Here is a 111,550-nt window from a genome sequence, read left to right on the forward strand (position 1 = left end):
GTTCTGCGCGAACCCGTAGTAGACCCACCAGTCCTTCGTGAAGACGCCGTTCAGGCCGGGCCAGATCGCCAGCAGCGTCAGCGCCAGCCAGTAGGCGGGGACGATCCGCAGCGCGCGTCGTCGCAGGTAGCCGCCGATCCGCGGCGCGTCGCGGTCGGCCAGCCGGGCGGCGACGAACGGCCGGTAGAGCAGGAAGCCCGAGAGGACGAAGAAGATCGCCACGCCGACGTTCAGCCGGGCCGTCAGCGGGCCGAGCAGGTCGTTGCTCGTCGTGAACGTCGTCAGCCCCGCGGTGTGGACGCCCAGGACGCTGAGCGCGGCGATGGCGCGCACCCCGTCGAGGTGCGGGAAGCGCGGGGGGGACGGCGGCGCGATCCATGCGGGCCAGAGCATAGGCCGGGACCGCGGCGGCGTCAGCGCGACGCGACCGGCCCCGGCTCGGCGCGGTCCGCGCGGGCGATCAGGCTGCCGGTGAGGAGCAGCACCGGCAGCGTCAGTGCGGGCATCTCCCAGTCCCAGTCCAGGCAGGCGTGGACCGCCCACACGGTCAGCGCGGCGCACGCCCCCGCGGCGAGCGCCGGGTCCTCGCGCTGCACCGTGCGGGCGCAGCGGGCGACGCCCACGACGAACAGCGCGAGCGCGAGCAGCCCGACGAGCCCGAGCTCCGCCGCGGTCTCCAGCGGCAGCGAGTGCGCGTCACGGACCGGGTCGGGCACGTCGCGCTCGCGCTGCCACTCGACTGCGAAGCCGCCGCTGCCGACCCCGGCGACGGGATGGTCGGCGAACGCGCGCAGCGCCACGTCCCAGTAGCGGTCGCGGTTGGAGCCCACGTCGGTGAACCGCTGGGTCTGCGCGCCGAAGGCCGGGTCCTGCGGGCCGCCCGGCGCGACGACGACCGGCACGACGACCGCGACGACGCACAGCACCGCGACCGCGGCGCCGAGCCCCCGCCCGGGCAGCGGCAGCCGGCCCGACCGCGCGCCGTCGGCGGCCTCGCGCCGCGCGACCGTCGCGGTGAGCAGCGCGGCCGCCACGACGCACCCGAGCAGCACCGCGAGGACGATCGCGCCCTGCGCGTCCCGGGTCCCCGCATCGCCCTCCAGGGCGCGGACCGCGTCGGAGAGCGCGCACGCCACCAGCAGCGGCACGCTGGTCAGCGCCGCGACCCCGAGCGCGCGCAGCTGTCCGAACGTCGGGGCGCACGCCAGCAGGACGAGCAGCCCGCACCCCAGGGCGAGCACCGCGCCGCGCGAGAAGCTCAGGTAGACGCCCGCCGCCAGGGGGCCGCCGCGGCGCCGGCCGCGGCGCGCAGCGCGTCGGGCCGCGTGCGGTCCCCGGCCACCCGCACCGCGACGACCGCGCCGATCGCCGCGAGCGCGCCCTGCGCGTTCCAGTAGGTGAGCGGCTGCTCCAGCCGGCCGCCGGCGCTGACCGACGCGGACTGCTCGACGAGCCACGGCACGAGCCGGCCGGACAGCCCGTAGAGCGTCACGAGCAGCGCGCCGCCCCCGACGGCGAGCTCGGCCGTCCGGGCGTCGCGCCGGCGGCCGAGCAGCATCGCGGCGGCGAGCAGCGCCCCGAGGTACAGGAGCGTGCGCTCGAGGTCGTCGCCGGCGGGGTCGTCCAGCGGCGCCCAGGCCCGTGAGACCCCCGTCCAGGCGACGAGCAGCCCGAGTCCGGCGACGGCCAGCAGGCCCGCGCGTCGGCGCGGCAGCGGGGCGGGCGCGAGCACCGCCGCGGCGACGACGAGCGCCCAGCAGCCCGCCAATGCCCAGAGACGTGGACCGTCGAAGAACCCGCCGGAGAAGAACGCGAGCACCACCGGTCCGGCCAGCAGCCCACCGCGCAGGAGGCCGAGGGCCGGGACGGCGGGTGACGGCGAACGCATCGGCGCGTCAGCGTACCCTCCGCGCCTGGTGCGTTCGACGATCGTGCAGCTGCGGGCCCGCGCGGGCCGCCGGATCGGCCCCCACGCGGCCCCCCTGGGCCTCGTCCTGGGCGCGTACCTGCTCGCGCTCGTGCAGCGGCCGGGGGAGACGATCGCCGACACGAAGGTGCACCTGCAGCTCGACGCGGCCCGGTTCCTCGGGGACGTCGCGAGCGCGTGGACGCCGACCGCCGGACTCGGCCACGTCTGGGCCGGCCAGTACGGCGGCTACCTCTTCCCGATGGGCCCGTTCTTCGCCGCCGGCGAGGCGCTCGGACTGCCCGACTGGGTCGTGCACCGGCTCTGGCTCGGCACGCTGCTGGCGGTCGCCGCCTACGGGATCCTGCGGCTGCTGCGCGTGCTCGTCCCCGGGCACGCGGAACACGGCTACTCGGCGCTGCACGTCGGCGCGGGCGTGCTCTACGTCGTCAACCCGTACGTCACCGTGTACGCCGACCGCACGAGCGTCGCGCTGCTCGCCTACGCGGCGCTGCCGTGGCTGCTGCTGTGCGTGCACCGCGGCCTGCGCGACCCGCGCGGCTGGTGGTGGCCCGCCGCCTTCGCGCTGGTCCTGACGAGCACCGGCGGCGGCGTCAACGCGGCGGTGACCGGCTGGGTGCTCGTCGCGCCCGCGCTGCTGGTGCTCTACGAGCTCGGCTGGGGTGGCGTCCCGCGCGCCGCGCTCGTGCCGTGGCTCGGCCGCACGGTCCTCACCGGCGCGCTGGCGGGCGCCTGGTGGGTCGTCCCGCTCGCCGTGCACGCCTCCCAGGGGTTCGACTTCCTGCCGTTCACCGAGCAGCCGGGGACGATCTGGGGGACGACGTCGCTGGCGGAGTCGCTGCGGCTGCTGGGCTTCTGGACGAGCTACATCGGCGTCGGCTTCGGCGGCGAGCTGCGCCCGTTCGCCACCCACGGGCCCGCGTACCTGTTCTCCCTGCCGGTGGTGCTGGCGAGCATGCTCGTGCCCGCGCTCGTGGTGCTCGGCCTGCGCGTCTCGTGGCGCGCCCGGTACGCCCCGTTCTTCGTGCTGCTGCTGACCGTCGGGCTGCTGATCATGGCGGTCGGCTTCCCCGAGGGCTCGCCGCTGCGCCGCGCGGCGACGTTCACCTACAACCAGGTCGAGGCCGTGCGGTTCCTGCGCACGACCTACAAGGCGGGACCGCTCGTGGCGCTGGCGCTGGCCGCCCTCGGCGGCATGGGCCTCGCGTGGGCCTGGGCCCGCGCGGCCGGACGGCCACGGCTGCGGGCGCTCGGGACCGTCGCGCTTGCCGGGGTCGTCGCGGTCGCCGCCTGGCCGCTGACGAGCGGGCGGGCCCCCGACCGCCAGCTCGCCTACGACGTCCCGTCCTGGTGGCAGCAGGCGGCCGACCGGCTCGACGACGCGGACCCGAACACCCGCGCGCTGCTGCTGCCCGGCCAGCTGTTCGCGAGCTACCGCTGGGGGCAGACGATCGACGCGGTCCTGCCCGCGCTCACCGACCACCCGGTCGCCAACCGCTACATCGTGCCGTTCTCCGACCCGCGCGCCACCGAGCTGCAGTGGGGCGTCGATGCGCTCGTCAACCAGGAGCGGCTCGTGCCCGGGCAGCTCGCGCCGCTGCTGGACCTGCTCGGCGTCGGCCAGGTCGTCCTCGCCACCGACGGCGACCGCTCGCGCAGCGGCGAGCTCGGTCCCGCCGAGGTCGCGCGCGTGCTCGGCACGCAGCCCGACGCCACCGGCGGCGGCCTCGCCGCGACCGGCCTGGACACGGGCCTGGGCGCCCCCGAGATCGACCCGGCGCTCGGCGGCGGCGCGGGGATCGCGGGGGAGCGGCCGGTCTCCGGCGTGCGCCGCGAGACGTTCGGCACGCCGCAGCTGCTGCCGGCCGCCGCCGCGCGGCTCGCCGGCCCGGTACGCCGCGCGCCGCTGGAGCTGCGCCCGGCGCGGACCGGCGGGATCGTGCGCGTCGTCCCGCGCGCCCCGATGACGATCGTCGACGGCGGCGCGCAGGGGGTCATGGACCTCGCCGCGTTCGGCGACCTGCGCCCCGATCGGCCGCTCGCCTACGCCCCCGACCTCGACGGCGAGACGCTCGCCGCCGCGGTCCGCGACGGGGCGGGCTTCGTCATCGCCGACGGCGTGCGGCGCCGCGCGTTCGTCAGCGCGCGCCTGCGCGGCAACGTCGGACCCACGCTGCCGGCCGACCGCGACGTCAGCGAGGACGGCACCCGCCTGGACCCGTTCTCCGGTGACGGCGACCGGCCCGCCGCCCAGACCGTCGCGGTCCTGCGCGGCCGCGGCGCGGTCGCGGTGAGCGCCCCGTACAGCCCGCAGGTCACGCAGTTCCCCGAGCACCGCCCGGCGGCGGCGCTCGACGGGGACCTCGGGACCGCGTGGCTGGCCGACCGCTTCCTTGCCGAGAGCCGCCGCCACCTCGACGTCACGTTCCCCGAGCCGCGCGACGTCGGGACGATCGAGCTGTACCCCTACGGCGACAGTCGCGGCACGGTCACCGCGGTCGAGGTCGGTGGGCGCCGCTTCGCGGTCCGGCCGGGCTGGAACACGCTGCGCGTCGGGCTCGAGAAGGTGCGGCGGCTGTCGGTGCGGATCGCGTCGATGCGCCGGCCCGAGCGCGCGACCGCCGGCGGCGGCGGGATCCGCGAGCTGCGAATCCCCGGGGTGCGCGTGCGGGAGACGCTGCGGCCGCCGGTCGTGCTCGAGCAGGCGCTGCGCTCCGAGGACCTGTCCGGCAGCCCGCTCACCTACCTGCTGCAGCGCACGACGGCCGACGCCCCCGCGGTCCGGGGTCGCCTGGCGGGTCCGGCGCAGGCCGGGCTGCTCGCCGACGCGCGCGACCCCGAGCCGCGGCTGGAGCGCACGATCCACCCGCCGACGGCGCGTCGCTACGGCGCCGAGGCCTGGGTGAGCGTCGATCCGAAGACCCCGGACGACGTGCTCGACGGGCTCGTGAGCCCGGCTGCCGCCCGGCTCGTCGCCCGCTCCGCCTCGCGTCTGGAGGGCCGGCCCCGGCACCGGGCGTCCGGGGCGTTCGACGGCGGGACCGCGCGCGCCTGGATCGGCCAGTGGATCGCGGGCCGCCCGGCCTGGCTGTCCTGGCGCACGCCGCAGGTCGCGACGCTGCGCCGCCTGCGGCTCGTGCCGCCCGCGGTCCGCGTGCGCCGCCCGACCCGCGTGCGCCTGCGCTCCGAGCGGGGCGTGAGCGCCCCGGTCGCCGTGCGCGCGGACGGCTTCGTGCGGCTCGCCGCCCCGCTGGTCGGGCGCCGCTTCCGCCTGGAGGTCCTCGAGGCCGCGTTCCCGGCCGGCACCCCGGCGCGGCTGCGGCAGCGCCGCGCCGTCGGGATCGGCGAGCTGCGCGGCGCGGGCGTCGAGCCGGTCCCGGCGCCCCGCAGCGGTCGCGCGGCCGCGCCGTGCGGGGCGGTGGTCCTGCGTGCCGCGGGCCGCACGCTGCGGCTGCGCGTTCCCGCCCAGGACCTGCGGCGCTTCGACGCCGGCCTGCCGCTGCGCGCCGAGGGCTGCGGACCGCTGTCGCTGCCCGCCGACCGCACGCTGCTGCGGGACACCGGGACGGGCGCGTTCCGCGCCGACCGGCTGCGCCTGTTCTCGGCCCCGCCGGAGAGTCTCGTGCTGCCGGGCGCGGGCGGTCGGGTCCTCGCCGCCGGGACGCCGGGGGAGGGCCGTCGTGACGGCGTGCGCGTGGACGTGCGCGAGCCGTCCTGGCTCGTCTACGGGGAGTCCTACGCGGCCGGCTGGCGGGCCAGCTGCGACGGCCGCGACCTCGGGCGCCCGGTGCCGCTGCAGGGCTACGCCAACGCCTGGCCGGTCGAGCCGGGCTGCGAGCGCGTGTCGCTCTCCTTCGGGCCGCAGCGCGCGCTGACCGCCGGGTACGTCGTCAGCGCGATCGCGATCCTCCTGCTGCTCGCCTACCTGCTCCTGCGCCGCGGCGAGCGGGTCCGCCAGCGCGACCCGGTGACCGCACCGCCAGGGCCGCTGGACGTGGGCGCCGACCGGCCGGCCCGCTGGGGGCTGCTGCGCGCGCTGGCGATGGGCCTGCTCGCGTCGGGCGTGCTGGGCGCGCTGTTCGCGCTGCGGGCGGGGGCGGTGCTCGGACCGGTGGTCGCGTTCGTCCTGTGGCGCGGCGTGGCCAACCGCACGCTCGTGCTCTGGGCAGGGCTGCTGCTGCTGGTCGGCGTGCCGGTCGCGCACGTCCTGGGGGGCGCGGACGACCCTGGCGGCTACGACTACGGCTACGCGGTCCACCACATCGCCGCGCACTGGGTGGCGACGGGGGCGGTCGCGCTGCTGCTGCTCGCGCTCGTGCGCTGGCTGCGGGCGGACCGGCGCCTGCGCCGCGCCGACGACGCCGGCTAGCCCCGCAGGCCCAGCGGCGCGGTGCTGCGCGCGGCGAGCCGGCGCAGCGCGTCGCGGTCCCCGTCGATCTGCGCGAGGCCCTCGGCCCCGGGGGCGCCCAGGAGCGTGCCCATGACGGCGTGCATCGTGCCGGCGAGGTGGACGTCGGCGGGACCCTCGGGGGCGCCGAGCGCGGCCCGGATGCCGTCGGGCTCGACGGTCAGGGTGATCGCGGTGCCCTCCGCGTCCAGCGCGACGGTGAGCGGGGCGAGCGCGGCGAGGTCGGCGCCGCGGAACATCACGGGGGCGGCGAGCGCCACCCAGTGGCCGCAGACGACGTCGCCCTCGGCGCCGCGGGCCATGTCGGCGACGCCCCAGAGCGCCAGCTCGGCGAGCACGCCCTCGAGCGCGCGGCCACGGTCGGTCAGGCGGTAGAGCACGGTGGCGACCGGGGGCGGGGCGGCGTGGCGCTCGAGCACGCCGGCGCCCTCGAGGGCGCGCAGGCGGTCGGTCAGGAGGTTCGTCGCGATGCCCGGGAGGCCGGTGCGCAGGTCGGCGAAGCGGCAGTCGCGCAGGAGCAGCTCACGCACGATCAGCAGCGACCAGCGGTCGCCCACGACGTCGAGCGCACGGGCCGCCGCGCAGTACTGGCCGTAGGAGCGCATGGACGGATCCTAGCGCGAACGCTTGCATTCATCCACTTAGCACTTTATTTTCTCAACTCATGCGCACGTCCTCCTCGCCCCGGGCCGTCCTGGCCGTCCTCTGCCTCGCGGTGTTCACGATCAACCTCGCGACCACGATCACGAACATCGCGCTCCCGACCCTCGTCGCCGAGCTCGACGCCTCCACCCGCGACCTCCTCTGGATCGTCGACGGCTACAACCTCGCCTTCGCCGCGCTCGTCCTCGCGATGGGCTCGCTCAGCGACCGCTTCGGGCGGCGTGGCGCGCTCGTCGCCGGCCTCGCCGTCTACCTCGCCGCGAACCTCGCGAGCGCCTGGGCCGGCTCGCCCGACGTGCTCGTCGCCTTCCGCGTCGTCGCCGGCATCGGCGCCGCGATGGGCTTCCCGACGACGCTGTCGATCATCTCCAACGTCTTCCCCGACCGGCGCGAGCGGGCCCGGGCGATCGGCCTCTGGGGTGCCTCGACCGGCATCTCGATCGCGCTCGGCCCGATCGTCGGCGGCGCGCTGCTGGAGCAGTTCTGGTGGGGCTCCACGTTCGTCCTCTGCGCCGGCCTGGCCGCCGTGACGATCGTGCTCGCGCTCGCGCTCGTGCCCACGAGCGCCGACCCGACGACCCCGCGGCTGGACCTCGTCGGCCTGACCCTCAGCACCGCCGGCCTCGGCGCGCTCGTCTACACGATCATCGAGGCGCCCGAGCGTGGCTGGGGCTCCGGCACGTCGCTCACCGGCTTCGCCGTCGCGGTCGCGATCCTCGCCGCGTTCACCTGGTGGGAGCGGCGCACCGACGACCCCATGCTCGACGTGCGGCTGTTCGCGAACCTCCGCTTCACCGCCGCCTCGGGTGCCGTCACGTTCGCGTTCTTCGCGCTCTTCGGGTTCATCTTCCTCGTCACCCAGTACTTCCAGTTCATCCTCCAGTACGGGGTCCTCGAGGCCGGCCTGCGGCAGATTCCCGTCGCGCTCGCGGTCGCGGTCACCTCGGTCGTCGGCACCGCGCTCGCCGTCCGTCTGGGGGCCAAGGCGGTCGTTACGACCGGGCTGCTGCTGCTCGCCGGCGGCTACGTCTGGATCTCCACGGTCCAGAGCGACACCGGCTACCTCGCGATCGCGCTGCAGATGGTCATGGTCGGGGCCGGCATGGGCCTGACCTCGGCGCCGGCCACCGAGGCGATCATGGGGGTCGTCCCGGCCGCCAAGGCGGGGATCGGCTCCGCCGTCAACGACGCGACCCGCGAGCTCGGCGGGACGCTCGGCGTCGCGGTCATCGGCAGCGTCGCGCTCTCGTTCTACCGCGACGCGCTCGCCTCCTCGGGCCTGCCCGACGGGATCGTCTCGACCGCGCAGGAGTCGCTCGGCGCAGCCGGCGCGGTCGCGCGCGCGACCGGGGACGCGACCGTGCTGGCCGTCGCCCAGGACGGCTTCCTCGACGGCCTGCAGGCGGGCTGCCTCGTCGCCGCCGGGGTCGCGGTCGTCGGTGCGGTGCTCGTCGCCCGCTACCTGCCCGCCCACCCGGGGCAGGAGGACCAGCAGGAGCCGGCGACGCCCACCGTGCCCGCGGCCGCCTGAGCGGTCAGTACGGCCACGGCCCGTCGGCGGGGCCGTGGCCGAGCAGCCGGGCCAGCGGGCGCAGCCGCGCGAGCAGCACCGCCTTGAGCAGCACGTTGCGCGCGAACCACGGCAGCTGTCCCAGCACCCGGGCGGCGTCGGCCGCGCGCGCGGCCCACGAGGGCGGTCCGCCCGCGGTGCGCACCCAGCGTGCCAGCGAGCCGTCGCGACCCGCGTAGGACCAGGCGGGGTCGGGCAGCAGCCGCCGCAGCGTCGCGAGCGTCACCCCGACCGAGGAGAACGTGTCGTGGACCAGCAGCGTGCCGCCCGGCGCGACGCGCGCGCCCCAGTCGGTGAGGTCCGCGAGCGCGGGGCCGTAGCGGTGCGCGCCGTCCACGTAGAGGAGCTCGACCGGCCCGGGGACCGCGGCGAACGCGGCGGGCGCGTCGGAGAACGCGCGGACGTGCTCCACGCGGTCCGCGACCCCGGCCGCCGCGAGGTTCGCGGCGAACGCGGCGGTGTCCGCGTCGCCGAGCGCCGCGTCGGGCGCGAACTCCTGTGGGCCGCGGTCGGAGCCCGCGTGCGGGTCGATGCACACGATCCGGGTCCCGGCGGGCGCCGCGAGCGCGAGCACGATCGCGGAGCGCCCGCGGAACGAGCCGATCTCGACGATCGTCGCCCCGGGCGCCAGCGCGCGGGCGCACGCGTGCAGCCGCCGGCCCTGGGCGTCGGTCATCCAGCCGTCGACCTCGGCGACGGCGGCGAGCGCCGCGTCCGCGTCGCGCAGCGCGCCCGTGTCGTCCGTGTCGCTCACGTCGCGACCGGGGTCCGGGGACCGCCGCGCGGCACGATCCGCAGCCCCAGCGCGAGCACGCCCGCGGCGGCGAGCACCTGGACGCCGAGCACGATCGACGCGAACGTCACGATCCCGAAGTCCCCGGTGAAGAGCACGAGGACCTCGGCGACCGCGACGACCGCGAGGACCCACAGGAACCGCGTGGCGCGCAGCGCGAGCATGTACTGCACGGTCAGGTACGCGACGGCCAGGAGCGTCATGGCGACGCCGAGCAGCAGCAGCGCGTCGGCGCCGTCGGCGCCGTCCGGGCCGAACGCGAGCGTCAGCAGCAGCTCGGGCACGAGCGCGAAGATCAGCAGCGCCGGGGCCGCGACGGCCACGAGCACGGTCAGCGACCGCACGAGCACGGGCCGCGGGTCCTCGCCGGCGGCGTGGCGGCGTGTCGCGTCGGGCAGCAGCTGCAGGCCGACCCCGATCGCCACCCAGACGACGCTCTTGGCCGCCACCGCGGCGATCGCGTAGGCGCCCGCCCGGTCGGCGTCGAGCTCGTGCCGGGCGATGATCACGTCGACGTTCTGCAGCACCGCGAGCAGCAGCAGGCCGAAGATCGGCACCCAGCCGCCCGAGACCAGCCGCCCGAGCGTGCGGATCGCCTGCGCGTCCGGCACCGCCGGGGTCGCGGCGGCCCGGTCGTCGGAGAGGCGCCGCTCGATCGCCAGCCACAGCGCGCCGACCGTGATCGCGATCGTCAGCGGGGTGCCGAGGAACGCTCCGGCGACCCCGGCGCCGAGCAGCACGAGCAGGACGCCCGTGACGAGCCGTCCGACCGCCTCGAGCACGAGGCTGCGCGCGACGGGCCCATAGGCGTGCAGGCCCTGCAGCACGCCGCGCTGGAGCGACAGCAGCATCCACAGCGCACCGGTCGCGGGGATGGCGGCGACCGCCCACGGGTGCTCCGGCGTGCCGGTCAGCGTCGCGAGCGGCTCGCGGACGAGCACCCCGACCAGCGCGAGGACCGCGGTGGCCAGCAGCAGCCGTCCGGTCCAGGCGCGCAGCGTGGTGCGCAGCAGCTGGCGGTCGCCGAGCGCGCCGAGCGCGGTCTCGCGGGCGGCGGCCGCCTGCACCGACTGGCCGCCGACGAGCAGGATCAGGAACACGCCGATGATCGCGGCGAGTGCGCCGTACCCGTCGGTGCCCAGCAGGCGCGTCACCACGATCGTGAACAGCAGCTGGATCGCGTTGTTGGCGAGCGTCGCACCGGCGAGCCCGGCCGCCGCACCGGTCCCGGAGCGGGCGAGCGCGTCGCGCAGCCGCGGGCGCGGCGCGGTGGTGGCGGCCTCGAGCACGGTGAGGTTCTCGGCGGCGGTCGCGTCCCACGTGAACGTCGCGGCGCGCTCGCGCGCGGCGTCCCCCTGGGCGCGGCGCCGGGCCGGGTCGGCGACGAGGTCGCGCACGGCGGCGGCGAGCTCCTGCGGCGTGTCGGCCAGGACGCCGGTCTCGCCGTCGACGATCGACTCGGGCAGCCCGCCGACGCGCAGCGCCGCGCTCGGGGTCCCGCACGACGCCGCCTCCATGACCGTCAGGCACCAGCCCTCGGCGCTGGAGGCGGTGAGGTTCACCCAGGCCCGCCCGTAGAGCTCCCACTTGCGCTCCTCGTCGACGTGCCCGTGCAGCGTCACGCGGTCGGTCAGGCCGCGGGCCGCGATCTCCGCCTCGAGCGCCTCGCGGTGGTCACCCTCGCCGGCGAGGTCCAGGCGCGCCGCGGGGATCGCCTCGAGGACGTCGAGGACGTGCTCGATCCGCTTGTAGGCCTTCAGCCGGCCGAGGTACAGGAGCGTCGGCTGCGCCGCGTCGACCGACGGCGGGTCGGGCGGGGCGTCGACCCCGAGGTGCGCGACGTGGACCTGCTCGCCGGGCACGCCGAGCGCGACGAGGTCGTCGCGGGCGGACCGTGAGATCGTCAGGAACGGGGACGGCCGGTAGAGCGTGCGCAGCGGCAGCGCCTCGAGCAGCAGCGCCGCGACCCGGCCGCGGCGCCCGAGCTCCGCGACGTAGTGGTCGGCGTGCACGTGGTGCACGAGCGTCACGCGCGGCATCCGCAGCCACCACCACAGCGGCGTGAAGAACGCGATCCCGTTGACGACCTCCAGGCACACGTCGGCGTCCGCACCGACCCCGCGCAGGGTCCGCCACGCCGCGCCGGGAAAGACCGTCAGGCGGCTGCCGATGCGGTGGATCTCCAGCCGCTCGTGGGGCCGCTCGACCGCGGCGCCGCCCGGGAACGCGCCAGCGATCACGGTGACCCGGTGGCCCCAGGCGATCCAGCGCGACACCTGCCCGAAGAGGTTCGTGCCGGTCCCGCCGCCCTGCGGGTGCGCCCAGTCCCGGTCCGTCAGGAGCAGGATGTGGCGGGGGGTGGTGTCGGGGGGTGCCGTCGGCACCGCGCGACGGTAGCGCAGAGCCCGGGTGCCCCGTCCCACGTGTCTGCAGGACGGCGTCCGGGAAGGAGGAAGACCGACCCCGTCCCTAGAATGCCCTGCTGCGTGCGTCGGATGCGACCCCTCACCCTGCTCCTGTGCCTGCTGTGCCTGCTGACCGCCCCGGCGGTCGCGCTGGGCCAGAGCGCGGGCGACGAGCAGTACCAGGATCCGTTCGGCGAGACCACCGGGCAGACCCAGGGCGGTGGCACGACGACGCAGGCGCCGGATCCCGAGCCGCAGGCCGATCCGGGCTCGACGCTCACCGACGAGCCCCAGATCACGCCCGACATCACCGCGCCGCCCGCGGTGGGCGACCTGCAGGACGTGCCGCAGGACACGGCCAACCGGCCGCAGCGCCTGGCGGACACCGGGATCGACGCCCGCCTGTTCCTCGCCCTCGGGGTCGCGCTGCTGCTCGCCGGGATCGGCCTGCGGCTGCGCACGATCCCCGAGCGGTTCTGACCCGCCCGGCTCGGGACGGCGGGACCCTCGTCGGCGTAGCCTGTGCCCGGCATGTCGTCGCGCACCGTCCGCACCTCCGGCGCCGAGGAGACCGAGGCGCTCGCCGCCGAGCTCGCACGTGACCTGCGGCCGGGTGACGTCGTGCTCCTGCGCGGCGAGATGGGCGCCGGGAAGACGACGTTCGTCCGCGGGGCGGCGCGCGCCCTCGGGGCGACCGGCCCGGTGACGAGCCCGACGTTCGCGATCGGCCGCCGCTACGACGACGCGACCCCGCCGGTCGCGCACCTCGACCTGCACCGGCTGGTGTCGCTGCAGGACGAGGACCCGGCGCTGCTGGACGACTACGTGACCCCGGCGACGGTCGCCTTCGTCGAGTGGCCGGAGCTCGCCGCCGACGCGCTCGACGGGGTCCGCTACGCGGTGACGCTCGAGCACGTCACGCCGACCGAGCGCGACGTGACGATCCGACCGGTGGCGCCGTGAGCGTGCTGCTGGCCTTCGACACCGCGACGCCGGACACGGTCGTCGGCCTGCGCACCGCCGACGGCGCGACGCTCGGGCGTCGCCACCGGCCCGCGGACGGCGAGCGGCCGGGACACGTCACGCAGCTGCTGCCGCTGCTCACCGAGCTGCTGGACGAGGCGGGGGTCGGCTGGGACGCGGTCGCCCGGATCGGGGTCGGCGTCGGGCCCGGCACGTTCACCGGCCTGCGGATCGGGGTCGCGAGCGCGCGCTCGCTGGCGGCCGCCGGCGGCGCCGAGCTCGTCGGCGTCCCCACCCTGGCCGCGCTCGCCGCCGCGGCCCCGGCCGGCCGGGTCGTCGCCGCGCTCGACGCGCGGCGCCGCGAGGTCTTCGCCGCCGCCTGGGACGACGCGACCGCCGCGGCCACGGGCGCCGCCCCGTCGCTGCCGCCGGTCGCCGTGCCGCCCGCGGAGCTCGGCGGGCTCGTCGCGCTCGCGGGCGTCCGCGTCGTCGGGGACGGCGCCGTGCGCTACCGCGAGGCGCTGACCGCCGCCGGCGCCCTCGTCGCCCCTGACGACGACGCGCAGCACGCCGTCGACCCGGCCCGCCTGTGCGACCTCGCGGCCCGCGCGACCCCGGGCGCGGACGTGCTGCCCGCCTACGTGCGGCGCCCGGACGCCGTGCCGACCGCGCTGCGGGGTGGCCGGTGAGCACCGGCGCGGAGAGCACGCGCTTCCGCATCCAGCGGCTGCGCTACCAGGACCTGCCGCAGGTCATCGCGATCGAGCGGCGGGCGTTCCCGGCCCCGTGGTCGCTGGCGATGTTCGTGCTCGAGCTGAGCAAGACCGCGGGCGTGTGCCTGGGCGCGTGGCGCAGCGAGGAGGCCCTGGCGGGCTACTGCATCTGCAGCCGCTACGACACGATCTGGCACATCATGAACATCTCGGTCGACCCGGTCCTGCACCGCCGCGGGGTCGCGACGGCGATGCTCGACGACCTGTTCACGCGCCTCCCGGACCCCGAGGCGCAGTTCACGCTCGAGGTGCGGCAGAGCAACCTGCCCGCGATCGCGCTGTACGAGCGCTACGGCTTCCTCATCGCCGGCGTGCGCAAGCGCTACTACCAGGACAACGGGGAGGACGCGTACATCATGTGGCGCACCGCCGCGACGCTCGAGGGCCGCCTCGACGACGTCCCCAACGCCGGGCCGGTGCAGCCGACCCCGGGCACCGTGCCGCCCCCGGGGGGCCGCCGGTGATCCTCGCGATCGAGACGAGCTGCGACGACACCTGCGCCGCGGTCGTGACCGCCGACGGCGAGGTCCGCAGCAACGTGATCTCCTCGCAGGGCATCCACGACGCGTACGGCGGCGTCGTCCCCGAGATCGCCTCGCGCCACCACCTCGAGCGCTGCACGGCGGTCGTCGACGACGCGCTGCGCCGCGCCGGCGTGACGCTCGACGGGATCGAGCGGATCGCCGTCACCCAGGGGCCGGGGCTCGTCGGGGCGCTGCTCGTCGGCCTCTGCCACGCCAAGGCGCTCGCCGCCGTCCGCGGCCTGCCGCTGACCCCGGTCGACCACCTGCAGGGCCACGTGGCGGCGAACTTCCTGCGCATCGGGGACCGCGAGCCGTTCGAGCCGCCGTTCCTGTGCCTGATCGCCAGCGGCGGCCACACGTTCCTCGCGCACGTCGCCGACCACGACGGCTTCACCGTGCTCGGCCGCACGCTCGACGACGCCGCGGGGGAGGCGTTCGACAAGGGCGCCCGCCTGCTCGGCCTGCCCTTCCCGGGCGGCCCGCACCTCCAGCGCGCGGCGCAGGACGGCGACCCCGGCGCGTTCGCGTTCCCGACGGCGGCGAAGGTCGCGGGCCTGGACCTGTCGTTCAGCGGCCTGAAGACCGCGCTGCTGTACGCGGTGCGTGACCTGGGGGAGCAGGAGGCGCGCCGCCGCCACGCCGACCTCGCCGCCAGCTACCAGCACGCGATCGTCGAGACGCTCGCCGTCCGCGTCGAGCGGGCGCTGGGCGAGACCGGCGCGACCCGGCTGGCGATCGGCGGCGGCGTCGCCGCCAACGGCCCGCTGCGCGAGCGGCTGTCGACGCTCGGGGTGGCGGTGAACGTCCCGCCGGTGGAGCTGTGCACCGACAACGCGGCGATGATCGCCGCCGCGGCGCTGCACCGGCCCGGCCTGCCGGTCGGCGCGCACCTCGCGCTCGACGCCTACCCGACGGGCACGCTGGCGTGATCACCGTCCACGTCCGCGAGGGCTGCCACCTGTGCGACGACGCGCTGGCGCTGCTGCGCCCGCTCGCGGCCGAGCACGGCGAGCCGCTGGAGGTCGTCGACATCGAGGCCGACGACGACCTGCACCGCCGCTACCTCGAGCGCATCCCGGTGATCTGCCTCGACGGCGAGGAGCTCTACGACTTCTTCGTCGACGAGGCGGACCTCCGCGGCAGGCTCCGTCATAGACTGGGGGGTCGATGAGCACGACGGAACCCACGGATGCGGCCACGCCGGACGGGATGACCCCCGAGCGCCTCACCCTCGGGGTGGCGGCGCGTCTCTCGCGCTACCTGCAGGTCCTCACGCAGGCGAAGAAGATGGGCAAGGAGACCATCTCCTCGCAGGAGCTGTCCGACTACACGCACGTCAACTCGACGCAGATCCGCCGCGATCTCAGCGGCTTCGGCAAGTTCGGCAAGCGCGGCGTCGGCTACAACGTCGAGTCGCTGGTGTCCCAGATCCGGGGCATCCTGCGCACCGCCGGCCAGCACAACATCGCGCTGTTCGGCGCCGGGCACCTCGGCCGCGCGATCGCGTCCTCGGACATCTTCGCCGACCACGGCTTCCGCGTCGTGGCGATCTTCGACGCCGACCCGTCGAAGGTCGGCATGGAGGTCGGCCCGCAGCGCGTGCGCCACGTCGACGAGCTGCGCGCGGTCGTGGAGGACGAGGACGTCGTCGTCGGCGTCCTCGCGGTGCCGCCCGCCGCCGCGCAGGCGCTCGCCGACGACCTCGTCGAGGCGGGCGTCAAGATCATCTTCAACTACTCCGAGACGCTGCTGCAGGTCCCGCCGGAGGTGACCGTGCACACCTCGAGCCCCGCGGTCGATCTCCTCTACGCGCTGTACTTCTACCTCACGTGATCGACGTCGCCGCCGCCTACGAGGCGTACGCCACCTCGGTCGACCGCACGGTCGGCATCGAGGAGGAGTTCGCCATCCTGGACCCCACGAGCCTCGACCTGGCCCCGCGCTACGAGGAGCTCCTCGCCGCCTGCCAGGACGACGCGCCGCTCGCCGCGTCGGTCAGCGGCGAGCTGATCTCCAGCGAGATCGAGATCCGCTCGGGGCGTGGGGAGGACGTCCACGACGCGCTCGCGCGGCAGCGCGACGCGCGCCGGCGCCTGTTCGCGCTCGCGGGCCGCCACGACGCGCTGCTGGCCGCCCAGGGCACGCACCCGTGGGCGGACTACCGCGAGCAGCCGAACATCGACACCGAGCACTACCGCCGGGTCGTCGACGGCCTCCAGTACGTCGCCCGGCGCAACAACACGTTCTCGCTGCACGTGCACGTCGGCGTCCACGGCGCCGACCGCGCGATCCGCGTCTGCGACCGGCTGCGCGGCGTGCTCCCGACGCTGCTGGCGATCAGCGCCAACTCGCCGTTCCTCGACGCGCGCGACTCGGGGCTGCACTCGGCGCGCACCCAGGCGTTCACGAAGACGTTCCCGCGCTGCGGGATCCCGGACGCGTACGGCTCCTGGCAGGCGTACGCGGACTACATCGACCTGCTCGTGCGGACGAGCTCGATCGTCGAGTACACGCAGATCTGGTGGTCGGTGCGCCCGCACTTCAGCTTCGGCACCGTCGAGGTCCGCATCTGCGACGCGCAGGCCGACGCCGCCGAGGCGGACGCGCTGACCGAGCTCGTCGTCGCCTGCGTGGCCCAGGCCGCCCGCGACGAGGACGAGGGCCGGCCCGCCGCCGGGGGCCCCGACCTCCCGGCCCGGCTCGTCGAGGAGAACATGTGGCGGGCCATCCGCTTCGGCATGGACGGCCGGCTGCTGGACCTCGACCGGCTCGTCGAGGAGCCCGCGGGTGCCGCCCGCGACCGGCTGTGGGAGTGGACCGCCCCGGTCCGCGCCGAGATCGGCCTCACCGACCTGAAGCTCCCCGCGCGCAACGGCGCGCAGCGCCAGCGCGCCCTGCTGGCGCAGGGGGTCACGATGGAGGAGGCCTTCCGCGCCTCCGTGCAGGAGACGCAGGACACCTACGCCAACACGCCCCAGGAGGCACCGTCCGCATGAGCACCCCACCCGACATGCCGCTCGGCCCGGACGGCGAGCCCGTCTCCGAGGAGGAGCTGCGCGCCGCCTACGAGGCCCAGCTCAAGCAGCTGCGCGTCGAGGACGTCGTCGTCCAGACCCTCGTGTCGCTGATCAACCTCGCCGGCCGCAAGGCGGGCCTGGCGCCCGGGACCGAGGACGAGCGCGACCCCGAGCAGCTGCGCATGGCCATCGACGGCTCGCGGGCGCTGCTCGCGCTCGTCGAGGACCAGCTGGGCCCGGACGCCGCGTCGCTGAAGGACGCGCTGTCGCAGCTGCAGATGGCCTACGTGCAGATGGGCGGCACCGCCCCGGAGGCCACGCCGGACGCCGGCGGCGGCGCGGGCCAGGCCCCGCCGAGCCGCCTCTGGGTCCCCGGCCAGTAGGGCCGCACGGCACGCGCCCGCGGGAGGCGTAGACTCCCGCGGCGCACATGGCAGAACGCCGCCTCCACGGACTCCAGAGGGTCCTCGGCACGAACGCCCTCTTCTCGACCGCCTACGGCAACGTGGGCTCGTCGATCTACTACGCGCTCGGGCTCGTCGCCAGCTACGCGCTCGGCCTCACGCCGGTGGTGTTCATCATCACCGGCTTCATCTTCTACCTGACGGCCGCCACGTACGCCGAGGCCACGGCGATGTACCCGGAGGCGGGCGGCTCCTCGAGCTTCGCGCGGCGCGCGTTCAACGAGTTCGTCTCGTTCTTCGCCGCCTGGGCGCAGATGCTCAACTACGTCATCACGATCGCCATCTCGGCGTTCTTCGTGCCGCACTACCTCGGGTCGCTGTTCTGGGAGCCGCTGAAGACCGCGCCGGGGGACATCGTCTTCGCGATCGGCGTGATCCTGCTGCTGTGCTTGGTGAACATCCGCGGGGCGGAGGAGTCCGCGGGCGTCAACATCGGCCTGGCGGTCGTGGACTTCGCGACGCAGCTGCTGCTCGTCGTCGTCGGGCTGTTCCTCGTGTTCAGCCCGTCGACGCTCGTCGACAACGTCTCGTTCGGCGTCGCGCCGGAGTGGAAGGACTTCCTCGTGGCGATCCCGGTCGGGATGATCGCCTACACGGGCATCGAGACGATCTCGAACATGGCCGAGGAGGCCAAGGACGAGGCGACGACGATCCCCGCGGCGATCAAGCGGGTCGTGATCGCCGTCTTCGCGATCTACGCGCTGCTGCCCGCGGTCGCGCTGAGCGCGCTGCCGGTCTACCAGCAGCCCGACGGCGAGTACGTCACGAAGCTCGGGCTCTCCGAGGAGGAGGGCGGCTTCGCGGGCGACCCGATCCTCGGCGTCGTCAAGCAGATCGACCTCGGCATCTTCCAGGGCGCGGGCGAGCTGTACGTCGGCATCCTCGCGGCGACGATCCTGTTCATCGCCGCCAACGCGGGCATCATCGGCGTCAGCCGGCTCGTGTACTCGATGGGCCTGCACCGGCAGATGCCGGACCGGATGCGCCAGCTGCACCCGCGGTTCGGCACGCCGTGGATCGGGATCCTCGTCTTCGGCGGCATCGCCTGCCTGATGCTGCTCCCCGGCCAGGCGGACTTCCTCGGCAACATGTACGCGTTCGGGGCGATGCTGTCGTTCACGATCGCGCACATCGCGGTCGCGCGCCTGCGGCTCACCCAGCCCGATGTGGAGCGGCCCTACCGGGGGCCCGGCAACGTGACGATCCGCGGGCGCGCCTACCCGCTGTTCGCCCTCGTCGGCGGGCTCGGCACCGGCCTGGCGTTCCTGACCGTGGCGCTGCTGCACCTCGACGTCGCGGTCGCGGGCGTCGGCTGGCTGGCGCTCGGGATCGTCGTGTACATCGTCTACCGGCGCCGCCAGGGACTCGACCTCGTGACGACGACGAAGGTCGCGGTGCCCAAGCCCGTCGTCGACCACGAGGCGGAGTACGAGAGCGTGCTGGTCGCGCTGGAATGGCGCAGCTACTCGCCGGGCGCGATCGCGATGGCGCAGAAGGTCGCGGCCCGACGCCGGCGCGGCATCCACGTCGTCGTCACGATCACGGTGCCCACGAGCGAGCCGATCGACGCCGAGCTGCCCGACCACGAGCTCGCCGCCTGGGCGATCATCGAGCAGGCCAAGCTCCAGGCGGGCCGGCGCGTCAGCGGCCACGTCGAGCGCGTCCGCGCCGGGCAGGCGGGCCGCCGGATCGTCGAGGCCGCGAAGGAGATGCGCGCCGCCGCGATCGTCATGCCGCTGCCGCCCCGAGGCGTCGCCGGCGGCACCGTGTTCGGCAAGACGCTCGAGACCGTCCTGGGCGAGCGCCCGTGCCGCGTGATCATCCAGTCCGACCCCGGCACCCCGACTCCGCGAACCGCGCCGGTGGGACAGGCCTGATGCCCGAGCCGCGCGACGTCCACCACGCCGCCACGAGCGTCATGAGCGCCGTCATGGTCGTGCTCGGCGTCGCCATGCTCGTGTCGACGCTCGCCCGGGGCGGCGGCCCGCTGGCCCTCGGGACGATCCTCGGCGTCATGTTCGTGGCGGTGGGCGCGGGCCGCATCTTCATCGCCCGATCGGGGAGCCAGGACCGATGAGCGACGAGCAGACCCCCCAGCGGCTCGAGGTCGCCGACACGATCATGAAGCGCGGGCTCGGCTCGCCCGCGATCTTCGTGGTCCTCTACACGTCGCTGGCCTCGGCGATCTACTTCTCGCTCGGGGTCGTCGCCGACCATGCGCTCGGCCTCACCCCGGTCGTCTTCCTCGTCGCCGCGCTGCTGTTCGCGCTCGCCGCGATGACGTACGTCGAGGGCGCCTCGCTGCACCAGGACAAGGCCGGCTCGACCGTGTTCGCGCGGTACGCGTTCAACGAGCTCGTGAGCTTCGTGGCGGGCTGGGCGATCCTCCTGGACTACGTGATCCTCATCGCGGTCACGGCGTTCACCGCGACGAACTACGCGGCGGCGTTCTACGCGCCGCTGGGCCGCGGCGGCACCGAGATCGTCCTGGCCTTCGCGATCATCGCCTACGTCGCGCTGCGCAACATCCGGGGCTTCACCGCCAAGCGGGTGTCGCGGCTGTCGCTGCTCGTGGTCGCCGACCTCGTGCTGCAGGCGCTGATCATCGTCGTCGGCCTCGTCACCGTCTTCGACGCCGACCTGCTGCTCGACCCGATCCAGCTCGGCACGAGCCCGGGGTGGGAGGACACGCTGTTCGCCCTGGGCGTCGCCACCGTCGTGTTCACGGGCCTGGAGTCCGCGTCGGGCCTGGCCGGCGAGGTCGGCGCCGGCCGCCGGCAGCTCAAGCGGCTGCTGCTCAGCGCGTCCGGATCGATCCTCTTCCTGTACGTCGGCATCGCGCTCGTGGCGCTCACCGCGCTGCCGGTGGTGGACGGGCGCACCGCGCTCGGCGACACGTTCGTCGAGGCGCCGATGCTCGGGGTCGTCGCGGCGCTCGACCAGGCGTGGCTGTCCGACGGCCTGAAGTACGTGCTCGCCGCCGCGGCGACCGTCACGCTGATCGCCGCGGCCAACAGCGCGATGCTCGGCCTCTCGCGGCTCGCCTACAACCTCTCGACCAACCGCCAGATCCCGGCGCGGATCGGCCGGCTGCACCCGACCCGCTCGACCCCCTACGTGGCGATCACGCTCGGCGCGCTCCTCGCCGCCGTGCTCGTGCTGCCCCAGGACCTCGACGTCCTCGTCGGCATCTACGCCTTCGGCGCCCTGCTCGGCCTGACGATCGCGCACGTGTCGATCGTCGCCCTGCGCGTGCGCGAACCCGACCTGCGCCGCCCGTACGCCGTCCCGCTGAACGTGACGGTGCGCGGCGCCTCGCTGCCGGTGCCGGCGATCGTCGGTGCGGTCCTGTCGTTCGCCGCCTGGGTCAGCGTCCTGCTGTTCCACTCGGGCGCCCGCTGGGTCGGCCTGGGCTGGATGCTCACCGGGCTCGTCCTCTACGTCGCCTACCGGCGCGCCGAGGGCAAGCCGATCTTCAAGCGCGTGCTCGTCCCCGCGTCGGCGCTGCGGCACGTGGACGCGCCGTCGGTCGAGTACGGCTCGATCCTCGTGCCGATCTTCGGCACCCCGCTGGACGACGACATCGTGCAGACCGCGGGCCGGCTGGCCGGCAACTGGCACGACGACTTCGACAGCGAGGAGGGCGCGACGATCGAGGCGCTGTGGGTCTTCGAGATCCCGATGGCGCTGCCGCTCGACGCGCGGCTGCCCGACCACCAGCTCGAGACCGCGCGCGCCGCGCTGCGCCGCGCGAAGGCGGTGGGGGAGGAGTACGAGGGCGTCGAGGTCGCCACCGCGACGATCCGCGCGCGGCGCGCCGGCACGGCGATCGTCGACGAGGCCCGGCGGCGCGGCGTCGAGGCGATCGTCCTCGCCGCGGAGGAGCCGACCCGCATCCGCGGCGGCGCGCTGCTGGGCGGCCGCGGCGGCCCGCGCGACAACTTCGTCGGCGAGGTCACCAAGCAGGTGCTGGCCAAGGCGCACTGCCAGGTCATCCTCACCGCGCCCCCCGCCGACGACCCCCTCATGGACCCGTCCCCCGACCGATAGTCTCCTCGCCCATGTTCGTCCTCATCGTCGGAGCCGGACGCGTCGGCTCCGCGGTCGCGCGCTCGATGCTCGCGTCCGGCCACCAGGTCTCGGTCCTCGACGAGGACCCGCTGTCCCACGAGCGCCTCGACGCGGGGCTCGACACGACGTGGGAGGAGGCCGGCGGCCGCTTCACCGTCGGGCACGGCATCGAGATCGAGGCGCTGGTGGAGGCGGGGATCGAGCAGGCCGACGTGTTCATCGCCTCCACCAACGGCGACAACACGAACCTGCTGATCTCCCAGATCGCCCAGAAGAAGTTCCAGGTCCGCAGCGTGATCGCACGGGTCATGGACCCCGCCCGCGCCGACTGGTACCAGGAGCAGGGGCTGCGCACGATCTCCCCGACGAAGGTGGCCATCGAGATGTTCGAGCAGGCGCTGAGCGAGGTCTGACGGCGTGTACGTGATCATCGCCGGAGCCGGCAAGGTCGGCTGGAACCTCGCCCGCGAGCTGATCGGCAAGGGCCACGAGGTCACCCTCCTGGACAACCGCCGCGACCGCTACCTCACGATCGAGCAGGAGCTCGAGCACGCCGTCCAGTACGGGGACGCCACCGAGCTGTGGGTGCTCGAGCGCGCGGGCATCCAGCGCGCCGAGCTCGTCATCGCCGTCACCGGCGACGACGAGGACAACATGCTGATCTGCCAGGTCGCGAAGGAGAAGTACCTCTGCGACCGCGTCATCGCGCGCGTCAACAACCCGCGCAACCGGCAGTGGTTCGAGCTCCTGGGCGTCAGCCCGGTCGTCAGCGCGACCGACCTCATCCTGCGCCTGATCGAGCACGAGGTCCCGTCCTACGGCCTCGTCCACCTGCTCGACCTGCGCGACGAGAAGCTCGAGATCATCGAGATCGAGGTCGAGGTGGGCTCGCCCGCCGACGGGCAGGCCGTCAGCGACATCAGCATCCCCGAGGGCGCGCTGATCATCTCCGTGCTGCGCGGCGGCGACGGCTTCGTGCCGAAGGTCGACACGGTCATCGAGGGCGGCGACGAGGTCCTCCTCGTGCTCGACCCGGGCCTCGAGGAGCGCATCACGCAGGTCTTCACCACGCCGCCCGCCTGAGCGCGGCGGCGCGGCGCCCTCCCTCAGCGGGTCAGGCGCGCGGGCACCGCGACGCGGACGCCGTCCGCGTCGTCCAGGGCGGTCACGCGGAAGGTCACGTCCAGCGGCCCGGCCGGCCGCCGGCGCAGCCGCAGCAGCACCTCGCGGTGCTCGCCGCGGGGCACGGACCAGGCGCGGGGCCGGGCGCTGGCGCCGTCGAGCGCGACCGTGCCGCTGCAGGGCACGCCGCCGATCGCCGGGCAGCTGATCCGCACGGAGACCAGGCGCGACCGCCCGACCGTGGTGCGGACCGGCTCGACCCGCGGCACGCGCGTGCGGCGCGGCCCGGGCCCGGGCGGTGACGGCGGCCCGGCCGTCGCGGCGGCCGCGTCGTCGCGCCAGTCCGTGTCGGTCGACGGCGGCAGCCGGTCCGCGCCCGGGGTGCGCATGACGGGCGTGTCGCGGACGGCGGCGATCAGCCGCTCGAGGACCCCGCGCTCCCAGGCGCGCGGGTCGCTGCCCGACCGCGCGTCACCCCCGGTGGCCCCGTAGCGGACGACGACCAGTCCGAGCGCGGGGAGCACGACCACGCGCTGGTCGAAGCGCCCGCGCCACGACCACAGGTCCGCGGGGAGACCGGGGAGCAGCCGCCCGTCGTCGCCGGCGCAGCCCGGGGCGGCGTTCACCCAGGTCATGAACCCGTGGCAGCGGCTGGCCTGCGGCGAGAGCATCGCGGCCACGTCGTCGGCGGGCAGCAGCTGCCGGTCGCCCCAGCGGCCGCCGAGCCGCGCGAGCTCGGCGAGCCGCGCCAGGTCGTCGGCGGTCAGCCGCAGGCCGAAGCTGCCGCGTGTCTGGCCGCGCCGGTCGCGCAGCCAGCTGAACCGCGCGATGCCGACGGGGCCGAACAGCTCGCGCGCCGCGTAGCGCTGCAGGTCCTCGCCGGCCGCGCGCTCGAGCACGGCGACGAGCAGGTCGCGCGCCGCGGGCGCGTCCCCGAAGGCGGCGCCGGCCAGGCGGGTCACCGGCGTCGCGAGGGCCTGCAGGAGCACGTTCTCGCGGAACGCGTTGTCCGGGGTCGGGCGGATGCCCGAGGTCCGCTGCAGGAGGTCGCGAACGGTGATCGCGCCGTGCGCGGCGTCCGCCTCGGACAGGAGCGCCCCGACGCGGTCGTCGAGGTCGAGCAGGCCCTGCGCGCGCTGGCGCAGCGCCACGAGCGCCAGGACCGACGACGTGATCTCCCAGCTCTCGTGCTGCGTGACCGTGCTGCCCAGCACGGTGTCCTGGGCGACGAGGCAGCCGTGGCGGTAGATCCGCACGGCGAACGAGCGACGGTCCTGGTAGGCGTGCAGCGCGAGGTCCAGGTCGCCCTGGTCGAGTCCGGCCTGCGCGGGGGACGCCGTCGGCCAGGTCGGGCCGGGCGGGCCGCAGGTCCGTGCCGCCTGCGCGGCCGCCGGGCCCGCGAGCGTGACCAGGCAGGCCGCGACCGCGGCGCCGAGGGCTCCTCTCTCGTAGCGCATCGCGGGCAGCATGCCGGAAACCGGCATGCCGGGCAAACCATCTGTCGCGGATGCGCTACGGCAGCAGCTGTGCGGGCTCGAGGTCGTCGAGCAGCGTGACCGTCCGAGCACGCCCGCGCGCGTCGATGCGCACCGCGCCGCCCGGCCAGTACGGATGCCCCGGCTTCGCCCCGGCGAGCAGCATCGGCTCGTAGACCCAGCAGCCGGTGTTGAGCAGTCGGGGTCCGCCGGCTAGCGGCGTCCACTCGGCACGGTCGTCGTCCGGCAGCGGGCCGGCGCGGTGCAGGTGCCCGAAGACGATCGTGCGCGCGTCCACGCCCAGCCGTCCGGCCGCGGTGGCCATCGCGGGCAGCCCGGCGCGGCGGAACTGCTGGCCGAGCAGCCCGGCGCTGAACGGCGCGAGGATCGGCGCGGGCAGGGCGGCGTCCAGCGCGGGAGCCGCCGCCATGCCGGCGGTGCGGGCGGCCGCCGCGGCCCGGTCGATCGCCGCGCTGACCCCGCGCGGGAGCGTCGAGCCGAGCGCGAGCTGGACCGCGGCGAACGACGCCCCGGGGCCGCGTTCGTAGTCCTCGAGGCGCTGGTCGGCCTCCTGCGGATAGGGCGGACGGCTGCCGGGCTCCGGGCGCGGCGCCATGAGCTCCCGGTCCACGTAGTGCCCGTGGTGGGCGAGCACGCCGTCGGCGAGCCACACCGCCGGGTAGTGGACCTGCGGCCGGGCGGGCCGCAGGGCGCGCACGAGCGCCGACAGGGCGGGGGAAGAGGACCCCGGGATCTCCGCGGTCAGCTCCAGCGGGCGCCCGTGCCGCGCCTGGTCGCGCACCCAGCGGCGCACGAGACGGTGGTCGTGGTTGCCGGGCACGACGAGCAGCTCGCGGTCGCGGCCGACCGCGTTGCCGATCGCCTCCAGGACCGGCTGCGCCTCCTCCATCGCCTGGCGCGGGCGCCCTTCGAGCATCTCGACGACGTCGCCCAGCAGCACGAGCCGGTCGACCCGCTCGATCTGCGCGAGGAGGATCTCCAGCACCGCGGGACGGCGCAGCACGTCGCGCTGCAGGCGCGAGCCCAGGTGGAGGTCGGAGATGACGAGCGTGCTCACGGTGACGGCCGCCGAGCGGCTCCCACACAGTGTGCCGCAACGAGAAACGCGCCCCGGGAAGGGGGCGCGTCGGAGGCTGCCGGACTAGGACTCGAACCTAGAATAACGCGTCCAGAGCGCGTCGTGTTGCCGATTACACCATCCGGCAGAGATGGTTCGCGCGGCTGCGCGGAGACCCAGTATAGGAAACGCGCGGGAACGAGGACGTCCGCCCGCCATGCGAACATGTGTTCCCATGGCGCAGCCGAAGCGAGCACCCGGAGCGACCCGTGCGGCGGTCGCCGCGCTCCTGCAGGAGGGGCACTCGCTCGCCGAGATCGCCCGGCGGCTCGGGGTCAGCAAGCCGACCGCGTCGTACCATGCGCGCGCGCTCGGGATCCCGATCGACGCCCGGGCCAACCGGCGCTACGACTGGGCGGCGGTCCAGGCGTTCTACGACGCCGGCAACTCGATCTCGGCCTGCCAGGCGCAGTTCGGCATGGCGCGGGCGACCTTCGGCGCGGCGGTGCGCCGCGGGCAGGTCGTCACCCGCCCGCAGGCGATGCCGCTCGAGCAGCTGCTCGCCCGCCCGCGCAACCGCCAGCACGTCAAGCAGCGGCTCATCCAGGCCGGCCTGAAGGACGACGCCTGCGAGCAGTGCGGGATCGCACGCTGGCGCGGCGCGCCGCTGGCCATCGAGCTGCACCACCGCAACGGCGATCCGGCGGACAACCGGCTCGAGAACCTGCAGCTGCTGTGCCCCAACTGCCACAGCCAGACGGACACGTTCGCGGGGCGGCGGCGGCCGCCGGGCGCTCAGGCGGCGGCCTGACGGGCCCAGTCCCGGTACAGGTCCGCGTAGGCGCCCTGCGCCGCGACGAGCTCGTCGTGGGTGCCCTGCTCGACGATCCGGCCGCCGTCGAGGACGACGATGCGGTCGGCCTGGCGGATCGTCGAGAGCCGGTGGGCGATGACGATCGCGGTCCGCCCGTGCAGCAGGCGCCGCAGGCCCTCCTCGAGCCGGGTCTCGGTGTGGAGGTCGACGTTCGCGGTCGCCTCGTCGAGGATGAGGATGCGCGGGTCGGCGACGAGCGCGCGCGCGAACGCGACGAGCTGGCGCTGCCCGGCGCTGAGCTGCACGCCGCGCTCGCCGACCTCGGTGTCGAGCCCGGCGGGGAGGCGCGCGACGACGTCCGCGGCCCCGGCGGCGCGCGCGGCGGCCTCGACCTCCTCGCGGGTCGCGTCGGGGCGGCCGAAGGCGATGTTGTCGGCGACGGTGCCGCTGAACAGGAAGCCCTCCTGCGGCACGATGCCCATCTGCGAGCGCAGCGAACGGGCCCGCACGTCGCGCAGCTCGAGCCCGTCGATCGTGACCGCCCCGGTGGTCGGGTCGTGGAACCGCGACACGAGCTTCGCGAACGTCGACTTGCCCGCCCCGGTCGCCCCGACCAGCGCGACGGTCTGCCCGGCCGGGATCCGCAGGTCGACATCGCGCAGCGCGTACCGGATCTCCCCGTCCTCGGCGGAGCGGTACGCGAACGACACCCCCTCGAAGGCGATCTCGCCGCGCAGCGGTCGCGGCAGGTCGACGGCGTCGGGCTTGTCGGTCATCTCCGGGTCGACGTCGAGCAGCTCGAAGATCTTGTCGAGCGCCGCCATGCCGGCCTGGTAGGTCGTGTACACCTGGGAGAGCTGGCCGATCGGGTCGAAGAACCCGTTCATCGCGGCGATGAAGCCGACGAGGACGCCGATCGTCAGCTCGTCGTCGAGGACTTGGTTGCCGCCGTAGAGGAGGATGCCGACGGTCGCGACGGCGCTGACGAACTCGACCGCCGGGAAGTACGCGGCGTTCAGGTAGACGGTCTTCATGTTCGCGTCGCGGTTCTCGGTGTTGAGGACCGCGAAGTCGCGGCGCTGCCGGTCCTCCTGCGCGAACGAGCGGACCACGCGGATGCCGGAGAGCGACTCCTGCAGCGAGCCGGTGATCGCCCCGATCGTCTCGCGGGTGCGCGCGTACGCGTCGGCGCTGGCGATGCGGAACGCGAACGACCCGAACGCCAGGACGGGGAAGACGAGGAACGTCAGCAGGGCGAGCTCGACGTCGAAGGTCAGCAGGATCACGATCGACCCGATGAGCGTGAGGGGACGCGCTGAAGAGCGTCACGACGCTCTCGGTCACGAGCTGGTTGAGCGCCTCGACGTCGTTGGTCATCCGGGAGATCACGGTGCCGGCGGGCCGCTGCTCGTAGAACGCGACGGGCTGGGTCTGCAGGTGGCGGAACATCGACAGGCGCAGGTCCTGCAGGGCGCGCTGGCCGACCCAGCCGGTGAGGTACGTCTGCAGGAACGTCGCGCCCCAGACGACGAGGGCGCTGGCGACGAAGACGACCACGACGAGCGTCAGCGTGCCGGTGTCCTTGGCGAGGATCCCGTCGTCGATCGCCTTCTGGGCCAGCGGTGCGGGCGCGAGCGCGGCCGCCGTGCCGAGCAGCAGCGCGACGAACATGCCCGCGAGGCGCAGCCGGTAGGGGCGCAGCAGCACGAGCAGGCCGCGGAGCTTGCGGCCGCGCCCGGATGTGCGGGCGAGCCGGCGGCGCACGTCGTCGCGGCGGGTGGGCGTCGGCGTGCTCACAGCCCGGCGGTCTCCGGCTCGCGCGGCTTGCGGGTGAGGAACACCTGGTCGGGCAGGCCCTTCTCGACGATCTCCCGGTAGAGCGGGCTGCGGTCGAGCAGCTGGTCGTGGTCGCCCTGCGCGACGACCCGGCCCTCCTGCAGCACGACGATCTCGTCGGCGAGCGCGATCGTGGAGAGCCGGTGGGCGATGACGAACGTCGTGCGGCCTGCCATCACCTCGCGCAGCGCGTCCTTGATCGCCTGCTCGGTGGTGGCGTCAACGGCGCTGGTGGCGTCGTCGAGGACGAGGATGCGCGGATCGGCGACGAACGCGCGGGCGATCGCGAGCCGCTGGCGCTGCCCGCCGCTGAGCGACAGGCCGCGCTCGCCGACGCGCGTGTCGTACCCGTCGGGGAGGCGGCTGATGAAGTCGTGGGCCTGCGCGCGCCGGGCGGCCTGCTCGATCTCGGCGTCGGTCGCGTCGGGGCGCCCGTAGGCGATGTTCTCACGCACGCTGGTGGAGAACAGGAACGGGTCGTCGGTGACGAACGCGATCGCGCGCCGCAGCGCCGACGGGTCGACGGTGCGCACGTCGGCCCCGTCGACGAGGACGCGTCCCTCGGTGGGGTCGTAGAGGCGGGAGAGCAGCTGCACGAGCGTCGTCTTGCCCGAGCCGGTCCCTCCGACGACGGCGATCGTGCGGCCGCCCGCGACGTCGAGCGTGACGTCGTCCAGGGCAGGCTCGGTGGCGCCCGTGTAGCGCAGCCCGACCCGCTCGAAGCGCACGTGCCCGGGGCCGTCCGGGAGCGGCACGGGGTGCTCGGGCGGCGTGATCGCCGGGAGCGTGTCGAGGATCTGGAACAGGCGGGCGCCGGCGGCGGTCGCGCGCTGGGCCATCCCGAGCAGCACGCCGAGCATCCGCATCGGGGCGAGCAGCATCAGCAGGTACGTGTAGAAGGCGGTGAACTCGCCGGTCGTGAGGTCGCCGTCGATGACGCGCCGGCCGCCGACGAGCAGGATCGCGGCGAGCCCGAGCTGCGGCAGGAAGCCGATCAGCGGGTTGTAGAACGCCTGCAGGCGCGTGGAGACCATGGACTGGTCGAACACCCGCCCGACGCTGCGCACGAACTGCTCGTACTGGCGCTCCTCGCGCGCGAACGCCTTCACGACGCGGACGCCGCCGACGTTCTCCTGCACGTCGGCGGTGAGCTCGGCGATGCGCTGCTGGACCTCCTGCAGCGCCGGCCGGGCGCGCAGCCCGTAGCGGATGGCGGCCCAGACGACGAACGGGACGGGGGCGAGCGAGACGGCGGCGAGCGTCGGGTCGATGAGCGCCATCGCCCCGGCGGCGAGCAGCAGCGTCAGGCCGGACTGGATGATGAAGACGAGCCCGTAGCCGAGGAAGAAGCGGACGGCCTGCAGGTCGACGGTGGCGCGCGACATCAGCTGCCCGGTCTGCTGGCGGTCGAAGAACGCAAGCTCGAGCGACAGCAGGTGCGTGTAGAGCCGGTCGCGCAGGTCGAGCTCGACGCCCAGCGACACGCGCCCGGCGACGAGCCGCCGGAAGATCATCAGGACGAACCGGGTGAGGCCCGCGACGCCGACGAGCACGCCGAGCAGGACGAGGTCGTCCTGGTCGTCGCGCTGGAGCGCGTCGACCGCCCGACCGGTCAGGTAGGGGATCGCGATCGTCATCACCATGGCGGCGAGCGCGAGCACCCCGGACCAGACGACACCGCGTCGGTAGGGGGCGAGGAACTGCAGGAGGCGACGGAACGTGTGCATGACCCGACCTCCCATCCTGTCAGGCTGCGGGGTGATGCCCGGACCGCCCGCTGGCCTCTGCAACATCTGCGCGTTCCAGCGCGTCGTCGGGAACACCCGCGGATCGGTGTTCTCCATGTGCGAGCGCGCCAAGCTCACGGGGGAGACCGAGTACGCCAAGTATCCGCGGCTGCCGGTCTGGGAGTGTCCGGGCTACGAGCCGGCGGAGGTCACGCCCGAGCGGTGATCGCGGCGGCCCGCCGGGCCTCGAGCTCGTTGGGGTTGTGCGAGTAGCCGCGCAGCACGTAGGAGAGCGGCATCGCGACCGGGTGGTGCTGCATCTGCCAGACGTGGCAGAGCTCGTGGACGACGAGGTCGTCGGAGACCTGCGCCAGCGGCCGCTTCAGCAGGATCAGGTTCCAGGCGGCGTAGCCGTGGAAGCGCCGCATGCCCGGGAGGCGGAACACCCACGGGGTGGTGAGCAGCAGCACGCGCCGCGTGTCCACCGGTCGCGGGTACCAGTCGAGCGTCCGCAGCCGGGCGGCGGCGCGCTCGATCGCGGCGCGCCGCTCCGCGCTCACGGGGTCTTCGCGAGCAGCGGGTCGAGCACGAGGAACGCCCGCTGGTCGGAGTTGCCCTGGGTGAGGCTGAACTTGAACAGCGTCTCGAGCGTCAGGTCCTGCACGAACGGGGCGTCGGTCGACCGGGTCACGGACGCGACCGACGGCGTGCTGGGCGTGAGCGACTCGGCGAGCGGCCGCTTGATCTGCGGCTCGAGGTCGCTGCGCTTGAAGAACAGCGCCTCGTCGGGGTCCTTGCCCTTGGGGGGGCGGCATGAACACGACGACCTGGTCGACGTCGGTGTAGTGGAAGGAGTAGAGCGCGAGCTCGAGCGCCTCACGGCGCAGCAGCAGGTGCCGCTCGCGGGAGGGCTTGCCGGCGGCGATCGCGCAGCGGTCCCCGAGTCCGCAGAGCCGGTAGAGGACGCCCTTGCCCTCCTCGATCTCGACGTCCCCGCCCTGGGCGACGGGCTCGCGCAGCGCCACCGTGAGCGGCAGCCCGGCGACCTCCAGCGGCCCGCCGGTCACGACGACGAGCTGGCTGCCGTCGCTGCCGCGGTACTGGCGACCGACGCGCGTGGCGATCTCCTGGATGCGCTCGCCGGCGTCCCCGTCGGGCATCCAGGCCGACCAGCGCGGCCCGGACGGAGCGTCCTCGCCGCCGGAGACGGTGATCAGGACCGCGGCGGCGAGCGCGGCGACCGCGATCGTGACGAGCGCCCCGAGGACGATCTGCATGCGGGCGCCGGCCGCTCGCGGGGTGCCGGCGGGCGGCGCGGCGTCCTGGATCGCGAGCGGGTCGAGGGCCGGGCGGTCGAGGTGCGGGGCGGCGGACGTCGCCGCGGTCAGGACCGCGCCGTCCGGGCGGTCGTGCGCGGGCGGCGCGTCGGGGGCCGGCGTGTCGTCGGGCCGGGTGGACCACAGCGACTCGCCGCGGGCCTCGGCGTCGGGGTCGATGTCGCGGGCCCGCGGGACGATGTCCTTCGGGTCGTGGCGGGGACGCGTGCCCGCCGGGTCGTACGGGCGCTCGCGGGGGTCGGTGTGCTTCGGCGACTCGCTCATGTCAGTCCTCGGTGCTGCCGCGCTGCAGGCGCGCGCGGATCACGGACGGCGGCTCGTCCTCCACGAGCGCCGCCTTCGGCCAGATCGCGTCGTCGGTCAGGTCGATCTCCGGGGCCTCCAGGCCGACGGAGTCGAGCAGCCGCACGACCTCGTCGCCGTGGATCTCGATGCGGGAGACCATCGCGTCGGCGACCTCGGCGACCGCCTCGCGGTTGTGGGCGATGAGGCAGTACGCGGTGATGTACGCCTGCCCGAGGATCTGGGCGGCCTGCCGGACCTTCGCGGGCGTGCTGAGGGTGTCGCCGACCTCGGCGCTGGAGCGGTTCATGATCTCCCGCCCGACGCGCTCGAAGCGGCGGCCGATCTGCCACTCGAGCTCGGCCCGCTCGGTCGGGTCGGCGGGCCCGTGGCCGTTCAGGTCGACGGGCTCGGCGCCCATGCCCCACTGCCCGACCATCAGCGCGGCCTCGGTGGTCGCGGCGTGGAGGTCGCCGCCGACGCCCTGGGAGTTCTCGCCGTAGAAGACGCGCTCGGCGGCCATCGCCCCGAGCGCCCAGACGATGCGGGCGACCTGCTCGTGGCGGAAGCGGATGAGCCGCTCCTCGGTCTCGATCGCCTGGTGGTGGCCGCCGGACGCGCCGCGGGCCTTCACCGACAGCCGCGTGGAGAGGACGCCGTCCATGTAGACGTGTGAGGCGACCGCGTGCCCGGCCTCGTGGATGGCGACCGCGCGCAGCTCGTCGGGGATGTACTCGAAGCCCGACGCGGTGCCGGCCTCGATCGTCGTCATCGCCTCGATGAGGTCGTCCCAGTGGAACGCGTTGCGCCCGTCGGAGTGCGCGTAGGTCAGCGCCATCGAGCAGACCTGCTCGATCATGGCGGGGGAGTAGCCGCCGGTGATGCGGGCGATCTCGTCCCGGCGCTCGGGCCGGTCGAGGTCCGGGTCGTGCGCGACCTTCCCGAGGTACAGGTCGAAGACGTCCTGGCGGTCGTCCTTGGTCGGGGTGCGGAAGAAGATGTGGCGGCCCATGCGGCCGGGGCGCACGAGCGCCGGGTCCAGGGCGTTCAGCGGCACGTTGGTGGCCCCGATGAAGTAGACCTGCTCGGCACGGGGGCGGGGCGGCTTGCGGCGCAGCGAGCGGCCGAAGATCGAGCCGGGCACGATGTACATCGCGTCCAGGAACGTGTTCCACTTCTTCGTGAAGAACTTCTTCAGCACGGGCGGGTTGTCCATGCCGTCCATCTGCACGAGCAGCTGGTTGAGCGCCATGCCGCCGCCCATGCCCGGGAACATCATCCGCATGATCCGCGGCTGACGCTCGTCGCGCAGGGCCCGCTCGGCCTCGGCGCGCTGGGCGAAGATCCGCTCGCGCCAGGCGGCGGTCTCGAGGCGCAGGTCGCCGGTCGGGGTGATGTCGCCCCAGTCGCCGAAGAAGAGGACGTCCTCGGTGCGGCGGACCCCCGGGGAGGACTCGCCGTAGCCGCCGGCGAGCGCGTTGCGCCGCATGCCGACCGCGTCGATCTCGTCGATGAAGATCATGCAGGTGCCGCCCCACTTGCGCGCGAGGCGGCGGGCGCGCGCGATGAGGATCATCACCATGACGACGTCCAGGCCGATGAACGTCTGCGCGAAGCCGGAGCCCGGCATGGTCATGATCGGCGAGTTGAAGCTCGTCGCGATCGCCTTGGAGAGCATCGTCTTGCCGGTGCCGGGCGCGCCGATCAGCAGCAGGCCGCGCTCCGGCTTGCCGCCGGCCTTCTTGAACTCCTCGCCGGCGGCCCACAGCGTGATCACCCGCTCGACCTCCTGCTTGGAGTCGGCCTGGCCGCGGACGTCCTCGAGCCGCACGCCCCAGTCGGACTCGCCGGGCTCGTAGGCCTTCATCTGCATGACCCCGAACATCAGCAGGGGGCCGAAGAAGATCATGAAGTTGACGAAGAACAGCAGCGGCAGCTGGAAGAAGATGAGGCTGTTCTGGAGCGCCAGCTGGACGCGCTGCTCCTCGGGGAAGACCTCGTTGAAGGCCGACAGCGGCGTGAAGAACGGGGCGCCGGTGCCGAGCAGCAGCCGGACGAACAGCTGCGCCAGCAGCAGGGCGACCAGCGCGATGAACGCGTAGAGCACCAGCCGCCGGAAGCGCGTGCGCCAGTACCAGCGCCGCCGCCGGAAGACGACGTCCTCGGCCTTCGTGCGCTCGGAGGCGTTGTAGAGCGACGGACGCTCGATCAGCCGGTGGCAGATCAGGTCGACGAGGCCGCGGAACGCGGCGATCGCGAACAGCGTCACGAGGACCGCGACCCAGATCGGCCAGTCGTTGACGACGACGAGCGTGAGGAAGAACGCGGGCGAGGTGAGCAGCGCGACCGCGGTGGCGGCGCGGCCCAGCCGCCGCCAGGCGAGGGCGAGGGCGTCGCTGTCGGACCGGCTCGCCGGGCCGACGGAGCTGCTGGACGGGACGCTCATGGCGGGAGCGTACTGCGCCCCGGAGCGGTGTTCGGATCATGGGCGCGACGGGATTGCGCACGCGGTCCGAACCGGTTTCGACGCCCGGTCCAGGTGGCCGACGGGACGGCCGGGTCAGCGTCGTGGGACGCCCAGCACCAGGTGCGGCGCGCCGTCGTGGTCGGCGGTCGCGCGCGCCTGCGGCGCGGGCGCCGACGGCGGCGCGTCGCGGAAGGCGAGCGTGCCGGTGCCGCAGCGCGCGCAGGTGCCGAGCAGCCGCAGGCCGTCGGCCATCGCCGCGCTGTTCCAGGTGAAGCCGCAGTCGAGGCAGGTCACGGCGGGGAGGGATGAAGGCACGACCTGAGGGTCGGCAGGCCGGGTGCCACCCGGGATCGAACAGCCGTCCAGTCGGCGGCTCAGGAGAGCCCGGCGGCCCGCCGGGGGGCCGCCGCCGGTGAGGGCGCATCGCGCAGCGCCCGGGCGAGGTCGCGGTCGGCGGCCTCGTCCGTGCGCCGCGCGGCGTGGAGCAGCGCCCACCCGGTCGCGAGCGCCACGCCGGCCAGGACGAGCCAGGCGACGAGGACGATCGCGAGCACGGACATCAGCCGGCCACCTGGCGGGGGACGAGGCTCAGGTGCGGGCGCGCCACGTCGAGCTCGGCGGCGAGCGTCATCGCGTCCGTGGTCGTCGGGGCGACCGTGAGGCCGAGCGCGGTGAGCTCGCCGCGCAGCTGGGCGTCGGTGACCGCGAGGACGATCTCGCCGTCGTCGGCGTGCGCGGAGGCCACGGCGCGCAGGACGGCGCTCCGGGCCGCCCCGTCGACGGCGCGGCCGCTCGGGAGCTGCAGGACGACGATGCGGCGCGGCTCGCCCGGGCGCCGGACGATCGCCTGCTCGAGCCGCTGCACGCCGCGCGCGTCGAGGACGCCCGCGAGCAGGACGATGCGGGTGGGGGCGTCGGCGGCCGGGACGGGCGCCGCGCTGCGCACCCGGGCCTGGGGCAGCACGAGCGTGCCGCACCCGGCGCAGGTGAGGCCCTGCGCCTGTGGGTCGCCCTCGACGATGCGCAGGCACGTGCCGCAGACGTGCAGGGCGGTCCCGCCCGCCAGCGACACGGGGCGCGGGGCGGGGGCCGCGGTCGTCACGTCGGCGACGGGCGCCGGCGGGGCGGGGGCTGCAGGGGCGGGGCGCAGCGGCGGGTGCGTCTCCCGCGGGGCGATCGCCCCGAGCAGCTCGGGGGTGGCGGTGACGCGGGCGGCGCGGCTGGCGGCCTGCGACCAGGCGAAACCACCCATGACCTTGGTGGCCTCGGTGGCGCTCGCGGCCTGCCCCCAGGAGGCGGCGGCCAGCGCCGGGTCGCTGTGGCCCGCCGTGCCGGTGAGCCGCGGGGCGCGCCGCAGGCGGTCGCCCGCACGCAGGTGGGCGAGCAGCCGCGGGCCGCCGAGGAAGACGATCTGGCCGGCGACGTACAGGCCGAGCCACACGAGGCTGACGGCGGTGACGTAGGGCGCCCAGCCCTTCTGGATCTGGCAGCCGAGCAGGCCCTCGCCGCCAGGCGGGCACGCGTCGGCGGCGAGCGTGCGTCCCGGCACGACCGCGATGGCGATCGCCAGCGGGATCAGCGCCACGAGAAACGGGAGCGCGCGCTGGAACGTCGTCGCTCCGCCCGTCGCCGTCCCGGCGATGCTCCGCGGACGCTCCGCGGATCCCTGGTCCTGCTCCATCGGTGAAACCCCCTGTCTCGCTGTCCCGGTGGGCCCCCACCCACTGGATCGCACGCCTCGTGCGATGACGGCATCGTCCTCGTCGTGCGCTGACCAGCGCGGCGACGACACGGTTTTGTGACGCTTTTGTACCGCGAAACCCGCGAAAGCGGCACGTGGGTGCACACGAAAACCGAGGACTTGGCGCGACGCGCTTCGGCACCGCGACGAATGTCTTCAGTCCGGGCGGACATCCGCCGACAGGAAGAGCATGTCGGCCCGCCGCCTCCCTCCTCGCGCTGTCGCTCGCCACCCCGCTGATGGCGGTCGGGCTCCCCCGCCTCGCCTGCCGCCGCGCAGTCGTGCCTGATCCCGATCCTCTGCCCCAAGCCGCAGCCCACCCCGCAGCCGACCCCCACCCCCGAGCCGACCCCGACGCCGACGCCCGAGCCGACGCCCACGCCGGTCCCCGCGCCGTCGCGCGTGCCGGCGAACGTCGACCCGGCCCACGACCTGTCGAGCCCCACCGCGCCGCAGAGCCCGCTCCCGACGACCGGCCGCGTGCGGGTGCGCGTGGGCGGCCCCGGGGCCGACCGGCTGCGCGGCGGCGGGGTCGACGAGACGCTCTACGGCCGCGGCGGGCACGACCTCGTCTCGGGCCGCGGCGGGGACGACACCCTGTACGGGGAGACCGGGCCGGACCGCGTGCTCGGCGGGCCCGGCACCGACTGGCTGGACGGGGCGGCGGGCGATGACGTGCTGCTCGGCGGCACCGGCCGCGACCTGCTGACCGCCGGCTTCGGCCACGACACGCTCAACGGCGGGTCGGGCGCCGACCTCCTCTACGGCGGTGCCGCCCAGGACCGGGTCGTGGGCGGCAGCGGCGACGACCTGCTGCACGGCGGCACCGGGCACGACGTCGTCCTCGGCGGCACGGGCGCCGACGAGCTGTGGGGCGACAGCGGCCGCGACACGCTCCTGGGCGGCCCGGGGGACGACCTGATCCACGCCAACGACCGCGGCAAGGACGAGCTGATCGACTGCGGCCCGGGGAACGACACGGTCGAGATGGACCGCGTCGACGACCAGGGCGGGATCTCCGACCGGCAGCTGCGCCGCGGCGGCCGGGTGCGCAACTGCGAGCGGATCCTGCTCGTCGCCGCCCCGGCCCGCGACCCGCGCGCGGGCATCACCTGGCTCGCGCCCTACGCTGGGGCGAGCAAGCACGGGACGGCGCGCAACGACACGCTCCTGGGCTCCCACGGCGCCGACCGCATCTACGGGGACGACGGGGACGACATCCTCTGGGCCAACCGGCTGCACGGCGACCGCTCGACCGCCCTGGACCGCGTGTTCGGCGGCAACGGCGCCGACGTCATCTACGGCAGCCCGGGGCGCAACGAGCTCGACGGCGGCCCCGGCGACGACGAGGTCAACGGGGGGCTCGGGGAGCAACACGATCCGCGCCGGGGACGGCGACGACCGCATCCGGGTCCGCGGGGCGGGCCGCAACGTCATCGACGCCGGGCCCGGCAACGACGTGATCCAGGCGTACGCGAGCCGGCCCGCGACGATCACCTGCGGGCCGGGCTTCGACGTGGTCGAGCTCGACAAGCACGACCGCACGTCCGGGGACTGCGAGAAGGTCGTCCGTCACTGAGACGGACGACCCGGCGGATCAGGCCTGGCCGGGCTCCGGCTCGCCGTCCTCGCCGCCGAGCGACTGCAGCAGCATCACCGCGGTGATCTGCGCGGGCGTGCCGCCGACCTCCTCGTTGCCGAGGTCCTCGAGCTCGGGGTGGAAGGTGGCGTGGACGTTGACGTCCTCGCCGCCGGCGTCCTGGAGCACGATGACCGCGCGGCCGGGCAGCTCGCCCTCGACGACGGGCACGTCCGGGTCGCCCTGGAGCGTGGCGCGGGCCGCGGTCAGCACGTCGGTCACGAGCTCGTGCCAGTGCTGGAGCGCGTTCTGCTGCTCCTCCTCGGTCATCCCGTCGAGGTGGTGGCTGTTGCGCGAGGCGAGCGCACCCATGGCGGCGCGGATCGCGGCGTCGGACAGCAGGTCATCCGGATTGATGCTCACGCGGCAAGCCTCGCAGGTCGGGCGACGTGGCGGCGTCAGGCCGCGACGCCACCGGCGGTGATCGCCAGCAGGGCGATGTCGTCGTCCAGGGCGGGCGAGAGCCCGGCGACGAGGTGCTCGCACAGCGGCTCGGCGGCGCGGGCCGGCGACCGGTCGAGCACGTCGCGCAGCCAGCCGAGGCTGTCGGTGATCGAGATGCCGCGCCGCTCGACGAGCCCGTCGGTGTAGAGCAGCAGCGTCTCGCCGGGGGCGAGGTCGGTCTCGTGCTCGTGGCGCGGCGCGCGGATCAGGCCGAGCAGCACGTCGGGGGTGGCCTCGAGCAGGCGCGCGCCGCCGCCCGCGCCGATCAGGACCGGGGGCGGGTGGCCGGCGTTGGACCAGCGCACGGTCCGGTGCCCGTCGGTGGCCGGCGCGGAGATCGTGGTCACGACGAGCGTCGCGACCGTCCCCAGGTCGAGCCCCTGCACGACGGTGTCGAGCTGCTCCAGCGCGGAGGCGGGGGAGGACCCGGCGGTGAGCACGACCCCGCGCAGCAGCGAGCGGACCTGGGCCATCTCGGCGGCGGCGTCTTGGTCGTGCCCGGCGATGTCGCCGATGACCGCGACCGTGGTGCCGTCGGCGAGCACGAAGGCGTCGTACCAGTCGCCCCCGATCTGGGCCTGCTCGGCGGCGGCGAGGTAGCGGGCCGCGATCACCAGGCCGGGGACCTCGGGCGGCTGCGGCAGCAGGCTGCGCTGGAGCGTCTCGCTGATCCGCCGCTCGGCGTCGCTGACCCGCGCGCGCTCGAGCGCCTGCCGGATCGTCGAGCCGAGCAGCCGCAGGAAGCCCAGGTACGGGTCGTCCGGGGCGAGCATGTCGTTGAGGCGGACGACGAGCAGCGGCTGGGCCCCGGCCTCCTCGTCGTAGGGGCCGAGCGGCACCCAGGCGACGCGGCCCGTCGGCGTCTCGGTGAGGAGCAGCTCCCCGGCGGGCAGCTCGTCGAGGGGCGCCTCGGGCAGGACGCCGCCGGAGGTCCGCTGCGAGAGGCCGGGCAGCCAGACCTCGGCGACCGGCATGTCGGCGACGCCCTCGGCGAGCACCTCGGTGGTGACCCCGAGCACCTCGGCCGTGCCCCGGACCCCGGCGAGCCGGTCTCCGAGCAGGCCGAGCAGCTCGAGGCGGCGGCGCGCGAGCACCTGGGTCGTGGTCTCGGAGCTGATGTCGATGACCCCGAGGACGGTGTGGTCGGCGTCGCGCAGGGCCGAGTACGCGAACGTGAAGTACGTCTCCTCGAGGAAGCCGTTGCGGTCCAGCGGGAAGAACTGGTCCTCCAGCAGCCCGGGCGGGTCGTCGTCGAAGACCTGCTGCACGAGCGGCTCGATCGCGTCCCACGCCTCGGGGAAGACGTCCTGCACCCGGCGGCCGAGCGCGGCGGGGTGCTTGTCGATGATCTGCTCGACGTAGCCGGCGTTGTAGACCATCACGCGATCGGGCCCCCACAGCAGCGTGATGGGGAACTCGGAGTCGAGCGCCATCGCGGTGGCGTGCCGCAGCGCGGGATGCCAGTCCGCCATCGGACCGAGCGGGGTGGCGGCCCAGTCGACCGCCTCGTAGGCGGGACGCAGCGGGCCGGCGAGATCGAGGAGCGGATCGGCCTGCACGTGGCACGCACTGTAGTGCCACGGCACCCCCGGCGTCACTCCAGGTCCCGGAGCAGTGCTGCGTCCGGAGTCGTGGAACGGCGGGGTTGGCGCGGCGGCCGCATGTCGCCGCGCGACGACCCCGGTAGCGGCCGGTCCGGACCCGGAACGACGACGGCCCGCCGGGGGGCGGGCCGCACGACCAGTAGCTGGGGGGGGACTCGAACCCCCGACCTCACGATTATGAGTCGTGCGCTCTAACCAGCTGAGCTACCCAGCCACGGGGCGGTGGATTCTACGCGCAACGGCGGCGGCGGGGTCGCGCGGGCGTAGGCTGCGCGCGTGCTCGCCGCCGAACCGCCGCCGCCACCGCCCGAGCCCGGGACGCCGGCGGTCGTGGCCCGGGCGGCGCTGCCCGCGGGGCGCAGCGTGCGCGGCCGGCCGTTGCGGGCGCTCGCGGCCGGCGATCCGGCGGCCGGGCGGGTCGTCCTCGTCGTCGGCCAGGTGCACGGCGACGAGCCCGGCGGCCGGCGGGTCGTGGCGGCGCTGCGCCGCGCGTCCGTCCCGGCCGGGGCGCGCATCGTGACCGTCCTCTCCGCGAACCCCGACGGGGCGGCGGCGCGCACGCGCGTCAACGCGCGGGGGTGGATCTCAACCGCAACTTCCCCGGGGACTGGCGCGCCGGTCCGCGCGGGCGGTACTTCCCCGGGCCGCGCGCCGCGAGCGAGCCGGAGACCCGCTGGGTGCAGCGGCTCGTGCGGGCCGTGCGCCCCGACGTGACCGTGTGGCTGCACCAGCCCTACGGCCTCGTGCACCTGACGCCGGGCGCCGACCGGCGCCTCGTGCGCGCCTACGCGCGGCGGGTGCGGCTGCCCGCCCGCGGCCTGCCGCGCTCCCGCGGGACCGCGACCGGCTGGCAGAACCGACGGGCGCCGGGCACCAGCGCGTTCGTCGTCGAGCTCGGCCCGGCGGCGCCGAGCACCGCGCAGGTGCGCCGCCACGTCGGCGCGCTGCTCGCGATCGCCCGGGGCGACTGACGCCGGAAGGTCCGGGCGGGCCTGCGATCCTGCGCGCGTGACCGCCACCGCCGACGACCTGCTGCTCGCGATCCCGAACGTCTCCGAGGGCGCCGACGAGGCGATCCTCGACGCGATCGGCGCCGCGTTCACCGCCGCCGGCGGGGCGACGCTGCTCGACGTGCACGCCGACGCCGACCACGGCCGCACGGTCTTCACGCTCGCCGGCCGGCCCGGGCAGCTCGCCCCGGCGCTGCGCGACGGCGCCGCCGCCGTGCTCGAGCACGTCGACCTGCGCGATCCCGCCCGGGCGGGCCTGCACCCGCACGTCGGGGCGCTCGACGTGGTGCCGCTCGTGCACCTGGACCCGGCGCGGCGCGGGGCGGCCTGCGCCGAGGCGCTGCACGCCGGCGCGCTGCTGGGGGAGCTCGGGCTGCCGTGCGTCCTCTACGGGCCGCTCGGCGGCGGCCGGACCCGCGCGGACCTGCGGCGCGGCGGCCCGGCGGGCCTCGCCGCGCGCGTGCGCGCCGGCGAGGTCGTCCCCGACTTCGGGCCGCGCGAGGACCTGCACCCGGGCGCCGGGGCGGTGCTGCTCGCCGCCCGGCCACCGCTGGTGGCGTTCAACGTCGAGCTCGCGGCGCCCGCCACGCTCGCCGACGCGCAGGCGATCGCCGCCCGCATCCGCGAGGGCGGTCCCGACGGCCTCCCGGGGCTGCGCGCGATCGGCCTGGAGCTCGCCCACCGCGACGGCGTCGCCCAGGTCTCGATGAACGTCGAGGACCACCTCGCGCTGCCGCTGCGCGACGTCGTCGCCGCGATCGCCGCGCACGCGCCCGTCGCGGCCGCGGAGCTCGTCGGGCTCGCCCCGCAGGCCGCGTTCGCCGACTTCCCGGCCGCCGTGCCGGTGCGCAACCGGCGCACGGTCGAGGACGCGCTCGCGCGCGTATCCTGAGGACACCCATGGCGACGAAGCAGAAGAAGAAGCGGTCGACCAAGCACCGCGGCAACGCGGCCGGCATGGTCGAGTCGCGCGGGCGCACCGGCCGGCCGCTCAGCGAGGCCGAGAAGAAGGCGCAGGCGAAGATGACCGCCTCCGAGCGGCGCCTGCAGCGGCTGGAGACGCCCCCGAACTGGCGCTCGGCCGCCAACCGCGCCGCGATCGCGTCCCTGATCTTCGGCGTGGCGCTGTTCCTGCTGTTCGGGCAGGCGGTCGCGCCGACGATCGCGCTCGCCGCGTTCATGTTCCTCGTCTACATCCCGCTCGGCTACTACACCGACCTCTTCATCTACCGCCGGCGGATGAAGCAGAAGGCCGCGGGGAAGGCCTGACCCGTGGCGCTCGACGTCCGCATGCTCACGGTCGGCCCGGTGCAGGAGAACTGCTTCCTGTTCAAGCGGCCCGACGCCGACACGCTCCTGGTGGTCGACCCCGGCGACGAGCTGCCCCGGATCCTCCAGGCGATCGAGAGCATGGAGGCGACCGTCGAGGCGATCCTGCTCACCCACACGCACTTCGACCACGTCGGGGCGGTCGCGCCGCTGGCCCGCGAGACCGGGGCGCCCGTGTACTGCCCCGAGCTCGAGGTGCAGGTGCTGGCGAACATCAACGACTACATGCGCTTCCCGGGCTTCGGCCCGTTCGAGGACTACGAGGCCGACCACACCGTCGCCGGCGGCGAGACGCTGTCGCTCGCGGGCCTCGACATCGACGTCGTCTTCACGCCCGGCCACAGCCCCGGCCACGTGACGTTCGTCGTCCCGGACGAGCTCGCGATGTTCAGCGGCGACGTGCTCTTCCAGCAGTCCGTCGGGCGCACCGACCTGCCCGGCGGCGACTGGCCGACGCTGCGCGCCTCGATCCAGACGCTCCTGGACACCTACCCGGACGAGACGCGCGTCCATCCGGGCCACATGGGCGTCACCACGCTCGGCGCCGAGCGCGCGACGAACCCCTTCCTCCAAGGCTGAGCCATGCCCGAGAAGCTGCAGTCCCCCAAGGGCACGCACGACGTGCTCCCGGCCGACGCGGCCCCGCGCCTGGCCGTCGAGCGGGTCGCCCGGAAGGTCCTCGAGGGCGCCGGCTACCGGCGCGTCGAGACCCCGACGTTCGAGGCGACCGAGCTGTTCGCGCGCGGTGTCGGCGCGTCCACCGACATCGTCCAGAAGGAGATGTTCACCTTCGAGGACGGTGGCGGGCGGTCGATCACGCTGCGCCCGGAGGGCACCGCCCCGGTCGCCCGCGCCTACCTGCAGCACGGCATGCACAAGCTGCCGCAGCCGGTGAAGCTCTGGTACCTGTCGAGCTTCTTCCGCAACGAGCGCGCGCAGGCGGGCCGCTTCCGGCAGTTCTGGCAGATCGGGGCGGAGGCGATCGGCAGCGCCGAGCCCGTCGTCGACGCCGAGTCGATCGTGCTGCTGCACACGGTGCTGACCGAGCTCGGCGTGCAGGACCTGCACCTGCGGCTCGGGTCGCTCGGCACGCCGCAGACGCGCGCCGACTACCGCGAGAAGCTCGTCGCGCACCTGCGCGCCAACGAGGACCGGCTCTCGGAGGAGGTCCGCGGCCGGATCGACCTCAACCCGCTGCGCGCGTTCGACGCCGACCACCCCGGCACCCGCGAGGTCATGCGGACCGCGCCGCTGCTGATGGACGAGCTGGCCGCCGAGGACGCCGAGCACTTCGCGGAGGTCCGCGCCCACCTCGACGCGGCCGGGGTCCCGTACGACCTCGACCCGACGCTCGTGCGCGGCCTGGACTACTACGCGCGGACCGTCTTCGAGTTCACCAGCGGTGCCCTGGGCGCCCAGTCCGCCGTCGGCGGCGGCGGGCGCTACGACGGGCTGATCGAGCAGCTCGGCGGTCCCGCGACCCCCGGCACCGGCTGGGCGGCGGGGATCGAGCGGATCCTGCTGAGCGCCGGGCACCGGCCCGAGCCCGAGCCGGTCCTCGACCTCTACGTCGCGATCGACGGGGAGCAGCGCGACCTGCGCGTCACCGGCTTCCAGCTCGCCCAGCGGGCGCGCGCGGCGGGCCTCAACGCGCAGCTCGAGCTGGCCGGACGCTCGATGAAGGGGCAGCTCAAGCAGGCCGCCCGCAGCGGCGCGCGATACGTTGCGGTCGTGCGTTCCGAAGAGATCGGCCTGAAGGACATGGAGAGCGGTGAGCAGCACCCGGTGACGGGCGGCGTCGACGCCGTCGTCCACGACGTGCTCCGCGGGGGCACCCTGTGAGCGCCGGGGCGATGACCTCCGCGCCGGCCGCGAACGCCTACCGGGACACCTGGTCGGGCACGCTCACGAAGGCCGACGAGGGCCGCGAGGTCCGCGTCTCGGGCTGGGTGCACTTCCGTCGCGACCACGGCGGCCTGATCTTCATCGACCTGCGGGACCGCTCCGGGCTCGTGCAGCTCGTCTTCCACCCGGACTCCTCGGGGGCCGCGTTCGCCGCGGCGGAGGACCTGCGCTCCGAGCACGTCGTCAGCGTCGCCGGTCGCGTGCTGGCGCGCGAGGAGGTCAACGTCAACCCGAACATGGCGACCGGCGAGATCGAGATCGCCGTCGCGTCGATGGACGTCCTCGCGGGCGCCCAGACGCCGCCGTTCCCGGTGAACGAGTCGACCCAGGTCGACGAGAACACGCGGCTGACGCACCGCATGGTCGACCTGCGCCGCGAGCACATGCGCGACGCGATGGTCCTGCGCCACGAGATCGTCCGCACGATGCGCGACACGCTCTACGGGGAGGACTTCCTCGAGATCGAGACGCCCGTGCTGACCCGCTCCACGCCCGAGGGCGCCCGCGACTTCCTCGTGCCGTCGCGGCTGCAGCCGGGCTCCTGGTACGCGCTGCCGCAGTCCCCGCAGCTGTTCAAGCAGCTGCTGATGATGAGCGGCTACGAGCGCTACTTCCAGGTCGCGCGGTGCTTCCGCGACGAGGACCTGCGCGCCGACCGCCAGCCGGAGTTCACGCAGCTGGATCTCGAGATGGGCTTCGTGACCGAGGACGAGGTCATCGGCGTGATGGAGCGCGTGATGACCCGCGTGTTCGAGGTCGCCGACATGGCGGTCCCGCCCGCGCCGTGGCGGCGCATGGGCTACGACGAGGCGGTCCTGAAGTACGGGATCGACCGGCCGGACACCCGCTTCGGGATGGAGATCCACGACGTCGGCGCGCTCGTGGCCGGCTCGTCGTTCAAGGTCTTCCAGGGTCAGATCGACGGCGGTGGCGTCGTGCGCGCCTTCAACGCCGGCAGGCGCGAGATGTCCCGCTCGGAGCTCGACGGACTCAACGAGGTCGTCAAGCGTCACGGCGCGTTCGCGACCGCGCCGATCTACGTCGGCGGGGAGGCCGGCTGGGTCGGCAACCTGGCGAAGTTCTTCAGCCGCGAGCAGATCGACGCGGTCAACGCCGAGCTCGAGGCGACCGAGGGCGACCTGCTGCTGTTCGTCGCCGACAGCGAGAAGGTCGCGGCGGCCGCGCTCGGCGCGCTGCGCCTGGAGCTCGCCGAGCGGTTCGGTCTCGTCGAGCCCGGGACCCACGACGTGCTCTGGGTCGTGGACTTCCCGATGTTCGAGCACGATCCCGAGCACGACCGCTACGACGCGCTGCACCACCCGTTCACCGCGCCGTCCGGGGACCTCGACGATCCCGCGTCGCTGCGCTCGCGCGCCTACGACCTCGTGCTCGACGGCACCGAGATCGGCGGCGGCTCGATCCGCATCCACACCCCCGAGGTGCAGGCGAAGGTGTTCGAGCACCTCGGTCTGGACGCCCAGGAGGCGCAGGCGCGGTTCGGGTTCCTGCTCGACGCGCTGAAGTACGGGGCGCCGCCGCACGGGGGCATCGCGATGGGCATCGACCGCATCGTCGCGCTGTGCGCCGGGCGCGAGTCGATCCGTGACGTGATCGCGTTCCCGAAGACCGCCAGCGGGGGTGACCCGCTGACGGGGGCGCCCGCGCCCGTCGACGCGCCGCAGCTGCGCGAGCTCGGCGTGAAGTCGCTGATCGAGGCGGCGCCGCCCGCGTAGGCGGGCGGACGCCCGGATCGAGCCCGGGGTGCCGACGCACCCCGGGGCACCGTCGCTCAGCGGCGGACCGTGAAGCGCCGCTTCGTGGGCGCCGACCGGTTGCCGGCCGCGTCGACGGCGACCACCGTCGCGACGTACCGACCGGTCGGTAGCCCGCGCCCGCGGACCCGGCCGCCGAACCGGATCGAGCGGCTGCCGGCGGTCAGCGCCCTGGTCGTCGCGTAGCGCCGCGTCAGCCGCTCGCACGCCTTGCGGCGCCGGTTCCGGGACGTCTGCCTGCGGCAGGTCGTGCCGACCCGGCGGCCGGTGGACACGGAGGAGAGCGTGAGCGTCACGCGCGCCGCCTCGTCGAGCCGCAGCCGCACGTCGAGCGGCCGGCCGCGGCGCGGGCGGGTCGGCGTGACGGTGACGCCCGTGACGCGCGGCGCGCGACGGTCCGTCGCCCCCGGCGCCCCACCGCTCCCGGGCGCGCCACCGGTGGTGCCGCCACCGGTCGGAGCGCCGGGCTCGCTCGGCGTCGGGTCGGCCGGGGCGCAGGTGGCGCCCGCGGCGCGCAGCGCGACCTGCAGGCTGGCGGCGGGCGCGACGCCGAAGGTCACGCAGCGGCCGTCGGGGGACAGCGCGGCCCGCTGGCCGGTGACCGCGGTGCCGTCGGCGAGCCGCGAGACGTGCCGGGAGGTGCCCGCGTCGAGGTCGCGGAGCACGAGGTTCGTGAGCGCGCTCGGCGCGCCCGGCTCGAGCACCGCGGAGGTCGTCAGCAGCACGCGCCGACCGTCGGCCGAGAGCCCGACGAGGCCGACCGCGACCGCGGGGCTCGCGCCGGCGGGCCCGTCGGCCCGGCTGGCGAGCGTGATCGCGCCGCTGGTCAGGTCGCGGACCAGCACGTCGGGGGCGGCGTCGGTGTCCTGCGGGGTCAGGTCGGTCGCCTGGCTCACGACGGCGACCGTGGACCCGTCGGCGCTGAGGATGCCCGGGCCGCTGCTGCCGTTGCCGGGGCCTCCACCGGGCTTCTCGACGGCGAGGCGGTTGACCCCCGTGTCGAGGTCGCGGATGTGGGCCTGGACGAGCGGGCCGCTGCCGCCGTCGCCGAAGTCCGCGCCGGCCCCGGTGAAGGCGACCCGCCGTCCGGTGCCGTCGAGCTGCGGGGACGACACGAAGAGCGTGTTCGGCGCGCCCGTCGGACCCTGCCCGCGAGAGGCCAGCAGCGTGCGTCCGGCGGCGACGTCCCGCACGTGCACGCTGGGGACGGGGGAGGTGTCGCCGTCGCCGAGGTTCGTCGCCGCCGTGACCCAGGCGACCCGGCGGCCGTCCGCGCTGAGGACCGCGCCGGGGACGTTCGCGATCGCGTTCGGGGCCGCGCCGGCGGCGCCGTCGGCCCGGCTCACCCAGGTCGTGGTGCCCGCGGCGACGTCGCGCAGGTAGAGGTCGGTGATCCCGTTGAGGTCCGCCGGGTCCAGGCCCACCGCGGTGCTGAAGAGGAGCTTCGTGCCGTCGGCGCTGAGCGCCTGGGCCTCCGTCCTCGCGGGCGGGATCGTGCCGTCGGGCCCGCGGCCGGCGACGACGACGGTGCCGGTGCGCAGGTCGCGCCGGACCGCGGCGGGGACGCCGGGCGCCAGGCCACGGGCGGGCTGGTCGGCGGTGAAGGCGACGAACCGCCCGTCCCGGGAGACCGTGCCCGCGGTGCTCGTCGCGGCCCCGCCGGGGTTCACGATCGCCGCCGTGCCCGCCGGGCGGGACACCGTGCGGGTGACGCGCGGGACGACGGTCAGGTCGCGCTGCACCGTGTGCTGGAACCGCGGGTCGAGGTCGTCCGCGAACGCGTCGACGGAGAACGCGGCGTGCAGGCCGTCGCCGGAGAGGTCGACGTCGACGGTCACCCCGGAGGCCTGGGCGTCCGACGGTCCGGTGCGGGTGACGAGCTCGGTCTGGTCGCCGACGACGCGCCGCACGAACGCGTCGGTCAGGCCGTTGGCGTCGGGGTAGCCGGCGTCGAGGTTCGTCGCGCGGGACAGGAACCCGACCGTCCGGCCGTCGTCGCTGAGCGCGGGGTCGGAGGACTCGTCGTCCCCGGGCGTGCCGCCCGCCCGACGGGAGACCAGCGACGTGGTGCCCGACCCGATGACGCTGCGGTGCACGTCCGGGAACGGGGTGACGTCGCCGTCCCCGATCGTCGTCGACGAGCTCACCCACGCGACGGTCGACCCGTCGCCGGAGAGGACGCCCTGGTACGAGGAGCCGGTCGAGGGCGCGCCGCCACCGCCGTCGACGCGCGACACGAGCTGGGTGGACGCCGGGAGCGCGAGCACGCGCAGGTACACGTCGGTCTGCCCGTTGGTGTCCAGGGCCCCGGCGATCGGCGCGTCGGTGACGAAGGTCGCGCTGCTGGCGTCGTCCTCCAGCGACGGGTCGTAGCCGGTGACCGCGGTCGCCGCCGCGCCGCGGGAGACGAGCTGCGTGGCGCCGGTGGCGACCGTGGTGGCGTAGACGTCGAAGGTCGCGTTGGTGTCGGTCACCGACGGGTCCAGGCTGGTCGAGTCGGTGGTGAAGGCGACGGTGGTGCCGTCGCCGGAGAGGTCGCCGTCCTGGATGTCGCCGATCGCGCCGCCGCCGCTGACCCGGGAGGCGAGGGTCGTCGTGCCCGCGAGGAGGTCGCGGACGTAGATGTCCGGGCCGGTGTTCGCGTCCAGCGGGCTCGCCGACGCGGAGGTGAGGAACGCGGCGTGACGGCCGTCGTCGCTCAGCCCGACGGGCTCGGCGCGCAGCGTGCCCGCCGCCACGCCGCCGGGCACGCTCACCCGCACGACCGCGCCCGTCTGGAGGTCCTTGCGGAAGACGTCCTGGCCGCCGGGGACCGCGCCGGGGAGGCCCTCGCCGCTGGAGGAGAACAGCACGTAGCGCCCGTCGTCGGACTGCACCCGACGCGAGATCGTGGCCGCGTCCCCGTCGGGCTCGGGCAGCGGGGTGGCGAGGTCGTCCTGGCCGGAGACGAGCACCGTCGTGTCCGGGGCGACCGGGCCGGCAGCGGGCGCGGCGGCGGCCGGGACGACGGTGATCGCGGCGGCGAGCAGCACGGCGCACGGCAGGGAGCGGGGGAGCATGGGCGAGAGGCTCGCGGCCCGGCGCGCGGGCGGCCACGACCCTGGGGATGAGGTCTGCCGACCCCCGCGGCCGTCCGCCCGGGGAGGGCGGGCCTCAAGTCCTGCGGGGGCGTGCCGATGCTCCCCAGGTGAGCCAGGTCTCCCGCCCCTACCAGTTCGCGCTCGGCGCGGTCCTGATCTTCGGCGTGCTGTGGCTGCTCGTGCTGCGGCCGTCGGACTCCGTGTCCGCCGAGCCGCCGCTCCCCGGGGCACCGGGCGCCGCGCAGACCGCCCCCGCGGCCGGGGCCGCCCCGGGCGTCGCCGGCCTCGGCAACGCGGTGGAGCGCGCCCAGGACGCCGTCACCACCAGCGGGACCGCGGCTGCGGCGACGCAGCAGGCCGCCGCGCAGGCCTCCGGCGAGGCGACCCCGGCGCCCGCGAGCCCGGTGAGCGCCCCGGCGACGGACGCCCCGACGTCGACCGCGGCCCCCGCCGCGGACGCGCCCGCGCCCGCCGGCCAGGCCACCCCGCAGGACCCGTCCCGCCCGATCCTCGACGCGGTCGCCCGCGGTGCGGTCGCCGTCGTCCTCTTCTCCGAGCGCAACGCCGCCGACGACCGCGAGGTCCGTCGCGCCGTGCGCGCCGTCTCCCGTCGCGACGGCCGCGTGCGCGTCGTCTCCGCCCCGATCGCCGACGTCGGCCGCTACGAGGCGATCACGCGCGGCGTGCAGGTGCTCGCCGCCCCGACCGTCCTGGTCATCGGTCGCGACCGGGCCGCGCGCACGATCGTCGGGTTCACCGGCACCGCGGAGATCGAGCAGCTCGTCGACGACACGCTGCGCCGCACGCGCGGCCGCTGAGCGCGCTCAGCCCGCCCGGCGCAGGGCGTCGAGCTCGCGTTCGAGCACGCCGCGCAGCTCGTCGTCGGCGGGCAGCAGCAGCCGCAGCTCCGCCGCGCGCACGGCGGCGACCCGGTCGCGGCGGCGCATGAACGAGCCGACGAGGTTGTTGAGGATCCGCATCGCCGTCTCGTGCGCGGTCCACGGCCGCACGTGCGGGAGCGCCGCGGGCTGCGCCCGGAACGGCGCGCCGCCGTGGAACGGGTCGAGCAGCAGCGGCGGCACCGCCCCGAAGTGCCCGACGACGTAGTGCCCGGGCAGCCCGACCCCGACGACCGGCAGGTCGGCGCGGCGCGCGACCTCCGCGTACACGACGCTCAGCAGGATCGGCAGCCCGCGGCGCCGCTCGAGCACCCGGTCGAGCATCGAGTTGCGCGGGTCGTCGTAGGTGTCGGTGTCCCCGGCGAACCCGTGCGCGCGGCCCAGCAGCCGCGTCATCGCCGCGGCCTGGGCGCCCGCGTCGGCGTCGGCGCGGGCGACCTCCGGGTCCTCCGCGAGCTCGGCGCCGAGCGCGTCGAGGCGCGTCAGGGCGCCGCCGACGTCCACCCGGCCGAACTCGACCGCGATCGCGAGGACGAGGAGGTCGAGGCGCGGCTGGAACTCGGCGGCGAGGTCGGCGAAGAACGGTGGAGGAGCGTCGATGCGGACATTCTCCCGTGCCACACTCCCGGGGCGTGCCGGACGAGCGCTTCGCCGACCACCTGAGCTTCCCCCGCGGCCGCGGACACACCCCCGCGGACGCCGTCGCCGGCAACGCCGGAGGCGCGCTGTGCGGCGATCTCGTCACCATCCGGCTGCGGATCGAGGGCGACCGGATCGCCGACGCCGGGTTCGACGCGGAGGGCTGCGGCGCGACGATCGCGGCCGGCTCGGCGGTCGTCGAGCTGCTCGACGACGCGCACGTCCTGGACGCCGCCCGGATCGGCACGACGCAGGTCGCCGACGCCCTGGGCGGCCTCAGCGTCGGCAAGCTCCACGCCGCCGACCTCGCCGCGGACGCCCTGCACCGCGCGCTCGGCCGGGCGGTGCGCACGCAGGCCGCGGTCCCTGCCCCGCGCCCGGACGGCGGCGGCCGCACGCTCGTGGCGATGAGCGGCGGGGTCGACAGCGCGGTCGCCGCGCTGCTCAGCGCGCGGGACGCCACCGACGTCGCGACGGTGACGCTCGAGCTCTGGGCCGACGACGGCCACGACGGCACCCAGTCGTGCTGCAGCGCCGACGCCGTCCGCGGCGCCCGCGCGCTGGCGCACCGCATGGGCCTGCCGCACTTCACGCTCGACCTGCGCGCCGAGTTCCGCGCCGGGGTCGTCGACCCGTGGCTGGCCGACCACGCCCGGGGCCTGACGCCGAACCCGTGCGTGCGCTGCAACGGGCACGTCCGCCTCGACGCGATGCTCGACTACGCCGACCGCCTCGGCGCGGCGACGCTCGCGACCGGCCACTACGCGCGGATCACCCCCGACGGGCTGCTGCGCCAGGCCGTCGACGAGGGCAAGGACCAGGCGTACATGCTCGCCGCGCTCGTGCCCGGCACCATCGCCCGGCTGCGGTTCCCGCTCGGCGAGCTGCGCAAGCCGCAGGTCCGGGAGCTCGCCGCGCAGGCGGGGCTGCCGGTCGCCCGCAAGCCCGACAGCCAGGACCTCTGCTTCCTCGCCGGCGTCGGTCGCGCCGGGTTCCTCGCCCGTCACGGCGGCCCCGCGCTGGGCGACGTCCCGGGGGACGTGGTCGACCGGGACGGCACGAAGCTCGGCGAGCACCGCGGCCACCACCACCTCACCGTCGGGCAGCGCAAGGGCCTGGGCCTCACGGGCGGCACGGGCGAGCCGCTGCACGTGCTGCGCACCGACCCCGCGACCAACACGGTCGTCGTCGGGCCGCGCGACGCGCTGGCCACCACGCACGTGCCGCTGCGCGACGTGACGCTCCACCGCGCGCCCGAGCGCGTCGACCGGGTGCGGCTCCGCTACCGCTCCCACGCCCTGCCGTGCACGCTGCGCGACGGCGCGGTCGAGCTGCACGAGCCGGTCCACGGCGCGGCGCCCGGGCAGGTCGCCTGCCTGTTGCAGGGCGATGTCGTCGTGGGATGCGCGACAATCGCCCGGTGACTTCCGACGAGATCCGCGAGACGTACCTGTCGTTCTTCGAGCAGCACGGCCACAAGCGGCTGCGCAGCGGCTCCCTGGTGCCCGCGAGCTTCGATCCGTCGGTCCTGCTCACCACCGCGGGGATGCACCCGCTCAAGCCGTACTTCATGGGCCTGGAGGCCCCGCCGGCGGACCGCCTGACCAGCTGCCAGAAGTGCTTCCGCACCCCGGACATCGAGAATGTCGGCGTCACCGCCCGGCACCTGACGTTCTTCGAGATGCTCGGCAACTTCTCGCTGGGCGACTACTTCAAGGCGGGGGCCGCCGAGTTCGCGTGGGACCTCTCGCTCAACGGCTTCGGGTTCGATCCCAAGGACATCTGGGTGACGGTCTTCGAGGGCGACCCGGCGCTCGGGATCGGCCTGGACGAGGAGGCGGTCGCCGCCTGGGAGGCGCTCGGCGTCCCGCGCGACCGGATCGTCCCGTGCCCGCGCTCGGAGAACTTCTGGCAGGCCGGGCCGACCGGTCCCTGCGGCCCGTGCAGCGAGCTGTACCTCGACCGCGGGGTCGAGTACGGCTCCCCCGACGACCTGCCCGGCGGTGAGAACGAGCGCTTCCTGGAGTACTGGAACCTCGTCTTCATGCAGTTCGACCAGGCGCCGGACGGCACGCTCACGCCGCTGCCGAACCAGAACATCGACACCGGCCTGGGCCTCAACCGCATGGCCCTGATCCAGCAGGGCGTCGAGACGATCTTCGACACCGACCAGTTCGTGCCGCTGATCGCGCTCGGCCGCGAGCTCGCGACCGGCGAGGCGGACGACCGCGCGCTGCGGATCCTCGCCGACCACACGCGCGGCATGACGTTCCTCATCGCCGACGGCGTCGTCCCCTCCAACGAGGACCGCGGCTACGTCCTGCGGCGCCTGATGCGCCGGGCGATCCAGCAGGGCCACCGCATCGGCATGGAGGGCGGCTTCCTGCCCCGCTACGTGGACGTCGTCATGGAGACGATGGGGACGGCGTACCCCGAGATCGTCGAGGAGCGCGACACGATCCTCAAGTGGGTCCGCGCCGAGGAGGAGGGCTTCGGCCGCACGCTCGAGTCGGGCCTGAAGATCCTCGAGGAGAAGGTCGCCGCGGGCAGCCTCGACGCCGCCGCCGTCTTCCAGCTGCACGACACGTACGGGTTCCCGTTCGCGCTGACCCAGGAGATCGCGGCCGAGCGCGGCCTCGAGGTCGACGAGGCGGGCTTCGACGCGCTCATGGACGAGCAGCGCGCCCGCAGCGCCGGGGGCGCGGGGGGCGGCAAGGCCCGCGTCGGCGGGGCGGCGGACGTCGTGCGCGCCCTGTCGGAGACCCCGACCGAGTTCACCGGCTACGAGCACCTCGAGGAGCACACGACCGTCGCGGGCGTCACCGAGCGCGACGGCGTCACGTACGTGAAGCTCGCGTCCTCGCCGTTCTACGCGGCGGGCGGCGGCCAGGTCTCCGACGTCGGCACGATCGCCTGCGAGGACGGGGACTGCGAGGCGGTCGTCTCCGGCGTGCTGCGCGCCGGTGAGGACCAGGCCGTGACCGTCGAGCTGCGCACCGGCACGCTGAAGGACGGGGAGCGCGTCGTCGCGCGCGTCGACCCGACCGCCCGGCACGCCACGCAGTGCAACCACACCGCCACGCACCTGCTGCACGCCGCGCTGCGCAAGCACCTCGGCACGCACGTGCGCCAGGCCGGGTCGGCGGTGCAGCCGGACAAGCTGCGCTTCGACTTCAGCCACGGGCAGCGGCTCAGCCCGCAGGAGCTCCAGGCCGTCGAGGACGACGTCAACGGCTGGATCCTCGAGAACCACCCCGTGCGCGCGATCTCCACGACGCTCGACGAGGCCAAGGCGCTCGGCGCGATGGCCCTGTTCGGCGAGAAGTACGGGGACGTCGTGCGGATGGTGTCGGTCGGGGACGGCTCGTTCTCGCGCGAGCTGTGCGGCGGCACGCACGTGCGCAGCACCGCGGAGATCGGCCTGTTCAAGATCACCAGCGAGGGCTCCAGCGCGTCGAACGTCCGGCGCATCGAGGCCGTCACCGGGCCCGCCGCGGTCACGCTCGTGCGCGAGCACGACGCGCTGCTGCGCGCGAGCGCCGACGCGCTGCGCACGCCCGTCGACCAGGTGCCGGACGCGATCGCCGCGCTCCAGGCGAAGGTCAAGGCGGCCGCCAAGGCGCAGGCCGCCGGCGCCGCCGCCGGGGTCGACCCGGCGCAGGTCGCCGCGGGCGCCCAGGACGTCGGCGGCGCGAAGGTGCTCGTCACCGCCGTGGAGGGCGTCGGCGGCAAGGCGCTGCTCGAGCTCGCCGACAAGGTCAAGGGCCAGGTCGGGGAGGACGCGGCCGTGGTGCTCGGCAGCGCCGCGGACGGCAAGGTCGGGCTCGTCGCGCTCGTCACCCCGTCGCTCGTGGAGCGCGGTGTGAAGGCGGGGGAGATCGTCAAGCTCGCCGCGCAGATCACCGGCGGGGGCGGCGGCGGCCGCGACACCGCTGCGCAGGCCGGCGGCAAGGACCCGTCGAAGCTCGGCGAGGCGCTCGACGCCGCGCGGGCCGCGATCACCGGGGCGCTCGGCGGCTGATGCGGGTGCTCGCCCTCGACTACGGCAGCGCGCGCTGCGGCTGCGCCGTGACGGACCCGACCGGGACGATCGTCACGCCGATCGACGAGGTGCTGCGTCCCGGGACCCGCAAGGGCTTCAGCCGCGTGCTCGGCGTCGTGCGCGAGCGCGGGATCAAGCGGGTCGTCGTCGGGCTGCCGGTGACGTTGCGCGGGACCGACAGCGCGCAGACCGCCGAGGTCCGCGCGTTCGCCGCGAAGCTCGCCGACGCCGTCCGCGTCCCGGTCGAGCTGTACGACGAGCGCTACACCACCGCGATCGCCGCCCAGCGCGGCGGCGCCACGAGCGAGGACTCCCGGGCGGCGGCCGTGCTGCTCGAGGACTGGCTGACCGCGAACGCCGCGCGAGCGGGGGAGGGGGTCTGACATGGGCCTGTTCGGAGGCAAGGGCGACACCGGCGGGGGGCCGCGCGACGCGCACGAGCGCGAGCGGGCCCGGCTGGAGCGCGAGGTGCGGCGCGCCGAGCGCGCCGGCGAGCGGCCGGCCGCCGACGTGCTGGCCCGCCTCGCGGAGCTCGACGGGGCGTCGGCCCGGGCCGCGGCGCCCGCGCCCGCGCCGCCCGTGGCCGAGCCGACCGCGCCGCCCGTGGCCGATCCCGCGCCCGCCGCCGAGGTGCCGCCGACCGCCGCACCACAGCCCGACTGGTTCGACGGCGCCGACACGCCCGCGCCGCCCGCGCCGCCGGTCGCGCGCGAGCAGCGTGAGCCGACGCCGCCCCCGGTGCCCGAGCCCGCCGTCCCGCCGGCCCCGGAGCCCACCGCGCGACGCGAGCCCGAGCCCGTCGAGTGGGCGCAGGACACCGGCACCTGGGACGTCCCCGACCGCGCGCCCGCCGGCGACGGACCCGAGCCGACGTTCGGTCGCGACGAGCCCGCGCCGCCGATGACCCCGGAGCCCGCCCCGATCGCCCCGGCCCGGCGCCGCTCCTCCGTGCCCCCGCCGCCCCGCCGGCCGCAGCGGATCTTCACCGACGAGCACGACGCGCTCCCGGCGAGCGCCCGTTACGCCGACGAGGACGACGACGCCCCGGTCGGGGTGCGCCGCGTCAGCGAGGCGCAGGCCGCCGCCGCGGCCGGCACGCCGGGCGGCCCCGCCCGTCCCGCGCGTCCCGCGGGCGCGCCCGCGGCCGCGTTCCGTCGCCCGCGCCGCCTCGCGGTGCGGCTCGTCGGCGTCGTCCTGCTGCTCGTGATCGGTGCGGGCGCCTGGTTCGCCAACGCGCTCTGGCAGCCGTTCGCCGGCGACGGCGGCGACCGCGTCACCGTGCGCATCCCCGAGGGCGCGTCGGCGAGCGAGATCGGCGACCTGCTGGCCGAGCGCGGCGTCGTCGACTCCGGGTTCTTCTTCAGCCTGCGCGCCCGCATGAGCGGCGACCGCGACAAGCTCCGCGCCGCCACGTTCACGACGCTGCGCGAGGGCATGACCTACGAGGCGGCACTGGCCGAGCTGACCAAGCCCGTCCCGGTCGTGCGGACGATCACGGTCACCGTGCCCGAGGGCCGCTCGCGGCGCGAGACCGTCCCGATCATCCGCGAGTCCGGCCTGCGCGGCGGCTACCTCAACGCCACGAAGAAGGTCGACGGCTTCTCGCCGCGGCGCCTGTACGGCGCGCCGTCGGGCGTCCGCGACCTCGAGGGGTTCCTGTTCCCGGCCACCTACGAGCTCCGCAAGGGCGCGAACGTCAAGGACCTCGTCGCCAAGCAGCTCGAGGCCTTCCAGGAGCAGTTCGCCACGCTCGACCTGCGCGCCGCCCGGGCGAAGAACCTCAGCGCCTACGACGTCCTCATCATCGCCTCGATGATCGAGCGGGAGGCCGCGCTGGACAAGGAGCGGTCGCTGATCTCCGGCGTCATCTACAACCGGCTGAAGCAGGGCATCCCGCTCGGCATCGACGCGACCATCCGCTTCCGCCTGAACCAGTGGACGCAGCCGCTGAAGGTCAGCGAGCTGAACATCGACAGCGACTACAACACGCGCACCCGGCAGGGACTGCCGCCCGGCCCGATCGGCAACCCCGGGATCAAGTCGCTGCGCGCCGCCGCGAAGCCCGCGAAGACGAAGGCGCTCTACTACGTCGTGAAGCCGTGCGGCAACGGGGCGCACGCGTTCAGCGCCACCGACGCGGAGTTCCAGGAGGACGTCGCCGCCTACAACCGCGAGCGCGACAAGCGCGGCGGCCGCGACCCGAGCCGCTGCTGAGCGCCCGCCGCGCGTAGGGTCCGCGGCATGCCCCGCCTCGGTGTCCTCGGCTGGCCGGTCGCGCACTCCCGCTCGCCCGCGATGCACGGTGCGGCCCTGCGCCGCACCGGCCTCGACGCGCAGGGCTGGACCTACCAGCTGCTGCCGGTGCCGCCCGCGCTGTTCGACGAGACGGTCCGGGCGCTGCCGGCCACCGGGTTCGTCGGCGCGAACGTCACGATCCCGCACAAGGAGGCGGCGCTCGCGCTCGCCACCGACGCGACGCCGCGCGCCCGCGCGATCGGGGCCGCGAACACCCTGACGTTCGGGCCCGACGGGGCGATCCACGCGGACAACACCGACGCGCCCGGCACGATCGCGGCTCTGCCGCAGGACCTCGCGCTCGCCGGCGCCCGCGCGATCGTGCTCGGCGCCGGCGGCAGCGCCCGCGCGGTCGTGTGGGCGCTGCGCGAGGCCGGTGCCCGGACCGCGGTGTGGAACCGCAGCCCCGACCGCGCGCGCGAGCTGGCGGCCGACCTCGACGTCGAGGCGCTCACCGCGATCCCGTCCGGTGGGGCGGAGCTGCTGGTCAACTGCACCGCCGTCGGGCTGCACGATCCGGCCCGCACGTTCAAGGATCTGCCCGTGGATGCCGATGGCCTGGGTGACTTCCGCTGCATCGCGGACCTCGTCTACCGCCAGGGCGGCACGGAGCTGCTGCTGGCGGCCGGACGGGCCGGATGCGTCGTGGTCGACGGGCTGGAGATCCTCGTCCGGCAGGGAGCCCTGAGCTTCGAGCGCTGGACCGGGACGACGGCACCGCTCGACGCGATGCGGGAAGGCGCCCGTGGACCTGCAGACACCAGACCAAGCCCAGATGCCTGAACCCGCGCACCTGCGACCGGTGGACGCCGACACCTCGGCAGGGTCCGAGCCGTCCCGCGGCCCCGGCTGGGACGGGATCACGCGGCCGGTCACGCGCGGCGGCACGGGCCGGTTCCTCACCGACGTGATCGTCGAGATCGGGGCGTGCGACCGCGACCGCGTCGACCAGGCGATCGAGACGGCGCGCAGCTCCGGTGTCACGCCCGAGCAGGTGCTGGTCGACCAGGGCGCGATCACGCAGGAGGCGCTCAGCCGCGCGATCGCCGAGCGGTTCGGCCTCGACCACCTCGACCTCACGGCGTTCTCCGTCGACATGGGGGCCGCGAACCTCATCAACAACGCGGCCGCCAAGCGCTACGACGCGGTGCCGGTCGCGTTCCTCGGGGACCGCGGGCTGCTCGTCGCGATGGCCGACCCCAGCAACGTCCTCGCCGTCGACGACATCGCGCTGATGACCGGCTACGAGGTCCGCGCGGCGGTCGCCAGCCGCGAGGACATCGGGGCGCTCGTGTCGCGCCTGACGCGGCTGGACGACGTCGTCGCCTCGGCGACGTTCGCGCAGGACGAGGAGGACGCCTCCGGGGCCGCGGAGATCGTCGACCTGCGCGAGTCGGCCGACGACGCGCCGGTCATCAAGCTCGTCAACCAGATCGTCGCGCAGGCGGTCGAGCAGGGCGCCTCGGACATCCACCTCTCTCCGGACGGCACCCAGCTGCGCGTGCGGTTCCGCGTCGACGGGGTCCTGACCGAGACGACGACGGTCCCGCGCCGGATGGTCAACGGCGTGATCAGCCGCGTGAAGATCATGTCCGACCTCGACATCGCCGAGCGGCGCGTCCCGCAGGACGGTCGCGTCGGCCTGACGATCGACGGACACGCGGTCGACCTGCGCGTCGTCACGCTCCCGAGCGTGCACGGCGAGAGCATCGTGATGCGCATCCTCGACAAGTCGAGCGTCGTCATGGAGCTCGACAAGCTCGGCATGGCGGAGGGGGAGCTGCAGCGGTTCCGTCGCGCCTACCAGCAGGCCTACGGGGCGGTGCTCGTGACCGGGCCGACCGGCTCGGGCAAGTCGACCTCGCTGTACGCGGCGCTCGGCGAGGTCAACACGCCGGACAAGAACATCATCACGATCGAGGACCCGGTCGAGTACCAGCTCACCGGCATCACGCAGGTGCAGGTGAACCCGAAGGCGGGCCTGAGCTTCGCGACCGGGCTGCGGTCGATGATGCGCGCCGACCCCGACGTGATCATGGTCGGCGAGATCCGCGACCGCGAGACCGCGCAGATCGCGGTCGAGTCCGCGCTGACCGGCCACCTCGTGCTGTCGACGCTGCACACCAACGACGCGCCGACGGCGATCACACGGCTGATCGAGATGGGCATCGAGCCGTTCCTCGTGGCGAGCGCCCTGGACTGCATCGTCGCGCAGCGGCTCGCGCGCACGCTCTGCTCGCACTGCAAGCGCCGCGTGATCCTCAGCGGCGAGGTGCTGCGCGACAGCGGCTTCCCGGCCCGTGCGGACGTCGAGGGGTACGAGCCCGTCGGCTGCGCGCGCTGCGGCAACACCGGCTACAAGGGCCGGATCGGGCTCTACGAGGTGATGACGATGAGCGAGGAGATCCGCGATCTCACGATCGCGCGCGCCTCGGCCGACCGCATCGCCGAGACCGCGGTGGCCCAGGGGATGCGGCGGCTGCGCGAGGACGGCCTGGAGAAGGTGCGGCTGGGCCGCACCTCGATCTCCGAGGTCGCGCGCGTGACCGGAACGAACTGAGCGCGGCGGGGACTAGCCGCGCCGCTTGCGGGGCGCCCGGGTGCGGGCCGCCTTGCGGCCGGCGATCGAGCGGACGAGCTCGTCCTTCGTCATGTTCGATCGTCCGTCGACGCCCAGTTCGCGGGCCTCGTCGTAGAGCTCGTCCCGGGTACGGTCCCGACGGACCTCCCGGACCTTGACGTGTGCGTACTGCCGGACGGGTGCCATGGGGGAACTCCTTGCGTTGCTCACCCTCGGGCTACCCCCTCGTCCAGGAGGGAAACCCGCTCCGCGCGGCCGTGACCGTGGCCAGGTCCTCTAGCGCCCCAGCGTCACGGATGCGCGGGTCCTGCCGGCGACGACCGCGAGCGTCACGCGCTTCGCCGTGCGCAGCGCGCGGCGCCCGGTCTTGGTGAGCTTGAGGGTGACCGTCGCCGTGCCGCCCGCGTCCGCGCGTCCGCTGCCGGTGGCGACGGTCTTCCCGGAGCGCAGCGCCCTGACGGTGACCTTCTCGCCCGCCTTGCGCCCGATGAGCACCAGGGCCAGGCCCTTGGCGCGCAGCGTCCTGAGCGAGCGGGCGCCGGCGACGGTGATCTTCGCGCCGCTCGCGCCCGACCCGCCGCCGCTGCCGGGAGCCGGGACGCCGGGGTTCTGGCCCGGGGTACCGCCGCCGCCTGCGGCGCCGCCGACGCGCGTCACGGTCTCGCAGTCCGGGGCCACGGTGTCGATGACGTCGGCCCTGACGGCGTCGACGCCCGGGCCGCAGGAGATCGTGTCGGCCTCGCCGTCCACGGCGTCGACGGTGTCGGCGGCGGACCCGGGGGAGAGGTCGCAGTGGTACTCGTTGCAGCGGCCGGTGCGGTCGGCCTCGATGCGGTCGCGGCCGGGGCCGCCGGTGATCGTGTCGTTGCCATAGCCGCCCCTGAGGTCGTCGTTGCCGGCTCCGCCGTCGATGACCTCGTCGCCGTCGGTGCCCCTGACGACGTCGTCGCCGCCGAAGGCGAGGATCTCGCCGTGGCCGCCGACCTCGGTCGGGAGGATCTGCTCGGCGGCGTCCGTGCCACGGAACCGGACGCTGCTGCCGCTCTGGACGACCTCGACGTTCGTGACGTTGTCCTGCTCGCCCTCGATGCCGTCGTCGGCGACGCCGTCGAGGGTCACGGTGGCCGGACTCAGGTCGTAGGCGTCCTGGTGCATCCAGTCGACGACCTTGTCGACGCCCGCGCCGCCGTCCAGCACGTCGGCGCTGCGGGTGGTGGTCTGGCCCTCGCCGACGAGCTCGTCGTTGCCGTCACCGCCGCGCAGGACGTCGGCGCCGCCGCCGCCGGTGAGCTTGTCGTTGCCGGAGCCGCCGTCGAAGACGTTGTCCATGCCGTCGCGCCACCCGACGAGCTCGTCGTTGCCGTCGCCGCCGAAGACGACGTCGGCACCCGTGGTCTCGAGGGAGTCGTTGCCGGGGCCGAGGTGCACGGTCGCGAACGGCGCGGTCGTCTCGTACAGGTTCCCGTTCACGCGGTCGTCGCCGCCGAGGAGGTCGACGGTCATCCCGCCGGACGGGATCGGGCAGGTCACCTCCTTCTCGTGCTCGTCCCCGCTGCAGCCCGCGCGGGCGATCATCGGGGCGCCGCGGACGTACAGGAGCCCGTCGTAGATCTGGTAGTCGATGGCGTCGGGACCCTCGGTGCCGGTGACGACGACCTTGTCGCCCCGGACCTCGACGGTCGTGGCGTGGGCGGCGGTCGCCGGGATGAGCGCGAGCGCGGCGGCGAGCGCCGCGATGGTGGTCGTGGAGGAGGCGGTGGAGAGCATGGTGGGCAGCCTGCCGCCGCGCTGCCGGGGTGCCATCGGGGGATTGCCCCTTTCGCCTCCCGACTAGGGTTCGCGGCGTGCTGCGCACCGTGTCCGCCACGCGCTACGTCACCCCGCTGCGGGAGGGCGGCTCGCTGCCCGCCCTGGTGGAGGCCAGCGACGACGGCCTGTACGTCACGAAGCTCCGGGGGGCGGGGCAGGGGCCGAAGGCGCTCGTCGCGGAGGTGATCTGCGGTGAGCTCGCCCGCGCGCTGGGCCTGCCGGTGCCCGAGCTCGCCCTGGTCGACCTGCCCGTCGAGCTCTCGCACGCCGAGCCCGACCCCGAGATCCAGGAGCTGCTGCAGGCCAGTGCGGGCCTCAACCTCGGGCTCGACTTCCTTCCCGGGGCGCTGCCGTACACCCCGGTCGGTCGCGTGCAGCCCACGCCCGAGCAGGCCGCGGACATCGTCTGGTTCGACACCTGGACGGAGAACGTCGACCGGACCCCGCGCAACCCGAACCTCGTCGTCTGGCACGGGGCGCCCTGGCTGATCGACCACGGCGCCGCCCTGTACCGCCAGCACCAGCCCGACGGGCTGGGCGGTGGCGGAGGCCGCTTCCCGCTGAGCGCCCAGCACGTGCTGCTGCCGGTCGCCGCGTCGATCGCCGACGCCGACGGCCGGCTGCGGCCCCGGGTCGACCGGGCGCTGCTGGAGCGGGTCGTCGGGCTCGTCCCGACCGACTGGCTCGGGGACGTCCCGGCCAGCCTCTACGTCGAGGACCTGCTGGCGCGCCTGGACGGCGACCGCCCGTGGGTGGCGGGGGCGGAGGAGGCGCGGACCGGTGCCTGAGGTCTTCCAGTACGCGGTCCTGCAGGTCGTGCCGTCGATCGAGCGCGGCGAGCGCCTGAACGTCGGCGTGGTCGTGCACGCGCGGCGCCTGCGGTTCCTGGAGGTCGCGATCCGCCTCGACGAGGCGCGGCTGCGCGCGCTCGCCCCCGACCTCGACCTCGACGCGCTTCGCGAGCACCTCGACGGCCTCGCGCGCGTCGCCGCGGGGGACCCGACCGCCGGGGCCGTCGCGGCGCTGGAGCGGTCCGAGCGGTTCCACTGGCTCGTCGCGCCGTCCTCGACGATCGTGCAGGCGGGCCCCGTGCACACGGGGCTGTGCGAGGACGCCGACGCGGTCGTCGCGCGGCTGCTGCGCGAGCTCGTCGGCTGACCGGCGGACGGACGACCGGTCCTGCGGGCCGGGCTTCAGCTTTGCCCGCGGTGCGCCGATACGACCGGCACGATGCGGTTCGACTTCGCGGATCTGTTGATGGACGTGCTCGACCGGCGCGCCTCCGACCTCCACCTCACCGCGGCGAGCAAGCCGATGGTGCGCGTGCGCGGCCGGCTGACGCCGATGGACGACTACCCGGTCCTCGACGCGACCGACACGCGGGAGATCGTGTACTCGATCCTCACCAACGACCAGCGCCAGCGGCTGGAGACGGACTGGCAGCTGGACTTCGCGTACTCGATCCCCGGGCACGCCCGGTTCCGCGTCAACGCGTACTTCCAGCGCAGCGCGCTGGGCGCCGCGTTCCGCCTGATCCCGGCGCAGATCGTGCCGATCGACGACCTCGGCCTGCCGCCCGTCGTGCACGACCTGTGCACCAAGCCGCGCGGCCTGGTGCTCGTGACCGGCCCGACCGGCTCGGGCAAGTCGACGTCGCTGGCGTCGATGATCGACGAGATCAACGACACGCGCGAGGAGCACATCCTCACGATCGAGGACCCGATCGAGTTCCTGCACGGGCACAAGAAGTGCATCGTCAACCAGCGCGAGCTCGGCGGGGACGCGCAGTCCTTCGGCGCGGCGCTCAAGGCGGCGCTGCGCCAGGACCCCGACGTGATCCTCGTCGGCGAGATGCGCGACCTCGAGACGATCTCGACGGCCCTGACCGCCGCGGAGACCGGGCACCTCGTCTTCGGCACGCTGCACACGCAGAGCGCCCCGTCGACGATCGACCGCGTCATTGACGTCTTCCCGCCCCACCAGCAGCAGCAGATCCGCGTGCAGCTGTCGATCGCCCTGCAGGGCGTGATCACGCAGACGCTGATCCCGACCGCGGACGGGTCCGCGCGCGTCGTCGCGTGCGAGACGCTCGTGCCGACCCCGGCGGTGCGCAACCTCATCCGCGAGGGCAAGACGCACCAGATCCCGTCGGCGATGCAGACCGGCAGCGCGCACGGCATGCAGACGCTCGACGCGGCCCTGGCGGGGCTCGTGCGCTCCGGGAAGATCACGCAGCGGGTCGCGGAGACCCGGTCCTCCACGCCCGACGAGCTGCGCCGGCTGCTCGGTGGCGGCTTCGGGTCCTCGATGGCGGCGTAGCCCATGGCCACCTACGTCTTCAAGGCGATGGACGTCACCGGGGCCAAGGCCCAGGGTGAGGTCGAGGCCGAGAGCAAGCAGGCGGTCGGCGACCAGCTCAAGCAGCGCGGCCTGATCGTCCTGGACATCGCCGACAAGCACCGCTCGCGCGAGATCAACATCAAGCTGTTCGACCGGGTCAAGCCGGACGACCTGACGATCATGACCCGCCAGCTCTCGACGATGGTGAGCAGCGGCATGACGATCCTCCGCGCGCTGTACGTGCTGGAGGCGCAGACCGAGAGCGACAAGCTCAAGGAGACGCTCGTCCAGGTCCGCAAGGACGTCGAGGCGGGCCTGCCGCTGTCCGACGCGTTCGAGCGCCACCCGAAGGTGTTCGGTCCGCTGTTCGTCGCGATGACGCGCGCGGGGGAGACGGGCGGCGTCCTCGACCAGTCGCTGCTGCGCGTCGCCGACCAGCTCGAGAAGGACGCGGCGCTGCGCCGCCAGATCAAGTCGGCGATGGCCTACCCGGCGGTCGTGATCAGCTTCGCGCTGATCACGTTGATCGCGCTCGTGACGTTCCTCGTGCCCGTGTTCGTCGGCGTCTTCGAGCAGTTCGGCGGCGACCTGCCGCTGATCACGAAGTTCACGGTCGCCCTGTCGGACATCATGACCGGCTACTGGTGGGCGATGATCGGCGTGACGGTCGCCGCGGTCTTCGCGTTCCGCAAGTGGAAGTCCACGGACTCCGGCCGCGCGCAGTGGGATCGCTTCAAGCTGCGGGTGCCGATGAAGATCGGCGACATCGTCCAGAAGGTCGCGCTCGCCCGCTGGTCGCGCACGCTGTCGGCGCTGGTGAGCGCCGGCGTGCCGCTGCTGCAGGCGCTGGAGATCACCGGCAAGACCGCGGGCAACTTCGTCGTCGAGAAGGCGATGACCGACGTGATCGCCAACGTGAAGGCCGGCGGCATGATCAGCGAGCCGCTGAAGACCTCCCCGGTGTTCCCGGGCATGGTCAGCCACATGGTCGGCGTCGGCGAGGAGACCGGCGCGCTCGACACGATGCTCTCGAAGATCGCGGACTTCTACGAGGACCAGGTCGACGCCGCCGTCAAGCAGCTCACCTCGATCCTCGAGCCCGTGATGATCGTCATCGTCGGCGGCATGGTCGGGTTCATCGTCATCTCGATGTACCTCCCGCTGTTCAAGGTGTACGACCAGATCCAGTAGCGCCCCGGATCGGCCCGCGCCGACGCCTAGCCAGGTCTAGCTAGAGCGGGTATCGTGGCGGCATGGCCCAGGTCGGCATGCATGAGGCGAAGACCAAGCTCTCGCAGCTGGTCGAGCGCGCGGAGGCCGGCGAGGACATCGTCATCGCTCGTCACGGCAAGCCCGTGGTGCGCCTGACGCCTGTGACCTCGACCTCGTCGATGGCCGCGGTGCGCGGTGCCTTGCACGGCCAGGTGACGATGGCTGACGACTTCGACGATCTGCCCGACGGATTCGCCGAGGCCTTCGGCTGAGGCGCCGTGAAGCTGCTGCTGGACACGCACGCCGCCCTGTGGTGGGTCTCCGGCGACGATCGCTTCGGCGCGACCGCTGAACGGCTGGTGCTCGACGCCGACGCTCAGGTCCTGCTCAGCGCGGTGGTGATGTGGGAGGTCACCGTCAAGCAGGCCTTGGGCAAGCTCACGGTCCCGCCGAACTGGAGCCAGACGCTGCTCTCCGGCGGCGCCCACGAGCTTCCGATCACCCTGCGGCACGCCGCGAAGGTCGGGGACCTCCCGGAGCATCACCGCGATCCGTTCGATCGGCTGCTCGTCGCCCAGGCGCTGACCGAGGATGCGACAGTGCTCTCCCGCGATCCCGCGCTGCAGGCGTACGGGGCCGCTGTCGCCTGGTAGCACCGGACTGCCTCCCGGCGTTCGTGACCGGCGGTTCAGCTGAACCGTCGCCCCGCTCGGCCCGAGGCCGCTCGAGTGCGCGCCAGCTCACCAAAGAGATGAGCTGGCGTGCAGAGGACGTTGCGGCCGGAGTCGCGTCGGCGGTCTGAGATGCGAGCGCGCGCGAGCTCGTGGATCCCCGGGGCGCGTCGCCGCTCCCGTCTGTCGCGTTCAGGCGATCTCGTAGGGCGGGGCGCTGACCGGCGGGCCGGCGGTCACGCCGAGCGTGCGTGCGACTCGCAGGACCGCGATCGACCCCGTCCTGCGTGCGATCTTGCGGCACGCGGCCTCGTCAACCGGGTTGGCCGACGAACCGACGTTCACCTGATGCACGATCCAGCGCTTGCCGTCGCGGCGCAGGGCCTTCGGGGCTCGTTGGTAGGCGGCTGCTGAAGCGGCGTCGTCGGAGATCACGCCGGTCCACCAGGTGACACCGCCGTGACGCCCGCTCCTGGAGATCCGGAGTTGCTGTCCGCTGCTTCCGCCGTCTCCGACCGGGCGCGGGTCGACGACGTTGCCGGTGCGACGTGGCCGCACCCGCGTAAGGGTGCTGCGGACCGAGAGGCCGACGCTGCACTGGTAGCCGCTGGGCATCGGGGTGTCGAAGCGGTACGACCCGAGCATCGGGGTCCCGGCGAGCGCGCCGACCACCTGCGCCCACCGTGCCCCGGTCAGCGTGAACGTCGTGTGGTGGGACTTCAGCGCGCGGGCATCGCGGATGGGAGCCGAGCCGGGCCGGGTGTCGGCAGCCAGTGCGCTGGGCGGTACGACGACGAGGGCGACGAGCGGGATCAGCAGCTTGCGCATGGCCCGAGAACGTCGCCCGGCCACGGAAGTTGCGTCGCGCCTGCCTGCGATGGTCGTACCGTTGCTGCGACCGGGCTCGGCAACGGCGTGGCTGGCGGCGCGGCACCGACCGGCTGACCGGCGGTCGCGGCAACGACCGCCAGGGCCGAGGCTCGCGCACTGCCTCGCGCCGATCGGCCGCGGCCGCCCTCCAGACCACGCGCCCCCGCCGCGATGCGGGCCGTCGCGCGGCACCCCAGGCCGCGCTCAGCGCGAGCTGCGGCGCCCTCAGGCGGTCACGGCGGCACGCCGAGCGCCCGCTCCAGCCTTGACCGCAGCTCCCTACCGCACCTGGGTGGGCCCGAGCCCGGATCTGGGGATGGACCCGCCCAGTTCGGCCGGTTCGCGCGTCAGCGCCGTGCCCGTGACCGGCCGGGACACCGACGCGTCGTCGCCCGCGCTCCGCCTCGGCTTCGACGTCGACGAGCGCGTCACCGCCGTGGTGCGTCTCAGCCGCGCGGGCCGCACGATCGCCAAGCGCACGGTGACGCTCGCCCCCGGATCCCGCGCGCTCGACCTGCTCGTCCCGGCGAAGACCGCGGGCGGCAGCGCCCGCCTGACCGTGTCGTTCACGGACACCGACGGCGCCCGCAACGTCGTCACGCGGACCGTGACCGTGCCGCGTCGCGACGCCTGATCGGCGTCGCGACGCCGGGATCAGAGCGCGACGACCGCGACGACCGCCAGCAGGAACGTGCAGCGCAGGATCAGGAACCAGGTGGGGACGGCCATGGGGACAGCGTCCCGCCCGTCCCGTCAAGACCACGTGAGGCTCGCCCGCGGCAGCGTCAAGATCGCGTGAAGGCCCGCCGGGGATCCTGCCCGGGGCACCCCGCGCGCTCGGCGGCGAGCTGCCCGTGGCCGGCTGTCGGCCGTCGCCGGCCGAGGGTCGCCGTGCCGACCGCGCACCGGAGCCACCGCCATCCCATAAGCGGCGGCCCCGGGCGCGATCGGGACGGGACGCCGGAAGTCGTGACGTCCGCTGGACCACGTCCCGTCCCGGCGCGCACCGTAGGCGCGCCGCGACCGCGTGGCACGCCGCACCGCAAAACCCTGGTACTCCGACGACGCGGTCCCTCAGAGGACCGCGTCGAGCTCGCGCCGGCTGCCGATCCCGAGCTTGCGGTACGCGTTGCCGAGATGGAACGCGACGGCCTTCGGAGTCACGAACAGCTCGTCGGCGATGGCCCGGTTGGACAGCCCGTCGCGCGCGAGCAGCGCGACGCGCCGCTCCCCGACCGTCAACGACTCCGGGCCGGCCAGCCGCCGCCTGCGCGGACGACCGCCCGCGGCGATCAGCTGCGCGCGGGCGCGGCTCGCCAACCCGTCCGCGGCGCAGCGGTCCGCGGCGTCCAGCGCGAGGCGCAGCGTCTCGCGCGCGGCCACCGTGTCGCGCTGGCGCAGGTCCTCGCCGAGCTCCAGGAGCGCCCACGCGTGCTCGATCCGGGACTGCGAGGGTGCGCTGACCGCGGCGGCCTCCTCGAGCAGCGCCCGGCGCTCGACGGCGTCCGACGCGACGGTCGCCCGCGCCCGCAGCGCCTGGGAGAGCGCCCGCGGCGCGCCGAACCGCCGCGCGGCGGCCACCTCCGCGTCACCCTGCGTGCGGGCCTCGTCGTCGCGGCCGAGCGCGGCGAGCGCGCGGGTCGCGTCGGCCCGCCACGGCCCGAGCGCCGGGTTGAGCGCCCCGAGCTCCTCGATCCCGCGCCGGCCCGCCGCCAGCAGCAGCTCGACCGCCGCCGCGGGGTCGCCCTGCGCCAGGAGCAGCCGCCCGCGCGCCGCGTCGGTCACCGCCCACATCGGGCTCGTCCGGGGATGCGTGTCGCTGCGGTCCGCGATCGCCAGCGCCTCGTGGGCGCCGACCACGTCGCCGCGCTCGAGCCGCACGGTGACCAGCAGGGCGGTCGTCCCGGGCAGCAGCGCACCCCACCCGTGCTCGTGGGCGGTCAGCGCCTGGTGCAGGTCGGCCTCGGCCTCGTCGAGCACCCCGGCCTGCGCGAGGCCGTGCCCGCGCAGGTGCCGCCAGGTCGCGTGCGCCATCGGGGAGGCGCGACGCTGCGCGTCCTTGAGGCACGCGTCGGCGATCGCCAGCACCTCGGCGTAGCGGTCGGCGCCCAGCAGGGCGAACGCCACCCGGACCCCGGCCGGGTCGTCCGCGGAGGACTCGGCCAGCAGCGCGCCGTCGTCCCAGGCGCGCAGCGCGAGCTCCGCGGTCAGGACGTGGTCGTCCCCCGCGAACATGTGCCGGCGGGCGGCGTCGGCCAGCGCGGCGCGCTCCGCACGACCGCCGACCGGGCGGCCGACGCGCGCCGCGACCGCCGACGCGACCGCGGCCGCCGGGCCGGGACTCCACAGGCGGGTGGCGTCGTGCATCGCGGCCAGCTCGACCCCGAGCTCCTCGTCGCGCGGGCCCGCGTCCAGGCCGCGCTGCGCCGCGTCGGCGGCCGCGTCGAACCGCCCGTGGGCCTGATGGACCCAGGCGAGCTCGAGCAGCAGCCGCGGCCGGTCGTCCCCCGGGGCCGCCGCGATCGCGGCCTCGAAGGTCCCGGGCGCGTCGGTGCGGCCCGCGGCGGCCTGCGCGCGGGCGGCCGCCGCCAGCGTGCCGACCGACCGGGCGGGCGGGGGCGGCTCGGCGAGCGCCCGGTCCAGCAGCCGCGCCGCCTCGCTCGGCGCCGCCCGTCTGCGCGCGTGCCGGGCGGCGTCGGCCAGCGCGTCGACCACCCAGGCGCGACCGCCCGGGGGGACGGCGAGCAGGTGCGCGCCCGCCAGCGCGGCATCGCCGGCGAGCACGCGCAGCCGTGCGGCGCGCAGCTCCAGCCGCGACCGCTCGCCGGTCGGGGTCTCGGCGAGGACCGCGTGGCGCAGCAGCGGATGGACGACGTCGACGGGGCCCGTGTCGGTCAGCAGCCCGCAGCGGCGGCCGGCGGCCAGCGCCGGGGTCGCCGTCGTCGCGTCCAGCCGGGCGACGGTCGCGGCGTCCGCCACAGGTCCCGGGCCGAGGATCGCGACCGCGCGCGCGAGCCGGACCGCGTCGCCGTCGAGCTGCCCGAGCATCGACCGGACGATCCACCGGGCGGGCTCGGCCCCGACGTCGTGCACGCGGCCGGCGTCCGCGTCGGCGCCGCGCACGCCCTCCTCGACGAGGGCGTGCAGCAGCTCGCGCAGCAGCAGCGGGTTGCCGCCCGTCACCGTCGTGCAGGCCGCTGCGAACGCGGTGCCCGGGGCGGCAGGGAGGACCTCGTCCACCACCGAGGCGGCGGCGGGCGCGCTCAGGGCGGCGGGGCGCAGGACGCGCGCGTGGGGGACGGCGACCGCGGTCTCGGCGGCCGGGGAGACCCCGGGCCGCAGGGCGACGCCGAGCAGGATCCCCAGTCCGGTGGCCTGCCGGGCGAGGGACGCCACGAACCGCAGCGACGGCTCGTCGACCCAGTGCAGGTCGTCCACGAGCAGCACCAGCCGCTCCCGCTCGCCGATGTTCGCGACGGTGCGCTGGAGCGCGTGCACGACGGTCATCTGCGCGTCGAGCTCCGCGACCGCCCCGACGACGGGCGACCCGTCCGCCAGCAGCGCTCCCGCGCCCGCCGCGGCGCCGGTGAGCACCGCGTCCCGCGCGTCGGGATCGGCCGCCGCCAGCCACGGCCGCAGCAGCGCCGACGCCGCGCCGAACGGCAGCGGCCGGGTCAGCTCGGTGCCCGCGGTCCTGCAGACCGTGCACCGGCCCGCGCGGGCTCCGGCGGCCATCGCGTCGAGGATCCGGGTCTTGCCCAGCCCCGCGGGCGCGGTGACGACCAGCAGCCCGCCGCGGCCGGCCCGCAGCGCCCCGATCGCCGCGGCGACGGCGCGCAGCTCGGTCTCGCGTTCGCGCAGGCGGGGGTGACGCGCGCGCGGCGCGGGAGCGTCCTGGACCATGCCCGCGAGCGTACTCCGACAGGCGGCGTACTTCGCGATCCGCGACGGGTGTTCAGCGACGCCTGCGGCGCTGCTGCTTGCGCCGGCTCACCGAATGGGAGCGGGCGGGACCGGCCGTCTCGGTCGGGCTCGGCTCGACCGACGCGACCTGCTCGCGCGCCTGGGCGCTCGAGCGCCGTGCGGCGAGGTAGCGCAGACCGAGCAGTCCACCGACCGCTCCGAGCTTGAGGACCGCGTAGCCGCCGGTCCCGGGCGTCAGCACGTTCGCAGAGTGCACCATGCCCTGAGAGTACGCCAGCGCCGCCGATGACCAGGGTTTTGGCGCGCGAGCGGTGCGGCCCCGCCGGCGCGCCTACGGTCCGCCGCATGGGACCGAGCCTCCTGCACCAGCAGCTCCAGCACACCCGCCATCACGACGCGATCGCCCGGGCCGCGACCCCGCCGGAGGGTGCGGACGCCCGGGCGTCCGCACCGGTGCCGCGGACGGTCGCCGACGCGCCGGTCGGCGGCCGTCGCCGGTGGCCGTGGCACCGGCGACGCGCCGCGGTCGCCCACCCGTGAGGACGGGCGCGGCTAGCCGATCCGCGTGCTCTTCTTCGTCGTGCGCGCGTTGCCGGCGAGGTCGGTCGCCCGGACCTCGAGCGTCACGTTCAGCCGCGACCGCAGCCGCAGGACCGCCTTGCCGGTGCTCGACGGGCGCACGGTCACGGTGCTCGACCCGACCCGGCTGACCTTCAGCGTCCGCGAGCCGACCGTCAGCGTGCGCCGGCCGACCTTCGCGAGCAGCCGGATCCGCACGGTCGCCGGCTCGCTGACCGCGAACGTCACCCGCGCGCCCGCCCGGCGGAAGCCCGCGGCGCTGACCTTCTTCAGCGCCAGCCGCGTGAGCACCGGCCGCGACGTGTCCGCCGGGGTCGGGCTGCCCGGCACGCCGGGGGTCGCCGGGATCCCCGCGGGGATCGTCTGGCTCGGCGGCGGGGTGGACGGGGAGCCGGGCGCCGGCGGGCGCACCCGCGTGATCGCCACGGTCGCCGGGATCGGGGTGGACGGCGTGAAGTTCGCCGTGCGGTCCCCGTCCGGCCACCAGGACGAGTAGGTCTGCACGTCGCCGAACACCGCCGAGGTCCGCGTCGCCGTGACCTCGCCCGGGTGCTGGACGTTGATGAACAGCGTCTGCTCGTCGGGCGTGAAGTACGGGCCCGTGCCCTCCGCCTCGATCGGCATGTTCGCGAAGCGGAACGCGATCCCGGCGTTCGGGCCGCTGCGCGGGATCATGAAGACCGCGTTGTTGGCGTGGTAGTCGTAGTGGGGGGGCCGCGTTGGTCGAGCCGCGCAGCGACGCGGAGGAGATGTCGGTGACGATCCAGAGGTTGTGCGCGCTGTCGAACACGAGGTTGTCGCAGCTGGAGAAGCCCTTCTCGCCCTCGGCCGGCCGACCGGTGACCCCGCCGGACGCGTAGTCCTGCCAGGTGAACGTCAGCGCCTCCGGGTCGTTGCCGGCCTCGGTGAGCCGCCGGACCGAGCCGTGCACGTCGTTGACCCCGGAGTTGTTCGTCAGCGCGATGTAGACGGTGCCGTCGGAGTCGACCTCGACGTCCTCCGGCCGGTTCATCGCGAAGTGCGTGAGCCACTCGTTGGCCAGCACGCCACCGCCGGTGTCGATGTCGCGGTTGAAGCGGCCCGCGTAGTTCGCGCTCGTCGGGTCGGTGTCGCCGGTGGTGGTGCCCTGCTTGGGGCGGCGCGTGCCCGCGGTCGAGGTCGTGTAGCCGCCGAGCGACAGGCGCGTGTCGTAGAGCTCCCAGTCCTCGACCTTCACCCACTGGCCGGTGCCGCTCGTCGCGGTCAGCAGCGGCCCGTTGATCGCGCTGAACCGGCGGCGGCCCTCCGGCGCCCAGCGGGCGACGTAGAGCGTGCCCTCGGTCAGGATCTGCAGGTTGTTGGCCCGGTCGCCGGGCACGAACGCGCGGGTGGAGACGAACTTGTAGGTCGCCTGGTTGGCCTGGTCGTCGCCCATGTAGAGGACGAACTTCTTGCCGGGCGCCTGACGGAACGCCGTGTTCTCGTGGCGGAAGCGGCCGAGCGCGGTGTGCTTGCGCCCGACGAACGCCGGGTCGTGCGGGTCGTGCTCGCAGACCCAGCCGTAGCGCTGCGACTCGCCGACGGCGCCGGTGTCGGCCTTGTACTCGTTGCCCGCGACCTGGCCCCAGCCGTAGAAGAAGTCCTGGTTGCCCAGCGCGAAGCCGTAGCCGTCGTAGTTCTCCTCGCACGACAGGGCGGTGCCCCACGGGGTGATGCCGCCCGAGCAGTTGCCGATCGTGCCCGGGGCGGTCGTGCCGACCGCGATCCGCGGGCCGCGGACGCCGGCGGTGCCGACCGTCCCGCCGGAGCCGGCCTGCAGCACGGTGCCCGGGGCGCCGGCGAGCGGTCCGGTGAACGTCAGCGGCGTGTCGGGCTTGCCGGGCACGTCGCCACCGAAGATCCGGCGGTTGTAGCGGGAGGGGGAGACGACCTTCCAGATCCCGTCGGCGCCGCGCTTGATGTGCACGATCGAGTTGCCGACCGACTCCATCTCCTGATGGATCTCCGCGTCGGTCTTCGTGTGCTTCGCCGCGGGCGCCCCGGCCGGGTTCTCGACCCCGGTCTGCTTGTAGCCGTTCTGGAAGAACGGGGCGGGGTACTCGTGGTTGACGAAGATCAGGCCCTCGTTCTCGCCGTCGAGCGGGAAGTAGGCGAGGTAGTCGTTGTTGTACCCGTAGGTCCAGCTCGTGCCGTCGGTGTTCGCGAAGGTGTCGCCGTAGCGGATGAGCACGTCGGCGCGGAACCCGGGCGGGACCTCGAAGCGGTCGAGGCTCGACGCGGCGAGGGCGGTGAACTCGGAGAACGGCGTGGCGTCCCCGGCGGCGAGGGCCGAGTCGGTCATCAGGTCGGTCACGCCCGCGATCTCGAGCGCCTGGGCGGCCACGGTGCTCGCACCGGCGGCGGCGACGGCCTTGATGAAGCTGCGTCGGGTCTGGTCGCCGGTGAGCTTGCCGACGAGGGTCTGGTCGTCCACGGTCTGCATATGGGGCGCCACCGTAGGCGCGGTCTGCGGCCCGCTCGTGAACGCCTGGTGATCAACCGGAGAAGACCGCGTAAAGACGACGTGCGGCGCGTTTCGCGGCGCGTTCGGGTGGGCATCGACCGCGGATGCCCCGTCCCGGTCTGCTCCGTCCCGTCCTGCTGGCGCTGGTCGCGCTGGTGCTGCTGCCCCTCCCGAGCGCGTCCGCGCGGGTCGACCGGCGCCCCGACCTGCAGCGGCTGTTCGCGCAGGCCGGCACCGTCGGCACCATGGTCGTCCAGGAGCGCGGGGGCCGGCGCGAGCGCACGACGATCGTCGGCGCGCCCCGCAGCGCCCGCCGCTACCTGCCGTCCTCGACGTTCAAGATCCCCAACTCGCTTCTGGCGATCGAGCGCGGGGTCGCCTCCGGGGCCGACGAGCCCTACCCGGGCCCGCACCCCAACGTCATCCTCGACGGCGCCCCGCTGCTGCCCGCCCAGTGCGAGGGCGACCTGACGCTCGCGACCGCCTTCCGGTTCTCCTGCATCCCGATCTACCAGCAGATCGCCCGCGAGATCGGCCTCGACGCCTACCGCCGCGACCTGCGCGCCCTGCGCTACGGCAACGGGCGGCTCGACCCGGCGCTCGCCGACCGCTTCTGGCTCGAGGGCCCGTTCGCGATCAGTGCCCGCGAGCAGGTCCGCTTCCTGCAGCGTCTGCGCACCGGCAGGCTGCCGCTGCGGGCGCGCACGATGGACGAGGTGCGCCGGATGATGATCACCGAGGACACCGCCGGCACGGTCGTGCGCAGCAAGACCGGCTACGTCTTCACCACGACGCCGCGGGTCGGCTGGTGGGTCGGCTGGGTGCAGGCGGGCGAGCGCACCTGGACGTTCGCGCTGAACCTCGACGTCACGCGCCCCGAGCACCTCGCCGCCCGCACCACGATCGGCCGCGCGATCCTCCGCGAGCTCGGCGCGCCGCTCACCGGATGACGCCTCGGTGACGGCACGGCTGGCACCATCCGGCGCACCATGCGCCGACTCGCCGCCCTCGCTCCCGTGCTGCTGTCCACCCTCGCGATCGCCGGCTGCGGCGACGACGGCGTCGAGGGCCTCCAGGACGCGCAGGACCGGGTCGACCAGCTGCAGGAGAACGTCGACCGGGTCCAGGACGCCGTCCAGGATCCGGTCGGGGCCGCGCAGGAGGAGGCCGAGCGCGCGATCGAGGACGCGATCACCCCGGACATCCTCCAGGGCGAGGGTGAGGGGGGAGTAGCGCTACGCGGCCGGGCCGTCGCCGCTCTCCAGCCGCGCCCGCCGCTTGCCGCCCGGCAGGCGGCCGACGACTGCGCTCAGCGCCCGCAGCGACGGCTCGACCTGCTGCAGCTGCCCGGCGATCCCGGCGACCTGCTGCTCGACCGCGCGGATGTCGGCGGGCAGCTCCGGCAGCGTCTGGAGCCGGTCGGCGAGCGCCTCCAGCACGGAGGTCAGGTCGGCCAGGCGGCCGAGCGAGACGGACAGCTCGCCGAGCTGCGAGAGCGGACCGTCCGGCGCGACGAGCTGCTCGACCGGTCCGTCCCTGGCGAGCAGCCGGTCCAGTGGGCCGTCGTGCTCGATGACGCGGCTGACGCTGCTGTCGGGCTCCAGCAGCGCGGTGATCGTGCCGTCCGGGTCCAGCAGCCGGTCGATCAGACCGTCCGCCTCGAAGATCCGGTCGAGCACCCCGTCCGGCTGCAGCACCCGGTCCAGGGTGCCGCCGGGCATCGTGAGCCGGTCCAGCGCCCCCTCGTCGGCGAGCAGCCGGTCCAGCGGCCCGCCGACCGCGAGCAGCCGGTCGACGGGACCGCCGGCCATCAGCAGCCGGTCGACCGCGCCGCCGTCGTCCAGCAGCCGGTCCAGCGGCCCGCCCTCGGCCAGGAGCCGGTCGAGCGGACCGCCCGCGGCGAGCGCGCGACCCAGCGGCTGGTCGTCGGAGGTCAGCCGGGCGAGCTGCTCGATCCGGGCGAGCGGGCCGTTGGGGTCGCTCAGGCGCGCGAGCGACTCGAGCGCGCCGCCCTCCTCGAGCAGCAGGTCGACGCGGTCGATGATCCCGTCACGCCGACGGACCGGCCCCTCCGGCGCGAGCAGATCGCGGGCCGAGAGCACGAGCTCCGCGGTCGCGACGGCCGTGCGGGCGGGGAGGAGGGCGAGTCCGAGAAGTCCCATGGCGCCCATCCTCCCCGATCGCCGCGTGCGGGTCAGCCGTCGAGGCGCCGGGCGAGCGCGCGGATCTCTCCGCGCCACCGCTCGAGCGCCGTGTCGGTGATCCCGGTGAGCTCGGACGGCGAGCGTCGCGGCTGGGCCTGGCAGTTGTGGGCGAACCGCCGCTCGACGGCGTCGGGGGCGCGCTGCCGCAGCGCACCCCGGCCGCGGGGGTGCGCTTGCGCAGCAGGGCGGTGCCCGACGGGCGGAAGCGCACCATCTGCGACGCGGGGACGATCCGGTCGTCCTCCAGGTGGCCCATCAGGACGCGCTTGCCGGCGTAGCGGCCCGGGCGGCCCGCCGGGCTGAACGCGGCGAGCGTGCTCGGCCGCGCCCCGAACACGCTCTCCGCCCGGGTCCGGGCGTAGCCGCCCAGCGCGTCGAGCGCCGTCGGGGCCCCTTCGGTGACGACGCACCCGATGTCGCCGCGCGCAGCCGCCATCAGCGCCAGGTGCCCACCCGAGGACCGGCCGAACACGCAGAGCGGCCGGTTCGGGTGGCGCCGGCGCAGCGTCTGCGCCCAGGCGACCACGTCGTCGATCGCCTGCCGGCCCGTTCCCGGGCCCGTCGTGTGCGAGACGACGACGGTCGTCCACCCCTCGGCGGCCCACGGCGCCGCGGCGCTGCGCCACTGGGCCGCCTTGATCGTTCCGCTGAACCAGCCGCCACTGTTGACGATCATCGCCACCCCACGGTCGCCTCCCGGGTTGTCGAGCACCTGCATGTCGCAGGCGACCCGGCCGCAGGTGGGGGCGGCCCGGGCCGCGCCGACGGGGACGAGGAGCACGGCGAGGGCGAGCGCAGCCGCGAGGCGACGCGGGAGTCTGGGGAGCAGCATGACGACCCACCCTAGTACCGCGTCGCCGGTCGCGGTACGGGCTGGGTGATCGAGCCCCTCGGCGCATGGGCGTTCGGTGGCTCGCCACAAGCGCGCGGTCGTCCCGGCGTGGGAGGGTCGGGCCGATGACCGAGCTGCTCGACCTCGACCTCCCCAACGGCCGGCTGCGCGTCGAGCGCTCCGGTCCCGCCGACGCGCCCGCGGTCGTCTGCGTGCACGGGCTGACCGCCAACCTGCGCTCGTTCGACGCGCTGCGCGAGCCGCTGCTGGCCGCGGGGCGCCAGATGGTGGCGATCGACCTGCGCGGGCGCGGCCGCAGCGCGGACACCGGCCCGGGCACCTACGGGCTCGACCGCCACGCCGACGACGTCGTCGGCGTCGCCGACGCGCTCGGACTCGACACGTTCGCCTACGTCGGCTGGTCGATGGGCGCCCTCACCGGCCTGGAGGTCGTCGCGCGGGCGGGCGCGCGGATCCCGCGCCTGGCGCTGCTCGACGCCGTCGGCGGCATGGACGACGCGGCGATCGCCGCCGTCCGCGCGGGCACCGCGCGCCTGGACGCCGTCGTGCCGACCCCCGAGCCGTACCTGGACGCGTTGAAGGCCTCCGGCGTCTTCGACCCCTGGGACCCGTTCTGGGACGTGTACTTCACCTACGAGCTCGCGCCCGTGGACGGCGGCCTGTCGCCGTCGACGAGTCGGTCCGCGGTCCTCGAGGACCTCGACGTCGCCGGCCGCGACTTCACGCCGCTGTGGGCGGACCTGACGATGCCGACGCTGCTGGTCTGGGCCTCCCAGGACCTCGGCGGCGGGCTGATCGTCCCGCAGGACGTGCGCGACGAGTTCCTCGCCCGCGTTCCCACCGCGACCCTCCACGCGGTCGACCGCAACCACTACGGGATCATGGTCGCGCCGGGCGTGCCCGAGGCGATCACGGCGCACGTCACGGATGCGGAGCACCGTCCCGGGTAGCCGCCCGGGATGCCGTTCGCCGCCGAGCGCGGGTTCGCCTTCGCGGACCCGTACGCCCTCGTCCTCCTGCTCGGTGGACTCGCGCTGCTGGCCGCCGTGGTCGCCCTCACCCAGGAGCAGGAGCACGCGTTCACCGCAGCGGTCGTCTACCTCGTCCTCGGGGTCGCCATCGCCGCGCTCCTCGCGGGCGTGGGGATCGAGGCGATCGACCCACTCGCCGACCCACGCCTGATCGAGCACCTCGCCGAGCTCGCCGTCATCATCGCGCTGTTCACCGCTGGGCTGAAGCTCGACCGGGCGCTCAGCTGGCGGGAGTGGCGCACCCCGACGCTGCTCCTCGCGGTCGTCATGCCCGCCTGCATCGCGGCCGTCGCGCTGCTCGGGACGCAGCTGCTCGGGCTCTCCGCGGGCGCGGCGATCCTGCTCGGCGCGATCCTCGCCCCCACGGACCCGGTCCTCGCCGGTGACGTGCAGGTCGGTCCGCCGGGGGAGGAGCGCGAGCGGGAGCCGCACTTCGCGCTCACCGCCGAGGCGGGACTGAACGACGGGCTCGCGTTCCCGTTCGTGTTCCTCGGCCTGTTCGTCGCGGCCCGGGACGGTGGCGACTGGGTCGGGACCTGGGTGCTCGCCGACGTGCTGTACGCGATCGGCGTCGGTGTCCTGGCCGGCGCGGCTGGTGGGCGGCTGTTCGCGTCCGTGGCGATGCGGCTCCGTCGCCGCGAGACGATCCACGTGCGCTTCGACGGATGGCTCGCCGTCGCGGCGGTGCTCGCGATCTACGGCGCGACCGAGATGCTCGGGGCCTACGGATTCCTCGCCGCGTTCGTCGCCGGACTCGCGTTCCGCCGCGCGGAGCGGGAACACGAGCTGCACGCCCGCGTCCACGAGGGCGGCGAGGTCGTCGAGCACGTCGCCGAGCTCGCGCTGGTGCTCCTGCTCGGCAGCACGTTGACACTCGCGGGGCTGCAGGCCCCGGGCGTCGGCGGCTGGGTTCTCGTCGTCGCGCTCCTCGTGCTCGTGCGGCCCGCGGCGTGCCTGCTGGCCTTCGTGCCGGCGGGACTTCCCGTCCGGGAGGCCGCCTTCATCGGCTGGTTCGGGATGCGTGGCATCGGGTCGCTCTACTACGTGGCCGTCGCGATCGGGGCCGGCGTCCTGTCGGACGGAGAGGAGGAGCTCCTCTACTGGACGACCTCGGCCTGCATCATGACGTCGATCCTCGTGCACGGACTGACGTCCACACGGCTCACGGCCCGACTGGCCGGGACGGCGTGACGTGTCGGGCGCCCGGCCGCGGGTACCCCTGCGGCATGAGCCTCATCCGCACCGTCACCGCCCCCGCCCGCCTCGCGCTGCACGTCGGCCACCACGTGCTCCGGCACGCGCTCGAGCTCGCGGAGGTGGCCGCGCAGCGCGCCCGCCCCGACCAGGACCGCGACGCGGCGGTCCACGTCACGCCGATCCGACCGCAGGCCGACCGGCCGACGGCGGACCGCCCGGCTCCCGCGCCCACCGCGACGCCCGTCGCGGGCCCGTCCGGGGTGGTCCCCTCCGGGACGTCGACCGCCCCGGCCGACACCGAGCAGCCGGAGTTCCAGCCCCCGCACGTCGACGACGAGCGCGAGGTCGTCTACTCGTCGGCCGACGCGGGCGCCGAGGACGAGGTCGGCGCGACGCTGCACGTCGACGAGCCGTGGCCCGGCTACACCGCCATGACCGTCCCGGACATCGCCGACCGGCTCGTCCTCGCCGACACCGCGACGCTCGCGGCGGTGCAGCTCTACGAGCAGACGCACCGCGCGCGCAAAGGCGTCCTGATGGCGGTCGACGAGCAGCTCGAACGCGCCGCGAACTAGGACAGAAGCCGGCCGCAAGCGGCCGTAGCCTGGGCTCCATGACCTCCACCATGAAGCTCGAGCTGCTCATCCTGCCCGTCTCCGACGTCGACCGCGCGAAGGCGTTCTACGTCGACCGGGTCGGCTTCGTCGCCGACCACGACCACACCGTCAGCGACGACCTGCGGTTCGTGCAGCTCACCCCGCCCGGCTCCGGCTGCTCGATCGCGATCGGCCGCGGACTCAGCGAGAAGGAGCCCGGCTCCGTCGAGGGCATCACGCTGGTGATCGAGGACGCGGACGCGACCTGCGCCGCGCTGCGCGAGCGCGGCGTCGACTGCACCGACGTCATCGACCTGCCCTGGGGCCGGTTCGTCCGCTTCACCGACCCGGACGGCAACGGCTGGTCCTGCCAGCAGATCACCCAGGGCTGAGCCGGGCCGCCAGCGCGGCCATGTCCGGCACCACCAGGTCCGGCGTGGCCGTCGCCGCGGGCGTCGCCCCAAACCCCGGCCGGCCCGCGCGCCGGTCCACCCAGACCGTCGCGTAGCCCAGCGCGCGAGCGGGAACGTGGTCGTGGAAGAGGCTCTGCGCGACGTGCACGATCCGCTCACGCGGAAGCCCGAGCCGCTCCTCCAGGACCCCGAACCCGCGCGTGTCCGGCTTGTACGCCCCCACCTGCTGGGCGGTCACCACCGCGTCGAACGTCACGCCCAGCCGCCGCGCCGACGCGGCGAACAGATCGTCGTCGCAGTTCGTCAGCACACCGAGCCGGAACCGCGTGCCGAGCACGCGCAGCGCCTCCCCGGAGTCCGGGAACGCGGGCCAGTCCGCGACCGAGCGCCCGAACGCGCGGACCTCGTCGTCGGTCGGCGCGAACCCGAGCTCCTCGCCGATCGCCACCAGCGCCGCGCCCAGGACGTCCGCGTAGCGCCGGTAGGGGCCCGCCTCGACCGCCGTCTCGTGCCGGGCGAACCGCTCCAGCAGCGCGTCGTCCCCCGGGGCCGGGACCCCATGGGCGGCCAGGACCGCGCCGAGCGCATCGGCGATCCCGCGCTCCCAGTCGATCAGCGTGCCGTAGCAGTCGAACGTCAGCGCGTCGACGGATGCGAGATCGAGCATGCCGGGCATCGTAGAGTCCGCGCCATGGCCTCCTTCGACCTCTCCGGCAAGACCGCCCTCGTCACCGGTGCCGCCCGCGGCATCGGCTTCGCGACGTGCGAGCGGCTCGTCGCCCGCGGCGCGCGCGTCGCCGTCATCGACCTCGACCAGGAGGCGTGCGACGCCGCCGCGGCCCGACTCGGGGAGGGGCGCGCGATCGGCATCGCCGCCGACGTCACCGACCGCGGCAGCATGCAGCAGGCGGTCGCGCGGACCGTCGAGGAGCTCGGCGGCGTCGACGTCGTCGTCGCCAACGCGGGCATCGCCCACAAGGGCGCGACGTTCCGCGCCCTCGGTACCGAGACGTTCGACCGCGTCATCGACGTCAACCTCATGGGCGTCGTGCGGACCGTCGAGGCGGCACTGCCCCAGATCGTCGCGCGCCGCGGCCACGTCGTCGTCGTCGCGTCCGTGTACGCGTTCGTCAACGGAATCGGCACGACCCCGTACGCGATGAGCAAGGCGGGCGTCGAGCAGTTCGGCCGCGCGCTGCGCGTCGAGCTCGCCCAGCACGGCGCCGGGGCCAGCGTCGCCTACTTCGGCTTCATCGACACCGAGATGGTCCACAAGGCACTCGACGCGGACCCGCTCGCCGAGCGGCTGCTCGCCGCCGTCCCCAAGCCGTTCCTCAAGCGGCTGCCGCCGAAGGAGGCGGGGGAGGGCATCGTCCGCGGGATCGAGCGGCGCCAGCCGCGGATCATCTACCCGCGGCGCTGGACCGCGTACTCGGTCGCGCGCGGGATCGTCAACCCGCTCCTGGACACGCTCATGGTCCGGGACGCCAAGACCCAGGCGGTGCTGCGCGACCTCGACGCCCGCGCGGGCGAGGAGCAGCAGACCACGGCGTGAGGACCGTCGAGCCCGAGCAGGCTCTCGCCTACCGCCTGGTCGGGCACCACCTGCACCGGCGCACCGACGCGCTCACGGCGATCGGTGCCTGCGGGATCCAGGACTCGCCGCCGGGCTGGGCGGCGGTCGCGCTGCACGCCCGCAGCCACGAGGACCGACCGACCGGTCGGTCGGTCGTGCAGGTCAACGCCATGCGCAACGCGCCGCACCTCGTGCCGCGCGCGGACGTCGCAGTGTTCACGCTCGCCGCGATCCCCCCGGACGACGAGCTCGCGGCCGTCGTCGGACGGCTCGTCGCGACCGAGCTGGCGGACGCCGGGTACGGCATCCGCGAGGCGCTCGACCGCGTCGGCGACGCGGCCCGCGACGCCCTCGCCGACGGGCCGCTCGGCCGCGACGAGCTGCACCAGGCGTTCCGCGAGCGGCTCCCCGACGCGCTCCTGGCCTGGTGTCCCGGCTGCGAGAGCCACCACCTGCGCAGCGGCCTGTGGCGCACCCTCGGTCGGCTCGGGATCACCGAGATGCCCGCGAAGGCGACCTGGTCGCTGCTCGACCCGCCGGTCACCGCCGATCCGGTGCAGGCCCGCGCCGAGCTCGCGCGCCGGTTCCTGCGCTGCTTCGGGCCCGCCACCCACGGCGAGCTCGCCACCTGGACGCAGACGTCCACCCGGCACGCGCGGCGTCTCATCGCCGATCTCGGGGACGCGGTCGAGCAGGTGCTCCTCGCCGGCAGGAAGCGCTGGGTCCTCGCCGACGAGACCGCCGTCCTGGACGACCCGCCGGCCGCGCGCGGCGTCCGGCTGCTCGGCGGCTTCGATCCCTACGTCGCGCAGCCCGACCGGGCCACGCTCGTGCCCGACCGGGCCCTCGCGCGGCGGATGTTCCCGTCGGTCGGACGGCCCGGCGTGCTCCTCCACGACGGGCGGCTCGTCGGGCTCTGGCGGGCCCGCAAGGCGGGCTCGGTGCTGCAGGTGCGCCTCGAGACGCTCGACGGCGCCGACCTCCCCGACGTGCAGGAGGAGGCCGACGCCGTCGCCCGCCTGCGCGGATGCGACGAGGCGCAGCTCAGGCCTGCGTGACCGCGGCGCGCGGGCCCGACGGCGCGCGCCGCAGCGCGACCATCTGCCACAGCCCGTACGCGGCGGCGTCGCAGAACAGGACGGCGAGCACGACGACCTCCCAGGTCGGGGCGCCGGCGAGCAGCGCGACGACGAGCAGGAGGGCGAACACGGCCTCGGCGGCGGTGGCGAGACGCAGGCGGTTGCGGGTGGCGGTCATGGTGGACTCCTCGGATCGGGATGGGTGATGCCGACCAGCCTGCGCGCTCGGGGGAAGCGCGGCAATGACCTCCGGGGTAAGCGACCGCGACCCGCGGCGCGGCTAGGTTGGCCGCATGAGCACGGCCAGCGCCACCCCCACCGTCGGCGAGCTGCTGCGCGACTGGCGTCGCCGTCGGCGCATCAGCCAGTTCGACCTGTCGCTCGAGGCGGCGGTGTCCGCCCGGCACCTGAGCTTCGTCGAGACCGGCCGCTCGCGGCCCGGCCGCGACCTCGTCCTGCACCTCGCCGAGCACCTCGACGTGCCGCTGCGCGAGCGCAACACGCTGCTGCTCGCGGCCGGGTACGCGCCCGTCTTCCGCGAGACCGCCCTGGACGCCGAGCGGATGGCCCCGGTCCGCGCGGCGCTCGAGAAGATCCTCGAGGGCCACGCCCCGTACCCGGCCCTGATCGTCGACGGGTGCTGGAACGTGCTGATGGCCAACGAGCCCGCGCTCGCGATCCTCGCCGGGGTCGACGCGGCGCTGCTCGAGGCCCCCAACGCGATGCGTCTCGCCCTGCACCCCGACGGGCTCGCGTCACGGATCGAGAACCTCGCCGAGCACGCCGGGCACCTGCTGCTGCGCCTGCAACGTCAGGCGCTGCTCTCCGGGGACCCCGCGGTCGCCGCGCTGCTCGACGAGCTCCGGGGCTACCCGGCCGCGCAGGAGGCGGCCGCGACGTCGATGGCCGCCGAACCGGCCGAGCTGCTGTTCGTCCCGATGCGGCTGCGGCGTCAGGACGGATCGGTCTGGAGCTTCTTCTCGACGATCGCGAGCTTCGGGACCGCCACCGACATCACGGTCGCCGAGCTGGCGATCGAGTCGTTCTTCCCCGCCGACCCGCAGACCGCCGTGGCGCTCCAGGCCGCCGGACGGGCCTGAGCCTCAGGTGCCGGTGAGGACCGCGCGCTCCTCGTCGGAGAGCGTGCGCGCCCCGCGGGCCTGCATGTCCCAGCCGACGAGCACGGTGCTGCCCTGCGCCGCGACCGTGCCGTCCGGCAGCAGCACCTCGTGCTCGAGCGTGATCGACTTCGTGCCCACGCGGCCGACCCGGACCGTGACGTCGACCGTGCCGTGGTCCTTGCGGACCTCGTGGCGGTAGTCGAGCTCGACGCGGGCGAGCACGTAGGTGTGGTGCACCTGCTGCGTGCCGCGCCCGGCGAGGTCCAGCAGCAGCGCGCCGCGCGCCTCCTCCAGCAGCTCGTGGTACACGGCCTGGTTGAGGTGCCCGAGCATGTCCATGTCCCGCCAGCGCAGCGGGATCGTCAGGCGGGTCTCGGGCGGGGAGGGCATGGGCGCGGACCCTAGTGAACGGCCGCGCCGCGCGGACGGTCGCCGGTCAGCGCGCGGTGACGAGCCGCAGCGCGATGCCCCACGGGTCGCGGAGCACGACGCCCGCGGCGCCCTCGTCGGCCACCGCCACGCCCGCCGCCTCCAGCCGGGCGCGGACCGCGCCGACCGCCGCGTCGTCGGGCAGCACCGCGCTCCACTCGCGCAGCCCGACCGCGTCGGCCGGGGCGGGGCCCACGCCCTCACCGGCCCAGACGTTGACCGCGAGGTGGTGGTGATAGCCGCCGGCGGACAGGAACGACGCGCCCGGGTAGGTCGTGACCTCCGCGAAACCCACGAGGTCGCGGTAGAACGCGACCGCCTGCGCGACCCGGCCGACGTGCAGGTGCAGGTGCCCGACCGCCAGTCCCTCGGCGGCGTGCCGCCGGACGTCCTCGCCGTCGCTGACGCGCAGCAGGTCCTCGACGTCGAGCGCCCGCGTGTACATGCCGACCTGCTGGCCGGCCTCGGTCGGCGCCGGCCACGCCGAGCGCGGACGGTCGGCGTACAGCTCGATCCCGTTGCCGTCCGGGTCGCGCAGGTACAGCGCCTCGGAGACCCCGTGGTCGGAGGCGCCCGTCAGCGGCAGCCGGTTCGTCGCCAGGCGCCGGGTGGTGCGCGAGAGCTCCAGGCGCGACGGGTACAGGAGCGCGACGTGGAAGAGCCCCGCGTGGCGGCCGGCGGGCCGCGCGCCCGGCTGCTCGTGCAGCACGAGCACGTCCTCGCCGCCCGCCCCGAGGCGGGCGACCGCCCCGTCACGGCCGTGCTGGCGCAGCCCGGCGACGTCCTGGTACCAGGCGACCGACCGGTCGAGATCGGTGACCGTCAGGTGCGCGGCGCCCAGGCGCAGGGCGTCGGGCAGCGTCGGGGTGGAGGAGGGGGCGGTGCTCGGCGTGCTCATGCTCGACATGCTCGCTCCCGTCCCGCTCCCGCGGAATGGCAGAACCTCACGGATGCATGGACATCCCGGCGTGCCGCGTCGCGTCGCGCCACGCCTGCGGCGCGGACCCGGCGTGTCGCTTGAACGCCCGCGAGAAGTACAGCGGATCGTCGAACCCGACCGCGTGCGCGACCTCCCCGACCGACCGGTCGGTGAAGCGCAGCAGCCGGCGGGCCTCGAGCATCACGCGGTCCGTGACGAGCTCCTTCGTCCCGCGGCCGGTCACCACGGCCAGCGCGCGGGACAGTGCGGGGGCGGGGACCGCGAGGCGCTGCGCGTAGTGCGCGGCGTCGTGGTGGCGGGCGAAGTCCTCCTCGAGCGCCGCGGCGAACCGCCGGTGCAGCGCCACCTCCGGGCCGTCGGGCTCCGGTCGCTCGGCGTGCGCGCCGTCGTACCACCGCTCCAGCCACAGCAGCAGCGTGGCGAGCAGGTGCGCCTCCAGTGCGCCGCTGCGGGCGTCGCGCGGCCCGACGACCTCCGCACGCAGAGTCGCGAGCAGCGCGTCCAGGCGGTCCGTCGCCGCACCTGCGGGGACGGGGATGGTGCGCTCCTGGCGGGCGGCGAGCAGCCACGACGCCGACGGCGGCACGAGGTCCTCCCCGAACCGCACGACCGCGCCGTGCAGCCCGCGGCCCTCCTCGAACTGGTGGACCTGGCCGCGGCCGATGATCGTGACCGCGCCCGCGACGACCGGCAGCTGCGCGCCGTCGACGCGGTGCGTGCCGCGGCCGTCGCGGAACCACAGCAGCTCGTGGTAGTCGTGGCGGTGCGGCTCGCGCATCCGCGGGCCGCCGACCGCGCCGCCGTCGAAGGTCACGACCTCCAGCGCGCGGTCGGGCGCGAGGCGGTCCAGCGGCAGGTCGGGACGGTCGGGCACGGCGCGGCGGACGCTACCGGCCCGGCCGCGCTCACCACCCGGGGCGCGGCTCCGGCAGCGGCTCGGGCTCCGGCACGGCCGGGGCGGGCGGACGCACGGCGGCGCGGACGAGCAGCAGCGCGGCGACCGCCCAGACGACCGCCAGCGCCACGAGCAGTCCCTGGCCGTAGTCCTGCGGCAGCAGCGACGGGTTGTTCGCCAGGCGCCCGCGACCGGTCCACGGCGGGATCGCCACGAGCGTCAGCGCCGCGCTCACGATCAGCGCTCCCTGCACGGTGGGGCGGAACCGGCGCGGCACGAGCCGCGCGAGGACCAGGCCGAGGACCATGACCGCCGGGGCGACCAGGCCGTCGTGCAGCGCGAGCCCGCCGACCAGGAACAGCGCCGCGTTCAGCGGCTCGGTCGCCTCGGCGTTGCGCAGCAGCCCGGCGATCCCGAAGGCGACCATGCCCAGCCCGAGCGCGGTGAGGATGCGGCGTGCCATCAGAGCACCTCCAGACGCGTGACCCACTTGGTCTGCTGGACCCCGGGACGGTTCGGCGAGATCAGCCGGCACGGGAACCCGTGGTCGGGGTGCAGCTCCTCGCCGTCGATCCGCAACGCCAGCAGCGTGTCGGGGTGCTGGGCGTGCGGCACGTTCAGCTCGCTGCTGCGGAACGACCCACGCCGCTGCAACGAGCGCACGCGGACCTCCGCGTCGGGTGACGCGCCCGCCAGCTCGAGCAGCTCCCGGACGCGCACGCCGCTCCACGTCGCCCCGGCGCTCCAGCCCTCCACGCAGGTGATCGCCAGGTCGGCGTCGTGCTGCGGCAGCGCCTGCAGCTCGGCGAGCGTCAGCGACAGCTCGCGCTCGACCGCGCCGGTGACGGTCAGCCGGTACTCGGGGTCGCGGATCAGGTCGAGCACCCCGGCACCGGCGGCGCTGCGGTTGACCGGCAGGCCCTGCGGTCCCACGTCGGGCAGCCGCGGGGCCAGGACCGAGAGGTCCTTCAGCGGGCGGACCGTCTGCCCGACGGTCGCGAGCGTCACGGCGCCCACCGCGGCGGCCGTCGCGGTGAGCAGGCCGCGGCGGCTCAGGCCGTCCCCGGGCGGCTCGGGCGCCTCGACGGCGAGGCGACGGCGGGCCGTCGGCCCGACGGTGCGGCGCAGGACGACGAGCTGCGCGCCGACGTGCACGAGCAGCGACCCGACGGTCACCCACGCGACCCAGTAGTGGGTCTCGCGGAACCCGAACTCCCACGGGTACCAGCGCGCCGTGTTCAGCAGGCCGGTGAACAGCAGGAAGATCGAGCCCGCGATGAGCGGGGCGAGCGAGAGGCGCGTGAGCGCGTGCGGGAGGTCCCGCACCGGCGGCCACGCGAACAGCTGCGGGTAGACGACCCACAGCTTCACGAGCAGCAGCGGGATCGCGGCGGTGCCGCTGGCGACGTGCAGGCCCTGCGTGACGCGGTACAGCCACGCCGGGCTCGCGGGCATCGACAGGAACCCGATCGACAGCGGGGTCTGCGCGAAGTGCGAGTACAGGCCGGTGAGGAAGCACGTCGCGAACGCGACCCCGAGGGCGATGCCGAGCAGGGCGGCGACCCGCTCGTCGTGCAGGCGGGACGGGAACGCGTCCTCGTCGAAGGGGCCCGCGCGCAGGTGCCCGAGCTCCTCGTCGATCGCGTCCCCGACGGAGCGGCCCGCCAGGAGCTTCTCGCTCAGGCTCGGGCGAGGTCGGCGAACCATCGGTCCTCCTCGTGGTGCAGGGCGGTCAGGCGCAGGCCGGCGTCCGCGGCGATCCCGGCGACGTCGTCGGCGGCCACGGAGGACCAGGCGAACCAGCGGCTGACGAGCGGCCCGTCCTCGAGCCGCACGACCGCCCGCCGGGTCCCGCTCCCCGGGGCGTCGACCTCGACCAGCACGGTGCCGTCGCGGGCGACGAGCTCGCCGCAGCGGCGCAGCAGCGCGACGGGATCGCCGCCGATGCCGACGTTGCCGTCGAGCAGCAGGGCGGTGCGCCAGCGGCCCGCAGCCGGGACGGAGGAGAACACGCAGGCGACCGCGGCGGCCCCACCGCGGGCCCGGGTGGCACGCACCGCCTCGGGCGACACGTCGATGCCCAGCGCGGTGACCGCGCGGCGACCGAGCGCGGCGACGTGGCGGCCGGGGCCGCAGCCGACGTCGAGGACCGGCCCGACGGCCCGGTCCAGGACGTGCAGGTCCGCGCCGCTGGCGGCCCCGAGCCATCCGTCGAGCGGCACCGGGACGGTGCGCCCGTCGGCGTGCCGGATGACGAGACCCGGGCTGCGACCGGTCAGCCCGCGGGCGTAGAGGACGCCGGGGGCGACCGGCGCGCCGGCCGGTGCGAGCACGGTCACGACGCCACCGCGCCCGCGGCCACGAGCGAGCGGACGGCGGCCGCGAACCGGGTGTCGGGCGCCTCGTGGGCGACGGCGACCGCATCGTCGAAGTGGTCGACGTCGCGCAAGGCCGGGAGCTCGGCGTAGGGGAGCCCGAGCGCGGAGAGCCGCGCGCGCTGACGGGCGCCGGTGTCGGCCGCGCTCATCGGGACGCCCGCGAACACGCGCGGGTCGGGGTCGCGCAGGCCGATCGCCCAGTAGCCACCGTCGGGGGCGCCGCCGATCGCCGCGCCGTGGCGGGCGGTCGCGTCCATGCCGTGCTCGAGGTCCGGGGGCGTGAGCTGCGGCGTGTCCATCCCGACGAGGAACGCGGGACCGCCGACGTCCGCGAACGCGGCGGCCAGCCGCTCGTCCAGCCCGTCGCCGCGCTGCGGCAGCACCTCGAACCCGTCCGGCAGCCACGGTCCGGGGGTCCCGTCGAGCACGACGACCCGCCGGTCCGCGGGCGTCGCGAGCACCGCGTGCAAGGTGTCCCGCAGGGCGGCCTCGGCGAGCGCCGCGGCCTGCGCCGGCGTGCACGGCGGGCACAGGCGCGTCTTGCTGACCCCGGCCCGCGGGGCCTTGGCGATCACGATGAGGTTCACGTCATCACCGCCGTCATGTCGCGGACCGCGCGGACCGTGCCGCGCACGGTGCCGGTCACCTTCGAGCGGCCCGCCCGCGGCAGGTAGGGGACGGTCACCTCGGCGATCCGCCAGTCCGCGGCGGCGGCACGCAGGACCATCTCCAGCGGCCAGCCGAACCGCCGGTCGGCGATGCCCAGCGCGAGCAGGTCGGTGCGGCGCGCCGCGCGCATCGGGCCGAGATCGGTCAGCGGCACCCGGCAGCGGCGCCGCAGCTCCAGCGCCAGCAGCCGGTTCAGCAGCCGGGCGTGCACCGGCCAGGCGCCGGGCTGCGCGTCGCGGGCGCCGAGCACGAGGTCGGCCTCGCCACGCAGGACCGGGCCGGTCACCGTGGGGAGGTCGCGCGGGTCGAGCGACGCGTCGCAGTCCATGAACGCGACGTGCTCGGCGCGCGCCGCGGTCAGCCCCGCGAAGCACGCGGCCCCGAACCCGGGCACGGGCTCGACGACCACCTGGGCGCCGAGCCGCCGGGCGAGGTCGCCGCTGCCGTCCGTGGAGCCGTTGTCGACCACGATCGGGTGGTGGTCGGCCGGGAGGCGCTCGAGGACCCAGGGCAGGGCCTGTGCCTCGTTCAGCACAGGGAGGACGACGTCGGTCATGGGGGACCACGGTAGGGCCGCGGGGCCCCCGGAGTGATGACGAACCACGAAACAGGGTCGTCCGCGCTCGCCGTCCGGGTCCGTCGGCGCTAGCGTCGGGGACCGATGCAGGACCGCCCGCGCACCGTGGCCGCGGTCGGCGGGTGGGCGCTGGTCCTCGTGGCCGGCGCGCTCGTCGGCCGGGCGCTCTACGACGACGACCCGCTCGTGCGGATCGGCAACGCCCCGCTCGTCGGGACCGCGGACCTGCGCCTCGGGGCGTGGGCGCTCGCCGCCGTGGCGTTCGCGGTGGTCGCGGTCGCCACCGGGCAGCGCGTCGCGTCGGCGCTGCGCTGGCCGGTGCTGCTCGGCGCCGCCACCGTCGCCGCGGCCACGTGGATCGTGCTGCTGGCGCTGACCGACGGGCCCGACGCGCTGACCGCGCCGCTGGAGACCCGCTACGAGTACCTCGCCGCGGTCGACCGGGTCGGCTCCCCGGGCGGCTTCCTGCGGACCTTCACCGAGCTGCTGCCGACCTACCCGACGCACGTGAAGGGCCACCCGCCGGGCCTCGTGCTGCTGCTCGCCGGGATGGACGCGGTCGGGCTCGGCGGCGCCGGCTGGGCGACCGTGCTGGTCATCGCCGGGGGCGCGCTCGCGGTGCCGGCCGCGCTCGTCGCGCACCGCGCCCTCGCGGGGGAGCGCGCGGCACGCCGGGCGGCGCCGTTCCTGGTGCTGCTTCCGGGGGCGGTGTGGATGGGGACCTCCGCCGACGCGCTGTTCACCGGCGTGGCGGCCGTCGGGATCGCGCTGATGGCCGTGGCGGCGAGCGGGCCCGCGGGCCGGCGGGCGGACGGGTGCGCGATCGCCGCCGGGCTCGTGCTCGGCACCGCCCTGCACCTCAGCTACGGGATCACGCCGCTGGGCGCGATCCCGCTGGCGATCGTCCTGTGGCGGCGCGCCTGGCGCGTCCTCGTGCTCGCCGCGGTCGGGGTCGGCGCCGTCTTCGCGGTCTTCACGAGCGCGGGCTTCTGGTGGTTCGACGGGCTCGCGGCCACGCGGGAGCTCTACGAGGCCGGGGTCGCCTCCCGCCGCCCGTACCTGGAGTTCCTGCTCATCGACCTCGCCGCGTTCTGCCTCGTCGTCGGGCCCGCCGCGGCGGTCGGGCTGGTGCGGCTGCGCGACCGCGGCACCTGGATCCTCACCGGTGGCGCGGCGGTCGCGCTGAGCGCGGCGGCGCTCAGCGGCCTGTCCCGGGGCGAGACGGAGCGGATCTGGCTGCCGTTCGCCCCCTGGATCGTCCTCGCGACCTGCGCCCTGGGGTCGTCGCGGCGCTGGCTGGCCAGCGCCGCCGCCCTCGGGCTCTGCGTCCAGCTCGGAGCGCGGTCCCCGTGGTGAGCCGACGGCGTCCCCTCGCGGCCCTGGCGCTGGTCGCGCTCGCCGTCGCCGGCTGCGGTGGCGGGGAGGAGCCGACCCGCACCCAGGCCGACCCGCGGCAGCCCGCCGCCGCGACCCCGGTCCTCGCCGCCCTCGCCGCGCTGCCGGACGGCGGCTACCTCACCGGCGAGCTGGCCTCCGGGATCGTGCGGCGCGAGCCCGGGGCGACCGTCCTCGCGCGGCTGCCCGTGCGCACCGGCGGACAGCGGGGCCTGCTCGGGCTCGCCGCGACCCCGGACGGCCGGACCGTCTGGGCCTCGTACACGTCGGCGCGTGACGGTGGGCGCCTCGTCGTCGAGCGCCTGCGCCCGGCCCCCCGCACGCGCGTCTGGACCGGGCCCGTCGGCACCGCGCTGGCCACCGGCGGACACCTGCTGCACGACCCGGACCGCGACCGGCTCGTCGTCGGCGTGGGCGACCTCCAGGACCCGCCGCGCGTCCGCGACCCGCGCGCCCTCAACGGCAAGCTCCTCGCCCTCGACCCCGACGGCCCGCCCGACCAGCGGCCGCGCGTCCTGTCCGGCGGCTGGAACAACCCGTTCGCGTTCGACCGCACCCCGCGCGGACGGCTGCTCGTGGCCGACAACGCGCCCGGGAGCCGCCCCGAGCGGATCGGCCCGGGCGACGGCACGGGCGGCCCCGTGACCGACCTGCCCGGGCGCATCGCCCCGTCCGGCGTGGCGGCGCTCGGCGAGCGGCGGCTGGCCGTCTGCGGCGTCGTCAGCGGACGGCTCGACCGCTTCGAGCAGCCGACGCCCGACGCGCCGTGGCGGCGCACCGGCGTGCTCGACCGCGACTGCCGCTACGGCGTCGTGCGGCTCGGCGACGGCCGGCTGCTCGTCTCGGGCGCTCGCGACCTGCACCTCGTCGACCCCTCCGGGAGGACCCCGTGACCCTCGTGCTCATCACCGGCGGCGCCGGCTTCGTCGGCGGGCACGTGGCCGAGGCGCTGCTCGCCGCCGGCCACGACGTCCGGCTGCTCGACGACCTGCACCCGGCCGCGCACGCGACCGACGCGGAGCCGCTCGTCCCCGAGGGCGCGCAGTGGGTCCGCGGCGACGTGCGCGACGGCGCCGTCGTCGCGGCGGCGCTGCGCGGCGTCGACGCCGTCTGCCACCAGGCGGCGATGGTCGGGCTCGGCACCGACATCGGCGACATCGCCGACTACGTGTCCCACAACGACCTCGGCACCGCCGTGCTCCTGCGCGAGCTCGCCCGCACGCGCACCCCGCCGCGGCTCGTCCAGGCGTCCAGCATGGTCGTCTACGGGGAGGGGCGCTACCGCTGCCCGACCCACGGCGTGGTGCGCCCCGGTGCGCGGCGGCGCAGCGACCTCGACGCGGGCCGCTTCGAGCCGCCGTGCCCGACCTGCGGGGCGCCGCTCACCCCCGAGCTCGTGCCCGAGGACGCCCCCGCGGACCCGCGCAACGTCTACGCCGCCACGAAGCTCCACCAGGAGCACCTCGCCGAGGCGTTCTCGCGCGAGACCGGCGTCCCCGTGACCTCGCTGCGCTACCACAACGTCTACGGCCCGCGGATGCCGCGCGACACCCCGTACGCGGGCGTCGCGTCGATCTTCGCCAGCGCGCTGGCCGCCGGGCGCGCACCGCGCGTCTTCGAGGACGGCGGGCAGCGCCGCGACTTCGTCCACGTCCGCGACGTCGCGCGCGCGAACGTCCTCGCGCTCTTGGCCGCGGAGCCCGTGCCGGGGGCGTTCAACGTCTGCAGCGGGGAGCCGCGCACCGTCGGCGAGATGGCCCGCGCGCTGCAGGCGGCGCACGGCGACGCCCCCGACCCGGTCGTGACCGGCGAGTACCGCCTCGGGGACGTCCGGCACGTCGTCGCCGACCCCGCGCGCGCCCGGACCGTCCTGGGGTTCACCGCCCGGGAGGACTTCCTCGTCGGCATGGCGGAGTTCGCGCACGCGCCGCTGCGCGCGACGTCCGGCCGATGAACGGTCGGTGAACGCGCCCCGCGCGCCCTTGCCCGCGCCGTCCCGGCGGTCCACACTCGGCCGGTGAGCACGACGAGCGAGCACTCCCGCGGGTCCGTCCTGGTGGTGGACGACGAACCCACGATCGGGGACGTCGTCTCCCGCTACCTGCAGCGGGCGGGCTACCGCACCCGCCTCGCCGCCGACGGCCTCGCCGCGGTCGACGCGGCCGCCCGCGAGGCCCCGGACCTGATCGTCCTGGACCTGATGCTGCCGGGGATCGACGGCCTCGAGGTGATGCGGCGCATCCGCGAGCAGCACCGGCGGCGCACGCCGATCATCCTGCTGACCGCCAAGGGGGAGGAGAGCGACCGCATCACCGGCCTGCGGCTCGGCGCCGACGACTACGTCGTGAAGCCGTTCAGCCCGGCGGAGCTCGTCGCCCGCGTCGACGCCGTCCTGCGCCGGCTGGACATCACGCCCGAGGACGAGCCGGCGATCGAGCTCGACGGGCTGACGATCGACCCGGTCGGTCGCCGCGTGCTCGCCGCGGGCGAGGAGGTCGCGCTCACCCAGCGCGAGTTCGACCTGCTGCTGTTCCTCGCCCGGCACCCGGGCCGGGCGTTCACGCGCAACCAGCTGATGGACCGCGTCTGGCAGTACTCGTTCTACACCGACACCTCGACGGTCACCGTCCACATCCGGCGGCTGCGCGCGAAGATCGAGGTCGACCCCGAGCAGCCGCGCTGGATCGAGACGGTGTGGGGCGTCGGCTACCGCTTCGGGACGGCGGCATGAGCGGGCGGGCCACGAGCCTGCTGTTCGTCGCCGCGCTCACCGGCCTGCTGGCCGCGGTGTCGGCCCTGCCCTACGGCGGCCACGCGGCCTGGCTCGTGCTCGTGCTGCTCGGCCCGGTCGGGGTGCTGACCGTGCTCGTCGGCCACGCGCTCGCCGAGCGTCGGCCGCGCCGGTCGCTGCGCCGGCACCTCGCGACGATCGCCGTGCTCGTCGGGGCGCAGGCGCTGGTCGCGGTCGCGCTGTTCGTCCAGCAGATGTTCTTCAACGCCCACGACGCGTTCTTCACCGTCGTCGTCGTGGTGTTCGCGGGCGCGGTCGGCCTGTGGCTCGCGCGGCTGCTGGGCGGCGGTGCGCTCGCCGACCTCGACGCGATCAGCGGCACGCTCGACGCGGTCGGCGCCGGCCGGCGCGACGTGCGCACCGGGGTCGCCGGGGAGGACGAGCTGGCCCGTCTCGCCGCCGACGTCGACCGGATGGTCGAGCGGATCGCGCGCGAGGAGGACGCGCGGCGCCAGCTGATGGCCGCCGTCTCGCACGACCTGCGCACGCCGATCACCGCGCTGCAGCTCATCGCCGAGGGCCTCGAGGACGACATCTTCGAGCCCGACCGCCGCCGCGAGCAGCTCGCGCGGATGACCACGCACGTGCGCGCGCTCGGCGCGCTCATCGACGACCTCTTCGAGCTGACGCGCCTGCAGGCCGGCGAGATCCGCTGGACGGCCGAGCACGTGCCGCTCGACGCGCTCGTCGCCGAGACGGTCGACGCGATGCGCCCGCAGGCCGAGCAGCGACGCGTGAAGGTCCGCGCGGACCTCGCCGCGGGCCTCGTGCCCGCGCGCGCCAACCCGGAGCAGCTGCAGCGCGTCCTCTTCAACCTGATCCAGAACGCGATCCGCCACACGCCCGCCGACGGCAGCGTCGTCGTCCGGGCGGAGCCGGTCGGGGACGGCGTCGAGATCGAGGTGGCGGACACCGGCTCGGGCATCCCGGCCGAGGACCGGGAGCGGGTCTTCGACGCGTTCTTCCAGGGCGGCGACCGGGCGGCCCGCACGGCGGGCGGCGCGGGGCTGGGCCTGGCGATCGCCCGCGCGATCGTCGAGGCGCACGGCGGGCGCATCTGGCTCGAGGACGCGCCCGCGGGGACCCGCGTGCGGTTCCGGCTGCCCGAGGGCGTCCCGCTGCCCGCCTGAGCGCCCGGCCCGATCACGCGGCGCACGCCCGCCGCCGGGTACGGTCGCGGGATGCGCGCCCCCGAGCCGATCGCCGTCGACCTGCCCGGGCTGCGCCTGCACGCGCTGACCTGGGCGCCGGCCGCTGCCGCGGCGGACGCGCCGCTCGCGGTCCTCGTCCACGGCTACCCGGACGCGCCGTCGACCTGGCGGCATCTCGGTCCCCGGCTGGCCGCGCGCGGCTACCGGGTCGTGGCGCCCTACACGCGCGGCTACGGGCCGACCGGGCCCGCACCGGACGGCCGCTACCTCGTCGAGGACCTCGCCGGCGACCTGCTCGCCCTGCACGCGGCGCTGGACGGCGACGACCGCGCGGTGCTCGTCGGGCACGACTGGGGCGCCGTCCAGGTCTGGGCGGTCACCGCGCGCGACCCGGGGCGCTTCGCCCGGCACGTCGCGCTGTCGATCCCGCCGCCGGCCGCGCTGCTGCGCCCGCTCACCCACGCCCCGCGCGACCTGCGGCTGGGCCTGCGACAGTCCCGCCGCAGCTGGTACTTCCTCTACAACCAGCTGCCGTTCGTCGAGCGGACGCTCCTGCACCGGATGATCCCGGCGCTGTGGCGCAGCTGGTCGCCGGGGTACGACGCGACCGAGGACCTCGCGCACGTCCGCGCCGCCCTCGCCACGCGCGCGCAGCGCGAGGCCGCGCTCGCCTACTACCGCCAGAACCTCACGCGCGGCTTCGCGCGGCTGTTCGGCCTGCGCGCTGGGGCGCCGGTGCTCTCGCTGCACGGGCAGGACGACGGCTGCATGCTCGCGGCGATCGGGGAGCGCGCACAGGACCTGCTGGCCCCGGGAAGCCGCTTCGCGGTCGTGCCCGGCGCCGGGCACTGGCTGCACCTGGAGCGCCCGGACGAGATCGGGGCGCTCGTCGACGCCTGGCTGGACGGCCCGCCGTCCGGGGGAGCCGCGACGCGCTGAGCGGTCCCGCGCCGGGCGACGTGCGAGGATTGGCGACGATGGCGACCCCTTCCGGCAATCGTCAGCACGGCGAGGCCGTCGAGAACTACGCCAAGGCGATCTACGCCCTGCAGCGGCGTGGCGACGGCACCGTCGGCACGAACGAGCTGGCCGACCGGCTCGGCGTGACCGCGGGCTCCGCGTCGGCGATGGTCAAGCGCATGGCGGACCTCGGTCTCGCCTCCCACGCGCCGTACAAGGGCGTGACGCTGAGCGAGCAGGGGGAGAAGGTCGCGCTGGAGGTCATGCGCCACCACCGGCTGCTCGAGCTGTACCTGCACGAGCACCTCGGGGTCCCGTGGGACCGCGTGCACGAGGAGGCCGAGGCGCTCGAGCACGTCATCAGCGAGGACCTCGAGGCGCGGATCGCCGCGAAGCTCGGCCACCCGACCCACGACCCGCACGGCGACCCGATCCCCGACGCGGACCTGCGGATCGACGAGGGCGACAGCGTGTCGCTGTCGGCGCTGGAGCCCGGGGCGTCCGGCCGGTTCGTGCGGATCAGCGACGAGGACCCGGAGATGCTCCGCTACCTCGCCGGGCGCGGCATCCAGATCGGGGACGCGGTCGAGGTGCTCGACCGTCAGCCGTTCGGCGGGCCGCTCACCGTCCGGTTCCCGTCGGTGGACCTGAGCATCGGCGGCGACCTCGCCCGCGCGATGCGCGTCGCCGTCGGCTGACCGGGGCGGTCGCCCTCAGGCGACCCGGTCGAGCGCCCATTCGCGCTCGAGGCGGCCGATCTCGGTGTCGTACGGCTCGTCGAGGAAGAACTCCGCCCAGAGCGCGCCCCAGTCGGCGGCGGCGCGCAGGTCGCACGCGACCCCGAAGAGGATGTTCTCCATCCGCCGCATCAGCAGCGCCTCCGGCGGCATGTCGAACCCACGGACCATCGACCGCCACTCGCCGCCGATCGCGAGCACGTCGTCCATCAGCCGGTGCGCCGACTCGCCCGACAGCCGCACCGGCGGCTCCCAGTCGAACATCCACGCGCCGGTGCGGCGCATGTGCTCGTAGACGAGCTCGTCGGGGAAGTCGAACGAGTCGGGCAGGTAGCCGAGGTCCCGCAGGCCCCGGGCGACGCCGGCGGCGTCCTCGTCGCGGACCGCGGAGAAGATCACGCTCTCCCGCTTGGAGTAGCCCGCGGGCAGCTGGCGCATCATGCCGAAGTCGAAGAACGCGACGGTGCCGTCGGGCAGGCGCAGGAAGTTGCCCGGATGCGGGTCGCCGCAGACCAGGTCCAGGCGCGTCGCGCAGCCGTAGAAGAACCGGAAGACCATCTCGGCGAACGCGTCGCGGTCGGCCTCGGGCAGCTCCTTGACCGCGGAGAACGGCTGGCCGCCCTGGATCATCTCGGTCACGAGCACCCGGCGGGTCGACAGCGACGTGTCGACCGCGGGGATCCGCACGAACGGGTGGCCACGCCACGCGCGCGCCATCCGCCGGTGGTTCTGGGCCTCGAGCTCGTAGTCGAGCTCCTCGGTGACGCGCTCGCGCAGCTCCTCGGCGACCGCGTTGGTGTCGAGGCCGGGAGCGAGACGCCCGATCAGCGGCAGCAGGATCTTCATGTTGCGCAGGTCGGCGTCGACCGCCTCCGCGATGCCCGGGTACTGCACCTTGATGGCGACCTCGTCGCCGTCGTGGGTGACGCCCCGGTAGACCTGCCCGATCGACGCGGCGGCGATCGGCTCGCGGTCCAGCTCGCGCAGCACCTTGTCGACGGGCTGCCCCCACTCGGCCGCCATCAGCTTCTCCATCTTGGAGAACTCGACCTTCGGCGCGTTGTCGCGCAGCTCCGCCAGGCGGGCCTTGATGCGCTCGGAGTCCTCCTGCTCGAGCCCGGGCAGGTCGATCGTGGAGAGCACCTGGCCGAACTTCATGGCCGCGCCCTTCATCGAGCCGAGCTGCACGACGACCTGCTCCACCACCGCGGCGGTGCGCTTGCGCTGCGCGCGCTCGCGCGACTCGTCGCCGCGGGCCTTGTCCAGGAGCTTGCCACCGGCGACGCGGGCGCCCTGCCCGGCGACGAGGCCGCCGATGCGCGCGGAGCGGCCGAAGCGGGAGGTCGGGGTGCGATCAGCCATCCATCGGGATACGCACGAGCGCCCCGGACCGACCACGCGGCCGGGCGGACCGCGATCAGCGCGCGGTGACGTCCAGGCGCAGGCCGTCGCCGACGCACAGCACGCGCTCCCCGCGCAGCAGCGCGAGCAGCTCGTCGCCGACGAGCTCGCGGCGCCAGCCGCGCAGCGTCCGCACGTCGGGCTCGGTCAGGCCCTCGCGCACGGCGGTCACGACCGCCTGCAGGTCGGCGCGCGTGGCGAGCAGCTCGTAGGCGAGCCCGGAGGAGAGCGCGTGGGCGCGCACGAGCGCCTCGGACAGCGCGATCAGCGGGGCGTCCTTGGGCGACGGGCCCGGGCTGCGCTCGCTCGTGGTGGGGATCGGTGGCTGCTCGCGGCCCCGCTCGACCGCGTCGAGGATCCACTTGCCGCGCCGCCGCAAGGTGCCCTCGTGCAGGCCGCGGATCTGGGACAGGCGCTCCATCGACTTCGGCTTGCGCCGCGCGATCTCGACGAGCGCGGCGTCCTGCAGCACGCTGGAGACGGGCTTGTCCTGCTCGCGCGCGGTCTCCTCGCGCCAGGCGACGAGCTCGCGGGCGATCGCGCGGACCCCGCCGTCGAGGCCGGCGATGCGCGGCAGCCGCTCGAACACGGCGTCGACGTCGCGGTCGTCGGTGATCGTCTCGAGGACGCGGCACTCCTCCTGCGCCCACTCGAGGCGGCCGCTGCGCTCGAGCCGGTCCTTCAGCGCGTCGGTCGCCTGCAGGATGTGCAGGACGTCCTCGCGGGCGTACTCGGCCTGCTCGGGGCTGAGCGGGCGCGCGTCCCACTTCGTGAAGCTCGCGGACTTCTGCAGCCGCACGCCGAGCAGCTCCGAGAGCAGGCCCTCGTAGCCGATCTGGGCGCGCATTCCGGCGAAGCCGGCGGCGATCTGCGTGTCGAAGACGTTGGTGATCGTCGTGCCCCAGACGCGGCGCAGCAGCGCGACGTCCTGGCGGCCGGCGTGCAGGACGATCTCGATGGCCGGGTCGGCGAGCAGCTCCGCCAGCGGCGCGGGGTCGAACCCGTCGCGGTCCAGCGGGTCGAGCACCCACACGTCGGCGGCACCGTCCCCGTCGTCGACGGCGACCTGGACGAGGCACAGCAGCGACCGGTAGCGGCCCTCGCCCATGAACTCCGTGTCGATGCCCAGCCGTCCCGCGTCACGTGCGCGGGCCGCGATCATGTGCGCATCGACCTTGGCCATCGCCGTGACCCTACCCGCGCGGGCGGCACGGCGTCCGCCGAGGGGCGCCCGGAACGCGGCGTCACGGTCGCAGGACCGTCGGCTCGCGCGGCAGGCGCGCCGGGTCGAAGGCCGCCACGAGCTCGTCCATGGCGGGCGTCGCGCCGGGTGCGCAGAGCCCGACACTCGCGGCGAGCAGGCCACGGACCTGCTCCGGGCGCTCGCCGAGCGCGCACCGGTCCGCGAGCGTCACCGCCCCGTCGCGCTTGGCCAGCCGCCGGCCGTCGGGCCCGAGGACGAGCGGGACGTGCGCGTGGGCGGGGACCGCCAGGCCGAGGCGCCGAGCGAGCCAGACCTGCCGACCCGTCGTCTCGGCGAGGTCGGCGCCGCGGACGACCTCCCCGACGCCCTGGTCGTGGTCGTCCAGGACGACCGCGAGGTTGTAGGCGTGCGTGCCGTCGGCGCGACGCACGACGAGGTCGTCGACGACCTGGGTGGACGGGCCGAGCAGCCGGTCCTCGACCGTCACGACCGCCGCGTCGGCGCGCACGCGCAGCGCGGGCGGGCGGCCGCGCGCCTCCCGCTCGGCGCGCTGCGCGGCGGTCAGCCGCAGGCACGTGCCGGGGTAGGCGCCCTCCGGCAGCGCGCCGTGCGGGGCGCTGGCGGCCTCGCGCAGCTCTGCGCGGGTGCACCAGCACGGGTAGACGAGCCCCTGCGCCTCCAGCGCGGCGAGTCCCTCGGCGTAGCGGTCGGCGCGGGCGGACTGGCGCGGCACGGGCCCGTCCCAGTCGAGCCCGAGCGCGGCGAGGTCGGCCAGCTGCCCGGCCTCGTGCTCGCGGCGCGAGCGTCCCGGGTCGAGGTCGTCGATGCGCAGCACGAACCGTGCACGGGCGCTGCGCGCGAACAGCCAGGCCAGCAGCGCCGTGCGCAGGTTGCCCAGGTGCAGCGGCCCGGTGGGGCTGGGGGCGTAGCGGCCGTCGTGCGGGGCGGGCACGTCCGGCAGGCTACGCCCGCCCGGCTCAGTTCGGCGCGACGTTGCGGTAGGTGCCCGACACGGGGCCGCCGCCGACCGTGAAGCCGACCGACGCGGCCTTCACGACGTTCTCGTCGTACTGGATCGCCGTGTAGCTCGTGAGCACCGAGGTCAGCGCCCCGACGACGTCGGAGGTCAGGGCCGGCAGCGACACCGTCTGGGTCTCCTTCGTCGTCCAGGACGACCAGGCGTTCCACTCCAGGCAGACGACCAGCCAGGTCTTGCACGTGCGGGTGCGGCGCTCGGAGACCGGGACGGCGACGTCGCCGCCGGTCGCGAACAGGTTCAGCAGCTGGCTGTTGGTGAGCGTGCCGAGCTGGTTGGTGAGCGCCTGGCATCCGGTCAGCGAGGAGGCGCCGCCCGGGTAGCGGACCTCCTCCTGCACGCCGGCGACGAGCCCGAGCGTCTGCCCGAGCAGCTGGCCGACCCCGGCGAGCGTGCTGCCGAGGACGTTCAGCACCGGTCCGAGGACGGGGATCGAGCAGGCGCCGCCCAGCAGCGCGGGGGCGGCGGTGCTCTGGCTCGTCAGCGACGGGTAGATGCCGACCGCCCCGCCGGCGCCGTCGGCCCACACCGACCCGGTGACCTTGCCGGTGTTGCCCTCGATCCGCACGACCTCGCGGACGGCGGCGCTCGTGCGCTCGCTCTGGGAGCAGACGCCATCGGATCCGCACTCCTGGAGGTTCAGCGCGTAGACGACGCCGGTGACCGGTCCGGTGATCCGCACGCCGCCGCGGCCGACCACGAGGATCTTGAACGTGCGGGCCGTGCTGAGCGTGCAGTACTGGTTGCCGTCACCGACCTGGCCGAGATAGACGATCGAGTTCTGGTCGGTGGTCTCGGTGAAGCACTCGGGCGCCCCGGACGCGCTCTTCGTGGCGATGCTGCCGCCGCCGGCGACCGTGTCCTTCGTCAGCGTCGCCGCGTCGCGGTAGCCCTGCTGGGCGTCGGCGGGCGCCATCGCCCACGTGCCGAGCGTGAGCGACCGGTCGATCCCGAGCAGGCCGTTGAGGGTCGAGAGCCCGAGGGCGTTGGTGGCGCCCTGCACGCCGGACAGCGTGCCGCTGAGGCACACCGAGCTCGGGTTGTTCAGCGTGTTCAGCAGGCCGCAGCGGATGCCGATCTTCGAGCTCGTCGGGGCGATCAGCGGCTTCGTGCCGAGCACCGAGCCGAGCAGCTGTCCGGAGGCGATGTTGTTCACCGAGGTCGTCGCCTCGGTCGAGAACGAGCCCGTGCCGACGGCGTAGCCGAGCGGGACGGAGAACGGCGCGGTCCCCCTGGCGGATCTTCGTCGCGACGGCGCGAGCGCGCGCCAGCGTCCCGGTGCCGGTGCGGGCCACGCGTGCCTGCGCGCGCACCCACAGCGCGACCTGCGCCGGGCGACGGCCCGACAGCGCGGGGACGGTCCGGGTGAGGAACGACTCGTCCCACCGCCGCTCGCCGTCCTGGTCGATGCGGCCGCCGACGAGGGTCCCGGCGACCGGGCACACGCTGACCCGCCAGGTGGTGCCGAACGCGGCACCGTCGTAGTCCGCGGAGCTCGACGCGAACCGGTCGCGGACCGCGGTGGTGATGCGGCCCTCGAGCGTGGCAGCGGACGCGGTCGTGGTCTGGGCGAGCGTGCCGGTCACGTTCTGGCAGCTGCCCGAGGTCGGCCAGTCGGCGGCGGTCGAGTTGCTCGCCAGCGCCCCGGCGGTGGCGGCCACGACGCCCTCGGCGAGCGCCTGGGCGGCGTCGGCGCCGCGCTGGGCGCGCGCCTCGCGCGTCTGCGTGTCGGTGAGCGCCAGCAGCGCGAGGCCGAGCATGACCATGACGGCCAGCAGCGAGATGACCGGGACGAGCGCCATCCCGGACTCGTCGCGCAGGCGGTGGGGGAGAGCAGCGGGCACGGGGAACTCCTGCTTCACGTGGCGGGACGGTTGCGGAACGAGACGGCGCCGCGCACGACGGTGCCGAGCCCGGTGGATCCGACCCTGCGGGCGACGGCGACGCGGATCCCGACGGCGCGCACGTCGGCGGCGGCCGGCAGGCAGGTCGCGCCGACGCAGGCGTCGGACGCGTAGTCGAAGAGCTGGCCGGGCTGCTGGAGCAGGTCGCGCAGCACGACCTGGTGGGTCCATCCGCCGGTGCCGCCGGTCGCGGCGCACGCTCCGGGGGCGACCCAGGTGTCGCCGGCGCGGCTGGCCCGCACCAGGGAGGACGTCGTGCCGCTGGTGAGCGTGCAGTAGCGCACCCAGCCGGGGACGCTCGTGGCCCCGGACGGCACGTAGGTGGCGAAGACGAGGTCGCTGCGCGTGACCGTCCAGCCGGCCGGGATCGGGCCGATCTGCCCGGTGGCGACCCGCGCCTCGCGCAGCTCGGCCACGGTCGCGCGGACCTGGGCACGGGCGGTGTCCTGGGCGGCGGTCGCCTCGCTCGCGGTCTGCTGCGCGCCGGCGAACCGCTCGAAGCCGGTGAGGACGGCGCCGAGCACGAGGATGCCGAGCGTCATGCCGACGAGCAGCTCGACGAGGGTGAGTCCGCGCTCGTCCCGCAGTCGCGCGCGCATCACGACACCGGCCGGCGCACGAGCGCGGTCTGGGAGATCGAGCGGGCCCGCCCGTCGAAGCCGGTCCACGCGACGGTGACCGCGAGCCGGGTGGTCGTGGCGATCGACGCCTGCGCGCCGCTCAGGGCGGTCTCGACCTGCGTGGGCGGGCAGAGGCCGACGCTCGCGCCGCTGCCGAGCACGTCGAGCAGCCCGGTGACCCCGCCACCGGCCCCGAGCAGCCCGTTGTAGACGGTGTTGACGAGGTTGCTGGACCCGACCGCCGAGCACAGCGCGGTGCTGAGGTCGGGGAGCAGGGCGCCGACGCACGCGTTCAGGCCCGTGATGCCGAGCAGCTGCAGCCGCGCCGTCAGGGTGCCGGGGTCCATCGGATTGAGCTGCTGCGGCTGCAGCAGCTCGAGCGAGCAGCTGCCCGCCGTCCCGGTCCCCGAGCCCCCGGATCCGGTGGCGGGTCGCAGGCAGTCGAACGGGCCCGCGATGGACACGTTCTGGTACGCGTCGGAGAGGGTGCAGGCACGGTAGGAGACGGTGTAGGTCGTGCCGCGCCGGCGCAGCGTCCAGGACTGCGGCGTGCTGAGCGGCGCGGCGCCCGCGGCGGTCGGCGTCGCCGGCGTCACGCCGGTGCTGGCGGCGTCCCCGTCGGGGTCCAGCGCGACCCGCAGGCGGTCCGCCGGACCGGGGGTGGCGGCGAGCCGGTCGATGTCCGTCATGTCGTTGCGGGCCAGGGAGTTCCGGCCGCCGGTCGCCCGCTCGATCATCTCCTGGGCGAGGGCGTTGGCGACGTCGCGCTGCTTGGAGGTGGCGGTCGTGCGGTTGCCGCTGTCGAGCAGCGTCAGGGTCGCGAGCAGCCCGCCGATGAGCAGGGTCGCGGCGACCAGCACCTCCACCAGGGTGAAGCCGGTCTCGTCCCGTCGCGCGTGTGTGATCCGGTCCCGCACACCAGGGATATCGGCGCGTTCGCCGTTCACCACAAGTGGGGGAGGCCAACTGGACGAACGGACGAGGCGCCGCGCCCGCTAGCCTGCCGACCTGTGAGCGACCAGGCCGCAGCGCCCGAGCCCGTCCCGTGCTCCCCCTGCCGGGGGACCGGGAAGCTGATCTCGAACTTCGGGGGCAGCCCGCACGAGGTCGTCTGCCCCTGGTGCGAGGGGACCGGCGTGCAGATCCCGGAGCACGACGCGCAGGCCGCGCGGCGCGCCGCCGAGGAGCAGGCGGCCGCGGGCTGACGCTCAGCGCGCCGACGCGGCGCGCGCCAAGCGCTGCGCGGGCAGCTCGACCCAGCGCCAGCTCGCCGCGGCGACCAGCAGCGTGGGCAGCAGCGCGACGACGGTGGCGCCGAGGGTCGAGCTCGGCAGCAGCCCGACCGACCGCAGCCACACCATCAGCGGCACGTGCCAGAGGTACACGCCGTAGGAGAGCCGGCCCAGCGCGCTGAGCGGCGCCCATGCGAGCAGCCGGGCGCGCGAGGCGGCGCACCACGTGGCGAGCAGGACGAGCGCGAACCCGGCGGCGGCACCGGTGTCCCGCCACTGGCGGCGGTCGTCGAGCCGGCCGAAGTCGGCGGCCCACCAGGCCCCGATCACGACGGCGGCGCTGCCGGCCAGGAGGAGGACCGCCCGGGCGCGCGGCCCGACGGTCCGGCCGTGGGCGAGGACGGCGACCGCCATCCCGAGCGCGAAGTACGTCGCGAACGCCGGCAGCTGCTTGGACAGCACGTAGGCGTCGAGGTCGGGGTTCGCCACCAGCCAGGCGTTGAACGCGACGCCGACCGCGAAGAACAGGCCGCACACCGCCAGCAGCACGGCGCGCGGCGACAGCCCCGTCAGCCGGCGCAGCGCGAGCCACCCGAGGAGCGGCAGCACCGCGTAGAACGTCGCCTCGACGGCGAGCGTCCACATCGGCGGGTCGAGCTTCAGGAGCGTCGAGGACTGCAGGTTCTGCCCGAAGACCGCGAACAGCCAGAGGTCCTCGGCGGGCGGCAGGCGCACCCCCGGGGGAGCCGTCGTGCGGCCACAGCAGGACGATCGAGCCGAGGATCGCCAGGTAGTACGCGGGCACGATCCGTCCGACGCGGCGGATCGCGTACGCGCGCAGCCGGGGCGCGGGATGTCCCTCCAGCGCGGCGCGCACCCAGGGCGAGAACAGGAGGAAGCCGCTGACCACGAAGAACAGCACGAGGCCGAGGCGCAGCTCGTGCAGCGCCCCGTCGACGAACCCGGCGCGCCGCGAGGACATCGGGTCGGTCCCGGCCTTGTACAGCCACGCGTGGTAGACGAGCACCGAGCCGGCGGCGATCCCGCGCAGCCCGTCCAGGGCGGCGTCGCGCGCCGCCGGGCGCACGACGTCGGGGGTGGCCCCGCTCACCGGTCGGCGACCGCCAGCGTCCCGATCTCGCGGCCGCTGTAGCGCAGCGTCACGGGGAACCGGCCGGGCCGGTCGGCGACGAGCAGCAGCTCCCCGTCGAGGCCGGAGCCGACGGCCACGTCGACGCCGAGCCCGCGGATCTCGGCCCGGTCGGCGTCGGCGGAGCGCACGCGCAGCACCACGACGTCCCCGACGCGCGCGCGGACGGCCCGCTCGGCGGGGAGGTTCGCGGTGACCCGGTCGTCCGGGGAGGTCGGGGGCGTCAGCCGCAGCGGCGGCGCGTCGTCGCCGTCGTCGCGCGAGGAGGCCGTCAGCGCGCTGCTCAGCGCGGCGGTCAGCAGCAGGATCGAGAGGAGCAGCAGCAGCCGACGCGCGAGCACGCCCCGATGGTCGCAGATGTCCGCCGACGATCGGGTCCGCGCACTAGGACGAACGTCCATACCCAGTTCTGGGCTCAAGCTCGACGCACGGCCGGTCGATACGAGCCTCGTCAGACCCACGGTGACAAGGGCAAACCGCTCGTGAGGGCGGGACGCAAAGCCACAGGCCTCGACCGCAAGCGAGGACGCTGGGCCGCCACCGGGACCTTTGGGCCCCTCGGCATCGACCCGCGGAGCTGGCACGCAGGGCAACCCACAGGTCCATCGATCCCAGGAGGATCACTCCACATGCTGCACAAGCTCCGCAACGACGAGGGTGGCTTCACGCTCATCGAGCTCCTCGTCGTCATCCTGATCATCGGCATCCTCGCCGCGATCGCGCTGCCGACGTTCCTCGGTCAGCAGAAGAAGGGTCAGGACGCCTCGACGAAGTCCGACGTCCGCAACGCCGTGACGATGGTCGAGTCCTGCCTCACCGAGGCGCCGAACAACTGCGACAACCCCGAGGGGCTGCCCACCGGCGTCACGGTCACCGGCTCCAACGACGGCACCCCCGAGACCTACGTCGTCACGAAGTCCGCGAACGGTCGCTCGTTCACGATCACCAAGACGGGCATCGGCGTGTTCGCCCGCACCTGCAACACCTCGGGCCAGGGCGGCTGCAACAGCACCGGCGGCTGGTAGCACCGCACCGCATCCGACATCGACGTCGTCCCACGGGGCGGGCCTTCGGGCCCGCCCCGTCGGCGTTCCGGGGCCGGACGGGCACGCCGGCCTCGGCGATGTGACTAGAACACCCGTCCATACCCAGTTCTGGGCTCAAGGAGCGGCGCCGCGCCGTCGATACGGACAGCGAGCCAGTTCCACGGTGACAAGGGCAAACCGCTCGCGAGGGCGGGACGCAAAGCCACAGGCCTCGACCAGCAGCACGGGACGAGGACGCTGGGCCGCCACCGGGGCCACGATGGACCCGCCGGCAAGACCCGCGGACTGGCGCGCACAACCACAGGTCCATCGATCCCAGGAGGATCACTCCACATGCTGCACAAGCTCCGCAACGACGAGGGTGGCTTCACGCTCATCGAGCTCCTCGTCGTCATCCTGATCATCGGCATCCTCGCCGCGATCGCGCTGCCGACGTTCCTCGGTCAGCAGAAGAAGGGTCAGGACGCCTCGACGAAGTCCGACGTCCGCAACGCCGTGACGATGGTCGAGTCCTGCCTCACCGAGGCGCCGAACAACTGCGACAACCCCGAGGGGCTGCCCACCGGCGTCACCGTCACCGGCTCCAACGACGGCACCCCCGAGACCTACGTCGTCACGAAGACCTCCAACGGTCGCTCGTTCACGATCACCAAGACGGGCATCGGCGTCTTCGCCCGCACCTGCAACACCTCCGGCGAGGGCGGCTGCAACAGCACCGGCGGCTGGTAGCCCCACCCCCGGCAGGACCGAGTCGCTCCACGGGGCGGGCCTTCGGGCCCGCCCCCGTGTCACGTCCGCGGCCGGTACAGCGTGCGCGCCAGCCAGGCGGTCAGCGGCAGCACCCACGCCATGTAGAGCGCGAACAGCCACGGCGCGTCCTCGAGCGTCTGCCCGTAGAAGCGGACGTGCTCGCCCCAGTAGGAGACCGACAGCAGCAGGATCGCCGCGATCGTCAGGCGCGGCACCCCCGGCCGGCGGACCGCCTCCCAGGACAGCAGCGCGAGCACGAACGGCACCGCGTAGTAGTCGATGTTCCAGGTGTCCAGCACGCAGCGCAGCGAGAACAGCAGCGCGAGCAGCAGCAGCGCGTCGTCGCGACGGCGGTCGGGCCGGCGCCACAGCAGCAGCGACAGCGGCAGCGCGACGAGCACGATCAGCGGGTGCGAGATCGTCGACGCCCAGATCGGCACGAAGTAGCGGTCGCCCTGCGGGGTCGGCTCGCGCGAGCCCAGCGGCCAGAACACGTTGTAGGGGGTCGCGACGCCGTCACTGCCGGTCTGCAGCGCCGCGTTCTGGCTCACCGACGAGAACGCCTGCGGGCTCGACAGGATCCCCGGGAGCGTCAGCGCCGCCGCGATCACCCCGGCGACGAGCAGGACCCCCAGCCGCCGCGACGGCGTGGCGATCAGCACCGGCAGGACCGCCAGCAGCGCCCACTGCTTGGTGGCCAGCGCCAGGCCGAGCAGCGCCGCGGACAGGATCCGCCGGTCCCACAGCGCGGCGAGCACCGCCCCGACGCACAGCGCCCCGGCGAGGATCTCCTCCGGGTGCCCCCAGTGCAGTGCCCGGAACGTCAGCGGGTTGAGGATCGCCAGCGCGGCCACGAGCCACTGCACCGCGGGCCCCTGGCCGACCCGCTCGAGGTGCCGGCGCAGCGCCAGGCCGAGCACGATCCCGCCGGCCAGCAAGGGCAGAGCCCCGACGTAGTAGACGACGTCGAGGTCCTCGTAGAGCACGAGTCGCACGAACGGGGCGCGCACGATCAGCGAGAAGCTGCCCATCAGCGGCTGGATCTGCAGGAAGCCGGAGACGTTCCCGGCGGCGAGCAGGTCGATCGCCTGGCTCGCGTCGGTGAAGTAGTCCAGGCCCGGCTCCATGCCGATCGCGGCGCGCAGCGTCAGCGCGACCACCGCCAGCACGGCGGTGATCGTCAGGGCGCGGGCCGGCATCCCGCGCAGCATAGGCGCCGCGACCGGGCGTCCGTCCCGCTGGCCGCACGCCTCCTCACTTCTGGGGATGGCCGGCATCGGCCGCCCGCCGACGTGACTGCGCGCCCCTCAGCCGCCGCCCGCGGACCGCCGACGCCAGACGTGCCATGGACCGGCCCCTGCCCCTCATGGACGAGGCGGGCTTCACCTTCGTCGAGCTCCTCGTCGTCCTCCTCATCATCGGTGTCCTCGCGGGCATCGCGATCCCCGCCCTCGTCGGGCAGGAGCACAAGGCGCGCGCCGCCGTGCACACCACCGAGGAGCGGACGAGCCTGCTCGAGTCGCGGCTCGCGGAGCTGCCATGAGGCTGCGCGACGAGGAGGCCGGCTTCACGCTCGTGGAGGTCCTCGTCGCCGCCGCGCTGCTCCTCGTCGGCATGCTCGCCACGCTCTCGATGCTCGACATGGCCCAGGCGGTCACCACCACGAGCAAGACGCGCGAGCAGGCCGTGTCGCTGCAGCGCGAGATCATCGAGGCGGTCCGTGCGGTCCCGTACGACCAGCTGACGCCCGGCGGGGTCGGACCCGCGGTGCGCGCCTCCGGCTCGCTCACGGACTCCAACCTCGGGTCCGGCGGCTGGACGATCCGCCGCCGCGGCGCCACCTACACCGTGGCGGTCGGCGTCTGCGCGGTCGACGACGCGCGCGACGGCACCGGCACCCACGACGGCGGCCAGTTCTGCGCGACCGGCGCCGGGACGACCAGCAGCGCCACCTGCGGCACCCTCCTGGGGATCAGCGGGGCGATCAGCGGCACGCCCGCCGCCGCCACCGCCGGGGCCGCGGTCGGGGACTGCGGGATCGACCTGAACCTCGACGGCCAGGTCGACAACCTCACCGAGGCCAGCGTCGGCCTCTGCCTGCTGATCTGCCCGGGGGCCGGGACCGACGCGATGCCCTCGGACTACAAGCGCGTCGTCGTGCTCGTGCGCTGGGCGACCGGCGGCGGCAGCCGCTACGCGCTGCAGGCCACCACGATCGCCAACCCCGGCATGGCCGCCGCGCCGAGCGTCACCGCGCTGAACGCCGCGGGCAGCGTCCCCGTCACGAGCGCGACCAGCCTCGGCTTCAACGCCACGACCTCCTCGGCCGCGGCGAGCGCCGCCTGGTACATCGACGGGACCGCGAAGGGGAACGCGGCCGGCGCCGGGACCGCGTGGACGTTCACCTGGCCGCTGGGCACCGTGTCCTCCGGCAGCACCCCGAACGCCGACGAGGTGCTCGACGGCACCTACCTCGTCGGGGCGAAGTCGTTCGACAAGTTCGGGCAGTTCAGCACCGCCCGCCAGCTCACCGTCACGGTCAACCGGCGCGCCCCGTACGCGCCGCGCCAGCTCGACGCCGGCCGCAACGGGGCCGTCGTCGACCTCGAGTGGCGCCCCAACGCCGAGCGCGACGTCGAGGGGTACCGGGTCTACCGCCGTCCCGCCGTCGGCGCGCCCGTGCTCGTCTGCGGCCCGGTCACGACCACGACCTGCCAGGACACCGCGCCGCCCGCGCTCCCCACCCTCAGCTACTACGTCGCTGCGCTGGACCGCACGACCGGCGGCGCGGTCCGCGAGGGCGCCGCCTCCGCCGACGCGGTCGTCGTCACCGGCAACCGCGCCCCGAACCCACCGACCGGCCTGACCCTGTCGGTCAGCGCCGGCAACCGCGTGCTCAGCTGGACCGCGCCCGCGGTCGCCGACCCGGACCTCGGCGACTCGATCGCCTACTACCGGATCTACCGCGACGGGGCGCTCGTCGCCGACCGCTACGACCGCACCGCCACCGGCACCGAGCTGACCTACACCGACACGCAGTCCGGCGGCGTCGCGCACAGCTACCGGATCACCGCGGTCGACCAGTACATGGCCGAGAGCACGATCGTCGGACCGGTGTCGGGATGAGCGCCGCGGCGACCGTCCGGGCGCGCCTGGCCGCCGAGCGGGGCGAGATGTCACTCACCGGGCTGCTGGTGGCGATCGTGATCTTCGCGTTCATCCTCACCGCGACGCTCACGACCTACGACTCCTACTCGCGCGGCCAGCGGCAGACCTCCGACGTCATCGACGCGCAGCAGGCGGCGCGCGCCGCGATCGACCGGCTCGCCCGCGACCTGCGCAACCTCTCCAGCCCGACCCCCGACCAGCCGCAGGCGTTCGACGCCGCCGGGCCCTACGACCTCGTCTTCAAGACCGTCGACCCCAACGGGCCGAACGCCGGCAGCAACGCCCTGAACGTCAAGCGGATGCGCTACTGCCTGGACGTCGCCAAGCCCGAGGCGGCACGGCTCGTCGCGCAGACGCAGACGTGGACGACCGCGACGCCGCCCGCGGTGCCCTCCACGACCGCCTGCCCCGGCAGCGGCTGGCCGCAGACCACGGTCCTGGCCACCGCGCTGGTGAACCGCGCCGGCGGCCGCGACCGGCCCGTCTTCCTCGTCAACTCGACCGACCTCACCGCGATCAGCGCGGTCCACGCGGAGCTCTTCGTGGACCTCGACACCGCCCGCAACCCCCCGGAGACCACCATGAGCACCGGCGTCTTCCTGCGCAACCAGAACCGCCGCCCGACCGCGGCGTTCACCGCCACCCCGAGCGCCCAGGGGATCCTCCTCAACGGCTCGACCTCCTCCGACCCGGAGGGCGAGTCGCTCACGTACCGCTGGTACGACAACGGCGCGCTCGTCGGCACCGGGATCACCTTCACGGCGCCCGCCGCCGCCGGGACCTCGCACACGATCCAGCTGCGCGTCAGCGACCCTGCCGGCCTCGAGGGCGTCTCCGCCACGCAGGCGGTGGTCGCATGACCCGCCGGCTGCGACGGCGCCTGGGCGCCGAGGACGGCACCGCGATCGTCACCGCGATCGTGCTGCTCGCCGTCATGGTCGGGATCGGCCTGGCGACGATGTCGTCGGTCGACGTGCAGAGCGCCGAGTCCGGGGCGACCCGGCAGCGCGAGTCCTCGTTCAACCTCGCCGAGGCGGCGATGTCCGCGCAGATCTTCCAGCTCGCCCGGGACTGGCCGGGCGGCGGGTCGGCGGTGAACCCGTACCCGGTCTGCACGCGGACCAGCACGGCCGCGCGCTGCCCCGACTCCGCGCAGCTGCTGTCGCTGTTCACCTCCCCGGACATCGACGCGGGCACCCAGTGGTCCACGACCGTGCGCGACAACGTCAGCCCGGACAACGCGAGCTTCTACTCCGACCAGCTCGCGCAGACCGCGCCGCAGTACGACGCCAACGGCGACGGCCAGCTGTGGGTCCGCGCGCAGGCGACCGCCCGCGGGCGCACCCGCACGCTCGTCGCGCTCGTGCGCGCCCAGCAGCAGGCCGAGGACCTGCCGCGCGGCGCGCTCATCACCGGGCGGCTGGACATCTCCAACAACGGCCGCAAGGTCCTCATCGACGCGCAGGGCGGCTCCTCCCAGAGCGGCCTCGTCGCGGTCCGCTGCGTCCCGGCGCTGCTGGAGCTCACCCCGTGCCTGGGCCACAAGCTCAGCGGCGGCGTGCTCGGCACCGCGCTCGCCACCCTCAACGGGCTGCTGAGCTTCCAGATCAGCCCGAACATCACGCAGACCGGGTACGCCAACACGCCCGCGATGAGCGCCGAGGGCCGCGCCCGGCTGAAGGCGACCGCGATCGCCAACGGCACCTACTACGCGTCCGGCTGCCCGTCGGCCGCCGGCCTGACCGGCGCGATCGTCTACATCGAGAACGGCACCTGCTCGTACACCGCCAACACCCAGTTCAACTCGCCGAGCGCCCCGGGCATGGTCCTCATCGCCCGCGGCTCGCTGTACCTCGGCGGGACCACGAACTTCTACGGCATCCTCTACCACGCCAACGAGGACGGGAGCACCGGGCAGATCATGCAGACCCAGGGCAACGCGACGGTCACCGGGGGCGTCCTCGTGGACGGCATGGCGACGACCGTCGTCGGCTCCTCCAAGCTGAACATCCGGCTCGACACCGGGGCGTTCGACCGCGTGCAGTCCTACGGCTCGGCGGGCATCGTCCAGAACACCTGGCGGGAGATCAAGGGCACCTGACCGCCGCGGCACGGACCCCCGGCCGCTCAAGCCGGGGTCCGTCCGGGCCGATGCTCCGGGCGTCATGATCGCCGTCGCGCTCCTCGCCCTCGTCCTCGGCCTCGCGGTCGGGTCGTTCCTCAACGTGGTCATCCACCGGCTCCCCCGCAAGGAGTCGCTCGTGCACCCGCCGTCGCGGTGCCCGGGGTGCGAGCAGCCCGTCCGCCCCTACGACAACGTGCCCGTGCTGTCGTGGCTCGTGCTGCGGGGCCGCTGCCGCCACTGCGCGGAGCCGATCAGCCGCCGCTACCCGCTGGTCGAGGCGCTCACCGGCCTGCTCTACGCCGCCGTCGTCCTCGCCCGCTGGGACGAGCCGGTCGACGT

At 75.1% G+C, this 111,550-nt stretch carries 108 protein-coding genes, 2 tRNA genes, 4 pseudogenes and 2 riboswitches (2 of these 116 only partly in view); of the genes and pseudogenes, 63 read left to right on the forward strand and 51 right to left on the reverse strand.

Annotation, left to right across the window (positions count from 1 at the left end; translation table 11 throughout):
* The 3 genes in view from GKE82_RS00840 to GKE82_RS26720 are tightly spaced (at most 20 nt apart) and all read right to left on the reverse strand, a layout consistent with a single transcriptional unit that may run on beyond the window.
* On the reverse strand, window positions 1–393 hold the beginning of the coding sequence (locus GKE82_RS00840) for an acyltransferase (RefSeq protein WP_154732032.1). It extends 816 nt beyond the left edge of the window; only the first 393 of its 1,209 coding nucleotides appear in the window; its start codon is at window positions 391–393; its stop codon lies beyond the left edge, outside the window.
* 20 nt (window positions 394–413) lie between these two features.
* Window positions 414–1,241, reverse strand: a complete 828-nt coding sequence (locus GKE82_RS00845) for an O-antigen ligase (RefSeq protein WP_154732033.1) — start codon at window positions 1,239–1,241, stop codon at window positions 414–416.
* Window positions 1,242–1,258: 17 nt separating this feature from the next.
* The gene (locus GKE82_RS26720; protein ID WP_196189004.1) at window positions 1,259–1,888 is read right to left on the reverse strand and encodes a hypothetical protein; all 630 of its coding nucleotides are present in this window, start codon (window positions 1,886–1,888) and stop codon (window positions 1,259–1,261) included.
* 28 nt (window positions 1,889–1,916) lie between these two features.
* Between GKE82_RS26720 and GKE82_RS30320 the strand changes: the two genes are divergently transcribed.
* A complete protein-coding gene (locus tag GKE82_RS30320; protein ID WP_196189005.1) occupies window positions 1,917–6,296 on the forward strand; it encodes an alpha-(1->3)-arabinofuranosyltransferase family protein in 4,380 nt (1,459 codons plus the stop codon).
* On the opposite strand, the gene GKE82_RS00860 is transcribed toward GKE82_RS30320, so the two are convergent.
* The gene (locus GKE82_RS00860) at window positions 6,293–6,940 is read right to left on the reverse strand and encodes a helix-turn-helix domain-containing protein (protein WP_154732036.1); all 648 of its coding nucleotides are present in this window, start codon (window positions 6,938–6,940) and stop codon (window positions 6,293–6,295) included. The genes GKE82_RS30320 and GKE82_RS00860 overlap by 4 nt on opposite strands.
* A gap of 59 nt (window positions 6,941–6,999) precedes the next feature.
* Between GKE82_RS00860 and GKE82_RS00865 the strand changes: the two genes are divergently transcribed.
* Window positions 7,000–8,529 (forward strand): MFS transporter, encoded by a 1,530-nt coding sequence (locus GKE82_RS00865; protein ID WP_154732037.1) that lies wholly within the window; start codon window positions 7,000–7,002, stop codon window positions 8,527–8,529.
* Between the two features lie 4 nt (window positions 8,530–8,533).
* On the opposite strand, the gene GKE82_RS00870 is transcribed toward GKE82_RS00865, so the two are convergent.
* Window positions 8,534–9,322 (reverse strand): class I SAM-dependent methyltransferase, encoded by a 789-nt coding sequence (locus tag GKE82_RS00870; protein ID WP_309233305.1) that lies wholly within the window; start codon window positions 9,320–9,322, stop codon window positions 8,534–8,536.
* Window positions 9,319–11,745 (reverse strand): glycosyltransferase, encoded by a 2,427-nt coding sequence (locus GKE82_RS00875; RefSeq protein WP_107569913.1) that lies wholly within the window; start codon window positions 11,743–11,745, stop codon window positions 9,319–9,321. Before GKE82_RS00875 ends, GKE82_RS00870 begins: the two co-directional genes overlap by 4 nt.
* A 111-nt stretch (window positions 11,746–11,856) precedes the next feature.
* On the opposite strand from GKE82_RS00875, the gene GKE82_RS26725 reads away from it, so the two are divergent.
* From GKE82_RS26725 to GKE82_RS30485, 14 genes are read left to right on the forward strand one after another with little or no spacing between them, the layout of a single operon-like run.
* On the forward strand, window positions 11,857–12,246 hold the full coding sequence (locus GKE82_RS26725) for a hypothetical protein (RefSeq protein WP_196189006.1): 390 nt from the start codon (window positions 11,857–11,859) through the stop codon (window positions 12,244–12,246).
* A gap of 51 nt (window positions 12,247–12,297) precedes the next feature.
* Window positions 12,298–12,729 (forward strand): tRNA (adenosine(37)-N6)-threonylcarbamoyltransferase complex ATPase subunit type 1 TsaE, encoded by a 432-nt coding sequence (gene tsaE, locus GKE82_RS00880; RefSeq protein ID WP_154732039.1) that lies wholly within the window; start codon window positions 12,298–12,300, stop codon window positions 12,727–12,729.
* Window positions 12,726–13,418 carry a tRNA (adenosine(37)-N6)-threonylcarbamoyltransferase complex dimerization subunit type 1 TsaB gene (gene tsaB / locus GKE82_RS00885; RefSeq protein ID WP_154732040.1) on the forward strand — a complete coding sequence of 231 codons (693 nt, stop codon included), beginning with the start codon at window positions 12,726–12,728 and terminating at the stop codon, window positions 13,416–13,418. Before tsaE ends, tsaB begins: the two co-directional genes overlap by 4 nt.
* A complete protein-coding gene (gene rimI, locus GKE82_RS00890) occupies window positions 13,415–13,966 on the forward strand; it encodes a ribosomal protein S18-alanine N-acetyltransferase (RefSeq protein WP_154732041.1) in 552 nt (183 codons plus the stop codon). The genes tsaB and rimI overlap by 4 nt, the downstream gene beginning before the upstream one ends.
* The gene (tsaD, locus tag GKE82_RS00895) at window positions 13,963–14,955 is read left to right on the forward strand and encodes a tRNA (adenosine(37)-N6)-threonylcarbamoyltransferase complex transferase subunit TsaD (RefSeq protein ID WP_309233308.1); all 993 of its coding nucleotides are present in this window, start codon (window positions 13,963–13,965) and stop codon (window positions 14,953–14,955) included. The genes rimI and tsaD overlap by 4 nt, the downstream gene beginning before the upstream one ends.
* Window positions 14,952–15,197 carry a glutaredoxin family protein gene (locus GKE82_RS00900; protein WP_309233309.1) on the forward strand — a complete coding sequence of 82 codons (246 nt, stop codon included), beginning with the start codon at window positions 14,952–14,954 and terminating at the stop codon, window positions 15,195–15,197. Before tsaD ends, GKE82_RS00900 begins: the two co-directional genes overlap by 4 nt.
* Complete coding sequence (locus tag GKE82_RS00905) at window positions 15,194–15,859, forward strand: redox-sensing transcriptional repressor Rex (protein ID WP_107569907.1); 666 nt, start codon at window positions 15,194–15,196, stop codon at window positions 15,857–15,859. The genes GKE82_RS00900 and GKE82_RS00905 overlap by 4 nt, the downstream gene beginning before the upstream one ends.
* Window positions 15,856–17,022, forward strand: coding sequence for a YbdK family carboxylate-amine ligase (locus GKE82_RS00910; protein WP_309233310.1), 1,167 nt, complete (start codon window positions 15,856–15,858; stop codon window positions 17,020–17,022). Before GKE82_RS00905 ends, GKE82_RS00910 begins: the two co-directional genes overlap by 4 nt.
* Window positions 17,019–17,426: a hypothetical protein gene (locus GKE82_RS00915; RefSeq protein ID WP_107569905.1), complete on the forward strand. Its 408-nt coding sequence runs from the start codon at window positions 17,019–17,021 to the stop codon at window positions 17,424–17,426. The genes GKE82_RS00910 and GKE82_RS00915 overlap by 4 nt, the downstream gene beginning before the upstream one ends.
* 47 nt (window positions 17,427–17,473) lie before the next feature.
* Window positions 17,474–19,384, forward strand: a complete 1,911-nt coding sequence (locus GKE82_RS00920; RefSeq protein WP_154732042.1) for a universal stress protein — start codon at window positions 17,474–17,476, stop codon at window positions 19,382–19,384.
* On the forward strand, window positions 19,384–19,584 hold the full coding sequence (locus GKE82_RS00925; protein ID WP_107569903.1) for a hypothetical protein: 201 nt from the start codon (window positions 19,384–19,386) through the stop codon (window positions 19,582–19,584). Before GKE82_RS00920 ends, GKE82_RS00925 begins: the two co-directional genes overlap by 1 nt.
* Window positions 19,581–21,557, forward strand: coding sequence for an amino acid permease (locus tag GKE82_RS00930; protein ID WP_154732043.1), 1,977 nt, complete (start codon window positions 19,581–19,583; stop codon window positions 21,555–21,557). Before GKE82_RS00925 ends, GKE82_RS00930 begins: the two co-directional genes overlap by 4 nt.
* Before the next feature lie 11 nt (window positions 21,558–21,568).
* A complete protein-coding gene (locus GKE82_RS00935) occupies window positions 21,569–21,991 on the forward strand; it encodes a TrkA family potassium uptake protein (RefSeq protein ID WP_107569901.1) in 423 nt (140 codons plus the stop codon).
* A gap of 4 nt (window positions 21,992–21,995) precedes the next feature.
* Entirely contained in the window at window positions 21,996–22,661 is a 666-nt protein-coding gene (locus GKE82_RS30485; protein ID WP_154732044.1) for an NAD-binding protein, read from the forward strand.
* Window positions 22,662–22,684: 23 nt separating this feature from the next.
* Here GKE82_RS30485 and GKE82_RS00945 read toward each other — a convergent pair whose 3' ends face one another.
* From GKE82_RS00945 to GKE82_RS00955, 3 genes are all read right to left on the reverse strand, one after another.
* Window positions 22,685–24,184: a serine hydrolase gene (locus GKE82_RS00945; protein ID WP_154732045.1), complete on the reverse strand. Its 1,500-nt coding sequence runs from the start codon at window positions 24,182–24,184 to the stop codon at window positions 22,685–22,687.
* Between the two features lie 28 nt (window positions 24,185–24,212).
* Entirely contained in the window at window positions 24,213–25,253 is a 1,041-nt protein-coding gene (locus GKE82_RS00950; RefSeq protein ID WP_154732046.1) for a metallophosphoesterase family protein, read from the reverse strand.
* Window positions 25,254–25,329: 76 nt separating this feature from the next.
* Window positions 25,330–25,401 (reverse strand) — tRNA-Gln (locus GKE82_RS00955).
* An 87-nt stretch (window positions 25,402–25,488) separates the two neighbouring features.
* Here GKE82_RS00955 and GKE82_RS00960 point away from each other — a divergent pair.
* Window positions 25,489–26,064, forward strand: a complete 576-nt coding sequence (locus GKE82_RS00960) for a helix-turn-helix domain-containing protein (protein ID WP_196189007.1) — start codon at window positions 25,489–25,491, stop codon at window positions 26,062–26,064.
* Here GKE82_RS00960 and GKE82_RS29650 read toward each other — a convergent pair.
* The 3 genes and pseudogenes from GKE82_RS29650 to GKE82_RS00970 all read right to left on the reverse strand — a co-directional run bounded on the left by GKE82_RS29650 (window position 26,049) and on the right by GKE82_RS00970 (window position 29,630).
* Window positions 26,049–27,353 carry an ABC transporter ATP-binding protein gene (locus tag GKE82_RS29650; protein WP_309233313.1) on the reverse strand — a complete coding sequence of 435 codons (1,305 nt, stop codon included), beginning with the start codon at window positions 27,351–27,353 and terminating at the stop codon, window positions 26,049–26,051. The genes GKE82_RS00960 and GKE82_RS29650 overlap by 16 nt on opposite strands.
* Window positions 27,354–27,441: 88 nt before the next feature.
* Window positions 27,442–27,738, reverse strand: a pseudogene (locus GKE82_RS29655) (ABC transporter transmembrane domain-containing protein); the annotation flags it as partial.
* Window positions 27,739–27,860: 122 nt separating this feature from the next.
* A complete protein-coding gene (locus tag GKE82_RS00970; RefSeq protein ID WP_154732048.1) occupies window positions 27,861–29,630 on the reverse strand; it encodes an ABC transporter ATP-binding protein in 1,770 nt (589 codons plus the stop codon).
* Between the two features lie 34 nt (window positions 29,631–29,664).
* On the opposite strand from GKE82_RS00970, the gene GKE82_RS00975 reads away from it, so the two are divergent.
* Window positions 29,665–29,856 (forward strand): hypothetical protein, encoded by a 192-nt coding sequence (locus GKE82_RS00975; protein ID WP_107569894.1) that lies wholly within the window; start codon window positions 29,665–29,667, stop codon window positions 29,854–29,856.
* Here the strand turns inward: GKE82_RS00975 and GKE82_RS00980 are convergent.
* The 5 genes from GKE82_RS00980 to GKE82_RS01000 all read right to left on the reverse strand — a co-directional run bounded on the left by GKE82_RS00980 (window position 29,840) and on the right by GKE82_RS01000 (window position 35,397).
* Entirely contained in the window at window positions 29,840–31,231 is a 1,392-nt protein-coding gene (locus GKE82_RS00980) for a hypothetical protein (protein ID WP_154732049.1), read from the reverse strand. The two genes, GKE82_RS00975 and GKE82_RS00980, sit on opposite strands and share 17 nt — an antisense overlap.
* 1 nt (window position 31,232) lies before the next feature.
* On the reverse strand, window positions 31,233–33,695 hold the full coding sequence (locus GKE82_RS00985; protein WP_154732050.1) for an AAA family ATPase: 2,463 nt from the start codon (window positions 33,693–33,695) through the stop codon (window positions 31,233–31,235).
* Window positions 33,696–33,809: 114 nt separating this feature from the next.
* Window positions 33,810–34,031 (reverse strand): hypothetical protein, encoded by a 222-nt coding sequence (locus GKE82_RS00990; RefSeq protein WP_154732051.1) that lies wholly within the window; start codon window positions 34,029–34,031, stop codon window positions 33,810–33,812.
* A 59-nt stretch (window positions 34,032–34,090) separates the two neighbouring features.
* The gene (locus GKE82_RS00995; protein ID WP_107569889.1) at window positions 34,091–34,276 is read right to left on the reverse strand and encodes a hypothetical protein; all 186 of its coding nucleotides are present in this window, start codon (window positions 34,274–34,276) and stop codon (window positions 34,091–34,093) included.
* Entirely contained in the window at window positions 34,276–35,397 is a 1,122-nt protein-coding gene (locus GKE82_RS01000; protein WP_154732052.1) for a hypothetical protein, read from the reverse strand. The genes GKE82_RS00995 and GKE82_RS01000 overlap by 1 nt, the downstream gene beginning before the upstream one ends.
* A gap of 552 nt (window positions 35,398–35,949) precedes the next feature.
* Between GKE82_RS01000 and GKE82_RS31135 the strand changes: the two are divergent.
* Together GKE82_RS31135 and GKE82_RS31140 are read left to right on the forward strand one after the other, a co-directional pair.
* Window positions 35,950–36,759 (forward strand): annotated as a pseudogene (locus GKE82_RS31135) (calcium-binding protein); the annotation flags it as partial.
* 76 nt (window positions 36,760–36,835) lie between these two features.
* Complete coding sequence (locus GKE82_RS31140) at window positions 36,836–37,036, forward strand: hypothetical protein (RefSeq protein ID WP_375337030.1); 201 nt, start codon at window positions 36,836–36,838, stop codon at window positions 37,034–37,036.
* 18 nt (window positions 37,037–37,054) lie between these two features.
* Here GKE82_RS31140 and GKE82_RS01010 read toward each other — a convergent pair whose 3' ends face one another.
* The 3 genes from GKE82_RS01010 to GKE82_RS01020 form a co-directional block, all read right to left on the reverse strand.
* Window positions 37,055–37,459: a hypothetical protein gene (locus GKE82_RS01010; protein ID WP_107569885.1), complete on the reverse strand. Its 405-nt coding sequence runs from the start codon at window positions 37,457–37,459 to the stop codon at window positions 37,055–37,057.
* 35 nt (window positions 37,460–37,494) lie between these two features.
* On the reverse strand, window positions 37,495–39,099 hold the full coding sequence (locus tag GKE82_RS30490; protein WP_154732054.1) for a SpoIIE family protein phosphatase: 1,605 nt from the start codon (window positions 39,097–39,099) through the stop codon (window positions 37,495–37,497).
* A gap of 185 nt (window positions 39,100–39,284) precedes the next feature.
* Window positions 39,285–39,358 (reverse strand) — tRNA-Met (locus tag GKE82_RS01020).
* Between the two features lie 364 nt (window positions 39,359–39,722).
* Here GKE82_RS01020 and GKE82_RS01030 point away from each other — a divergent pair.
* From GKE82_RS01030 to aspS, 6 genes are read left to right on the forward strand one after another with little or no spacing between them, the layout of a single operon-like run.
* The gene (locus GKE82_RS01030) at window positions 39,723–40,115 is read left to right on the forward strand and encodes a hypothetical protein (protein ID WP_309233314.1); all 393 of its coding nucleotides are present in this window, start codon (window positions 39,723–39,725) and stop codon (window positions 40,113–40,115) included.
* Between the two features lie 37 nt (window positions 40,116–40,152).
* The gene (locus GKE82_RS01035; protein WP_154732056.1) at window positions 40,153–41,046 is read left to right on the forward strand and encodes a hypothetical protein; all 894 of its coding nucleotides are present in this window, start codon (window positions 40,153–40,155) and stop codon (window positions 41,044–41,046) included.
* 8 nt (window positions 41,047–41,054) lie between these two features.
* The gene (locus tag GKE82_RS01040; RefSeq protein WP_154732057.1) at window positions 41,055–41,423 is read left to right on the forward strand and encodes a hypothetical protein; all 369 of its coding nucleotides are present in this window, start codon (window positions 41,055–41,057) and stop codon (window positions 41,421–41,423) included.
* A gap of 3 nt (window positions 41,424–41,426) precedes the next feature.
* Window positions 41,427–42,062 (forward strand): MBL fold metallo-hydrolase, encoded by a 636-nt coding sequence (locus GKE82_RS01045; RefSeq protein WP_309233315.1) that lies wholly within the window; start codon window positions 41,427–41,429, stop codon window positions 42,060–42,062.
* 3 nt (window positions 42,063–42,065) lie between these two features.
* The gene (gene hisS, locus GKE82_RS01050; RefSeq protein ID WP_154732058.1) at window positions 42,066–43,325 is read left to right on the forward strand and encodes a histidine--tRNA ligase; all 1,260 of its coding nucleotides are present in this window, start codon (window positions 42,066–42,068) and stop codon (window positions 43,323–43,325) included.
* Window positions 43,326–43,336: 11 nt separating this feature from the next.
* Window positions 43,337–45,121, forward strand: coding sequence for an aspartate--tRNA ligase (gene aspS / locus GKE82_RS01055; protein ID WP_107569878.1), 1,785 nt, complete (start codon window positions 43,337–43,339; stop codon window positions 45,119–45,121).
* 56 nt (window positions 45,122–45,177) lie between these two features.
* Here aspS and GKE82_RS01060 read toward each other — a convergent pair whose 3' ends face one another.
* Window positions 45,178–48,219: a hypothetical protein gene (locus tag GKE82_RS01060; protein WP_154732059.1), complete on the reverse strand. Its 3,042-nt coding sequence runs from the start codon at window positions 48,217–48,219 to the stop codon at window positions 45,178–45,180.
* Window positions 48,220–48,347: 128 nt separating this feature from the next.
* Here GKE82_RS01060 and GKE82_RS01065 point away from each other — a divergent pair, with 128 nt between their 5' ends.
* Window positions 48,348–49,058 (forward strand): hypothetical protein, encoded by a 711-nt coding sequence (locus GKE82_RS01065; protein WP_107569877.1) that lies wholly within the window; start codon window positions 48,348–48,350, stop codon window positions 49,056–49,058.
* 6 nt (window positions 49,059–49,064) lie between these two features.
* Here GKE82_RS01065 and GKE82_RS01070 read toward each other — a convergent pair whose 3' ends face one another.
* On the reverse strand, window positions 49,065–49,760 hold the full coding sequence (locus GKE82_RS01070) for a transglutaminase-like domain-containing protein (protein WP_309233316.1): 696 nt from the start codon (window positions 49,758–49,760) through the stop codon (window positions 49,065–49,067).
* An 11-nt stretch (window positions 49,761–49,771) separates the two neighbouring features.
* Here GKE82_RS01070 and mnmA point away from each other — a divergent pair, with 11 nt between their 5' ends.
* The 6 genes from mnmA to GKE82_RS01100 are packed head-to-tail and all read left to right on the forward strand — an operon-like array spanning window position 49,772 to window position 58,675.
* On the forward strand, window positions 49,772–51,202 hold the full coding sequence (gene mnmA, locus GKE82_RS01075) for a tRNA 2-thiouridine(34) synthase MnmA (RefSeq protein ID WP_309233317.1): 1,431 nt from the start codon (window positions 49,772–49,774) through the stop codon (window positions 51,200–51,202).
* Entirely contained in the window at window positions 51,199–53,799 is a 2,601-nt protein-coding gene (gene alaS / locus GKE82_RS01080) for an alanine--tRNA ligase (protein WP_309233318.1), read from the forward strand. Before mnmA ends, alaS begins: the two co-directional genes overlap by 4 nt.
* Window positions 53,799–54,203 (forward strand): Holliday junction resolvase RuvX, encoded by a 405-nt coding sequence (gene ruvX / locus GKE82_RS01085; protein WP_154732061.1) that lies wholly within the window; start codon window positions 53,799–53,801, stop codon window positions 54,201–54,203. Before alaS ends, ruvX begins: the two co-directional genes overlap by 1 nt.
* A gap of 1 nt (window position 54,204) precedes the next feature.
* A complete protein-coding gene (gene mltG / locus GKE82_RS01090; protein WP_154732062.1) occupies window positions 54,205–56,034 on the forward strand; it encodes an endolytic transglycosylase MltG in 1,830 nt (609 codons plus the stop codon).
* Between the two features lie 27 nt (window positions 56,035–56,061).
* Window positions 56,062–56,898: a shikimate dehydrogenase gene (locus GKE82_RS01095; protein WP_154732063.1), complete on the forward strand. Its 837-nt coding sequence runs from the start codon at window positions 56,062–56,064 to the stop codon at window positions 56,896–56,898.
* Window positions 56,891–58,675: a GspE/PulE family protein gene (locus GKE82_RS01100; protein WP_154732064.1), complete on the forward strand. Its 1,785-nt coding sequence runs from the start codon at window positions 56,891–56,893 to the stop codon at window positions 58,673–58,675. The genes GKE82_RS01095 and GKE82_RS01100 overlap by 8 nt, the downstream gene beginning before the upstream one ends.
* 12 nt (window positions 58,676–58,687) lie before the next feature.
* On the opposite strand, the gene GKE82_RS01105 is transcribed toward GKE82_RS01100, so the two are convergent.
* Window positions 58,688–58,882 (reverse strand): Rho termination factor N-terminal domain-containing protein, encoded by a 195-nt coding sequence (locus GKE82_RS01105; protein WP_154732065.1) that lies wholly within the window; start codon window positions 58,880–58,882, stop codon window positions 58,688–58,690.
* A 90-nt stretch (window positions 58,883–58,972) separates the two neighbouring features.
* A complete protein-coding gene (locus tag GKE82_RS01110) occupies window positions 58,973–60,463 on the reverse strand; it encodes a hypothetical protein (RefSeq protein WP_196189008.1) in 1,491 nt (496 codons plus the stop codon).
* Window positions 60,464–60,540: 77 nt separating this feature from the next.
* Between GKE82_RS01110 and GKE82_RS01115 the strand changes: the two genes are divergently transcribed.
* The 6 genes from GKE82_RS01115 (at window position 60,541) to GKE82_RS01140 (ending at window position 64,710) form a co-directional block, all read left to right on the forward strand.
* Window positions 60,541–61,293, forward strand: a complete 753-nt coding sequence (locus GKE82_RS01115; protein ID WP_309233320.1) for a HipA family kinase — start codon at window positions 60,541–60,543, stop codon at window positions 61,291–61,293.
* Window positions 61,286–61,663 carry a DUF3037 domain-containing protein gene (locus tag GKE82_RS01120; RefSeq protein ID WP_107569866.1) on the forward strand — a complete coding sequence of 126 codons (378 nt, stop codon included), beginning with the start codon at window positions 61,286–61,288 and terminating at the stop codon, window positions 61,661–61,663. Before GKE82_RS01115 ends, GKE82_RS01120 begins: the two co-directional genes overlap by 8 nt.
* A gap of 72 nt (window positions 61,664–61,735) precedes the next feature.
* Window positions 61,736–62,824, forward strand: a complete 1,089-nt coding sequence (locus GKE82_RS01125) for a type IV pilus twitching motility protein PilT (RefSeq protein WP_107569865.1) — start codon at window positions 61,736–61,738, stop codon at window positions 62,822–62,824.
* Window positions 62,825–62,827: 3 nt separating this feature from the next.
* Window positions 62,828–64,036 carry a type II secretion system F family protein gene (locus tag GKE82_RS01130; RefSeq protein ID WP_154732067.1) on the forward strand — a complete coding sequence of 403 codons (1,209 nt, stop codon included), beginning with the start codon at window positions 62,828–62,830 and terminating at the stop codon, window positions 64,034–64,036.
* 62 nt (window positions 64,037–64,098) lie between these two features.
* Window positions 64,099–64,329 (forward strand): type II toxin-antitoxin system Phd/YefM family antitoxin, encoded by a 231-nt coding sequence (locus GKE82_RS01135; RefSeq protein WP_107569848.1) that lies wholly within the window; start codon window positions 64,099–64,101, stop codon window positions 64,327–64,329.
* Between the two features lie 6 nt (window positions 64,330–64,335).
* Window positions 64,336–64,710, forward strand: a complete 375-nt coding sequence (locus GKE82_RS01140) for a type II toxin-antitoxin system VapC family toxin (RefSeq protein ID WP_107569847.1) — start codon at window positions 64,336–64,338, stop codon at window positions 64,708–64,710.
* Between the two features lie 210 nt (window positions 64,711–64,920).
* On the opposite strand, the gene GKE82_RS01145 is transcribed toward GKE82_RS01140, so the two are convergent.
* Entirely contained in the window at window positions 64,921–65,556 is a 636-nt protein-coding gene (locus tag GKE82_RS01145; protein ID WP_154732068.1) for a hypothetical protein, read from the reverse strand.
* A gap of 358 nt (window positions 65,557–65,914) precedes the next feature.
* Between GKE82_RS01145 and GKE82_RS01150 the strand changes: the two genes are divergently transcribed.
* The gene (locus GKE82_RS01150; RefSeq protein WP_154732069.1) at window positions 65,915–66,232 is read left to right on the forward strand and encodes a hypothetical protein; all 318 of its coding nucleotides are present in this window, start codon (window positions 65,915–65,917) and stop codon (window positions 66,230–66,232) included.
* A 440-nt stretch (window positions 66,233–66,672) separates the two neighbouring features.
* Here the strand turns inward: GKE82_RS01150 and GKE82_RS01155 are convergent, their stop codons facing one another.
* From GKE82_RS01155 to GKE82_RS31150, 4 genes and pseudogenes are all read right to left on the reverse strand, one after another.
* Window positions 66,673–69,501: an AAA family ATPase gene (locus GKE82_RS01155; protein ID WP_154732070.1), complete on the reverse strand. Its 2,829-nt coding sequence runs from the start codon at window positions 69,499–69,501 to the stop codon at window positions 66,673–66,675.
* A 52-nt stretch (window positions 69,502–69,553) separates the two neighbouring features.
* A complete protein-coding gene (locus GKE82_RS01160) occupies window positions 69,554–69,781 on the reverse strand; it encodes a hypothetical protein (RefSeq protein ID WP_154732071.1) in 228 nt (75 codons plus the stop codon).
* A 293-nt stretch (window positions 69,782–70,074) separates the two neighbouring features.
* Window positions 70,075–70,776, reverse strand: a complete 702-nt coding sequence (locus tag GKE82_RS31145) for an alkaline phosphatase PhoX (RefSeq protein WP_375337031.1) — start codon at window positions 70,774–70,776, stop codon at window positions 70,075–70,077.
* Window positions 70,777–70,819: 43 nt separating this feature from the next.
* Window positions 70,820–72,562 (reverse strand): annotated as a pseudogene (locus GKE82_RS31150) (PhoX family phosphatase); the annotation flags it as partial.
* Window positions 72,563–72,687: 125 nt separating this feature from the next.
* Here GKE82_RS31150 and GKE82_RS01170 point away from each other — a divergent pair.
* Window positions 72,688–73,533: a penicillin-binding transpeptidase domain-containing protein gene (locus GKE82_RS01170; RefSeq protein ID WP_154732073.1), complete on the forward strand. Its 846-nt coding sequence runs from the start codon at window positions 72,688–72,690 to the stop codon at window positions 73,531–73,533.
* A gap of 285 nt (window positions 73,534–73,818) precedes the next feature.
* Here GKE82_RS01170 and GKE82_RS01175 read toward each other — a convergent pair whose 3' ends face one another.
* On the reverse strand, window positions 73,819–74,745 hold the full coding sequence (locus tag GKE82_RS01175; RefSeq protein ID WP_107569838.1) for an ABC transporter: 927 nt from the start codon (window positions 74,743–74,745) through the stop codon (window positions 73,819–73,821).
* Window positions 74,633–75,619 (reverse strand): S9 family peptidase, encoded by a 987-nt coding sequence (locus tag GKE82_RS01180; protein WP_154732074.1) that lies wholly within the window; start codon window positions 75,617–75,619, stop codon window positions 74,633–74,635. The genes GKE82_RS01175 and GKE82_RS01180 overlap by 113 nt, the downstream gene beginning before the upstream one ends.
* Before the next feature lie 125 nt (window positions 75,620–75,744).
* On the opposite strand from GKE82_RS01180, the gene GKE82_RS01185 reads away from it, so the two are divergent.
* Genes GKE82_RS01185 through GKE82_RS01200 form a run of 4 tightly spaced genes read left to right on the forward strand, consistent with a single transcriptional unit; the run spans window position 75,745 to window position 78,856 of the window.
* Complete coding sequence (locus GKE82_RS01185; RefSeq protein ID WP_196189009.1) at window positions 75,745–76,590, forward strand: alpha/beta fold hydrolase; 846 nt, start codon at window positions 75,745–75,747, stop codon at window positions 76,588–76,590.
* Between the two features lie 9 nt (window positions 76,591–76,599).
* Window positions 76,600–77,862, forward strand: coding sequence for a sodium:proton antiporter (locus tag GKE82_RS01190; RefSeq protein WP_154732076.1), 1,263 nt, complete (start codon window positions 76,600–76,602; stop codon window positions 77,860–77,862).
* Window positions 77,863–77,897: 35 nt separating this feature from the next.
* Window positions 77,898–78,443 carry a hypothetical protein gene (locus GKE82_RS01195; RefSeq protein ID WP_154732077.1) on the forward strand — a complete coding sequence of 182 codons (546 nt, stop codon included), beginning with the start codon at window positions 77,898–77,900 and terminating at the stop codon, window positions 78,441–78,443.
* A gap of 38 nt (window positions 78,444–78,481) precedes the next feature.
* Window positions 78,482–78,856, forward strand: coding sequence for a glyoxalase superfamily protein (locus GKE82_RS01200; RefSeq protein ID WP_230316067.1), 375 nt, complete (start codon window positions 78,482–78,484; stop codon window positions 78,854–78,856).
* Here the strand turns inward: GKE82_RS01200 and GKE82_RS01205 are convergent.
* The gene (locus GKE82_RS01205; RefSeq protein ID WP_154732078.1) at window positions 78,843–79,544 is read right to left on the reverse strand and encodes a haloacid dehalogenase type II; all 702 of its coding nucleotides are present in this window, start codon (window positions 79,542–79,544) and stop codon (window positions 78,843–78,845) included. The genes GKE82_RS01200 and GKE82_RS01205 overlap by 14 nt on opposite strands.
* 24 nt (window positions 79,545–79,568) lie before the next feature.
* On the opposite strand from GKE82_RS01205, the gene GKE82_RS01210 reads away from it, so the two are divergent.
* Window positions 79,569–80,432 (forward strand): short-chain dehydrogenase/reductase, encoded by an 864-nt coding sequence (locus tag GKE82_RS01210; RefSeq protein ID WP_107569832.1) that lies wholly within the window; start codon window positions 79,569–79,571, stop codon window positions 80,430–80,432.
* The gene (locus GKE82_RS01215; protein ID WP_196189010.1) at window positions 80,429–81,511 is read left to right on the forward strand and encodes a winged helix DNA-binding domain-containing protein; all 1,083 of its coding nucleotides are present in this window, start codon (window positions 80,429–80,431) and stop codon (window positions 81,509–81,511) included. The genes GKE82_RS01210 and GKE82_RS01215 overlap by 4 nt, the downstream gene beginning before the upstream one ends.
* Here the strand turns inward: GKE82_RS01215 and GKE82_RS01220 are convergent.
* The gene (locus tag GKE82_RS01220) at window positions 81,498–81,710 is read right to left on the reverse strand and encodes a hypothetical protein (protein ID WP_154732079.1); all 213 of its coding nucleotides are present in this window, start codon (window positions 81,708–81,710) and stop codon (window positions 81,498–81,500) included. The two genes, GKE82_RS01215 and GKE82_RS01220, sit on opposite strands and share 14 nt — an antisense overlap.
* A gap of 115 nt (window positions 81,711–81,825) precedes the next feature.
* Between GKE82_RS01220 and GKE82_RS01225 the strand changes: the two genes are divergently transcribed.
* A complete protein-coding gene (locus GKE82_RS01225) occupies window positions 81,826–82,632 on the forward strand; it encodes a helix-turn-helix domain-containing protein (RefSeq protein WP_107569830.1) in 807 nt (268 codons plus the stop codon).
* A 3-nt stretch (window positions 82,633–82,635) separates the two neighbouring features.
* Here the strand turns inward: GKE82_RS01225 and GKE82_RS01230 are convergent, their stop codons facing one another.
* The 8 genes from GKE82_RS01230 to GKE82_RS01265 are packed head-to-tail and all read right to left on the reverse strand — an operon-like array spanning window position 82,636 to window position 88,520.
* Complete coding sequence (locus GKE82_RS01230) at window positions 82,636–83,043, reverse strand: thioesterase family protein (protein ID WP_154732080.1); 408 nt, start codon at window positions 83,041–83,043, stop codon at window positions 82,636–82,638.
* Window positions 83,044–83,089: 46 nt separating this feature from the next.
* Window positions 83,090–83,980: a VOC family protein gene (locus GKE82_RS01235; protein ID WP_154732081.1), complete on the reverse strand. Its 891-nt coding sequence runs from the start codon at window positions 83,978–83,980 to the stop codon at window positions 83,090–83,092.
* Window positions 83,981–84,026: 46 nt separating this feature from the next.
* The gene (locus GKE82_RS01240; protein WP_154732082.1) at window positions 84,027–84,896 is read right to left on the reverse strand and encodes an AraC family transcriptional regulator; all 870 of its coding nucleotides are present in this window, start codon (window positions 84,894–84,896) and stop codon (window positions 84,027–84,029) included.
* A 31-nt stretch (window positions 84,897–84,927) separates the two neighbouring features.
* Window positions 84,928–85,380, reverse strand: a complete 453-nt coding sequence (locus GKE82_RS01245) for a hypothetical protein (protein WP_154732083.1) — start codon at window positions 85,378–85,380, stop codon at window positions 84,928–84,930.
* Entirely contained in the window at window positions 85,380–86,624 is a 1,245-nt protein-coding gene (locus GKE82_RS01250) for a molybdopterin-dependent oxidoreductase (protein WP_154732084.1), read from the reverse strand. Before GKE82_RS01250 ends, GKE82_RS01245 begins: the two co-directional genes overlap by 1 nt.
* Window positions 86,597–87,256, reverse strand: coding sequence for a methyltransferase domain-containing protein (locus GKE82_RS01255; protein ID WP_309233321.1), 660 nt, complete (start codon window positions 87,254–87,256; stop codon window positions 86,597–86,599). The genes GKE82_RS01250 and GKE82_RS01255 overlap by 28 nt, the downstream gene beginning before the upstream one ends.
* A complete protein-coding gene (locus GKE82_RS01260) occupies window positions 87,253–87,882 on the reverse strand; it encodes a glycosyltransferase (protein WP_309233322.1) in 630 nt (209 codons plus the stop codon). The genes GKE82_RS01255 and GKE82_RS01260 overlap by 4 nt, the downstream gene beginning before the upstream one ends.
* Window positions 87,879–88,520: a glycosyltransferase family 2 protein gene (locus tag GKE82_RS01265; protein ID WP_107569824.1), complete on the reverse strand. Its 642-nt coding sequence runs from the start codon at window positions 88,518–88,520 to the stop codon at window positions 87,879–87,881. The genes GKE82_RS01260 and GKE82_RS01265 overlap by 4 nt, the downstream gene beginning before the upstream one ends.
* Window positions 88,521–88,625: 105 nt before the next feature.
* On the opposite strand from GKE82_RS01265, the gene GKE82_RS26735 reads away from it, so the two are divergent.
* The 7 genes from GKE82_RS26735 to GKE82_RS01295 all read left to right on the forward strand — a co-directional run bounded on the left by GKE82_RS26735 (window position 88,626) and on the right by GKE82_RS01295 (window position 95,536).
* A complete protein-coding gene (locus GKE82_RS26735) occupies window positions 88,626–89,897 on the forward strand; it encodes a hypothetical protein (protein ID WP_196189011.1) in 1,272 nt (423 codons plus the stop codon).
* Window positions 89,894–90,829 (forward strand): PQQ-dependent sugar dehydrogenase, encoded by a 936-nt coding sequence (locus GKE82_RS26740; RefSeq protein ID WP_196189012.1) that lies wholly within the window; start codon window positions 89,894–89,896, stop codon window positions 90,827–90,829. Before GKE82_RS26735 ends, GKE82_RS26740 begins: the two co-directional genes overlap by 4 nt.
* Window positions 90,826–91,890 carry an NAD-dependent epimerase/dehydratase family protein gene (locus GKE82_RS01275; protein ID WP_309233323.1) on the forward strand — a complete coding sequence of 355 codons (1,065 nt, stop codon included), beginning with the start codon at window positions 90,826–90,828 and terminating at the stop codon, window positions 91,888–91,890. The genes GKE82_RS26740 and GKE82_RS01275 overlap by 4 nt, the downstream gene beginning before the upstream one ends.
* A 63-nt stretch (window positions 91,891–91,953) precedes the next feature.
* A complete protein-coding gene (locus GKE82_RS01280; RefSeq protein ID WP_107569822.1) occupies window positions 91,954–92,667 on the forward strand; it encodes a response regulator transcription factor in 714 nt (237 codons plus the stop codon).
* On the forward strand, window positions 92,664–93,857 hold the full coding sequence (locus tag GKE82_RS01285) for a cell wall metabolism sensor histidine kinase WalK (RefSeq protein ID WP_154732085.1): 1,194 nt from the start codon (window positions 92,664–92,666) through the stop codon (window positions 93,855–93,857). Before GKE82_RS01280 ends, GKE82_RS01285 begins: the two co-directional genes overlap by 4 nt.
* A 51-nt stretch (window positions 93,858–93,908) precedes the next feature.
* Complete coding sequence (locus GKE82_RS01290) at window positions 93,909–94,817, forward strand: alpha/beta fold hydrolase (RefSeq protein ID WP_154732086.1); 909 nt, start codon at window positions 93,909–93,911, stop codon at window positions 94,815–94,817.
* Between the two features lie 38 nt (window positions 94,818–94,855).
* Window positions 94,856–95,536, forward strand: a complete 681-nt coding sequence (locus GKE82_RS01295; RefSeq protein ID WP_154732087.1) for a metal-dependent transcriptional regulator — start codon at window positions 94,856–94,858, stop codon at window positions 95,534–95,536.
* A 15-nt stretch (window positions 95,537–95,551) separates the two neighbouring features.
* Here GKE82_RS01295 and GKE82_RS01300 read toward each other — a convergent pair whose 3' ends face one another.
* The 6 genes from GKE82_RS01300 to GKE82_RS01325 form a co-directional block, all read right to left on the reverse strand.
* Window positions 95,552–96,937 (reverse strand): AarF/ABC1/UbiB kinase family protein, encoded by a 1,386-nt coding sequence (locus tag GKE82_RS01300; RefSeq protein ID WP_154732088.1) that lies wholly within the window; start codon window positions 96,935–96,937, stop codon window positions 95,552–95,554.
* Between the two features lie 55 nt (window positions 96,938–96,992).
* Window positions 96,993–98,159, reverse strand: a complete 1,167-nt coding sequence (locus GKE82_RS01305) for a ribonuclease D (protein WP_154732089.1) — start codon at window positions 98,157–98,159, stop codon at window positions 96,993–96,995.
* Window positions 98,160–98,220: 61 nt separating this feature from the next.
* On the reverse strand, window positions 98,221–99,141 hold the full coding sequence (gene gluQRS / locus GKE82_RS01310) for a tRNA glutamyl-Q(34) synthetase GluQRS (RefSeq protein ID WP_154732090.1): 921 nt from the start codon (window positions 99,139–99,141) through the stop codon (window positions 98,221–98,223).
* Between the two features lie 16 nt (window positions 99,142–99,157).
* A complete protein-coding gene (locus GKE82_RS01315) occupies window positions 99,158–100,372 on the reverse strand; it encodes a hypothetical protein (RefSeq protein ID WP_154732091.1) in 1,215 nt (404 codons plus the stop codon).
* 702 nt (window positions 100,373–101,074) lie between these two features.
* Entirely contained in the window at window positions 101,075–101,719 is a 645-nt protein-coding gene (locus GKE82_RS01320) for a PilW family protein (protein ID WP_154732092.1), read from the reverse strand.
* Window positions 101,719–102,600 (reverse strand): hypothetical protein, encoded by an 882-nt coding sequence (locus GKE82_RS01325; protein WP_146175384.1) that lies wholly within the window; start codon window positions 102,598–102,600, stop codon window positions 101,719–101,721. Before GKE82_RS01325 ends, GKE82_RS01320 begins: the two co-directional genes overlap by 1 nt.
* 150 nt (window positions 102,601–102,750) lie before the next feature.
* Here GKE82_RS01325 and GKE82_RS01330 point away from each other — a divergent pair, with 150 nt between their 5' ends.
* Window positions 102,751–102,945, forward strand: a complete 195-nt coding sequence (locus GKE82_RS01330) for a hypothetical protein (protein WP_107569812.1) — start codon at window positions 102,751–102,753, stop codon at window positions 102,943–102,945.
* A 3-nt stretch (window positions 102,946–102,948) separates the two neighbouring features.
* Here the strand turns inward: GKE82_RS01330 and GKE82_RS01335 are convergent, their stop codons facing one another.
* The 3 genes and pseudogenes from GKE82_RS01335 to GKE82_RS27680 all read right to left on the reverse strand — a co-directional run bounded on the left by GKE82_RS01335 (window position 102,949) and on the right by GKE82_RS27680 (window position 104,463).
* Window positions 102,949–103,707 carry an acyltransferase gene (locus GKE82_RS01335; RefSeq protein ID WP_154732093.1) on the reverse strand — a complete coding sequence of 253 codons (759 nt, stop codon included), beginning with the start codon at window positions 103,705–103,707 and terminating at the stop codon, window positions 102,949–102,951.
* Between the two features lie 16 nt (window positions 103,708–103,723).
* Window positions 103,724–104,083 (reverse strand): annotated as a pseudogene (locus tag GKE82_RS31155) (acyltransferase family protein); the annotation flags it as partial.
* Window positions 104,080–104,463, reverse strand: coding sequence for a hypothetical protein (locus tag GKE82_RS27680; protein WP_107569810.1), 384 nt, complete (start codon window positions 104,461–104,463; stop codon window positions 104,080–104,082). The gene GKE82_RS27680 and the pseudogene GKE82_RS31155, both read right to left, overlap by 4 nt.
* Window positions 104,464–104,582: 119 nt before the next feature.
* Window positions 104,583–104,664: riboswitch (cyclic di-GMP riboswitch) on the forward strand.
* A gap of 87 nt (window positions 104,665–104,751) precedes the next feature.
* Between GKE82_RS27680 and GKE82_RS30325 the strand changes: the two genes are divergently transcribed.
* Both GKE82_RS30325 and GKE82_RS30330 read left to right on the forward strand, forming a co-directional pair.
* A complete protein-coding gene (locus GKE82_RS30325; protein ID WP_154732094.1) occupies window positions 104,752–105,147 on the forward strand; it encodes a type IV pilin protein in 396 nt (131 codons plus the stop codon).
* A gap of 182 nt (window positions 105,148–105,329) precedes the next feature.
* Window positions 105,330–105,418: riboswitch (cyclic di-GMP riboswitch) on the forward strand.
* An 83-nt stretch (window positions 105,419–105,501) separates the two neighbouring features.
* Window positions 105,502–105,897, forward strand: a complete 396-nt coding sequence (locus tag GKE82_RS30330; RefSeq protein ID WP_154732095.1) for a type IV pilin protein — start codon at window positions 105,502–105,504, stop codon at window positions 105,895–105,897.
* A gap of 59 nt (window positions 105,898–105,956) precedes the next feature.
* Here GKE82_RS30330 and GKE82_RS01355 read toward each other — a convergent pair whose 3' ends face one another.
* Entirely contained in the window at window positions 105,957–107,117 is a 1,161-nt protein-coding gene (locus GKE82_RS01355) for a glycosyltransferase 87 family protein (RefSeq protein ID WP_154732096.1), read from the reverse strand.
* A 146-nt stretch (window positions 107,118–107,263) separates the two neighbouring features.
* Between GKE82_RS01355 and GKE82_RS01360 the strand changes: the two genes are divergently transcribed.
* The 5 genes from GKE82_RS01360 to GKE82_RS01380 form a co-directional block, all read left to right on the forward strand.
* On the forward strand, window positions 107,264–107,461 hold the full coding sequence (locus tag GKE82_RS01360) for a prepilin-type N-terminal cleavage/methylation domain-containing protein (protein ID WP_107570855.1): 198 nt from the start codon (window positions 107,264–107,266) through the stop codon (window positions 107,459–107,461).
* Complete coding sequence (locus tag GKE82_RS01365; RefSeq protein ID WP_107570856.1) at window positions 107,458–109,044, forward strand: fibronectin type III domain-containing protein; 1,587 nt, start codon at window positions 107,458–107,460, stop codon at window positions 109,042–109,044. Before GKE82_RS01360 ends, GKE82_RS01365 begins: the two co-directional genes overlap by 4 nt.
* Window positions 109,041–109,946, forward strand: coding sequence for a PilW family protein (locus GKE82_RS01370; RefSeq protein WP_107570857.1), 906 nt, complete (start codon window positions 109,041–109,043; stop codon window positions 109,944–109,946). Before GKE82_RS01365 ends, GKE82_RS01370 begins: the two co-directional genes overlap by 4 nt.
* On the forward strand, window positions 109,943–111,187 hold the full coding sequence (locus GKE82_RS01375) for a hypothetical protein (protein WP_154732097.1): 1,245 nt from the start codon (window positions 109,943–109,945) through the stop codon (window positions 111,185–111,187). Before GKE82_RS01370 ends, GKE82_RS01375 begins: the two co-directional genes overlap by 4 nt.
* Before the next feature lie 64 nt (window positions 111,188–111,251).
* Window positions 111,252–111,550: the 5' end (the start) of an A24 family peptidase gene (locus GKE82_RS01380; protein ID WP_154732098.1), read on the forward strand. It continues 457 nt past the right edge of the window; the window shows 299 of its 756 coding nt (coding positions 1–299); its start codon is at window positions 111,252–111,254; its stop codon lies off the right edge, out of view.

Source organism: Conexibacter sp. W3-3-2 (genome assembly GCF_009707605.1).
GTDB lineage: Bacteria > Actinomycetota > Thermoleophilia > Solirubrobacterales > Solirubrobacteraceae > Paraconexibacter > Paraconexibacter algicola.

Coding starts and splice junctions, on each gene's coding strand:
- GKE82_RS26720 (WP_196189004.1), bottom strand. CDS start 1,888: ATGCGTTCGCCGTCACCCGCCGTCCCGGCCCTCGGCCTCCTGCGCGGT.
- GKE82_RS00860 (WP_154732036.1), bottom strand. CDS start 6,940: ATGCGCTCCTACGGCCAGTACTGCGCGGCGGCCCGTGCGCTCGACGTC.
- GKE82_RS00865 (WP_154732037.1), top strand. CDS start 7,000: ATGCGCACGTCCTCCTCGCCCCGGGCCGTCCTGGCCGTCCTCTGCCTC.
- GKE82_RS26725 (WP_196189006.1), top strand. CDS start 11,857: ATGCGACCCCTCACCCTGCTCCTGTGCCTGCTGTGCCTGCTGACCGCC.
- tsaE (WP_154732039.1), top strand. CDS start 12,298: ATGTCGTCGCGCACCGTCCGCACCTCCGGCGCCGAGGAGACCGAGGCG.
- GKE82_RS00905 (WP_107569907.1), top strand. CDS start 15,194: ATGAGCACGACGGAACCCACGGATGCGGCCACGCCGGACGGGATGACC.
- GKE82_RS00915 (WP_107569905.1), top strand. CDS start 17,019: ATGAGCACCCCACCCGACATGCCGCTCGGCCCGGACGGCGAGCCCGTC.
- GKE82_RS00920 (WP_154732042.1), top strand. CDS start 17,474: ATGGCAGAACGCCGCCTCCACGGACTCCAGAGGGTCCTCGGCACGAAC.
- GKE82_RS00925 (WP_107569903.1), top strand. CDS start 19,384: ATGCCCGAGCCGCGCGACGTCCACCACGCCGCCACGAGCGTCATGAGC.
- GKE82_RS00930 (WP_154732043.1), top strand. CDS start 19,581: ATGAGCGACGAGCAGACCCCCCAGCGGCTCGAGGTCGCCGACACGATC.
- GKE82_RS00935 (WP_107569901.1), top strand. CDS start 21,569: ATGTTCGTCCTCATCGTCGGAGCCGGACGCGTCGGCTCCGCGGTCGCG.
- GKE82_RS00945 (WP_154732045.1), bottom strand. CDS start 24,184: ATGCCGGTTTCCGGCATGCTGCCCGCGATGCGCTACGAGAGAGGAGCC.
- GKE82_RS00960 (WP_196189007.1), top strand. CDS start 25,489: ATGGCGCAGCCGAAGCGAGCACCCGGAGCGACCCGTGCGGCGGTCGCC.
- GKE82_RS00970 (WP_154732048.1), bottom strand. CDS start 29,630: ATGCACACGTTCCGTCGCCTCCTGCAGTTCCTCGCCCCCTACCGACGC.
- GKE82_RS00975 (WP_107569894.1), top strand. CDS start 29,665: ATGCCCGGACCGCCCGCTGGCCTCTGCAACATCTGCGCGTTCCAGCGC.
- GKE82_RS00980 (WP_154732049.1), bottom strand. CDS start 31,231: ATGAGCGAGTCGCCGAAGCACACCGACCCCCGCGAGCGCCCGTACGAC.
- GKE82_RS00985 (WP_154732050.1), bottom strand. CDS start 33,695: ATGAGCGTCCCGTCCAGCAGCTCCGTCGGCCCGGCGAGCCGGTCCGAC.
- GKE82_RS00995 (WP_107569889.1), bottom strand. CDS start 34,276: ATGTCCGTGCTCGCGATCGTCCTCGTCGCCTGGCTCGTCCTGGCCGGC.
- GKE82_RS01000 (WP_154732052.1), bottom strand. CDS start 35,397: ATGGAGCAGGACCAGGGATCCGCGGAGCGTCCGCGGAGCATCGCCGGG.
- GKE82_RS01040 (WP_154732057.1), top strand. CDS start 41,055: ATGGCGACGAAGCAGAAGAAGAAGCGGTCGACCAAGCACCGCGGCAAC.
- hisS (WP_154732058.1), top strand. CDS start 42,066: ATGCCCGAGAAGCTGCAGTCCCCCAAGGGCACGCACGACGTGCTCCCG.
- aspS (WP_107569878.1), top strand. CDS start 43,337: ATGACCTCCGCGCCGGCCGCGAACGCCTACCGGGACACCTGGTCGGGC.
- GKE82_RS01060 (WP_154732059.1), bottom strand. CDS start 48,219: ATGCTCCCCCGCTCCCTGCCGTGCGCCGTGCTGCTCGCCGCCGCGATC.
- ruvX (WP_154732061.1), top strand. CDS start 53,799: ATGCGGGTGCTCGCCCTCGACTACGGCAGCGCGCGCTGCGGCTGCGCC.
- mltG (WP_154732062.1), top strand. CDS start 54,205: ATGGGCCTGTTCGGAGGCAAGGGCGACACCGGCGGGGGGCCGCGCGAC.
- GKE82_RS01095 (WP_154732063.1), top strand. CDS start 56,062: ATGCCCCGCCTCGGTGTCCTCGGCTGGCCGGTCGCGCACTCCCGCTCG.
- GKE82_RS01100 (WP_154732064.1), top strand. CDS start 56,891: ATGCCTGAACCCGCGCACCTGCGACCGGTGGACGCCGACACCTCGGCA.
- GKE82_RS01105 (WP_154732065.1), bottom strand. CDS start 58,882: ATGGCACCCGTCCGGCAGTACGCACACGTCAAGGTCCGGGAGGTCCGT.
- GKE82_RS01110 (WP_196189008.1), bottom strand. CDS start 60,463: ATGCTCTCCACCGCCTCCTCCACGACCACCATCGCGGCGCTCGCCGCC.
- GKE82_RS01125 (WP_107569865.1), top strand. CDS start 61,736: ATGCGGTTCGACTTCGCGGATCTGTTGATGGACGTGCTCGACCGGCGC.
- GKE82_RS01130 (WP_154732067.1), top strand. CDS start 62,828: ATGGCCACCTACGTCTTCAAGGCGATGGACGTCACCGGGGCCAAGGCC.
- GKE82_RS01135 (WP_107569848.1), top strand. CDS start 64,099: ATGGCCCAGGTCGGCATGCATGAGGCGAAGACCAAGCTCTCGCAGCTG.
- GKE82_RS01145 (WP_154732068.1), bottom strand. CDS start 65,556: ATGCGCAAGCTGCTGATCCCGCTCGTCGCCCTCGTCGTCGTACCGCCC.
- GKE82_RS01150 (WP_154732069.1), top strand. CDS start 65,915: ATGGACCCGCCCAGTTCGGCCGGTTCGCGCGTCAGCGCCGTGCCCGTG.
- GKE82_RS01155 (WP_154732070.1), bottom strand. CDS start 69,501: ATGGTCCAGGACGCTCCCGCGCCGCGCGCGCGTCACCCCCGCCTGCGC.
- GKE82_RS01160 (WP_154732071.1), bottom strand. CDS start 69,781: ATGGTGCACTCTGCGAACGTGCTGACGCCCGGGACCGGCGGCTACGCG.
- GKE82_RS31145 (WP_375337031.1), bottom strand. CDS start 70,776: ATGATCCCGCGCAGCGGCCCGAACGCCGGGATCGCGTTCCGCTTCGCG.
- GKE82_RS01170 (WP_154732073.1), top strand. CDS start 72,688: ATGCCCCGTCCCGGTCTGCTCCGTCCCGTCCTGCTGGCGCTGGTCGCG.
- GKE82_RS01175 (WP_107569838.1), bottom strand. CDS start 74,745: ATGGGACTTCTCGGACTCGCCCTCCTCCCCGCCCGCACGGCCGTCGCG.
- GKE82_RS01180 (WP_154732074.1), bottom strand. CDS start 75,619: ATGCTGCTCCCCAGACTCCCGCGTCGCCTCGCGGCTGCGCTCGCCCTC.
- GKE82_RS01185 (WP_196189009.1), top strand. CDS start 75,745: ATGACCGAGCTGCTCGACCTCGACCTCCCCAACGGCCGGCTGCGCGTC.
- GKE82_RS01190 (WP_154732076.1), top strand. CDS start 76,600: ATGCCGTTCGCCGCCGAGCGCGGGTTCGCCTTCGCGGACCCGTACGCC.
- GKE82_RS01195 (WP_154732077.1), top strand. CDS start 77,898: ATGAGCCTCATCCGCACCGTCACCGCCCCCGCCCGCCTCGCGCTGCAC.
- GKE82_RS01200 (WP_230316067.1), top strand. CDS start 78,482: ATGACCTCCACCATGAAGCTCGAGCTGCTCATCCTGCCCGTCTCCGAC.
- GKE82_RS01205 (WP_154732078.1), bottom strand. CDS start 79,544: ATGCTCGATCTCGCATCCGTCGACGCGCTGACGTTCGACTGCTACGGC.
- GKE82_RS01210 (WP_107569832.1), top strand. CDS start 79,569: ATGGCCTCCTTCGACCTCTCCGGCAAGACCGCCCTCGTCACCGGTGCC.
- GKE82_RS01220 (WP_154732079.1), bottom strand. CDS start 81,710: ATGACCGCCACCCGCAACCGCCTGCGTCTCGCCACCGCCGCCGAGGCC.
- GKE82_RS01225 (WP_107569830.1), top strand. CDS start 81,826: ATGAGCACGGCCAGCGCCACCCCCACCGTCGGCGAGCTGCTGCGCGAC.
- GKE82_RS01230 (WP_154732080.1), bottom strand. CDS start 83,043: ATGCCCTCCCCGCCCGAGACCCGCCTGACGATCCCGCTGCGCTGGCGG.
- GKE82_RS01235 (WP_154732081.1), bottom strand. CDS start 83,980: ATGAGCACGCCGAGCACCGCCCCCTCCTCCACCCCGACGCTGCCCGAC.
- GKE82_RS01245 (WP_154732083.1), bottom strand. CDS start 85,380: ATGGCACGCCGCATCCTCACCGCGCTCGGGCTGGGCATGGTCGCCTTC.
- GKE82_RS01250 (WP_154732084.1), bottom strand. CDS start 86,624: ATGGTTCGCCGACCTCGCCCGAGCCTGAGCGAGAAGCTCCTGGCGGGC.
- GKE82_RS01265 (WP_107569824.1), bottom strand. CDS start 88,520: ATGACCGACGTCGTCCTCCCTGTGCTGAACGAGGCACAGGCCCTGCCC.
- GKE82_RS26735 (WP_196189011.1), top strand. CDS start 88,626: ATGCAGGACCGCCCGCGCACCGTGGCCGCGGTCGGCGGGTGGGCGCTG.
- GKE82_RS01285 (WP_154732085.1), top strand. CDS start 92,664: ATGAGCGGGCGGGCCACGAGCCTGCTGTTCGTCGCCGCGCTCACCGGC.
- GKE82_RS01290 (WP_154732086.1), top strand. CDS start 93,909: ATGCGCGCCCCCGAGCCGATCGCCGTCGACCTGCCCGGGCTGCGCCTG.
- GKE82_RS01295 (WP_154732087.1), top strand. CDS start 94,856: ATGGCGACCCCTTCCGGCAATCGTCAGCACGGCGAGGCCGTCGAGAAC.
- GKE82_RS01300 (WP_154732088.1), bottom strand. CDS start 96,937: ATGGCTGATCGCACCCCGACCTCCCGCTTCGGCCGCTCCGCGCGCATC.
- GKE82_RS01305 (WP_154732089.1), bottom strand. CDS start 98,159: ATGGCCAAGGTCGATGCGCACATGATCGCGGCCCGCGCACGTGACGCG.
- GKE82_RS01320 (WP_154732092.1), bottom strand. CDS start 101,719: ATGCGCGCGCGACTGCGGGACGAGCGCGGACTCACCCTCGTCGAGCTG.
- GKE82_RS30325 (WP_154732094.1), top strand. CDS start 104,752: ATGCTGCACAAGCTCCGCAACGACGAGGGTGGCTTCACGCTCATCGAG.
- GKE82_RS30330 (WP_154732095.1), top strand. CDS start 105,502: ATGCTGCACAAGCTCCGCAACGACGAGGGTGGCTTCACGCTCATCGAG.
- GKE82_RS01355 (WP_154732096.1), bottom strand. CDS start 107,117: ATGCCGGCCCGCGCCCTGACGATCACCGCCGTGCTGGCGGTGGTCGCG.
- GKE82_RS01360 (WP_107570855.1), top strand. CDS start 107,264: ATGGACCGGCCCCTGCCCCTCATGGACGAGGCGGGCTTCACCTTCGTC.
- GKE82_RS01365 (WP_107570856.1), top strand. CDS start 107,458: ATGAGGCTGCGCGACGAGGAGGCCGGCTTCACGCTCGTGGAGGTCCTC.
- GKE82_RS01370 (WP_107570857.1), top strand. CDS start 109,041: ATGAGCGCCGCGGCGACCGTCCGGGCGCGCCTGGCCGCCGAGCGGGGC.
- GKE82_RS01375 (WP_154732097.1), top strand. CDS start 109,943: ATGACCCGCCGGCTGCGACGGCGCCTGGGCGCCGAGGACGGCACCGCG.